This window comes from Pseudoalteromonas sp. T1lg48 (genome assembly GCF_002964785.1).
Lineage (GTDB): Bacteria > Pseudomonadota > Gammaproteobacteria > Enterobacterales > Alteromonadaceae > Pseudoalteromonas.
Genome location: NZ_PQCC01000001.1, coordinates 115,344 through 230,686, shown reverse-complemented (window position 1 = coordinate 230,686; position 115,343 = coordinate 115,344). Strand labels below are relative to the sequence as shown.

The 115,343-nt window shown below is 50.0% G+C and carries 111 protein-coding genes, 2 pseudogenes and 1 riboswitch (2 of these 114 cut by a window edge); of the genes and pseudogenes, 76 read left to right on the top strand and 37 right to left on the bottom strand.

Annotated elements, in window-relative coordinates; all coding sequences use genetic code 11:
- The 17 genes and pseudogenes from tsaE to rplI form a co-directional block, all read left to right on the top strand.
- Positions 1-102 carry the final stretch of a tRNA (adenosine(37)-N6)-threonylcarbamoyltransferase complex ATPase subunit type 1 TsaE gene (tsaE, locus tag C2M29_RS01085; protein WP_105187959.1) on the top strand. Its footprint begins 369 nt before the window's first position, so the window shows 102 of its 471 coding nt (coding positions 370-471); its start codon lies beyond the left edge, outside the window; the stop codon is at positions 100-102.
- Positions 95-1,434 (top strand): annotated as a pseudogene (locus C2M29_RS01080) (N-acetylmuramoyl-L-alanine amidase). Before tsaE ends, C2M29_RS01080 begins: the two are co-directional and overlap by 8 nt.
- 8 nt (positions 1,435-1,442) lie before the next feature.
- A complete protein-coding gene (mutL, locus tag C2M29_RS01075) occupies positions 1,443-3,281 on the top strand; it encodes a DNA mismatch repair endonuclease MutL (RefSeq protein WP_105187958.1) in 1,839 nt (612 codons plus the stop codon).
- A gap of 6 nt (positions 3,282-3,287) precedes the next feature.
- On the top strand, positions 3,288-4,205 hold the full coding sequence (gene miaA / locus C2M29_RS01070) for a tRNA (adenosine(37)-N6)-dimethylallyltransferase MiaA (RefSeq protein WP_105187957.1): 918 nt from the start codon (positions 3,288-3,290) through the stop codon (positions 4,203-4,205).
- A gap of 79 nt (positions 4,206-4,284) precedes the next feature.
- The gene (gene hfq / locus C2M29_RS01065) at positions 4,285-4,551 is read left to right on the top strand and encodes an RNA chaperone Hfq (protein WP_105187956.1); all 267 of its coding nucleotides are present in this window, start codon (positions 4,285-4,287) and stop codon (positions 4,549-4,551) included.
- An 11-nt stretch (positions 4,552-4,562) separates the two neighbouring features.
- Positions 4,563-5,846, top strand: coding sequence for a ribosome rescue GTPase HflX (gene hflX / locus C2M29_RS01060; RefSeq protein ID WP_105187955.1), 1,284 nt, complete (start codon positions 4,563-4,565; stop codon positions 5,844-5,846).
- A 146-nt stretch (positions 5,847-5,992) separates the two neighbouring features.
- Positions 5,993-7,165, top strand: a complete 1,173-nt coding sequence (hflK, locus tag C2M29_RS01055) for an FtsH protease activity modulator HflK (RefSeq protein ID WP_105187954.1) — start codon at positions 5,993-5,995, stop codon at positions 7,163-7,165.
- The gene (gene hflC / locus C2M29_RS01050; RefSeq protein ID WP_105187953.1) at positions 7,166-8,044 is read left to right on the top strand and encodes a protease modulator HflC; all 879 of its coding nucleotides are present in this window, start codon (positions 7,166-7,168) and stop codon (positions 8,042-8,044) included. It abuts the gene before it with no gap.
- A 63-nt stretch (positions 8,045-8,107) separates the two neighbouring features.
- A complete protein-coding gene (locus C2M29_RS01045) occupies positions 8,108-8,302 on the top strand; it encodes a DUF2065 domain-containing protein (protein WP_105187952.1) in 195 nt (64 codons plus the stop codon).
- A gap of 114 nt (positions 8,303-8,416) precedes the next feature.
- Complete coding sequence (locus tag C2M29_RS01040) at positions 8,417-9,733, top strand: adenylosuccinate synthase (RefSeq protein ID WP_105187951.1); 1,317 nt, start codon at positions 8,417-8,419, stop codon at positions 9,731-9,733.
- Between the two features lie 154 nt (positions 9,734-9,887).
- Positions 9,888-10,475: a tetratricopeptide repeat protein gene (locus tag C2M29_RS01035; RefSeq protein WP_233998329.1), complete on the top strand. Its 588-nt coding sequence runs from the start codon at positions 9,888-9,890 to the stop codon at positions 10,473-10,475.
- A gap of 132 nt (positions 10,476-10,607) precedes the next feature.
- Positions 10,608-13,037, top strand: coding sequence for a ribonuclease R (gene rnr, locus C2M29_RS01030; protein ID WP_105187949.1), 2,430 nt, complete (start codon positions 10,608-10,610; stop codon positions 13,035-13,037).
- A 12-nt stretch (positions 13,038-13,049) separates the two neighbouring features.
- Positions 13,050-13,787, top strand: coding sequence for a 23S rRNA (guanosine(2251)-2'-O)-methyltransferase RlmB (gene rlmB, locus C2M29_RS01025; protein ID WP_105188099.1), 738 nt, complete (start codon positions 13,050-13,052; stop codon positions 13,785-13,787).
- Positions 13,788-14,055: 268 nt separating this feature from the next.
- On the top strand, positions 14,056-14,397 hold the full coding sequence (gene rpsF / locus C2M29_RS01020; RefSeq protein ID WP_105187948.1) for a 30S ribosomal protein S6: 342 nt from the start codon (positions 14,056-14,058) through the stop codon (positions 14,395-14,397).
- A gap of 18 nt (positions 14,398-14,415) precedes the next feature.
- Positions 14,416-14,745: a primosomal replication protein N gene (priB, locus tag C2M29_RS01015; RefSeq protein ID WP_105187947.1), complete on the top strand. Its 330-nt coding sequence runs from the start codon at positions 14,416-14,418 to the stop codon at positions 14,743-14,745.
- Between the two features lie 11 nt (positions 14,746-14,756).
- Positions 14,757-14,984, top strand: a complete 228-nt coding sequence (rpsR, locus tag C2M29_RS01010) for a 30S ribosomal protein S18 (RefSeq protein WP_010386263.1) — start codon at positions 14,757-14,759, stop codon at positions 14,982-14,984.
- Positions 14,985-15,019: 35 nt separating this feature from the next.
- A complete protein-coding gene (rplI, locus tag C2M29_RS01005) occupies positions 15,020-15,472 on the top strand; it encodes a 50S ribosomal protein L9 (RefSeq protein ID WP_105187946.1) in 453 nt (150 codons plus the stop codon).
- Positions 15,473-16,116: 644 nt separating this feature from the next.
- Here rplI and C2M29_RS01000 read toward each other — a convergent pair.
- The 3 genes from C2M29_RS01000 to yidD form a co-directional block, all read right to left on the bottom strand.
- Positions 16,117-16,647, bottom strand: coding sequence for an outer membrane beta-barrel protein (locus C2M29_RS01000; RefSeq protein ID WP_105187945.1), 531 nt, complete (start codon positions 16,645-16,647; stop codon positions 16,117-16,119).
- A gap of 432 nt (positions 16,648-17,079) precedes the next feature.
- Positions 17,080-17,421 (bottom strand): cupin domain-containing protein, encoded by a 342-nt coding sequence (locus tag C2M29_RS00995; RefSeq protein WP_105187944.1) that lies wholly within the window; start codon positions 17,419-17,421, stop codon positions 17,080-17,082.
- 20 nt (positions 17,422-17,441) lie between these two features.
- Positions 17,442-17,804, bottom strand: a complete 363-nt coding sequence (gene yidD / locus C2M29_RS00990) for a membrane protein insertion efficiency factor YidD (RefSeq protein ID WP_105187943.1) — start codon at positions 17,802-17,804, stop codon at positions 17,442-17,444.
- A 661-nt stretch (positions 17,805-18,465) separates the two neighbouring features.
- Here yidD and C2M29_RS00980 point away from each other — a divergent pair.
- From C2M29_RS00980 to C2M29_RS00950, 7 genes are all read left to right on the top strand, one after another.
- Positions 18,466-19,029, top strand: coding sequence for an RNA polymerase sigma factor (locus tag C2M29_RS00980; protein WP_105187941.1), 564 nt, complete (start codon positions 18,466-18,468; stop codon positions 19,027-19,029).
- Complete coding sequence (locus tag C2M29_RS00975; RefSeq protein ID WP_199774841.1) at positions 19,016-19,525, top strand: hypothetical protein; 510 nt, start codon at positions 19,016-19,018, stop codon at positions 19,523-19,525. Before C2M29_RS00980 ends, C2M29_RS00975 begins: the two co-directional genes overlap by 14 nt.
- A gap of 9 nt (positions 19,526-19,534) precedes the next feature.
- Positions 19,535-20,500 carry a DUF4097 family beta strand repeat-containing protein gene (locus C2M29_RS00970; protein ID WP_105187940.1) on the top strand — a complete coding sequence of 322 codons (966 nt, stop codon included), beginning with the start codon at positions 19,535-19,537 and terminating at the stop codon, positions 20,498-20,500.
- A 136-nt stretch (positions 20,501-20,636) separates the two neighbouring features.
- Entirely contained in the window at positions 20,637-22,016 is a 1,380-nt protein-coding gene (gene dnaB / locus C2M29_RS00965; protein WP_105187939.1) for a replicative DNA helicase, read from the top strand.
- Between the two features lie 5 nt (positions 22,017-22,021).
- Complete coding sequence (alr, locus tag C2M29_RS00960) at positions 22,022-23,101, top strand: alanine racemase (protein ID WP_105187938.1); 1,080 nt, start codon at positions 22,022-22,024, stop codon at positions 23,099-23,101.
- 198 nt (positions 23,102-23,299) lie between these two features.
- A complete protein-coding gene (locus C2M29_RS00955; RefSeq protein WP_105187937.1) occupies positions 23,300-24,280 on the top strand; it encodes an FHA domain-containing protein in 981 nt (326 codons plus the stop codon).
- Positions 24,281-24,294: 14 nt separating this feature from the next.
- A complete protein-coding gene (locus tag C2M29_RS00950; protein WP_105187936.1) occupies positions 24,295-26,928 on the top strand; it encodes a serine/threonine-protein kinase in 2,634 nt (877 codons plus the stop codon).
- Positions 26,929-26,935: 7 nt separating this feature from the next.
- Here C2M29_RS00950 and C2M29_RS00945 read toward each other — a convergent pair whose 3' ends face one another.
- The 4 genes from C2M29_RS00945 to C2M29_RS00930 form a co-directional block, all read right to left on the bottom strand.
- Positions 26,936-27,484 (bottom strand): hypothetical protein, encoded by a 549-nt coding sequence (locus C2M29_RS00945; protein ID WP_105187935.1) that lies wholly within the window; start codon positions 27,482-27,484, stop codon positions 26,936-26,938.
- A gap of 102 nt (positions 27,485-27,586) precedes the next feature.
- Positions 27,587-28,018: a secondary thiamine-phosphate synthase enzyme YjbQ gene (locus tag C2M29_RS00940; protein ID WP_105187934.1), complete on the bottom strand. Its 432-nt coding sequence runs from the start codon at positions 28,016-28,018 to the stop codon at positions 27,587-27,589.
- Positions 28,015-28,482: a chemotaxis protein CheX gene (locus C2M29_RS00935; protein ID WP_105187933.1), complete on the bottom strand. Its 468-nt coding sequence runs from the start codon at positions 28,480-28,482 to the stop codon at positions 28,015-28,017. Before C2M29_RS00935 ends, C2M29_RS00940 begins: the two co-directional genes overlap by 4 nt.
- A 35-nt stretch (positions 28,483-28,517) precedes the next feature.
- Positions 28,518-28,952, bottom strand: a complete 435-nt coding sequence (locus C2M29_RS00930) for a transcriptional repressor (protein WP_105187932.1) — start codon at positions 28,950-28,952, stop codon at positions 28,518-28,520.
- Positions 28,953-29,066: 114 nt separating this feature from the next.
- Here C2M29_RS00930 and C2M29_RS00925 point away from each other — a divergent pair, with 114 nt between their 5' ends.
- From C2M29_RS00925 to C2M29_RS00900, 6 genes are all read left to right on the top strand, one after another.
- Positions 29,067-29,675, top strand: a complete 609-nt coding sequence (locus C2M29_RS00925; RefSeq protein ID WP_105187931.1) for a MarC family protein — start codon at positions 29,067-29,069, stop codon at positions 29,673-29,675.
- Positions 29,676-29,770: 95 nt separating this feature from the next.
- Entirely contained in the window at positions 29,771-30,775 is a 1,005-nt protein-coding gene (gene dusA / locus C2M29_RS00920) for a tRNA dihydrouridine(20/20a) synthase DusA (RefSeq protein WP_105187930.1), read from the top strand.
- A gap of 143 nt (positions 30,776-30,918) precedes the next feature.
- Entirely contained in the window at positions 30,919-31,122 is a 204-nt protein-coding gene (locus C2M29_RS00915; protein ID WP_105187929.1) for a PspC domain-containing protein, read from the top strand.
- Between the two features lie 102 nt (positions 31,123-31,224).
- Positions 31,225-31,701, top strand: a complete 477-nt coding sequence (locus C2M29_RS00910) for a copper chaperone PCu(A)C (protein ID WP_105187928.1) — start codon at positions 31,225-31,227, stop codon at positions 31,699-31,701.
- Between the two features lie 8 nt (positions 31,702-31,709).
- On the top strand, positions 31,710-32,696 hold the full coding sequence (locus tag C2M29_RS00905; protein ID WP_105187927.1) for a DUF2333 family protein: 987 nt from the start codon (positions 31,710-31,712) through the stop codon (positions 32,694-32,696).
- 11 nt (positions 32,697-32,707) lie between these two features.
- A complete protein-coding gene (locus C2M29_RS00900) occupies positions 32,708-33,466 on the top strand; it encodes a TIGR04219 family outer membrane beta-barrel protein (protein WP_105187926.1) in 759 nt (252 codons plus the stop codon).
- Positions 33,467-33,526: 60 nt separating this feature from the next.
- On the opposite strand, the gene C2M29_RS00895 is transcribed toward C2M29_RS00900, so the two are convergent.
- The 3 genes from C2M29_RS00895 to C2M29_RS00885 all read right to left on the bottom strand — a co-directional run bounded on the left by C2M29_RS00895 (position 33,527) and on the right by C2M29_RS00885 (position 35,725).
- Positions 33,527-34,087: an SRPBCC family protein gene (locus C2M29_RS00895; protein ID WP_105187925.1), complete on the bottom strand. Its 561-nt coding sequence runs from the start codon at positions 34,085-34,087 to the stop codon at positions 33,527-33,529.
- Between the two features lie 179 nt (positions 34,088-34,266).
- Positions 34,267-35,052: an META domain-containing protein gene (locus C2M29_RS00890; protein WP_105187924.1), complete on the bottom strand. Its 786-nt coding sequence runs from the start codon at positions 35,050-35,052 to the stop codon at positions 34,267-34,269.
- Positions 35,053-35,158: 106 nt separating this feature from the next.
- Complete coding sequence (locus C2M29_RS00885) at positions 35,159-35,725, bottom strand: PhnA domain-containing protein (RefSeq protein ID WP_105187923.1); 567 nt, start codon at positions 35,723-35,725, stop codon at positions 35,159-35,161.
- 240 nt (positions 35,726-35,965) lie between these two features.
- On the opposite strand from C2M29_RS00885, the gene C2M29_RS00880 reads away from it, so the two are divergent.
- Positions 35,966-36,583 carry a paraquat-inducible protein A gene (locus C2M29_RS00880; RefSeq protein ID WP_105187922.1) on the top strand — a complete coding sequence of 206 codons (618 nt, stop codon included), beginning with the start codon at positions 35,966-35,968 and terminating at the stop codon, positions 36,581-36,583.
- On the opposite strand, the gene C2M29_RS00875 is transcribed toward C2M29_RS00880, so the two are convergent.
- From C2M29_RS00875 to C2M29_RS00865, 3 genes are all read right to left on the bottom strand, one after another.
- Positions 36,580-38,067 carry a Ppx/GppA phosphatase family protein gene (locus tag C2M29_RS00875; RefSeq protein ID WP_233998321.1) on the bottom strand — a complete coding sequence of 496 codons (1,488 nt, stop codon included), beginning with the start codon at positions 38,065-38,067 and terminating at the stop codon, positions 36,580-36,582. The genes C2M29_RS00880 and C2M29_RS00875 overlap by 4 nt on opposite strands.
- Positions 38,054-40,132 (bottom strand): polyphosphate kinase 1, encoded by a 2,079-nt coding sequence (gene ppk1 / locus C2M29_RS00870; RefSeq protein WP_105187920.1) that lies wholly within the window; start codon positions 40,130-40,132, stop codon positions 38,054-38,056. Before ppk1 ends, C2M29_RS00875 begins: the two co-directional genes overlap by 14 nt.
- Before the next feature lie 110 nt (positions 40,133-40,242).
- Entirely contained in the window at positions 40,243-40,743 is a 501-nt protein-coding gene (locus C2M29_RS00865; RefSeq protein ID WP_105187919.1) for a glycine cleavage system protein R, read from the bottom strand.
- A 315-nt stretch (positions 40,744-41,058) separates the two neighbouring features.
- On the opposite strand from C2M29_RS00865, the gene C2M29_RS00855 reads away from it, so the two are divergent.
- The 10 genes from C2M29_RS00855 to C2M29_RS00810 all read left to right on the top strand — a co-directional run bounded on the left by C2M29_RS00855 (position 41,059) and on the right by C2M29_RS00810 (position 52,008).
- On the top strand, positions 41,059-43,290 hold the full coding sequence (locus C2M29_RS00855; RefSeq protein ID WP_105187917.1) for an ABC transporter permease subunit: 2,232 nt from the start codon (positions 41,059-41,061) through the stop codon (positions 43,288-43,290).
- Positions 43,291-43,306: 16 nt separating this feature from the next.
- Entirely contained in the window at positions 43,307-44,956 is a 1,650-nt protein-coding gene (pstA, locus tag C2M29_RS00850; protein WP_105187916.1) for a phosphate ABC transporter permease PstA, read from the top strand.
- A gap of 29 nt (positions 44,957-44,985) precedes the next feature.
- Positions 44,986-45,810 carry a phosphate ABC transporter ATP-binding protein PstB gene (pstB, locus tag C2M29_RS00845; protein WP_105187915.1) on the top strand — a complete coding sequence of 275 codons (825 nt, stop codon included), beginning with the start codon at positions 44,986-44,988 and terminating at the stop codon, positions 45,808-45,810.
- Between the two features lie 59 nt (positions 45,811-45,869).
- Complete coding sequence (gene phoU, locus C2M29_RS00840) at positions 45,870-46,571, top strand: phosphate signaling complex protein PhoU (RefSeq protein ID WP_105187914.1); 702 nt, start codon at positions 45,870-45,872, stop codon at positions 46,569-46,571.
- 266 nt (positions 46,572-46,837) lie between these two features.
- Positions 46,838-47,515, top strand: coding sequence for a TIGR00153 family protein (locus C2M29_RS00835; protein ID WP_105187913.1), 678 nt, complete (start codon positions 46,838-46,840; stop codon positions 47,513-47,515).
- A 72-nt stretch (positions 47,516-47,587) separates the two neighbouring features.
- A complete protein-coding gene (locus C2M29_RS00830) occupies positions 47,588-48,856 on the top strand; it encodes an inorganic phosphate transporter (RefSeq protein ID WP_105187912.1) in 1,269 nt (422 codons plus the stop codon).
- Between the two features lie 99 nt (positions 48,857-48,955).
- Entirely contained in the window at positions 48,956-49,870 is a 915-nt protein-coding gene (locus C2M29_RS00825) for a hydrogen peroxide-inducible genes activator (protein ID WP_105187911.1), read from the top strand.
- 116 nt (positions 49,871-49,986) lie between these two features.
- Positions 49,987-50,529, top strand: a complete 543-nt coding sequence (locus C2M29_RS00820; RefSeq protein ID WP_105187910.1) for an RNA polymerase sigma factor — start codon at positions 49,987-49,989, stop codon at positions 50,527-50,529.
- Positions 50,519-51,127 carry a hypothetical protein gene (locus C2M29_RS00815; RefSeq protein WP_158684624.1) on the top strand — a complete coding sequence of 203 codons (609 nt, stop codon included), beginning with the start codon at positions 50,519-50,521 and terminating at the stop codon, positions 51,125-51,127. Before C2M29_RS00820 ends, C2M29_RS00815 begins: the two co-directional genes overlap by 11 nt.
- The gene (locus C2M29_RS00810; RefSeq protein WP_105187908.1) at positions 51,124-52,008 is read left to right on the top strand and encodes a hypothetical protein; all 885 of its coding nucleotides are present in this window, start codon (positions 51,124-51,126) and stop codon (positions 52,006-52,008) included. Before C2M29_RS00815 ends, C2M29_RS00810 begins: the two co-directional genes overlap by 4 nt.
- Positions 52,009-52,143: 135 nt before the next feature.
- Here C2M29_RS00810 and C2M29_RS00805 read toward each other — a convergent pair whose 3' ends face one another.
- Both C2M29_RS00805 and C2M29_RS00800 read right to left on the bottom strand, forming a co-directional pair.
- Positions 52,144-52,347, bottom strand: coding sequence for a hypothetical protein (locus C2M29_RS00805; RefSeq protein WP_105187907.1), 204 nt, complete (start codon positions 52,345-52,347; stop codon positions 52,144-52,146).
- Positions 52,348-52,634: 287 nt separating this feature from the next.
- Positions 52,635-55,136, bottom strand: coding sequence for a two-component system response regulator (locus C2M29_RS00800; RefSeq protein ID WP_105187906.1), 2,502 nt, complete (start codon positions 55,134-55,136; stop codon positions 52,635-52,637).
- 140 nt (positions 55,137-55,276) lie between these two features.
- Here C2M29_RS00800 and queA point away from each other — a divergent pair, with 140 nt between their 5' ends.
- The 7 genes from queA to C2M29_RS00765 all read left to right on the top strand — a co-directional run bounded on the left by queA (position 55,277) and on the right by C2M29_RS00765 (position 63,985).
- Positions 55,277-56,317 (top strand): tRNA preQ1(34) S-adenosylmethionine ribosyltransferase-isomerase QueA, encoded by a 1,041-nt coding sequence (gene queA, locus C2M29_RS00795; RefSeq protein ID WP_105187905.1) that lies wholly within the window; start codon positions 55,277-55,279, stop codon positions 56,315-56,317.
- A gap of 224 nt (positions 56,318-56,541) precedes the next feature.
- Positions 56,542-57,666, top strand: a complete 1,125-nt coding sequence (gene tgt / locus C2M29_RS00790; protein WP_105187904.1) for a tRNA guanosine(34) transglycosylase Tgt — start codon at positions 56,542-56,544, stop codon at positions 57,664-57,666.
- Positions 57,667-57,746: 80 nt separating this feature from the next.
- Positions 57,747-58,085 carry a preprotein translocase subunit YajC gene (gene yajC / locus C2M29_RS00785; protein ID WP_105187903.1) on the top strand — a complete coding sequence of 113 codons (339 nt, stop codon included), beginning with the start codon at positions 57,747-57,749 and terminating at the stop codon, positions 58,083-58,085.
- Positions 58,086-58,098: 13 nt separating this feature from the next.
- Positions 58,099-59,958: a protein translocase subunit SecD gene (gene secD / locus C2M29_RS00780; protein ID WP_105187902.1), complete on the top strand. Its 1,860-nt coding sequence runs from the start codon at positions 58,099-58,101 to the stop codon at positions 59,956-59,958.
- Between the two features lie 12 nt (positions 59,959-59,970).
- Positions 59,971-60,915 carry a protein translocase subunit SecF gene (secF, locus tag C2M29_RS00775; protein ID WP_105187901.1) on the top strand — a complete coding sequence of 315 codons (945 nt, stop codon included), beginning with the start codon at positions 59,971-59,973 and terminating at the stop codon, positions 60,913-60,915.
- A 226-nt stretch (positions 60,916-61,141) separates the two neighbouring features.
- Positions 61,142-62,944: a bifunctional diguanylate cyclase/phosphodiesterase gene (locus tag C2M29_RS00770; RefSeq protein WP_267894141.1), complete on the top strand. Its 1,803-nt coding sequence runs from the start codon at positions 61,142-61,144 to the stop codon at positions 62,942-62,944.
- Between the two features lie 285 nt (positions 62,945-63,229).
- Complete coding sequence (locus tag C2M29_RS00765; protein ID WP_233998328.1) at positions 63,230-63,985, top strand: DUF2884 family protein; 756 nt, start codon at positions 63,230-63,232, stop codon at positions 63,983-63,985.
- A gap of 65 nt (positions 63,986-64,050) precedes the next feature.
- Here the strand turns inward: C2M29_RS00765 and yacG are convergent, their stop codons facing one another.
- The 10 genes and pseudogenes from yacG to trmL form a co-directional block, all read right to left on the bottom strand.
- The gene (gene yacG / locus C2M29_RS00760; RefSeq protein ID WP_105187900.1) at positions 64,051-64,290 is read right to left on the bottom strand and encodes a DNA gyrase inhibitor YacG; all 240 of its coding nucleotides are present in this window, start codon (positions 64,288-64,290) and stop codon (positions 64,051-64,053) included.
- Positions 64,291-64,354: 64 nt separating this feature from the next.
- Positions 64,355-66,034, bottom strand: a complete 1,680-nt coding sequence (pilB, locus tag C2M29_RS00755; protein WP_105187899.1) for a type IV-A pilus assembly ATPase PilB — start codon at positions 66,032-66,034, stop codon at positions 64,355-64,357.
- Between the two features lie 75 nt (positions 66,035-66,109).
- Positions 66,110-66,745 (bottom strand): dephospho-CoA kinase, encoded by a 636-nt coding sequence (gene coaE / locus C2M29_RS00750; protein ID WP_105187898.1) that lies wholly within the window; start codon positions 66,743-66,745, stop codon positions 66,110-66,112.
- A pseudogene (locus tag C2M29_RS00745) lies at positions 66,738-67,627 on the bottom strand (prepilin peptidase). The gene coaE and the pseudogene C2M29_RS00745 overlap by 8 nt, the downstream one beginning before the upstream one ends.
- A complete protein-coding gene (locus C2M29_RS00740) occupies positions 67,628-68,851 on the bottom strand; it encodes a type II secretion system F family protein (protein ID WP_105187897.1) in 1,224 nt (407 codons plus the stop codon).
- A 97-nt stretch (positions 68,852-68,948) separates the two neighbouring features.
- Positions 68,949-70,640, bottom strand: coding sequence for a type IV-A pilus assembly ATPase PilB (pilB, locus tag C2M29_RS00735; protein WP_105187896.1), 1,692 nt, complete (start codon positions 70,638-70,640; stop codon positions 68,949-68,951).
- A gap of 9 nt (positions 70,641-70,649) precedes the next feature.
- Positions 70,650-71,840, bottom strand: a complete 1,191-nt coding sequence (locus C2M29_RS00730) for an O-antigen ligase family protein (protein WP_105187895.1) — start codon at positions 71,838-71,840, stop codon at positions 70,650-70,652.
- Between the two features lie 68 nt (positions 71,841-71,908).
- Positions 71,909-72,331, bottom strand: coding sequence for a pilin (locus C2M29_RS00725; protein WP_105187894.1), 423 nt, complete (start codon positions 72,329-72,331; stop codon positions 71,909-71,911).
- A gap of 359 nt (positions 72,332-72,690) precedes the next feature.
- Positions 72,691-73,548 (bottom strand): carboxylating nicotinate-nucleotide diphosphorylase, encoded by an 858-nt coding sequence (nadC, locus tag C2M29_RS00720; RefSeq protein WP_105187893.1) that lies wholly within the window; start codon positions 73,546-73,548, stop codon positions 72,691-72,693.
- Between the two features lie 22 nt (positions 73,549-73,570).
- A complete protein-coding gene (gene trmL, locus C2M29_RS00715; protein ID WP_105187892.1) occupies positions 73,571-74,035 on the bottom strand; it encodes a tRNA (uridine(34)/cytosine(34)/5-carboxymethylaminomethyluridine(34)-2'-O)-methyltransferase TrmL in 465 nt (154 codons plus the stop codon).
- A gap of 187 nt (positions 74,036-74,222) precedes the next feature.
- On the opposite strand from trmL, the gene C2M29_RS00710 reads away from it, so the two are divergent.
- Both C2M29_RS00710 and C2M29_RS00705 read left to right on the top strand, forming a co-directional pair.
- Positions 74,223-75,086, top strand: a complete 864-nt coding sequence (locus C2M29_RS00710) for a cation diffusion facilitator family transporter (protein ID WP_105188095.1) — start codon at positions 74,223-74,225, stop codon at positions 75,084-75,086.
- Positions 75,087-75,275: 189 nt separating this feature from the next.
- Entirely contained in the window at positions 75,276-75,722 is a 447-nt protein-coding gene (locus tag C2M29_RS00705) for an REP-associated tyrosine transposase (RefSeq protein ID WP_105187891.1), read from the top strand.
- Between the two features lie 33 nt (positions 75,723-75,755).
- Here C2M29_RS00705 and C2M29_RS00700 read toward each other — a convergent pair whose 3' ends face one another.
- Positions 75,756-76,595 carry a 23S rRNA (adenine(2030)-N(6))-methyltransferase RlmJ gene (locus C2M29_RS00700; RefSeq protein ID WP_105187890.1) on the bottom strand — a complete coding sequence of 280 codons (840 nt, stop codon included), beginning with the start codon at positions 76,593-76,595 and terminating at the stop codon, positions 75,756-75,758.
- Between the two features lie 265 nt (positions 76,596-76,860).
- Between C2M29_RS00700 and zapB the strand changes: the two genes are divergently transcribed.
- Genes zapB through C2M29_RS00685 form a run of 3 tightly spaced genes read left to right on the top strand, consistent with a single transcriptional unit; the run spans position 76,861 to position 78,410 of the window.
- Positions 76,861-77,082, top strand: coding sequence for a cell division protein ZapB (gene zapB, locus C2M29_RS00695; protein ID WP_105187889.1), 222 nt, complete (start codon positions 76,861-76,863; stop codon positions 77,080-77,082).
- Complete coding sequence (locus C2M29_RS00690) at positions 77,082-77,372, top strand: cell division protein ZapA (RefSeq protein WP_105187888.1); 291 nt, start codon at positions 77,082-77,084, stop codon at positions 77,370-77,372. The genes zapB and C2M29_RS00690 overlap by 1 nt, the downstream gene beginning before the upstream one ends.
- A gap of 36 nt (positions 77,373-77,408) precedes the next feature.
- Positions 77,409-78,410 carry an MBL fold metallo-hydrolase gene (locus C2M29_RS00685; protein WP_105187887.1) on the top strand — a complete coding sequence of 334 codons (1,002 nt, stop codon included), beginning with the start codon at positions 77,409-77,411 and terminating at the stop codon, positions 78,408-78,410.
- Between the two features lie 59 nt (positions 78,411-78,469).
- Here the strand turns inward: C2M29_RS00685 and C2M29_RS00680 are convergent, their stop codons facing one another.
- Positions 78,470-81,256: a S9 family peptidase gene (locus C2M29_RS00680; protein ID WP_105187886.1), complete on the bottom strand. Its 2,787-nt coding sequence runs from the start codon at positions 81,254-81,256 to the stop codon at positions 78,470-78,472.
- A gap of 164 nt (positions 81,257-81,420) precedes the next feature.
- Here C2M29_RS00680 and C2M29_RS00675 point away from each other — a divergent pair, with 164 nt between their 5' ends.
- The 7 genes from C2M29_RS00675 (at position 81,421) to C2M29_RS00645 (ending at position 88,386) form a co-directional block, all read left to right on the top strand.
- A complete protein-coding gene (locus C2M29_RS00675) occupies positions 81,421-81,864 on the top strand; it encodes a YaiI/YqxD family protein (protein ID WP_105187885.1) in 444 nt (147 codons plus the stop codon).
- A 23-nt stretch (positions 81,865-81,887) separates the two neighbouring features.
- A riboswitch (TPP riboswitch) is annotated at positions 81,888-82,005 on the top strand.
- A gap of 129 nt (positions 82,006-82,134) precedes the next feature.
- Positions 82,135-84,084, top strand: a complete 1,950-nt coding sequence (thiC, locus tag C2M29_RS00670; RefSeq protein WP_199774840.1) for a phosphomethylpyrimidine synthase ThiC — start codon at positions 82,135-82,137, stop codon at positions 84,082-84,084.
- On the top strand, positions 84,084-85,088 hold the full coding sequence (locus C2M29_RS00665) for an FAD-dependent oxidoreductase (RefSeq protein ID WP_105187883.1): 1,005 nt from the start codon (positions 84,084-84,086) through the stop codon (positions 85,086-85,088). The genes thiC and C2M29_RS00665 overlap by 1 nt, the downstream gene beginning before the upstream one ends.
- Positions 85,089-85,099: 11 nt before the next feature.
- Positions 85,100-85,297, top strand: a complete 198-nt coding sequence (gene thiS, locus C2M29_RS00660) for a sulfur carrier protein ThiS (protein WP_105187882.1) — start codon at positions 85,100-85,102, stop codon at positions 85,295-85,297.
- On the top strand, positions 85,298-86,089 hold the full coding sequence (locus C2M29_RS00655) for a thiazole synthase (RefSeq protein WP_105187881.1): 792 nt from the start codon (positions 85,298-85,300) through the stop codon (positions 86,087-86,089). It begins immediately after the preceding gene.
- A gap of 7 nt (positions 86,090-86,096) precedes the next feature.
- On the top strand, positions 86,097-87,641 hold the full coding sequence (gene thiE, locus C2M29_RS00650) for a thiamine phosphate synthase (RefSeq protein ID WP_105187880.1): 1,545 nt from the start codon (positions 86,097-86,099) through the stop codon (positions 87,639-87,641).
- Entirely contained in the window at positions 87,631-88,386 is a 756-nt protein-coding gene (locus tag C2M29_RS00645) for a HesA/MoeB/ThiF family protein (RefSeq protein WP_267894140.1), read from the top strand. Before thiE ends, C2M29_RS00645 begins: the two co-directional genes overlap by 11 nt.
- Before the next feature lie 68 nt (positions 88,387-88,454).
- Here the strand turns inward: C2M29_RS00645 and C2M29_RS00640 are convergent, their stop codons facing one another.
- The gene (locus tag C2M29_RS00640) at positions 88,455-89,378 is read right to left on the bottom strand and encodes a manganese-dependent inorganic pyrophosphatase (protein WP_105187879.1); all 924 of its coding nucleotides are present in this window, start codon (positions 89,376-89,378) and stop codon (positions 88,455-88,457) included.
- Positions 89,379-89,506: 128 nt separating this feature from the next.
- Between C2M29_RS00640 and C2M29_RS00635 the strand changes: the two genes are divergently transcribed.
- Positions 89,507-89,995, top strand: coding sequence for a hypothetical protein (locus tag C2M29_RS00635; RefSeq protein ID WP_233998318.1), 489 nt, complete (start codon positions 89,507-89,509; stop codon positions 89,993-89,995).
- A gap of 6 nt (positions 89,996-90,001) precedes the next feature.
- Positions 90,002-90,811 (top strand): bifunctional DNA-formamidopyrimidine glycosylase/DNA-(apurinic or apyrimidinic site) lyase, encoded by an 810-nt coding sequence (mutM, locus tag C2M29_RS00630; protein WP_105187878.1) that lies wholly within the window; start codon positions 90,002-90,004, stop codon positions 90,809-90,811.
- Between the two features lie 83 nt (positions 90,812-90,894).
- Here mutM and C2M29_RS00625 read toward each other — a convergent pair whose 3' ends face one another.
- The 4 genes from C2M29_RS00625 to C2M29_RS00610 form a co-directional block, all read right to left on the bottom strand.
- The gene (locus C2M29_RS00625) at positions 90,895-91,386 is read right to left on the bottom strand and encodes a DUF3299 domain-containing protein (RefSeq protein WP_105187877.1); all 492 of its coding nucleotides are present in this window, start codon (positions 91,384-91,386) and stop codon (positions 90,895-90,897) included.
- 7 nt (positions 91,387-91,393) lie between these two features.
- Positions 91,394-92,668: an ABC transporter permease gene (locus tag C2M29_RS00620; RefSeq protein ID WP_105187876.1), complete on the bottom strand. Its 1,275-nt coding sequence runs from the start codon at positions 92,666-92,668 to the stop codon at positions 91,394-91,396.
- Positions 92,655-93,353 carry an ABC transporter ATP-binding protein gene (locus tag C2M29_RS00615; protein ID WP_105187875.1) on the bottom strand — a complete coding sequence of 233 codons (699 nt, stop codon included), beginning with the start codon at positions 93,351-93,353 and terminating at the stop codon, positions 92,655-92,657. Before C2M29_RS00615 ends, C2M29_RS00620 begins: the two co-directional genes overlap by 14 nt.
- A 72-nt stretch (positions 93,354-93,425) precedes the next feature.
- Positions 93,426-94,502: a CDP-glycerol glycerophosphotransferase family protein gene (locus C2M29_RS00610; protein WP_233998317.1), complete on the bottom strand. Its 1,077-nt coding sequence runs from the start codon at positions 94,500-94,502 to the stop codon at positions 93,426-93,428.
- 239 nt (positions 94,503-94,741) lie between these two features.
- Here C2M29_RS00610 and C2M29_RS00605 point away from each other — a divergent pair, with 239 nt between their 5' ends.
- The 4 genes from C2M29_RS00605 to C2M29_RS00590 all read left to right on the top strand — a co-directional run bounded on the left by C2M29_RS00605 (position 94,742) and on the right by C2M29_RS00590 (position 98,391).
- On the top strand, positions 94,742-95,842 hold the full coding sequence (locus C2M29_RS00605) for a phosphoribosylaminoimidazolesuccinocarboxamide synthase (RefSeq protein WP_105187874.1): 1,101 nt from the start codon (positions 94,742-94,744) through the stop codon (positions 95,840-95,842).
- 202 nt (positions 95,843-96,044) lie between these two features.
- Positions 96,045-97,124, top strand: coding sequence for a CDP-glycerol glycerophosphotransferase family protein (locus tag C2M29_RS00600; RefSeq protein ID WP_105188091.1), 1,080 nt, complete (start codon positions 96,045-96,047; stop codon positions 97,122-97,124).
- On the top strand, positions 97,114-97,518 hold the full coding sequence (locus C2M29_RS00595) for an adenylyltransferase/cytidyltransferase family protein (protein WP_105187873.1): 405 nt from the start codon (positions 97,114-97,116) through the stop codon (positions 97,516-97,518). Before C2M29_RS00600 ends, C2M29_RS00595 begins: the two co-directional genes overlap by 11 nt.
- 45 nt (positions 97,519-97,563) lie before the next feature.
- Entirely contained in the window at positions 97,564-98,391 is an 828-nt protein-coding gene (locus C2M29_RS00590; protein ID WP_105187872.1) for a sulfurtransferase, read from the top strand.
- A 61-nt stretch (positions 98,392-98,452) separates the two neighbouring features.
- Here C2M29_RS00590 and C2M29_RS00585 read toward each other — a convergent pair whose 3' ends face one another.
- The gene (locus C2M29_RS00585) at positions 98,453-99,421 is read right to left on the bottom strand and encodes a class 1 fructose-bisphosphatase (protein ID WP_105187871.1); all 969 of its coding nucleotides are present in this window, start codon (positions 99,419-99,421) and stop codon (positions 98,453-98,455) included.
- Between the two features lie 281 nt (positions 99,422-99,702).
- Here C2M29_RS00585 and C2M29_RS00580 point away from each other — a divergent pair, with 281 nt between their 5' ends.
- The 7 genes from C2M29_RS00580 (at position 99,703) to panP (ending at position 108,415) form a co-directional block, all read left to right on the top strand.
- Positions 99,703-102,027, top strand: coding sequence for a zinc-dependent metalloprotease (locus C2M29_RS00580; protein ID WP_105187870.1), 2,325 nt, complete (start codon positions 99,703-99,705; stop codon positions 102,025-102,027).
- Between the two features lie 181 nt (positions 102,028-102,208).
- Positions 102,209-103,564 (top strand): UDP-N-acetylmuramate:L-alanyl-gamma-D-glutamyl-meso-diaminopimelate ligase, encoded by a 1,356-nt coding sequence (gene mpl / locus C2M29_RS00575; RefSeq protein ID WP_105187869.1) that lies wholly within the window; start codon positions 102,209-102,211, stop codon positions 103,562-103,564.
- Entirely contained in the window at positions 103,561-104,184 is a 624-nt protein-coding gene (locus C2M29_RS00570; RefSeq protein ID WP_105187868.1) for a flavin prenyltransferase UbiX, read from the top strand. The genes mpl and C2M29_RS00570 overlap by 4 nt, the downstream gene beginning before the upstream one ends.
- Positions 104,185-105,105 carry an ABC transporter ATP-binding protein gene (locus C2M29_RS00565; RefSeq protein ID WP_105187867.1) on the top strand — a complete coding sequence of 307 codons (921 nt, stop codon included), beginning with the start codon at positions 104,185-104,187 and terminating at the stop codon, positions 105,103-105,105.
- 2 nt (positions 105,106-105,107) lie between these two features.
- Positions 105,108-105,875: an ABC transporter permease gene (locus C2M29_RS00560; RefSeq protein ID WP_105187866.1), complete on the top strand. Its 768-nt coding sequence runs from the start codon at positions 105,108-105,110 to the stop codon at positions 105,873-105,875.
- Positions 105,875-106,540 carry a tRNA (guanine(46)-N(7))-methyltransferase TrmB gene (gene trmB / locus C2M29_RS00555; protein WP_105187865.1) on the top strand — a complete coding sequence of 222 codons (666 nt, stop codon included), beginning with the start codon at positions 105,875-105,877 and terminating at the stop codon, positions 106,538-106,540. The genes C2M29_RS00560 and trmB overlap by 1 nt, the downstream gene beginning before the upstream one ends.
- A gap of 249 nt (positions 106,541-106,789) precedes the next feature.
- Positions 106,790-108,415, top strand: a complete 1,626-nt coding sequence (gene panP, locus C2M29_RS00550; protein WP_105187864.1) for a pyridoxal-dependent aspartate 1-decarboxylase PanP — start codon at positions 106,790-106,792, stop codon at positions 108,413-108,415.
- Here the strand turns inward: panP and C2M29_RS00545 are convergent.
- The 3 genes from C2M29_RS00545 to C2M29_RS00535 are packed head-to-tail and all read right to left on the bottom strand — an operon-like array spanning position 108,410 to position 111,409.
- On the bottom strand, positions 108,410-109,351 hold the full coding sequence (locus tag C2M29_RS00545) for an alpha/beta fold hydrolase (RefSeq protein WP_105187863.1): 942 nt from the start codon (positions 109,349-109,351) through the stop codon (positions 108,410-108,412). The genes panP and C2M29_RS00545 overlap by 6 nt on opposite strands.
- Positions 109,352-109,357: 6 nt before the next feature.
- Positions 109,358-110,725: an ATP-binding protein gene (locus C2M29_RS00540; RefSeq protein WP_105187862.1), complete on the bottom strand. Its 1,368-nt coding sequence runs from the start codon at positions 110,723-110,725 to the stop codon at positions 109,358-109,360.
- Entirely contained in the window at positions 110,726-111,409 is a 684-nt protein-coding gene (locus C2M29_RS00535) for a response regulator transcription factor (protein ID WP_105187861.1), read from the bottom strand.
- A gap of 165 nt (positions 111,410-111,574) precedes the next feature.
- On the opposite strand from C2M29_RS00535, the gene C2M29_RS00530 reads away from it, so the two are divergent.
- Positions 111,575-112,027 (top strand): Spy/CpxP family protein refolding chaperone, encoded by a 453-nt coding sequence (locus C2M29_RS00530; RefSeq protein ID WP_105187860.1) that lies wholly within the window; start codon positions 111,575-111,577, stop codon positions 112,025-112,027.
- Between the two features lie 44 nt (positions 112,028-112,071).
- Here C2M29_RS00530 and C2M29_RS00525 read toward each other — a convergent pair whose 3' ends face one another.
- Entirely contained in the window at positions 112,072-112,479 is a 408-nt protein-coding gene (locus C2M29_RS00525) for a hypothetical protein (RefSeq protein WP_158684623.1), read from the bottom strand.
- A gap of 465 nt (positions 112,480-112,944) precedes the next feature.
- On the opposite strand from C2M29_RS00525, the gene C2M29_RS00520 reads away from it, so the two are divergent.
- Both C2M29_RS00520 and C2M29_RS00515 read left to right on the top strand, forming a co-directional pair.
- Complete coding sequence (locus tag C2M29_RS00520; protein WP_105187858.1) at positions 112,945-113,961, top strand: extracellular solute-binding protein; 1,017 nt, start codon at positions 112,945-112,947, stop codon at positions 113,959-113,961.
- Between the two features lie 13 nt (positions 113,962-113,974).
- Positions 113,975-115,343, top strand: the 5' portion of a protein-coding gene (locus C2M29_RS00515) for an ABC transporter permease (RefSeq protein ID WP_105187857.1). It continues 263 nt past the right edge of the window; the window shows 1,369 of its 1,632 coding nt (coding positions 1-1,369); it begins with the start codon at positions 113,975-113,977; the stop codon falls past the right edge of the window.

Sequence of the window (115,343 nt, the reverse complement as noted above, 5' to 3'; positions counted from 1 at the left end):
AAAATCACGTTAGAGTACAACGGAGAGGCGCGTGAGATCAGCATTCTTGCCGACACCGAGCGAGGCGCTGACATAGTAACGAAGTTAAAAGGCAATGCTTAGAACAATTACAACCGCGAGCAAAATTACCTTAAGTTGCATACTACTGCTGTGGGCTGCGGCCGTTTCGGCCCAGAATAAAATTGAAGGCGTACGGGTGTGGCCGTCGCCGGATAGCACCCGCATTGTATTCGATATGGCCGAAAAGCCGGATTACAGCTTCTTTATGTTGAGTAATCCGCGGCGGCTGGTGGTCGATATTAATAACACTGCCCGACATAGCGATTTTCCAAGCATAGAAAAAAAACACCAGCTTGTTGATGTGATCCGTGCCAGCAAGCCAAAAAAAGCCGGTTCCACCCGGGTTGTTTTTGAGCTGCTTAAACCGACAAAACCGGTACTCTTTGCTCTGGCGCCGACCGGCCCCTATAAAGACCGCTTGGTGATCGATTTATACGATAAAAGCGATGGCCAGAGTGTCGAAAAGACTCCTAAAAATCGTCTACTTGAAACGAATCGCGACATAGTGATCGCCATCGATGCCGGTCATGGCGGTGAAGATCCGGGCTCCATCGGCCCAAGTGGCACCTATGAAAAAGACATCACCCTGAAAATTGCCAAACGTCTGGAGCGCTTGATCAATGCCGAGCGTGGTATGAAGGCGTATTTAGTGCGCAGTGGTGATTACTTTATCAAGGTCAACTCGCGTAGCGCTAAGGCGCGTGAGCGCAAGGCCGATTTCCTGGTTTCCATTCATGCCGATGCCTTTACCAGTCCTCAGCCTAGAGGCGCATCGGTGTGGGTGCTGTCACTGCGCCGCGCCAATTCTGAAATTGGTAAATGGATTGAGGACAGGGAAAAACACTCCGAATTACTCGGTGGTGCAGCCGATGTAATTCGTGATACCGCCAGTGAAAAATATTTGGCGCAGACCTTGCTCGATATGTCTATGGATCATTCCATGAAAACCGGCTTTAAGGTCGCCGAGGAGACGGTTAAAGAGCTCAGCAAGGTAGCGAAAATGCATAAGCGCTATCCACAAGCAGCGAGCCTGGGGGTATTGAAGTCACCGGATATTCCGTCGATCCTGGTGGAAACCGGCTTTATCTCCAACCCACACGAAGAGCGCTTGTTGCTGTCGGCGGGGCACCAGGAAAAACTGGCGCAAGCGGTATTTAAGTCGATCCGCGGGTATTATCAACAAAACCCACCGGATGACTCCCTGTTCGCCACCATTAAGGCGCAGAGTCCAACGCGTCATAAGATTTCTCGCGGCGAGTCGTTAAGCGTGGTCGCTAGTCGTTACGGCGTTTCGGTAAACGCCCTTAAGCAGGTAACAAACTAAAATCAGATCGGGTCTATATCGGCCAGGTACTGACCATTCCCAGCACCTAAGAGAGCTTATGAGCATAGAGATATTACCGGCGCGTTTGGCTAACCAAATTGCCGCCGGTGAGGTTGTTGAGCGTCCCGCCTCGGTGGTTAAAGAGTTGGTTGAAAACAGCCTGGATGCCGGCGCCACGCGTATTCGTATCGACATTGAGCGCGGCGGCCATAAGCTTATTCGCATTACCGATAACGGCAGTGGAATTGCAAAAGACGAGCTCACGCTAGCGTTATCGCGCCATGCCACCAGTAAGCTAAAAAGTCTCGATGATCTGGAAAATATTTGTTCGCTGGGTTTTCGTGGCGAAGCCCTGGCGTCTATCAGTTCGGTATCTCGGCTCACGCTGAAATCCAAGCCGGCGGCGCAAACCGAGGCTTGGCAGGCATTTGCCGAGGGCCGGGATATGGCGGTGCAGGTTCAGCCGACGGCTCACCCCGACGGCACCAGCATCGAAGTGAAGGATTTGTTTTTTAATACGCCGGCGCGACGTAAGTTTTTACGCACCGAAAAAACCGAGTTCAACCATATTGACGAGCTGCTCAAGCGTATCGCCTTAAGTCGCCTTGATATCGCCCTGACGTTAACGCACAACGGCAAGGTGGTCCGCCAATATCGTCCGGTGAGCGAAGAACAGGCGGTTAAACGCATTGCTCAAGTCGCAGGTAAAGGGTTTGCGGAGCAAGGAATGCATTTGCAAAGCGGCGAACAGGGCCTGTACTTGCATGGTTGGATCATGCCTCAGGAAACCCAAACCGAGCCACAATACACCTATGTCAATGGTCGGATGATGCGCGACAAGCTGATCCTTCATGCGATTCGTCAGGCCTTTGAAGAGCATGTGGGTGCCACCCATGTGCCGGCGTTTGTACTGTATTTAGAAATCGACCCCCGCCAGGTGGATGTGAATGTGCATCCGGCTAAACATGAGGTACGCTTTCATCAGGCGCGTTTGGTGCATGACTTTATTTTACAGGCGGTGCAGCAGTTAATCACCACCGAGCAAAGCCTGTTTGCTGGGCAAGAAGCAGTGGCGCAACCCCAAGCCGCCAGTTCGCCAGCACACTCAGGCGATTATCCGAAATCCCATTTGCAGCCACAGCTTAGGCAGCCGCAACATGAGGCTCAGTCATGGGGCTCGGCAGCCTCTGCATCTCCTCGGGTGTCTTCAGGTGGTGGAGTCGCTAATAGTGGCTACGCCAGTTCTGCTCCCAAGGCGGCGCAAATCGAGCAAGCTAATCGCTTTTACCAAGGGATTAGCGAGGTGCAAGCGCACGGTTTTACTCAGGCCGCACAGCAGGTAGCGCCCATAGCGGGGGCGGCGGTAACGGGTCAACATGTTGAAATTCTGCCTTTGCATATGGGCCGCTGTGCCTTTAGCCAAGGGGGCGAATTGTATCTCGGAGATTGGCGCTCTGTGTTGTTACCCGCCTGGCAGCAACAGCTGCAAGAAGATGCACAGTTGCCCGCCAGAGCGCTCCTACTGCCGGTGCGAGTAGCCATCAACAATGAAGAATCTACCCGGCTGGCACAGTGCCAGTCCTGGTTGGCGGTGCTGGGGTTTGATCTGGAACTGGCAAAACAGCATGTCATGGTCAAACGCCTGCCGAGCTGCTTGTATAGCCTGGATGCCAAAGAGGTGGTCGAGCGCCTGTTAGCGGCGCCGCTGAGTGAAAAAGACGGTGAGCAACCCTGGCTACAATGGCTGTTAACCCAGGTGCCGGCGGCCTATTTTGATGGCAATGATTTTCTGGGGTGGCAGTTGCAACTGCAAAAATGCCCAGAGATTATGCAGCGTTTACAGCAAAAAGCCGTTAAAATAGACGTATCCGAGTACCTCAACCAAATAAGCGTTTAAAGTTCTGTGAGTACACTGCCAGTTATTTTTTTAATGGGGCCAACGGCCTCGGGGAAAACCGACCTCGCCATCGAGCTATGCCAGCATTTTGATACCGAAGTGATCAGCGTTGACTCGGCCCTGGTATATAAGGGCATGGACATAGGCACGGCCAAACCCAATGCCGAAGAGCTGGCAAAGGCGCCGCATCGATTGATCGACATCATCGACCCGGCCGAAAGCTACTCCATGGCGGATTTTCGCAGTGATGCCCTGGCTCATATCAAAGAGCTGCATAGCCAAGGCAAGGTGCCCTTATTGGTTGGCGGTACCATGATGTATTTCAAAGGCTTACTTGAGGGGTTGTCGCCCCTTCCCGAGGCCGATGACGCGGTGCGTGCACAACTGGAAACCGAAGCCAAGGAACAAGGCTGGCCGGCATTGCATCAGCAGCTGCAGGAGATCGATCCTCAGGCCGCGGCAAAGATAAACGCCAACGATTCGCAGCGTATTAACCGCGCCTTAGAAGTTTTTCGTATAAGTGGTAAAACCATCACGGAGCTGCAGCAAACCAAGGCACAAGCTCTTGATTTTCCTGTTTATCAGTTTGCGATTGCGCCAAGTGATCGCAAGGTGTTGCACCAGCGCATAGAGAAAAGATTCAAAATTATGCTGGAGCAGGGGTTTGAAAATGAAGTTTTGTCCTTATATAACAGGAATGATTTACACCCTGATTTGCCCTCGATACGTTGTGTCGGCTATAGACAAATGTGGGATTACATCGCCGGTGAAATTGACTATGATGAGATGGTTTTTCGCGGCATTGCGGCAACCCGCCAGTTAGCAAAGCGCCAGCTAACCTGGTTGCGCGGTTGGCCGGACCTCACCTGGCTTGAAAGTGGGGATAGAGAAAACTTGCAACGTATAGTAAGTTCGCTAAGCTAATATTATTGGGACGATTTTTCTTTTAAGTATGTTCCAGATATAGTTACATAATAACACCTAAAAACTAAGGAAAATAACAATGGCAAAAGGCCAATCGTTACAAGACCCATTTTTGAATGCGTTACGTCGTGAACGTGTTCCTGTTTCTATCTTTTTAGTTAACGGCATTAAACTGCAAGGCAAAATTCAGTCATTTGACCAATTTGTAATCTTGCTTGAAAACACAGTAAACCAAATGGTGTATAAGCACGCGATTTCGACCGTCGTGCCGGCCCGTTCAGTTAATTTCCACGGTGCGCAAGGAACAGACGCGCCTGAGTCAGAAGAAGGGAATTTTAATCAGTAGGAGCAGTGTGCTTGTTTGACCGTTATGAAGCCGGCGAACAGGCAGTCTTAGTACACATAGAGTTTCCCCATGAAGGTGATAGAGAAGACCTTCAAGAGTTGGAAATGCTGGTGTCTTCTGCAGGTGTTAGTAGTCTGATGGTTGTGCAAGGCAGCCGTCAGGCGCCACACCCTAAGCTATTCGTCGGCACGGGGAAAGCAGAAGAAATCGCTGAGATTGTCCAATCCCACAACGCAGATGTCATTATATTCAATCACGAATTAAGCCCATCACAAGAGCGCAACCTAGAGAGAGTGTGCAAATGTCGCGTGCTCGATAGAACCGCGTTGATTTTAGATATTTTCGCCCAACGGGCGCGTACCCATGAAGGTAAACTCCAGGTTGAGCTGGCGCAATTACGCCATATTTCCACCCGTTTGATCCGTGGTTGGACGCACTTGGAGCGACAAAAGGGGGGTATCGGTTTACGTGGTCCTGGTGAGACCCAGCTTGAGACCGACCGCCGTTTATTGCGTGCGCGTATTAAAAACATCCTTAAACGCCTGGATAAGGTAGCCAAGCAACGTGAACAGGGGCGTCGAGCTCGTAATCGTAACGAGATCCCCAGCGTGTCCTTGGTCGGTTACACCAATGCCGGTAAATCGACCCTGTTTAACCGCCTTACCGAGTCGGATGTGTACGCCGCGGATCAGCTTTTCGCAACTCTGGACCCGACTTTACGGAAACTGGAAGTGCCGGATATCGGCAGCGTGATCCTTGCCGATACCGTGGGCTTTATTCGCCACCTGCCTCATGACCTGGTCGCGGCCTTTAAAGCCACCCTGACCGAGACCCGTGAAGCGGATCTGCAACTGCATGTGATCGATGCCGCCGACTCGCGGCGTAAGGAAAACATTGAGCAGGTGCAAGAAGTGCTTGAGGAGATCGGCGCTAGCGAAATTCCTCAGCTGTTGGTGTACAACAAAATTGACCAACTCGAAGATGTTGAGCCGCGTATCGACAGAGACGATGAAGGCAAACCGCGACGGGTTTGGCTATCGGCGCAGCAAGGTCAGGGGGTTGACCTGCTGAAACAGGCGATCAGTGAATTGCTGGCCAAGCAAATGCTCAATACCCTGCTGTGTGTACCGCCGAGCCAGGGACGTTTGCGTGGGGCTCTGTACAACCTCAATAGCATCAATAAAGAAGACTATGATGAGCATGGCAATTGGTTGTTGCAGGTGAATGTACCCATGAGCGATTGGAATAAGCTGAAAAAGGAAATCGGCGAACAAATCGATAGCTACCTTACTTAGCATTGGAAAATACGCTAAAGTAGCACCAGTAAAGATTTTCTTGTGTCATATGCGTGGTCGAACTCGGCTACAGCATGTGACAACGCAGGTAATGCTGAGCTAGCATTACCCCGAGTAACGAATATTGACAACTATGGAGTAGAGCTATGGCCTGGAACGAGCCGGGTAACAATGGCAACGGCAAAGACCCTTGGGACAATAAAGGTGGTCGCGACCAAGGCCCACCGGATTTAGACGAGGTACTGAAAAAGTATTCCGATAAGTTTGGCGGTCTGTTTGGCGGCAACAAGGGCGGTAACCGAGGTGGTGGCGTCGGTGGCGCCGGCATCTTTATTGTGGTGATCATTGCACTGATTATTTGGGCCTTGAGCGGCTTTTACACGGTAAAAGAAGCGGAACGTGGCGTGGTCTTACAATTCGGTAAGTTCGCCCGTATCGCCGAGCCGGGCCTGCGTTGGAAAGCAACCTTTATCGAAAACGTGATCCCCGTTGATATTGAAGCGGTACGTTCGCTGTCGGCGTCTGGCTTTATGCTGACCGAAGACGAGAACGTGGTAAGCGTTGAATTCGAAGTGCAGTATCGCGTCGTGGACCCGTATCTTTACAAGTACAGTGTTACCGATGCCGATCACAGCCTACAGCAAGCGTTGGATAGTGCGCTGCGTTATGTAGTCGGCCATGCGGAGATGGATCAGGTCTTGACCACAGGGCGTGAGCTGGTGCGTCAAAGCACCTGGGAAGAGCTGAACGGTATTATCGAGCCTTACAACCTAGGTTTAGTGGTTACCGATGTGAACTTTAAGGATTCACGTCCGCCAGCGGAAGTAAAAGATGCTTTCGATGACGCCATTGCCGCGCAGGAAGACGAAGAGCGTTTTATTCGTGAAGCGGAAGCTTATGCCCGTGAGATTGAACCTCGTGCCCGCGGTCGCGTTACGCGTATGACCCAGGAAGCAGAAGCCTATCGTGAGCGTGTAACCCTGGAAGCTCAGGGTGAGGTAGCGCGTTTTGAAAAGCTGTTACCTGAGTATCAAAGCGCTAAGCAGGTAACACGCCAGCGTTTGTATATTGATGCCATGGAGCAGGTGCTAGGCAACAGCTCTAAAGTCTTGGTTGACGTTGAAGGCGGCAACAACATGATGTATCTGCCTTTGGATAAAATCATGGAGCAGCATTCGTCAGGTAAAAAAGTAACTTTACCAAATTCCAATACCATCCAGGATTTACGTAACAAGCTAGGCACTAATTCATCGCAAAACAGCCAGGTAAATTCTGCCAACGACCGTTTTGCTAAAGACCGCTTTAATGGAGGACGATAAGTGAGAAATTTTAGTTTAATCCTCATTATTGCCGCAGTGCTCTTGTCTTTCTCTTCGGTATTTGTGGTACCGGAAGGACAAAGAGCCATTGTTTTGCTGTTTAGCAAGGTGCAAAAAGACGACAGTGACAATGCCGTGGTTTACGAGCCTGGCCTACACTTTAAGGTGCCTTTTGTTGCCCAGGTGCGTAAGTTGGATGCCCGTATTCAGACTTTGGATGGTACGCCGGATCGCTTCGTAACCAGTGAGAAAAAAGACTTGATCGTTGATTCTTATGTGAAGTGGCGTGTTCAGGACTTCAGTGATTATTACCTGCGTACGCGCGGTGATAAGAACTATGCCGAAACCCTGCTTAAGCAGAAGGTGAATAACGGTCTTCGTACCAACTTTGGTGCCCGCACCATTCGCGAAATTGTCTCTGGTGAGCGTAGCGAGTTAATGGCCGATGCCCTGGTGCAAGCCTCTGAAAGCGCGAAAGAGTTGGGTATTGAAGTGCTTGATGTACGCGTTAAGCAAATCAACCTGCCGGACGAAGTGAGCAGTTCAATTTACCAGCGTATGCGCGCCGAGCGTACCGCGGTAGCTAAAGAACACCGCTCACAGGGTCAGGAAAAAGCCGAAGAGCTGCGCGCCGAAGTCGATCGTCGTGTAACGGTCATGCTGGCGGATGCCGAGCGTAATGCCCGTTCTGTGCGCGGTCAGGGTGATGCCCAGGCGGCAAAAATTTACGCCGAAGCCTACAATAAAGATCCTGAGTTTTTCGGATTCGTGCGTAGCCTTGATGCGTATAAAAACACCTTTAAAGATAAGCAAGACGTGATGGTTATCGAGCCGAACAGCGAATTCTTCAAATATATGAAGAATGCATCGGCGCAATAATCGCTCTTGTTAGAAAAGCCCTGAGACCTTGTCTTGGGGCTTTTTTTTGCCTCGGGAGGACATATGAATTGGCAATTATTTTTAAGCGCGGTGGCATTGATGCTGATATTTGAAGGCTTGGGTCCGGCGTTATTTCCAAGAAAATGGCGAGCTTATCTATTACAGATTGTTCAAAGTGATGAGCGTACCCTAAAGGTGACCGGCATCATTTTAATCCTTGTTGGTGCGCTGTTATTTCACTTTGTCCAATCGGACTAGCCCCCTGAGCTAAAAGTAAAAATACTATTAGCGGAAAAAATAGCCAAAACGGGGTGATCTATGGCCCTCTTTTCTGATAAAATCTGCGCCTAATTTTTTCTAAGTGAATTTGCAATGGGTAAAAACGTCGTTGTATTAGGCACCCAGTGGGGTGACGAAGGGAAAGGGAAGGTTGTTGACCTTCTTACAGATAAAGCATCTTTAGTAGTACGCTACCAGGGTGGTCACAATGCTGGTCACACGCTAGTGATTAATGGTGAGAAAACCGTACTGCACTTGATCCCATCGGGTGTACTGCGTGACAACGTTAAATGTATCATCGGTAACGGTGTAGTACTTGCTCCTGACGCTTTAATGCGAGAGATCGGCATGCTTGAAGAGCGTGGCGTACCAGTGCGTGAGCGTCTTCTTATTTCTGAAGCTTGTCCGCTAATTTTGCCTTATCACGTAGCACTTGATGTTGCGCGTGAAAAAGCACGTGGCGATAAAGCCATTGGTACTACCGGTCGTGGTATCGGTCCTGCCTATGAGGACAAGGTAGCACGTCGTGGTTTACGTGTAGGTGATTTGTTCAACCCAGAGCAATTTGCTAACAAGCTGCGCGAGATTCTTGAGTACCACAACTTCACTTTAGAAAATTATTACAAGGTTGAGCCTGTCGACTTCCAAAAGACCTACGACGATGCCATGGCTGTGGCTGAAATCCTTAAGTCTATGGTTGTTGATGTTACGGAAATGCTAGACCAAGCACGTAACAACGGCGAGCACATCTTGTTTGAAGGTGCACAGGGTACCCTGCTTGATATCGACCACGGTACTTACCCGTATGTTACTTCTTCAAACACCACTGCCGGTGGTGTGGCGACCGGTGCCGGTTTTGGCCCACTAAACCTAGACTACGTATTGGGTATCGTGAAAGCGTACACCACACGTGTAGGTTCAGGTCCATTCCCTACCGAGCTATACGATGGCCTTGATAAGCAAGACCCTGTTGGTAAGCACCTTGGTGAGAAAGGTCACGAGTTTGGCGCGACAACGGGTCGTCTACGTCGTACTGGTTGGTTCGATGCCGTGGCTATGCGCCGTGCGGTACAAATCAACAGCATCTCAGGTTTCTGTATGACCAAGCTTGACGTACTTGATGGCCTAGAAACCATTAAGATCTGTACTGGCTACCAGCTTGAAGATGGCACGGTTACTAATGTGACTCCACTCGCCGCCGAAGGCTACGAGAAGGTAACGCCGGTCTACGAAGAAATGCCAGGCTGGAGCGACAACACCTTTGGTGTGACTCGCGTTGAAGATCTGCCAAAAGCGGCGATCGATTACATCAAGCGTATCGAAGAAATCACAGGTGTACCTGTAGATATCATCTCAACTGGTCCTGACCGTGTTGAGACCATGATCGTACGCAACCCATTCGGTGAGTAATTACCAAATGCGTTAAGAAAAAGCTGCTTCGGCAGCTTTTTTTGTGTCTAAGGCTAAAATTATGGCACCGCTTTTGCTGTAAAATGGCGACTATGCGAGAAATTGTCAAAGGAGCGTTATGCGTTTTTTACTTATCAGTTGTGTTCTAATAGCCATGACCTTAGGTGTGGCCCGTGCCGCAGAGCCTTTGGAAGCGGTACAGCTTTATACCCAGGATGAACTGGTAAAGCTCATTCGTAAAAATGCACATTTAAAACGTATCAAAGACGATGATTGCCAACTGGTGCAAGATATTGCCGCCCGGGCCAGCAAGATGCAGCTACCGACCTATCAATTCCTCTATGGTGACATGCTCGCCTATAACGTCTGTGTTGAGCGGGATGTGGAGTTAGGGGTGTACTATATGCGTCAGGCCGCCGAGCAGGGTCTGGCCGAGGCGCTGGAGCAACTGGGGCGCTATTATGATATCGGCCGCCTGGTGCAAGCGGACAAGGCCACGGCCATTATCTATTTACGTGAAGCCGCCGCTCAGGGTAATTTGCGGGCAAAAATGCGTTTGGTGAAACTTTATAATCAAGGCTATGGCAGCCCACACGATTATGAGGATGCCTATCGCTGGCTCTTCCATGCTTCCGTGGCGGATAGGGGGCAGCATAAAAAAATCACGCAGCAATTGGCTCTGCTTGCTAAAAAAATGCCGGACTCTGTGGTTGCCAGAGCGCGTTTACCCGTGGATAACTAGTGTCTTTGCTGCGGGTAAGAGCATCAATTTGCTGTAAAAGTCTAATCGACCCAAAACTTTAACAGTAATTCCCTGTTGCCTTTTTCTTATATGGGTTAAAATAACAGCATAAATCATAGTATAAGTTAATGAATGACCAAACAGGATCCATACCTCGATAGAGAACAGCAAAAATACGACAATCCCGTCCCCAGCCGAGAGTTTATTCTCGACCACATAAAAAAACGCTCTAAACCCGCCACCTTTAGCCAACTTTGTAGTGAACTTGATGTTTTCGAAAGTGATCGTCAAATCGCTTTTAAACGTCGCTTACGCGCAATGGAACGTGAAGGCCAGGTGCATTTTAATAAGCATAAGTGTTATGTCATCCCCGATGATAGCGGCCTAGTTAAAGGCAAGGTGATCGGTCACCGTGACGGCTTTGGCTTTTTACAGGTAAAGGGTGAGCCCAAAGACTGGTTTATTCCGCGCCATCAAATGAATCTAGTGCTCCATGGTGACGTGGTGCTGGCTAAGGCCAGCTCGCGCGGTCAGGGGGGCAAAGTAGAAGCGCGTATCGTCCGAGTGCTGGAAAATGAACGGGCGCCGATTATAGGTCGTTATTTTGTTGAGCACGGTATGGCCGTGGTGGTACCCGAAGATCCCCGCCTGACGCAAGACATTATCGTTTTGCCGGGGGCGGAAAAGGGCGCCCGTCATAATCAAATGGTGCAAATCGAGATCACCCAAAACCCCACGCGTCATATGAATGCGGTGGGCAAGGTCACCGAAGTGCTGGGCGATCACCTGGCGCCGGGTATGGAAATTGAAGTGGCGCTGCGCAATTATGAAATTCCTCATCAATGGCCTGAGGCCGTTGAGCAGCAGGTTGCGCCTCTGGGTGAGTTTGTTGACGAAAAAGATAAGCAAGGGCGCATCGACTTACGTCATCTGCCGCTGGTTACCATAGACGGTGAAGATGCTCGCGATTTCGATGATGCCGTGTATTGTGAGCGCAATAAATCCGGGGGCTGGCGCCTCTGGGTGGCCATTGCCGATGTGTCTCACTATGTGCGAAAAGGCTCACCACTGGATTTGGAAGCAATCAATCGTGGTAACTCGGTGTATTTCCCCGAGCAGGTGATCCCCATGTTGCCGAAAGTGCTTTCCAACGGCTTGTGTTCCTTAAACCCTAAAGTTGATCGCCTCTGTATGGTGGCGGAAATGACGGTTTCAGATGCGGGTAAGCTTTCCGGCTATCGTTTTTACGAAGCGGTGATGAACTCCCACGCACGTCTAACCTATACCAAGGTACACGGTATTTTAGAGGGCGATGAACGCCTGTGCGAAGAATACGCGCCTTTGGTAGGTTATTTAAAAGACCTACAGCAAATGTATATGGCATTAAAGGCGGCTCGTCAGCAGCGTGGTGCCATCGAGTTTGATACCCTGGAAACCCGTTTTGTTTTTAATGCCCATCGCAAAATAGACTCCATTGTGCCCGTGGTGCGCAACGATGCGCATATGCTGATCGAAGAGTGTATGATCCTCGCGAACGTCGCCGCGGCGCGGTTGTTAGAAAAGCATGAAGCCAGCGCCCTTTATCGGGTGCACGATGAACCGGACAGTGAGAAACTGGGTCATTTCCGGGAGTTTTTAGGCGAGCTGGGTGTCGAGCATCCTTTCGGCGAATCGCCGGAGCCTGGAGAGATCACCGCGGTTATCAATAAGCTGGCCGAGCGTCCGGAAATCGAGCTGGTGCAAACCATGCTGTTGCGGGCTATGAAGCAGGCGGTATATCAAGCCGATAATATTGGTCACTTTGGTTTAGCCTTGCCTGCCTATGCACACTTTACTTCACCGATACGTCGTTATCCTGACTTGGTTGTGCACCGTGCCATTAAGGCAATTTTAAAGTCTCAGGGTCAGCAAACCAGCGGTGAGCATATTTACACCGCCGATGAAGCGGACAAGCTTGGTGAGCAATGCTCCATGACCGAGCGTCGTGCCGATGATGCCACCCGCGAAGTGGCGGATTGGCTAAAATGTGAATACATGCAAGATCATGTGGGCATGCAGTTCGGGGGGGTCATTTCCTCGGTCACCAATTTTGGTGTGTTTGTACGCCTGGATCACCTGCAGATTGACGGCCTGGTGCACATTGCCAGTTTAGGCGACGAGTTCTTCCATTATGACGGTGCCAAACACTGCTTGGTGGGCGAGCATACCAACAAGGTTTATCGTATGGGCGATAAGGTGCGCGTACAAGTGGCATCGGTATCCCTTGAAGAGCGTCGTATTAATCTGGTGTTAGCCAGCGAAGGCGAAGACAGATACAGTCGCCGTCGCGCCAAGCCTTCGGTGCGCGAACAGCTAAAATCAGGGGAGATCCCCAGCAACGGCAAGAAGCCAAAGCCCGGGAGCAAGGCGACAGCCAAATCCGGCTCCAAGGCGGCGGGCAAAGGCAAGCCTAAAAAGGGCGGTGAAAAAGACAAAAAGGGGGCCGTGGCGAGAAAAGCCAAGGCCAATAAGGCAAAGAAAAAGCAGCGGGCAGGCAAGGGCGCGCGCAAAAAAGCAAAATAGTAGAGAGTGTTTGTGAGTAACGAACTAATTTTTGGCTTTCACAGCGTTGAAGCCATTTTAAGCAAAGAGCCGGAGCGCTTTTTAGAGATTTATGCGCTTAAAGGCCGCGAAGATAAGCGCCTCAATGACGTGATTAACCAGGCGCGTAAGTTTGGTATCTCAATCCAGTTTATGCAGCGTAAGGCTCTGGATGACAAGGCTAAAGGCGAGCAGCACCAGGGCATCATTGCCCGTGTACGTGCTGGTAAACAGTATAGCGAAAAGGATCTGGACGATATCATCAAGCGCGAACAAACGCCGTTTTTGTTGGTGCTCGATGGCATTACCGATCCGCATAACCTGGGGGCCTGTTTGCGTAGCGCCGATGCCGCCGGTGTACATGCGGTAGTCGTGCCAAAAGATAAATCAGCCAAGCTCAATGCCACGGCTCGCAAGGTGGCCTGTGGTGCTGCGGAAACCGTGCCATTAGTCCAGGTCACTAACCTGGCTCGTACCCTGCGTGAAATTAAAGACGCGGGCGTATGGGTAGTGGGCACCGCCGGTGAAACGGATACCACCTTGTTTGAAGCAAACCTCGCTGGCCCGATTGCCGTGGTGATGGGGGCCGAAGGCGATGGTATGCGCCGATTAACCCGTGAGCACTGCGATGTGTTAGTGAAAATTCCCATGGTGGGCACGGTTTCCAGTCTCAATGTATCGGTGGCTACCGGTATCAGCTTGTTTGAAGTGCTGCGTCAACGCAATTCATAAGGCTGTGCGAAAGCCCGGAGGTGCGGTTGGCCTGCAATAGGCCGCCTCGCCGTAGGGCTTGTTACCCACCTCCCGGCAGGCCTGTCAGGCGGCCCCAATAAAAGCTAAAAATCTCACCTTTTTTCCGCGCTTTTTGCATGGCTTTAAGTTGCTTAATTTGCCAACAATGCGTAGAATACGCGCTCATTTCGACCGTTTAACATTAATTCCTTGCCTTAAACCGAGTGGTCGAAACGGTGGAAGGCTATATTAACCGTAAGGAATACCCATGCGTCATTACGAAATCGTATTCATGGTTCATCCAGATCAAAGTGAACAAGTAGCTGGTATGATCGAGCGTTATACTGGTTCTATCACTGAAGCTGGCGGTAAAATTCACCGTCTAGAAGACTGGGGCCGTCGTCAACTGGCTTACCCAATCGAAAAGCTTCACAAAGCACACTATGTTCTAATGAACGTTGAAGCACCAACTGAAGTAATCAACGAGCTTGAAACTTCTTTCCGCTACAACGATGCAGTGCTACGTAACCTAGTTATGCGCACTAAAGATGCAGTAACTGAAGCTTCTCCTCTTGCTAAAGAAGAGAAAAAAGAAGCTGCTGAAGCTTAATCGTTCTGCGTGGTTGTAATGGCTGATACGCCTAGTGAGCAAGCGCTCAACTTAGTCGAACTTGGTGGCATTATTTGTAAGGCCCCAAAATTCAGTCAAAGCCCGGCCGGTGTACCACACTGTATTTTCGTGCTTGAGCATCGTTCAATACAGTTAGAAGCACAACTTAACCGACAAAGTTATGTTCGCATTCAAGTGGTCGCAAGCGGCAAAGAGCTTCAACCTGCAACACAATATTTGCAAGTTGAGCAACAGGTACGAGTCAGGGGATTTTTAAATCGCCACCAAGGCCGAAATGGCCTTAGTCAACTGGTACTGCACGCTCAGCAAATTGAAAGAATTAATTGAGGAAAATACTCATGGCACGTTACTTCAGACGTCGTAAGTTCTGCCGCTTCAAAGCGGAAGGCGTACAACAAATCGATTATAAAGATCTAGCTACTCTTAAAAACTACGTTACAGAAAGTGGCAAAATCGTACCTAGCCGTATCACAGGTACTAGCGCTAAGTATCAGCGTCAGCTAGCAACCGCTATCAAGCGTGCTCGCTACCTAGCCCTTCTTCCATACACTGACTTACACAAGTAAGCAGCGGATTAACAGTTTTTAAAAGGTGTAGAGACATGCAAGTTATTCTACTAGACAAGATCGCAAACCTAGGTGGCCTAGGTGACCAGGTTTCAGTTAAATCTGGTTTCGCACGTAACTTCCTTTTCCCGAAAGGTAAGGCAGTTCCTGCAACTAAAGTTAACATCGAAACTTTCGAAGCACGTCGTGCTGAGCTTGAAGCGAAAATCGCTGAAGAGCTAGCTGCTTCACAAGCACGCGCTGAGAAGCTTGAAGCACTTGCAGAAGTGACTCTTGTTTCTAAAGCAGGTGACGAAGGTAAACTATTTGGTTCAATCGGTACTCGTGACATCGCTGACGCGATCTCTGCAACTGGTATCGAAGTAGCTAAATCAGAAGTTCGCCTACCTACCGGTACTATCCGTGAAACAGGTGAATTCGACGTAGCAATCCAGGTTCACTCAGAAGTTACTGCAACTATCAAAGTGATCGTTATTGCTGAAGCTTAATCGTCGATTAGCTTTATGTGAAAAACCGCGCCAAGGCGCGGTTTTTTTATGCCTGTTTTTAGCGCAGGCTTTGCCGCCAAGGACGGCGGTACTAGGGTAACGCAGGAGCAGTTACCTAGCATCCTGACAATGTCGTTGGGCCGCCGACAATGCGGTTGTAGGTTGGTGCTTTGCGCCGACAAAGGTGTCTTTGGATAGATCTTGTCGCGTTGGGTGAGCGCGTTAAGAAAATAGTCCGGTGGACTATTTTTAACAAGCGAACGCCTTGAGCCAGAGAGAGGCCGGGGACGGCAACTTGAGATACAAATCACCTTAGGTGCAAGTGATTCATCCATGAAGCTGGGCTCCTGTCGGCATCCATGCCTCCACCTCCGTGAGCTGCGAAGCAAGGCTTCGGTCACCCGTCGCCCTCGCTCTCAATGACACACTCCACAACAAAACCTGATTTCTACAGCGCGAATTCAAACGGGAGATCGATACCTGTTAGTTTTGAGATTTCCTATAGGCCTCTAAGTGCCAAACTCGGAAGTAGAGCAATCATCAACTCCGCCCAATTGAGCAGAGTGTTCCTGAGCGATCAATCCCGCTATGCAGACTCGCGAAGCCATACAAGGGCATTATTTAGATTGATTGTTTCGCTCAGATTAGAACCTGAACAGTACACCGGCAGAAAACAGATCAACGTCTTCGTCAATATCATACCACTCCCACTCAGCGACAATACTGAATTGGTCATTGAACATGTATTCAGCGCCGAGGCCATACAAAAGATCGCTGCCATCGTCATCAATTCCGGAAGCAGCTCCGCCTCCTTCGAGATCCCAAGTGATCATGCCAAACTTGCCGAACAGGCCAAAATGCTCATTGAGTGGTAGCTTGCCCTTCGCAGCGAGTGACCACCCGTCTACTGCGGCGCTGACTTTCGAACCGTCTATGGAACCATCGATCTCACCAAAATCCACCCAAGCGGCCTCAAACGCGAGGTTCGAATAGAACTCCCAACCACCGAAGATCTTCCTGCCGGTGTCCTCATCGTCGCAACTGGTGATACCGCTGCACGCATCGATGGTAGCTTGCCCGATGCTCGCCCCCGCGTAGAAGTCATTCTGTGCGACGGCATTACCCGTTATGCCCAACATCAACAAAATTGCGCCATTAAGTTTCGATTTTTTCATTACTTTCTCCGAGTCGAGTATAGATAGCGTAAATGTTACTCCAAAGTATATTTGTACTTACTAGGACAGTTATAACACGCCCATCCCTTTGTAAAATTGGTTTCCTGTATATGCGTGTCTCACTGATGTTTCCATACTTTTGTGATTAATTTCATGTGGGTACTGAAAATAATGTAGTCGAAGCGTCACGATCTGGAAAATTTTGGAGCGAGCAGGCAAGGTTGCTTTCTTAAGAATTTGCATCAAGAGCGACCATCCTAGCCACAAAGGTAATGTATTAAAAGACAATGGGAAAAAGTGATGGGGCCAGAGTTATTGATGTTGGAAAGCCGTTATGGACGGTAATTACCGTTTAAATAGATAATATGAGATGCTTCGAGCGTCTTCTCCTCGCTCAGTGCAGACACTAAGCTGATGTGAAGACTAGTCGATTCAAACTAACACTCTATCTCCATGGCTTGGGGGTGTTGAGGTGACGATGAAGGAGAGGTGTTCACCGTGTTTATTTTTGAGTTGGTGCGGTGTTTGGGCGGGGATGTGGATGCCTTGTTGAGGGTGTAATTCATACTCTTTACCGTCTACTTCGATGGTGGCGATGCCGCTGAGGACAAAGAAGAACTGTTCGGCATGTTCATGATAGTGAGAAACTTCTTCGCAACCTGGTGGCACGCATTCTTGAATAACGCTGAGGTTGGCAGATTTCACTAAATGCCAACCATCGCAGTTATCGCCCCAGGTGTAGTGCTCTGTATTTTCGGTAGTAACGGGTTTCATGCTATTCCTGAGTTAAATGTTTATGGCCAGCAGTCGCAGGGGAGGTCGGGTAGGTCGCAATTTTTTCCTCTACCCGCGCAGCTGGCGACATCGCATGCCGCGGATGGATCGCAGCAGTCATAGCCGTTGTCTTTCTTTTTGCGTTTATTCTTATCTTTTTTTTGGGCGTTTAGTTGTAGCGCGACATAGGCACTTTTGCACGCATGCATTCGTGTTCTGATTTTTTGGTATCCATGCCAGACACCATCTTTTTTGACGATGTCTAACACTGCGGTAGAACAGGACGTTCCTTTGTGCAGGCAGGCATGCGCACAGCGAAACCCTTTGTAGGGAGAAATAAAGCGCTGATAGAAGCGTATAAAAATTACCGCGAGGAAGTTCATCGTTATTTCCTAATACTTGACTCGCTACCACAGGTAAAGTTCGTGAAGCAGGATATACCCGAAGTAGCTAAGAAAACCCCAAACAATGACAAACAAAACCTCACACCATATCTTTGTGTTTGTATCCAACTTGATACGCCGAAACTGTCTAGTGCCAATATAGCCATATAGAAATGATGCGTTGGTGATGTTGCTCATCAAGCCAGATGGAGAGTCCCAACACTTTATTTCGTTTGGGTATTTGCATTTAAGTTTGCTGATAACAACAAGATTAACCAACAACATCAAAAATAGTAGCGAAAAGAAAATTTCCAAATGCTCAATCCTTGCTTAAAGCCGTTCGTGATTATGACTTTTAGACCACATCCCATGTTGGCTAGATTAACTTTTCAGCATAGAAAGTCTAGCGTTTGCATTTCCTTAATTAGCACCGAACTGAACCAAGCATTTCTTCTAAGTCGTAGTCGGCGACCCGACAAGATCTCAATTCAAAGTACCATCGTCACCACGATCACCCAACTTTTCAGCCCCACGCCAAAGGCACCTTTGTGACCCTTTGAAAAATAAATTAAAAAATTTTTTAAAACCGTTTAAACCCTTTGTACTTTTGGGTGCGTCTAATACAGTAACAAAGCAAATAAACAACAACAGGATGACGCGGATGTTGGTTAATGCCGAACAGGCATTCTCACAAACACAAACGGCGCAACAGGAACAACAAACCATCGAGAAAGCCCAGCAGGGTGACCAAGATGCTTTTTATGTCCTGTACCAATGCCACGTGAGGCGAGTGTATGCGCTCTGTCTTCGCTTGGTGGCCGATCAGGCTCAAGCGGAAGATGTGACCCAGGAAGTGTTTGTGCAGTTGTGGCAAAAAATAAACAGCTTTGATGGCAAGTCGCAATTCAGTACCTGGTTACACCGGGTCGCCAGCAATATAGCCATCAGTTATCTGCGCAAGCAAAAAAATTGGCTACAGCGCGTCGTCAGCAGTGAAGAGACGGGTATGGAGCACGAGCAAGCCGCGCAATGTCAGGAGCTTAACGGTCTCGACAAACTGATAGTACGCTTGCCCGAGCGAGCCAGGCAGGTATTCGTACTGCACGCGGTGGAAGGCTATCGCCACGAAGAGATAGCAAAGATGATGAATATGGCGGTGGGATCGTCAAAATCCCAGTATCACCGCGCTCGAGGGTTGTTACAGGAGTGGTATGAAAATGAATAAACCAGACTTCGACCAATTTTTAAATGAGCAACTGCAGTCGCAAGAGAAGGAGTTGAGCCCAAGTCGCGACCTGTGGCCCGGTATTGAGCATGCCATTAATTTGCAAAGTAACGCACAACCCAGTGCCGCAAAACGTAACTGGGTAATGCCCGCATTTGGTAGTGCCGCCGCGGCGATCCTGGTGGCCGTTGTGGGCTTAAATATGCCCATGCAACAAGGCGCAGAGCAAACCCAGTTTGCGCTGATCAGCGATGTGTTTGAGCAGCAGAAGCAGAGCTTGCTGGTGCAGTACCAGTCGCAACCGGCGTTAACCGATAACTGGCAACAACAACTGGCCGAACTTGAGCAGGCGGAAAAGGCAATAAAAACCGCGCTGGAAGACGACCCGAATAATCGCGCACTGCTTGGCATGTTAGCGCAAGTATACCAACAACAACTTGATTTAATTAATAAAGTGCATTCACCCAAACAAAGCACTGTATTACAGCATATTTAGGAGAACGACATGAAAGCATTAGCATATACCCTAGCATTGGTGCCTTGTTTAGCATTGGCAGGTGAAAAAATTGACGAGCAAATCAGCGTGCCGGCCGACGGTCGCATCTTTATAGACAACCAGCGCGGCGACATCATTATCAAGGGCTGGGAAAAGGCCAGTCTGCAAATCAAGGGCGAGCTGGACGATAGAGCAGAAGGCTATACCTTAGAGACGCGCGGCCAACGCACCGATTTTATTGTCAAAATGCCTAAGAACTACAACAAGGGGTGGGGCTGGGGCAACAACAATGATGAGAGCGGCGAGGGCTCAAAGTTGACCATATATATGCCGATGCAAAGCGCCCTAAACCTGGAAGGCATCAGTGTCGATGTGGATGTGAGCGAGCTTAACAGCGACAGTCGCATTGAAACCGTCAACGGTGATATCGATGCCAAGGATCTCTCGGGCAAGCTTATTTTTGAAACCGTTAATGGTGATGTCAGTGGCACCAACTTAAACGGTGATATTCGTTATCAAACGGTCAATGGTGATATCAATGATGTTGATTCGCAGGGCCAGCTGCGCATGACGCTGGTCAACGGCGATGTGACCAGCACCACCAAGTCAGAGGACATTCGCTTTGAGAACGTCAACGGTGATTTAACGCTGCGTGCTCACACGCTCGGTAGCCTAAAGCTTAATACCGTTAATGGTGAGTTGGAAGTCTACGTAAAAGAGCTTAAAGCCAATGCGCAAATCCGCGCCGAAAGCGTCAGTGGTGACTTCGATTTATACCTGCCAACGAACGTGTCGGCACGTTTTGACTTAGACGCCCATGCCGGTGGCGATATTCGCAATGAGCTAAGTAAAGACAAGGCGGTTGAAGCCAAATATGGTCCGGGCGAGAGCCTAAGCTTCACTCTGGGTCAGGGCGAGGCGGAAGTGGAAGTGACCACCATCAGTGGTAACACCAACCTACGTAAAAACGACTAATTAACGCGACTAGCAAAAAAACAACTCCCAACTTGGCGGGCACTTAGCCCGCTTCTTTTTTAAAAATACCACGCAGTTGTTGCACTGCCATACTAAGCCGATAAAATAAGGCAATTCGCTCCCCTTTTGAGTCACTATGGCAAAGATAGATAAACAGGTTGATAGCCTAAAAGTACCCCCGCATTCCATTGAAGCCGAGCAATCCGTGCTTGGTGGCCTAATGCTTGATAATGAAGCCTTTGACCGTGTGGCTGAGATAGTGGTATCTCAGGATTTCTATACCCGCACCCACAGGTTTATTTTCGAAGCCATGGAACGCTTGGTGGAAGCTGGGCAGCCCATCGATCTTATTACCATCTCGGAATCCCTGGAGAAAAATAATCAGCTTGAGGGGATCGGTGGCTTTGCTTACCTGGGGGAAATTGCCAAAAACACGCCAAGCGCGGCGAATATCACTGCCTATGCGCAGATCGTGCGCGAACGTGCCGTGATACGTGAAATGATCGGTGTGGCTAATGAAATTGCCGAGGCGGGCTTTAACCCGGAAGGGCGTGGCAGCCACGAACTGCTCGACCTCGCCGAGAGTAAGGTGTTTAAAATCGCCGAGCAGCGTACCAAGAGCACCGAAGGTCCGCAGAATATCCATACTATTTTGGAAAAAACCGTCGATAAGATTGAAGAACTGTATCAGTCGCCACAAGACGGCGTGACCGGGGTGAGCACCGGGTATTCCGACCTCGATAAGATGACCGCTGGTTTGCAGCCTTCGGATCTGATTATCGTTGCCGCCCGTCCATCAATGGGTAAAACCACCTTTGCCATGAACCTGGCCGAGCATGCCGCCATGACGCGCGATAAGCCGGTGGTGATCTTCTCCTTGGAGATGCCCTCGGAACAGATCATGATGCGTATGTTGGCCTCATTAGGGCGTATTAACCAAACCAAGGTACGTACCGGTCAGCTGGACGATGATGATTGGGCGCGCCTGTCATCCACCATGGGTCTGCTGATTGAAAAGGGCAAGATGTACGTCGATGATGCCTCAGGGTTAACGCCTACCGATGTACGCTCACGCGCTCGTCGCATCGCCCGCGATCACGGCGGTATCAGTATGATCATGGTCGACTACCTGCAGTTGATGCGTGTTCCTAGCCTGTCGGATAACCGGACACTAGAGATCGCCGAAATTTCACGCTCTCTAAAGGCCTTGGCCAAAGAGCTGGAATGCCCTGTGGTCGCCTTATCGCAGCTTAACCGTACGCTGGAGCAGCGGGCCGATAAGCGTCCGGTAAACTCTGACTTACGTGAATCGGGCTCAATCGAGCAGGATGCCGACTTGATCATGTTTATCTATCGTGACGAAGTGTATAACGAAGACAGTAATGATAAGGGCACCGCAGAGATCATTATCGGTAAGCAGCGTAACGGCCCTATCGGTAAGGTCAGGTTAACCTTCCAGGGGCAATACTCACGTTTCGACAATTATGCCGGACCGGCAATGGATGATGAGTACTAATATTTATGGCGTTGGCTACGGCAACAATTGATTTTTCTGCGCTGCGAGCCAATCTCGCCCGGGTTAAAGAACTGGCTCCCAACAGCCAGGTGATGGCCGTACTGAAGGCCAATGCCTATGGCCATGGTCTGGTGCCTATAGCCCAGCAACTGGCCGGGGCAGATGCCTTTGCCGTGGCCCGCATTGAAGAGGCCTTGGCACTGCGTACCGGCGGTATAACCAAGCCCATCGTGCTGCTTGAGGGCTTTTTTAAGGCCAGTGATATCGACATCATGCTGGCCAACAATTTTCAAACCATAGTTCATGATGAATACCAGTTAGCGGCGCTGGAGCAGGCGCAGTTAAATGGGCAGATCAAGGTGTGGCTAAAGGTCGACACCGGTATGCATCGCCTCGGTATTGAGCCTGAGCAATTCGAGCAGTTTTATCAACGTCTTAAGGGCTGTGAGAATGTGCATGAACAGCTTCATCTGATGACCCACTTCGCCTGTGCCGATGAGCTGGATAACAGCTATAACCAAACTCAGCTGGCCACTTTTACCACCCTGGTCAGCGATAAGCAGAACCCCCTATGTCTGGCTAACTCTGCCGCCATTATCAATTATCCGCAAAGTCATGGCCACTGGGTACGCCCAGGGTTAATGCTGTACGGGGTATCGCCGGTGCAGGGGAAAACGTCCTCCGAGCTGGGGCTAAAGCCGGTTATGAGCCTGACCAGCGAAGTCATCGCCGTGCGCCGAGTTAAGAAAGGCGAGCCGGTGGGCTATGGCGGTCATTGGCATGCCAGTGCCGATACCCGGTTAGCGGTGGTCGCCATTGGCTATGGTGACGGCTACCCGCGCCATGCCGAAAACGGCACCCCGGTGCTTATCAACGGTCGTCGTTATCCCTTGGTGGGACGGGTTTCCATGGACATGATCAGCGTAGATATAGGCGCCGATAACCAGAGCGTGGCGGTGGGTGATGACGCCATCATGTGGGGCGCCGAGCTCGGCATCGAAGAAATTGCCACCTGCGCCAGCACTATCCCCTATGAATTGCTGTGCAATATCACTCCACGGGTTACCTACCAGTATCTAAACTAGGCGGTGAGAAGCCGCCTTTGTTGTTATTTTCCCGCCCTGCGCAATGAAAAATAAGCTATCAATTTGATTTATAAGTGAAAAGCTAATTATCCCAGTGGGGTTGTGGCCGACTTGTAAAGCAGTTGTTTCTTTTTTCTAAAAAAAAGCCCAAAATGTCAGTTACAACAATTCTTATAGGGACAGGTGCTGGGAGCGGATATGGCTTACCTTATCGAACTAGATACGGACAATGTGATCTACCTGCATGCCCACCATAGTTTTGGTCGCTTTCAATATAGCGTCGATACCCTAGTTGTTGAGCCCAGCGTGTCGAAAATTCACTGTATTATCGAGTGGCAGGGGAGTCATTGGCAGATCCGCGATCTAAGTCGTAATGGCACCTGGTTGAACTCGAAACGCTTGGAAAAAGATCGCCCAGAGATATTGCATTGCAATGATCTGCTTACCTTTCCCGGCAATAGCTGCAGCGGTTATCGGGTTGCCAATCTCGATAAGCCCGAAGATATGCTGATTATTCTCAACTCATTGCAACGGCCTACCGAGCAACATATACCCCTTAGCAGCTATAATCTGATCCCAGATGAGCAGCCGGAAATTGCCGTATTTATTCAGCGTGAGAGCGGCTTTTGGTGTTTTGAACGCCTCGACGGACCGCTGCTTGAGCACACCATTATCATAGAGCATGACAGGGTGAGCGACAGTCGCCATACCTATCAATTGCACTTAAGCCATAGCGAGGCGGCAACCGCCATGCGTGATGTGGCCAGCGTGAAACTGGCGGATCTTAACTTTATTTTCAACCTTACTTTAGATGAAGAGTCGGCGGAGCTGGTGATTAAAGGCCCTAATGAAGAGGTCGACCTGGGTGAGCGTTGCCATCATTATCTTACTCTGAACTTGGCGCGCTATAGGGCGCAGGACGCGGCTAAGGGCGTGCATGAGCTAAGCCAGGGATGGGTTGATACCGAAGTGATCGCCAAAGACTTAGGCATAGATTCCCGCTATCTTAATATTCAAATTCATCGCGCCCGCAAACAATTTAGCGATGCCCTGGCTCATGTGGAAGGGGCGGATCATGTTATTGAACGTAAGCTGCGCAAGGTGCGCTTTAACGCCAGTAACTTCGAGATTTACAAGGGTCACCAACTCGAGGGCGCAATCAACAGCGCTTCTAACTAGTAGGGCTAGCGGTAATGCAGAAGTTAGCACACTACGAGATCAAGCAGCGGGTATACCAAGGTGCCATGGGTACCGTTTATGAGGCCTTCGATACCAAGCTGGAGCGTACGGTCGCGTTGAAGGTGTTGGCGCAGACCGAGCTGAGCGCCGTAGACACAGCCGACGCCCTGAGCGAGGCGCGATTTTTAGCCCGATTAAATCATCCCAACATTATTCAAGTATTTGATTGTGCAGAAGATCAGGGCACACACTTCCTGGTTATGGAATTTTGCCGAGGCAAAAACCTGTTGCAGTATCAAAAGCAGCATTTACTCAGTCTTGAACAAAAGCTCTCCCTGTTGATCGATATCGCCAAAGGCTTGGAACATGCCCACCGCAATGGCATCATTCATCGAGATTTAAAACCCAGCAATATTCTGATCAGTGAGTCGGGGGCGGTGAAAGTCGCCGATTTCGGCATTGCCGAATTCATTGGTGCAAATGCCACGGCCAGTGCCAGCGCCGGTACCCAGGGCTATATGGCTCCGGAGCAGATCCGTTCTCAGGCGCTGAGCAATAACAGCGACTGGTTTTCTTTTTGCGTGCTTGCCATTGAGTTACTGACGGGGCAGCATCCTTATATCGGGCAAGGCAATGGCAGTGAACAAGACCTGGCTCAGGCCATCTGTGCTGGACGCTTTGTTGATCTCAACGCGTTTTCCGACTATCTGCCGCAGCCGCTGCTCCATATCCTCGCTCAAGGTTTAGCGGTAGAGCCTGCAGAGCGCGTTAATTTACGCCGCGGGGCGCTGAGCACCCAGCTTGAACAAATATTGCAGCTGCAGGTACAGCAGGCCATTTTGGCACAGCAAACAGAGCCGCTAGAGACGTCATTTTTGGGGGAGCCTAATGACCCGGTTGCACCCGATACTTCATCCTCAGACACGCCTACAGGCCGGGCTCAATCGGACTCAAAACGCGCTCAGCAGGCTTGGTATTATGGCATAACCCTCACCCTGATCACCGCCTTGCTGGTGGCCCTTTACCTGTTTCGTGACTACCTAATTAAGGCGCCGGTGGTGGCTATCCTACCGACCCAGGTGCAGATCCAAGCCCCCGAGTTTGCTTACTATCAGGGGACGCTCAGCGGTTCTATTCAAAGTGCTTTGTGGCAGCAATTGGCGTCGCAAAATGAACACCTGGTTAGCCATACGGAGTTGTTGATGTTGGCTAAAGGGGTCGAGGCAACGCGCTTACAAGACCCGAAAACCTATTTTCAAATGCTCGCCGATTACACTGGGGCAAGCGTTTTTATCACCAGTTCGGCGGTTTGCCAGCAGCGCTACTGCAGCATTGAAATCAGCCGCCTGGAAGCGCCAGACTGGCAGCTAGTGGCAACCAGGCAGTGGCAAACGGATCTGGTCGATACCCGCAATGTGCATGAATCGGCACGCTTTTATGGTGCCAGCCTGTTTGCCCATGAAGCGACTTTTGATGAGCAGGACAAGCAAGCACTGCAAGAGCAGTTCTTTAATTATTACAACCGCTATTATCAGAATGGCGAGATCAGCGAGCAGCTGTTTAGCGATATTATGGCGCTGCTGAGCACGCAGCCGCACTTTGATGTGGGCTACACACTGGCGCGGGAGCTGGCGTTGCAGCTTGATAATATTACCGGTAGGGATGAATATGTTGACCAGGTACTGGGTTTACTCAATCAGGCGCCGGGGCAATATCAGCGCCGCCCCAGTTATTATAGCAATCGTATTTTATTGTCCTTGGCTCAGGGCGAAATCGAAGAGGCGTCCCATTACCTGGCGCAATTACGTCAGTTAGGCGGAGTTGAGGCGGAGTTTTTAAACCTGCAAGCCTCCTGGTATCTGGCACAAGGGGAGCGAGAGAAAGGGCGCGAGGCTTTGGAGCGCTCCTTGATGATGCGTCCGAATCTGAATGTGCAGAAGAAGCTGGCCACCTTGCTCTATAGCATGGGGGACAGCGACTCGGCGCAATCCTTGCTCGACGATGTAGTCAATAAGCTGCCGTTGGACGGGGATGCACAGAAGTTATTGGCTGCGCTGGCGCTTACCCGCGGTGATTTTGCTACCGTTATTCAACGCTATGAGGCGATCATTAAGGAATCCTTAGACCCCAAGGATGTCGCCAACACCACCATACTGGCGAATCTTGCCCTGGCCTATCTGTACTCGCAACAATATCAGCAGGCGCAAACCATGGCCGCCCAAGCGCACAACCTGGCGCCAAATAACTCGGCCATTACCTTAAATTATGCGGATGCACTAACCCTGGCGGGGCAACTGGCGTCGGGGCGTAAATATTATCAGCAGGTGATCGATGTAAATAATGGCGAACAGTCGGCCTACTCTTGGTCGGATAGGGCCCAGGCCTATGCTCATCTAGGGGATTATCAACGGGCAACTACCGCCATAAAGACCAGTTTGGAACTGGGGCAGGAGCTGGCCGATATTCACTACGCCGCGGCTATTGTTTACGCCGCAACCGGAGATGAACACTCGGCGTTGTACTATGTGCAAAAGGCGATGCAGGCGGGCTACAGCGGCAATTGGTTTGTCCTACCCTGGTTCAAGCCGTTATGTGCTTATCCGCAATTTACGGCGCGGTTAAGCCAGCCACAACGGCTTTGTAAATAGGGTTGGGTTATTGCTCTTTAGGACGTTCGACAATAATGCGCGGATCCTGCGACATGTAATAACGCCCGCTACTTAGTTGCTTGGCGGTATAACGAAAGCCAATGGTTAATGGCTGGGCCGAAGGCGAAGGCGTGACCTCAATCACCTTATCCAACGGGCTATTATCACTTCCGGCATAGTTAATGGTGGGCTCTACCTGGCGCAGCACTATGGTTAGCTGCTTCTTATCGTCGCTCAACTCTGAGTCGACGTTATAATTACAATTGCTGTTATTTTTAACGTATTCGACACCATTACCGAAAAACTCCCAATCCGGGTCTTCAATATGAACGACAAACCTTGCCTCCTGGAGCTTTTCTAGACTGGGATCGCTGGGGTTGTTGGTGAAGTTGACGTTAAAGTCGTCGTTGTTGGGGCCGCCGAGGCTTTCGCCGCTTTCGCTAAGCTGGGTTATCCAGCGCTGTGAGGTGCTGGGGGTGAGCATAAAGCTTTGTTGCGCTGTATAGTCGTTGGGCTCGCAGGGAACGATCAGGGTGTTATTATTGGGTGTTAGCATTATTGTTCCTTATTAGTTCAGAGGCCTATTAACTATAGCCGCAGTTTTAGTAAATAAGGAATAGTTGTAATTTATTGTAAGAAAAGGGCTTTTTTGTTTTTATTAGGGGTACATTTGACCCTGAAAAGTGGCAAGGATGCGACGTTTACCACCGGCATCACGGTGCTCACCTAAATAAATGCCCTGCCAGGTGCCAAGTACCAGACGTCCGTCACGTATCGGCAGGGTAAGCTCACAGCCCAGGGTGCTGGCCTTGATATGCGCGGGCATATCGTCATCGCCTTCATAGGTATGGCGATAAAAAGGCTGGCGTTCGGGGGCGGCCCAGTTAAAGTGCGCCTCCATATCCTGACGTACCGTGGGATCGGCATTTTCATTAATGGTTAAACTGGCCGAGGTATGCAGCAGCAGTAAGTGTACTAACCCCACCTGATACTGGCCGATTTGTGGCAAGAGTTGCGCTAGTTCATCATCGATAAGGTGAAAACCGCGCGCTTTGGCGCTGAGGGTGATCTGTTGTTGTTGCCAGCTCATAAGGTATCAAAGCTCACTTCTATATGGGCTTTGCCCGCGGGAGAGCTAAAGGGTACAAGCAGGGTTTTACCCTGGCATTTATGACTGAGATGATGACCCTTACCAGCTACCACCACAGGGGTGGCCATATCAAAATCATAGCCCTTATCGCCGAGCAGGTTTTTGGCGCCACCGGTGACCATGTTAGTGATCTCGCCAACCATGTCGGTTACTTCCTCATTCACGCTGGCGGGGCGCTCGCCGAGCATGCGTTGCATAATGTCCAAGGCTAACGCTTCGTCGAAGGTGATCGACATCGAGCCCTTGGTTTGTGGGCCAAGCATGCCAATCATCCCGGAAACATCGCCCAGCGCCATTTCGCCGTTTTTAATACTAGGCTTCCCCGGCTCAAGCTTGGTATTGGCCATGGTGGCCAACACGTTTAACAGGGACGAAAGAAAAGGGTTAATAAATTCGACATTCATAAAGATGACTAGACTCGGCGTACTGCTGCTGGAGATTAAGATTGGCAGTTTTTGCAAATGCCATGGGCTTCTATGGTTTGTGAGCTGACGCTAAAGCCGTTCTCCAGGGCGAGGGCACTTAATTCGTGGGACAGCACACTAGAATGCAGCTCGGCCACATGACCGCACTGGTCGCAGATCAGCAATTGCACCGGATGAATTGACTCAAAGTGATGACACAACATAAAGGCATTGGTGCTTTCGATTTTATGGATAAATCCCTGCTCCGCCAAAAAGTCTAAGGCGCGGTAGATGGTGGCCGGTTTGGCGCTGCTCTCGGTGACCTTGAGCTGCTCTAACAAGTCGTAGGCACCCACACCGCTTTCGGTGCTCGCCAGTAAGCGAAAAACCTTTTCTCTAATGGGTGTGAAGCGCGCACCTTTGCTATCACACATTCTTTTCGCTTTATTGACCAGCGCATCGACGTTCATAGGTTACCTTTTTGATCTTCTTGCCACCCCTAATAGCATACTATGGTAGCGAAAAATTACTATCTCTGAATTGTCGCCAACGGTATAATTTTGTTTTCATAACTGGGAGTTAGCGTGAACGAGTTAATTGCCACCTTTATCTTCTTTTTTGCGGTCATCGACCCGGTGGGCACCATTCCGGTATTTATCGCCGTCACCCGCGGCGAAGACGCCGCCTTCAAGCGCAAGGTAGCCTATAAGGCCGTCGCCGTCTCAGCCCTGGTGTTGCTATTTTTTGTGGTGGTCGGCGAGCTGCTACTGAACGCCATCCGTATTCCCCTGGCCGCGTTTCAAATTGCTGGCGGTATCGTTCTGTTGTTATTTGCTTTGACCATGATCTTTGGTGAGGGTAAGCCGGAGTCCGAGATTAAAAGCATGCGCGACTCCACCGAGACCGCCATTTTCCCTTTGGCGATCCCTTCCATTGCCAGCCCTGGAGCCATGTTGGGGGCAGTACTGATGACCCGAAATGAAGAGTTTACCTGGGTGGAACAGGCGATCACTTCTTCTGTGATGCTGGGTGTGCTGATATTGGTGCTTATGCTCTTGCTGCTTGCCCGTTATGTGCATAACTTTATCGGCGATAGCGGTGCCAGTATTATTTCCCGGGTAATGGGCCTGATCTTAAGCTCGGTGGCGGTGGCCAATATCCTTGGTGGTATTAAAGATTATTTTGCGCTTTAGTATGAGGATGCTTTGATGGCGTGAAATTTATGCTGGAGTTGCGTATAATTCGCGCCCTTATTGCTCAGAAGCAGTGCATAGATAGGTAATCAGCCATGACAGACACAATCATCCACACGCCGACCCCAACTTGGCAGCAAGACACTTTCCGTCGCTTTAGCGTCGCGCCCATGCTGGATTGGACCGACCGTCATTGCCGTACCTTTCATCGCTTAATGACTAAAGAGGCTGTGCTTTACACCGAGATGATCACTACCGGTGCCATTATTCACGGTAAGGGTGATTACCTGCATTTTAACCAGCACGAGCAACCGGTTGCCCTGCAGCTGGGTGGTTCAAACCCCGAGGAGCTGGCCCATTGCGCCAAGCTGGCAGCCCAGCGCGGTTATGCGGAAATTAACTTAAACGTAGGTTGTCCTTCTGACCGGGTGCAAAATGGCCGCTTTGGTGCCTGTCTGATGGCGGAGCCGGAACTGGTGGCCGAGGGTATTGCGGCGATGAAGGCGGTGACCGATATTCCGGTTACGGTCAAAACCCGTATCGGTATCGACGAGCAAGACAGCTACGAGTTTCTGCTGGCGTTAATCGATGCCAACCATAAGATTGGCTGCGACGACTTTATTATTCATGCCCGTAAGGCCTGGTTGCAGGGCTTGAGCCCGAAAGAAAACCGCGAGATCCCGCCGCTCGATTATCCCCGTGTATATCAGCTTAAAAAAGACTATCCGCACCTGCATATCAGCATTAATGGCGGTATTAAAACCATTGCCGAGTGTCAGCACCATTTGCAGCATGTTGATGGTGTAATGATAGGCCGTGAAGCCTACAGCAACCCTTATTTGCTAGCGCAGGTGGATGCCGAGCTCTACGGCCAGCCAGGCTGCACCCTGACTCGTCATCAGATAGCCGAGCAAATGCTGGGTTATATCGATGATGAAATGCGCCAGGGCGCACGGTTTTGGCATGTGGCGCGCCATATGCTGGGGCTTTTCCAGGGCATGCCGGGGGCGCGCGGTTATCGTCGCCACCTCTCTGAGAATGGCCATAAGCGTGAGGCCACGGCGCAAACCCTGGTACAGGCCCTGGCCTTTGTCAGCTAGAAGTAGGCAAAAACACCATAAATTAGTCTTTAAGGCTAATTAAACCTCGTCAACCATAAAAGATAACCCTTTAAATTCAAATGGTTATTTTTTGGCATATAACTTGAGAGCCATGGAGTAGTTCCACTACTTAGGAGTACACCATGGCTAAATCAAGCAGCACTTATTATCGCGATGCCCTGGATAAGAAAATCTCCGGCGTCTGCGCCGGTTTTGCTAAACACCACCATTTGCCAACCTGGCTGGTGCGCTTGGCGGTGATCATCATCTTCCTCAATGCCCCCATCATCATGGCGGCGGTTTATCTTGTTTGCCACCTGCTCTTTGAAGAGCAGATCATGATTTAATCCCATCCCGATGGGGTTTAGGTTGCTGATTTTACTGAAGACACTCAGGTGTCATTAAGTTATATTAGGATACCTTCAGGGGAATAAATTCAAGGAAGCATTATGTTGCGTATTTTCAATCGGGCCTTGCTTACGGCAACGGCCCTTTGTGCTTGTGCCTTTAGTTACGCCCAGGATGGGCTGACGCTCAGTGATGCGAAAGTTCGCCAGTTCTTGCCAGCGGCCAGCAGCTCGGTGGGCTATTTTACGCTGAAGAATGACTCTCAGCGCGAGCGCACCCTTAAAGCCGTTGAACTGGAATCGCTCGGGCGTGTGGAAATTCATACCCATGAACACAGCGATGGCATGATGAAAATGCGTCAATTAGACAGCCTCACTATCGGCGCAAATAGCCGCGTAGTGTTGCAACCGGGTGGGCTACACTTAATGTTATTTTTGCCACAGCAAGCCCTTAGCGTCGATCAGACACTGAAAATGACATTGATCTTCGCCGATGGCGAACGTGTACATGGCCAGGCGCGCGTTTTCAGTTTAATCGAGCAAAAGCGCGACAATGGCAGTGAGCACCACCACAACTAGGAGTTGATATGTCACAGCATAAAGGAAAGATCGCAGCCGCCATCGCCGCTGTACTATTGTTATTCTATTTAATTGCCGTGTATTGGAGCATAGAGCCAGACCGCTTTGATGTGCTTGAAAATGCCAAACAGCAGGCCAGTGAACGCAACGAGCAACTGGTGACGGGCTATGTGACCACCTCGACGCTGATCACCGTGACTCAATCTTTACTCGACAAACCAGGTGGTTACCTCAGCAATGATATGATGCCGCCAAGCGTCATGATGGACAATATGCCGGCCTGGGAATATGGCGCGCTGGAAATGGCCCGGGATATGGCCTTATCCATGCGTAAGGACTTCAGCCGCTCGCAATCTCAATCGACCGAGCACCCCTCGCTGAAAAAAGCCCAGCCGCAATTTAATATCAGCAATACCGCCTGGATGTGGCCAAGCGCCGAGGGTGAGTACCAAAAAGGCATTGAGCTGCTGATCGAGTACCGCTCGCAAATTGCCGACAGCAATGATCGCCAAAGCCAGTTTTATGCCCGCGCCGATAACCTGCGCGCCTGGGTAAAAGAGGCGGAAAAACGTCTAGGCAGCTTAAGTCAGCGCCTCAGTGCCAGTGTCGGTCAGGAGCGCTTAAACACGGATTTAGCCGGAGATCGTGAAGCCCATCAAGCCACCTATGCCCCTCATGAGCAAATGGTGCGCACCTCCTGGTGGAAAATAGACGACACCTTTTATGAAGCCCGTGGCGCCACTTGGGCGTTGCTGCATTTTTTAAGTGCCATTGAACATGACTTTGCCGACGTGTTGGAAAAGAAAAACGCCAAGGTGAGTGTGCAGCAGATCATCCGTGAACTCGAGGCAACTCAGGAGCCGGTATGGAGTCCCATGGTCTTAAACGGCAGTGGCTTTGGTTTTGTGGCCAATCACTCTTTGGTGATGGCTAATTATATTTCGCGTGCCAATGCGGCACTGATTGAACTAAGCGAGTTACTCGCACAAGGATAATAGGGGATAAAATGAAAAAGTACGTTCTAGCGGCAGCAGTATCGTTAGCAACCATGGCACCAGTGGCCCAGGCCGATACGTTATTAGGTTTATACGTAGGTGCCGAAGGCTGGCAGGCAGAGCCGGAAGGCAGCTTTGGTAGTAAAGGCAATGCCCAACAAGATTTCTCGTTCGAAGATGAAACCTTAACCAGTTACTACGTGGCCCTAGAGCACCCAGTACCACTTATCCCTAACGTGAAGCTACGTTACACGGAAATGGATGTAACCGGCGACACCACCCTAGTCGACGGCTTTGAGTTCCAGGACATTAACTTTGGCGCCGGTACCCAGTTGTATACCGAAACCGACCTAACTCATATCGACTACGTGCTGTATTACGAAATCTTCGATAACGATACCTTGTCGATCGACTTGGGTCTTAGCGCCAAGCAGTTCGATGGTGATTTTTACATCACTGATACCAACAGTGACACCATGGTTCGCACCGATTTCTCTGGCTTTGTACCTCTGGCCTATGGTCGTGCTCAAGTAGGCCTGCCATTCACCGGTCTGAGCGTATTCGCCGAAGGCAGCATGTTCGCCCTGGATGACAGCTCGGTACATGACTACCAGGTTGGTGTGGAATGGGAAGTGATCGATAACATGGCCGTTGACGTGGCCGTACGTGCCGGTTACCGCAGCATGTTGATTGAGCTGGATGATATCGACGATATCAACACGGATATCGACGTATCCGGACCTTTCGCAGGTTTGCAGGTGCACTTCTAAGCATTTGAGTGCATAAAAAAGCGCCTTTTGGCGCTTTTTTTGTGTTTGTTGAAAGCCAGGCTAGGCGTCGATGGGCTGCTCGTCGTTGACCTTAATGTCAGGCAGTTCGGCCAGTGTTTTTAAGTTGTTCAGGCTATGGGTGATGGTGTTTTGCAGTTGATGTTCGGCAAACCAGGCAAGATATGGGCCCAGCACGGGAATGGCGATTTCCCCTTGCTGTTCCCAGGTCACCCGACTGCCCTGAGCATATCCTTCAATACGAATTACGCCTCGGGAAAGGTATTCGTTGTTGACCAACACTTGAAACTCCAAACGTTCGGCGTTGCTGTGAGTGATGCTGAGCTCGCCGCCAGAATTCTCACCCAGCCAGTTAATGTGTGCACCCACGCCTTGCGTCTTACCATAGACCTGCAGTTGGGCCTGATCTTCAATTTGTTTCACGGCCAGCCATTTTTGCCAGTTGTTTAAATCCTGCAACCAAGGGGCCACCTGTGTGGTGGAGCGATTGATATCGACACTGCGTTGAACCTGATAGCCGGGGGGCAGTACCAGGCCAAAAAAGATGATGACAAGTATGATAAGCACCAGGATTTTTATCAGTTTTTCTAAGGCTGTCAGCACGCTATATGGCCTCTTACTGTGAGTTACAGGTAACTATAAAGAATTGAATATCCTGTTCGTAGGGAATTTACCATGCCTGGCGTTTATGAATTGGGAACATTTAAGCATTGCCCAAGGGCAAAAGGAAGGGTCTAACAGGGAAGGGGGAAGGCGGCACCGGGGGCACCGCAACATCCGGGTTATTTTAGGTGCACGGCCTTAAAGCTTGCCAGGGCATCACCTTGCTCGCTTTTCAGCGTTAAGGTGTCACCTTGAATGAGATATGAAAAGGTGTCAGCAAGCGCTTTGCTAAGCTGCTGTTCTTGCTCCATCAATTCCATACACATTTTTTGGGTGCTGGCTAACGACTTAAAGCGCAGGCCAAAGTGTTGGCCTTTAACGTACTGGCCCATGGTCTGGTTGCAGCTTAAGAAGCCGCTCATGCGACCATCTTGATGCAGGGTAATGTGTGGCTCACGCTTTTTCACAACCACGTCATTACCACCTACCTTGACCGCTTTCCAGTAGGTATTCACCAGGCTCTCATCTGGTTTGGCAACGCGTTCCATCATCACCTTAATTGGGCTTTGTGTTTGCGTGGTGCCAAAGGGGTCGTTATTTTGCGTGGTAATATACCGCAGTTCGCCATCCAGGGTTATTTTGGCGCTGACACTGTAGCGCATGCGCTCTTGCAGAGCATCGGCAGCGTAGGTCAAGGTTAGATCATAGGGCGGTGCGCCATCTAGGGTGATGGTTTCGCTGGCAATCACCTCAGCCGGCGCATCCATTTTAGACACATCGGAAAGGGTTACGGTTAATTGTGAGCCGGGAGGTTGCAGACTGCGGTCTTTGTATAAGACTTGCACTTGCATGGATTTCATTTGTTGCTCGGCGGCGGTTTCGGCGCTTTGCTCCGGGGTATTGCTACAGGCACCCAATAATACACTGGTAAGGGCTAGGGCCGAAAAAGTGATCTTTTTGCTCATATTATTAACTCCTTTAATACTGCCAGTACTTTAAGTAAATATGTATTAATTACACCTTAATACATGGACTTATACTGCGACCCTCACGCTTATCATGCGCTGGTCGCTATTTTTTTACGAACTTAGTAAGAATGACTATTCGCTGACCTTCAACGCGCCCCTCGATATGCTCCGGGTTTGACGTTAGGCCTATATTGCGTACCGCTGTGCCACGCTTGGCAACTAAGCTACTGCCTTTAACATCTAAATCTTTGATCAGGGTAACAGTGTCACCCGCTGCAAGGCGTACACCGTTGGAATCGAGATGCACCACATCTTCGTCTTCGGCAATGGCGGCCTCGGCCCATTGTTGAGTTTGCTCATCAAGGTATAGCATATCGAGCATATCGCCGGCCCAACTGTGTTCGGCGCTTAATTTATTGAGTAGTCGCCAAGCCACAACCTGTACCGCCGGCACCTGGCTCCACATGCTGTCATTAAGACAGTGCCAATGGGTGTCGCTTAACTGGTCTTGATTTTGTAATTGCTCGGCACAAAAACCACACACCAGAATGGATTTGTCGGAATGGGCTTCACCTTCTGGTGGTACAGCGTAAACACTTAGGTTGTCGCTGCTGGCACATAATTCACATTGGTTGTTGCTACGATCTCGTAATGTTTGCTCTATGCTCATAAAAATCAGTACTTAAAGAGTAGAAGAAAGCTCAATTATAACCAATATACCCACACAAAAGGTATTGTTTTAGGAACTGTTCGCTCTAAAGTAACCCTTAGGACAAGCGGGCTCTAGGTAATTTGTGTACATAAATGTACAAAAAAGCTTTTTTGCGCTTCAGAAACAGCCATAATAACAAGATGTTGCGAGGTGGCGCGGCCACGCGTGTTGCACTTTTGACTTGGTTGGAGGAATGCCGTGCGTCGTTTATTGATTAGTCTACTGCTTATTTTATCTTTGGTGTTGCTGGCCTTCGCGGTCACCGAGCCGGCGCTGACTATAGAAGCGAAAATTGCCAAATCTGAACTGGCTAAGAGTGCCGTTGAAGCCATCACCGAGGACAGTGACGGCCAAAGTCGTTATATGCTTCATACCTTGGCACAAATGCTCGGCCTGGACCGTCTTGAAGGGCATATTGAGGCCTACGGCAAGACGCGCAGCATCTGGGGCACAGTGGTGGAGCTGTATCAACATAATAATGTCTTGGTTGCCGTGCTGGTGGCGATGTTTTCTGTGGTGGTGCCCCTGTTTAAATCGACCCTGCAATTTGCCATCTTGCTGCTCGGGCCAAGGCCTATAGCAGAACGTATGCAAGGGCTTAGTGCGATGCTGAGTAAGTGGAGCATGGCCGATGTGTTTGTACTGGCGCTGATCATCACCTACCTGGGCGGCAATGCCGATGGCCACTTTGGTCAGTTGGTGATCATGCAGGCACAGTTGCATCAGGGCTTCTGGTTATTCCTTGGCTATTGTCTGGTGTCGATTATCACCAGTATATTGTTACATCATCAACGGCAAATATGGAGCCGGGCCTAAAATATCTGCAGCTTTAAGCCCAGCTTTTGCCATTGCCTTTGTTCGGCCTCCAGATCGGCGGCAAACAAGCTGTGCTCCTTGAGCCATTGATCCTTAAACTCCAAGCTTAACGAGTGACCATCCACTGTGATGGCAAACTGAGGTTTACTCAGCGCCTGGCGCTTACGATTAAGCAGCACCGCCAGACGAAACAGCGCTATTAGCCTATACAGCGTGGCTTGCTGCAGGTGGATAAAGTCGGGCATTTCTCTAAGCTTGATTTTTTTCCGATAGAAGCGCGTTAACGTCGCCAGCAGCCGCTGTTGTTCCTGGGTAAAGCCAGGCAATTGGCTGTTAGCTATGATATAGGCGCTATGCTTATGCAATCCCGAGGAATTGATGCTCAAACCTACCTCATGTAGTTGCGCGGCCCAATTGAGGGTGACTAAATCCTCGTCGCATAGCCGCCATGGCTCGGCAACATGGGGGAAGAGCCATTGCAGGGAATCACATACATTGGCTGCGTGCTCGGTATCGATAACATAGCGGGCGCTCAGGTTTGCTATGGTGGTCACGCGAATATCCTTGGCACTGAGCTTTTCATGCAGCTCATGCAGCAGGCCCTCACGTAGCGAGTAATCACAATAATTGAGTTTATCTATGCCCAGCGAACGCATGACTGCGAGCAGTATGGCCAGGCCACCGCAAAATGTGGCGCGGCGCTCGGGTATCAGCTCGCTAGAGGGGAGATGGTCGATATGACCGGCTGCACAGCTACCGTTCATCAGTTGCAGTAAATCGTTCAGGGTCAAAGCCTGATTCAGGTCACCCTCATGGCATATGGCGGTGAGGACTTTGGCTGTGCCCGAGGTGGCAAGCACATGTTGCCAGCCTAACTGGCCATAAGTATTGGTGATCGACTCCAGCTCCTGTTCGGCACGCAAGATAGCGCGTTGAAAACGTTTTTTGGTGATCCGCCCGTCGCCGAAAAACTGCTGTGAGTAACTGACGCAGCCCATGTTTCTGCTGCTTAATGCCAGGTGCTGATGGTGCTCGCCGATCACCAGCTCGGTGCTGCCACCACCTATGTCGATAACCAAACGACGGCCGTCATGGTGCAGGTGTTGAGCCACTCCCTGATAAATCAGCCGCGCTTCTTCCTGACCGGAGATCACATCGATATGAAAAGGGAAAATGGCTCGCGCACGTTGCATGAAGCGTTTTACATTGCGGGCCCGGCGCAGAGTATAAGTGGCCACCACCTTGACGTTGGCGGCGGGAAAGTCCGCCAGAGTATGGGCAAACTGTTTGAGCACAGCCACCGCCCTGTCTATGGCTTCGTCGCTCAGGCAGGCGCGCTGATCTAGCCCCGCGGCGAGGTAAACCCGTTGTTTTTCCTTGTGTAATACCTCGAAACGGCCATCGACTTCACGGGCCAACAGCAAATGAAAGCTGTTCGAACCTAAGTCAACGGCGGCGTAAGTCGTGGGCTCATTGCTCTGCACGGCTGCTTTCCCATTTTTTGAGATAGTCATGTATGGCGATTTGCGAGCGAATCTTCTTCTTATTACCGCGGCGTACATACTGGTTCTGCTGTTGTGCATCAATAATACGGGCTTTGCTGCGGTCGCGCCATTGCAGCTCAAGAATGTCGACTATCATCTGTTGTAGCGCCGGGCTGTAGATGGGCACGCCCACTTCGACACGATGGTCGAGGTTGCGGGTCATCCAGTCGGCGGAGGATATATACACCTTACTTTGCTCATACTTGCCGAATACCATTACCCGTGGGTGCTCTAAAAAGCGATCCACTATGCTGATCACCTTAATATTGTCGCTTAAGCCTTTAATGCCGGGTACCAGGGAGCACATGCCGCGAATAATCAGCCGTATCTTTACACCTTGTTGTGACGCTATATAGAGCCTATCGATCAATTCCTTATCAACCAGGTTATTGATCTTAATAAGAATACTGCCATTGCGTTTAAGTTGGCACTGCTCTTCAATCAGGCTGTAGATACGTTCACGGGCATTGACCGGTGACACCATCAGGTGCTCGAAGCTAAATGGTTTGTAACTGTGCTCGATAAACTTAAAAACATTGTCGCATTCATCGCAAATGTCAGGGTTTTTGGTAAACAGGCTAAAGTCGGTATAGATCTTTGCAGTTTTCTCGTGGAAGTTACCCGTGCCTATATGGGCATAAGAAACAATTTGTCCCTGCTCCTTACGGTGGATAACGCACAGTTTGGAGTGCACCTTTAAAGACGGAATACCAAAGATAACCTTGATCCCGGCCTCATCAAGTGATTTGGCCCACTGAATATTGTTCTGCTCATCGAATCTGGCCTTGAGCTCAACCATCACAGTCACCTTCTTGCCGTTTTTGGCGGCATTGACCAGGGCACCGATCAAGCGCGACTGGCTGGCCACACGATAAATATTGACCTTGATATGCACCACATCCGGATCAAACGAGGCTTGGCGCACATAGTTCAAAAAGTGATTAAAGGTGTGATAGGGGTAGTAAAGTATGATGTCTTCGTGACTGATGGCATCAAAGACGCTGCTAAAGCGCTCAAAGGCATGGGAGCGCAGGCTCGGCAGTGGACTGTTTTCTAAATAGCGACGACCCACATTGGGAAAGGCCAGAAAGTCGCGGAAGTTACGGTAACGACCGCCGGGAATAAGGGCGTCGAAGCGGTTTATGCCCAAGCGTTTGCGCAGCGCCTTGTGCATTTCGCTGGGCATGGTGTGGTCATAAACCAGGCGCACCGGCTCGGAGCGCAAGCGCTGTTTTAGGCCCTTGGACATCTTATCCAATAGGCCCTCTTCGATTTCATCATCCAGGTTGTACTCGGCGTCGCGGGTAAGTTTTATGGCGTAGCCGCGAATGGTGTCGAAGGTAAAAAAGTTGCCGAACACGTCTTTGAGAAAATAGAGAATAATATCATCGAGCAACACTATGGTTTTTTGTCGCCGGGTCTTTTCCGCGGGCAGCACCACGAAGCGGGGCAGGCGGTTGGTAGGTACCTCCAGCAGCGCATAATGATTTTTATCATTATGCATTTCCACAAACAAATAGGTCATGGTGTCGTTGAGATGGCCGGCGTAATTCTTGTTTTGGTCCACTAGAATGGGCGACAAATGCTCAAGTACCTCGGCCTTAAAATAGTCGCCGAGCCATTGTTGATGAAAGGGGCTGAGTTGTTCCGGACGTTTTACATGAATATTGTGCTCGGTCAGGGTGTTGAGAATAGCATCATAGGCGACATTAAAATCATGGCCCAGAGTTAACACCTTGTCCTGAATTTGCTGCATTAAGGCTTCATCTTCGTCGAAATTGGCGTCTGGGAGCTTATTAAGAAGAATGCGGCGCTTTACATCGGCAACCCGTACCTGGAAGAATTCATCGAGATTATTAGAGAAAATTCCTAAAAAGCGAATGCGCTCGATAATGGGGTTATTGATATCCCTGGCTTCTTGCAAAACCCGCTCGTTAAACGATAGCCAACTCAGCTCCTTGGGATAATAGCTGGTGACGTGCAGGTCGACTTGTTCCATGTTCATAACACACTCAGATTGGAGGCAGGCTAAGTGCGTTAATTTATTGCGGAAATGTGACCGGAATATGACATCGGCGGTCGCCTATGAGCTATTCCGGTCGCAAGTGTTTAGACCTAGTTTTCGATATCGACTATGACATCCGAGGTTATAGACTCTAAGGCCTCTACGACCACGTCACGGCTCATTCCCGCCGGCAAGGATACCGTGGCCATGGCACTGAAAATTGGCACGCCCCAGTTCGGTGCGCTTTGCTGCTTTGATGTTAAATGGGTGATATTGGCGCCCTTATGGCGGATCACCGTGGCCAACTCTTGCACTATGCCCGGGCGATCATTTCCAGTGATCACCAGATTAATCTGTTCGCCCGTTGTGGCATCGGTGAGCTCGCCTGATTCCACGCGAATTTCCAAATGAGCAATGCTGTGTAACGCATCCTGTAACTCGCGCAGATGCTCTTCGGCCACTTCGACCTGGACGATACCGGCAAACTTACCGGCAAGATGAGAAAGGTTACTGGCCAGCCAGTTACCATGGTGACTAAGGATAACGGAAGAAAGCTCTTCTAACAGGCCGGGACGGTCTTGGCCAATTACGGTTAAAACTAACTGCTGCATAGGTTACTGTCTCTTTATTATTGTGAATGAAAAGCCCGTTTAAGGGAGCATATAAAAACCTCAGTGAAATCGTTAAGGTAATGTTTATTATGAATTTTTTTAACGGTTTGAATATTTATTCAAATCTTTCATCAGCAAGTATTGACCCCATTTTTGAGTTTGTCCAATTGTTTGCAACAGGTTGGTCAAATCCTGAACACTATGTGTGATGGGGAATGAAAATTAAGCTTTTCGTAGCAGTTTTGGCGCCATGTAACAAAACTGTCATTTTGATGAAATATAATCCGCGCATCGTCAAGATCTAAGGGTAAGTTGATGACTTCCAATCCGCAAAAACTGTCATTTAGCACGGATAGAAGCCGTCTGTTTAAAGACAAAATAGCTCAGTTTAGTATTACCTCTGGCGGGGTAATGGTACTCGTTGCGCTGTTGCTGATATTTTTCTATCTCCTCTACGTGGTACAGCCTATTTTTGAATCGGCTCATGTACAAGAGCGTTCAAGCTTCGCAGTAGATCAACAAGAGATTGTTGGTCTTGGCCTTGAGGAGCAAACCGAGATTGCGTATTTGCTGAAGCGCAGCGGCGATGTTGATTTTTACAACATTCAAGAGCAAGGCTTTGGTGCACAGATTGCCGAGCTTACGACGGAACTACCGGCCGCGGTATCCAGCTTTGCGACCAGCGCTCCACACCTGGGCTTGTATGCTTATGGTTTGGACAACGGTGAGGTGATGATTGTAAAGCCAAGCTTCCAGGTCAGCTTCCCTAATAACCAGCGTCAGCTTACGCCAGTGCTTAACTACCCCTTGGGTAGCAAGCCGTTAACGGCCGACGAGCAGGGCGCAGCCATCAAGCGTTTTGCCTTTTCCAAGAGTGAAGACAAGGTGGTCGTGGTGGCACTGACCGCCGACAAGCGTGTGGTATTTAGCGCCTATGTGGGTGAAGAAAACTTTATGACCGGTGAGGTTGAGTGGGTTGCCGAGCAAACCGAACTTGATATCGATGGTCGTATTGATGAGCTGTTGATTTCTCCCGATGGCAGCCGTGTCTTTGTGCGTTCCGCCAACCAGATTTACATTTTCGACAGCCGCTACGCCGACGACGTGCAACTAACCCAGGTTCTGGCGGCGAACGAAGAAAACGCTAATATTGTTTCTGCGCAGCTACTTGCCGGCGCTAACTCCTTGATGTTGGCCAACGACAACGGCGAAGTGTCGCAGTGGTTTGAGGTGAATACCGAAGACGGCAAGGAATTTAAGAAAATCCGTGCCTTCGAAACCTCAAAGCAAAAAGCCATTAATATTCACTCTGAATTTTACCGTCGCACCTTCTTCACCACAGGTGCCAACGGTGAGTTAGGCCTGTATTACACCACCAGTGAAGCCAAGCTATGGCAAGGAAAAGTGGCCGAAGGAGCTATTAAGAACTTTGCCGTTGCTCCGCGCGCCAATGCCGCGCTCATTCTTGCCGATAACAAGGTAAGCGTGCTGGAAATTGAAAACGAGCACCCGGAAGTAACCTGGTCGGGTCTATGGCAGGAAGTCTGGTATGAAGGCTACCCTGAGCCGGATTACATCTGGCAGTCAACTTCGGCCAGCGATGACTTTGAATCTAAATTCTCTTTGGTACCTATTTCATTCGGTACTTTAAAAGCGGCCATGTACGCCATGCTGTTTGCCGTGCCAATCGCCTTGTCTGCGGCCATTTACACCGCCTACTTTATGTCGAGCGAGCTACGTAAGGTGGTTAAGCCAACGGTTGAAATTATGGAGGCTCTGCCAACGGTTATCTTAGGTTTCTTAGCCGGTCTTTGGTTGGCGCCGTTAATCGAGGAAAACCTCCCGGCCATTATTGCCCTCTTGGTGTTGTTGCCAATTGGTATTCTGACCACGGCCCTGGCCTGGACCAAGCTGCCAGAGCATATTCGCCACCGTATTCCAGAAGGGGCGCACTCGATTATCCTTATCCCTGTAGTGTTGTTTATAGGTTGGTTGTCATTTGCCATGAGCGGCAGCATCGAAGCCTGGTTGTTCGGCGGTAACGTGCGTCAGTACATCACCAATGAGCTGGGCATGACCTTCGACCAACGTAATTCACTGGTTGTAGGTATCGCCATGGGCTTTGCGGTTATTCCAACTATTTTCTCTATTGCCGAAGACGCGGTATTCAGCGTGCCTAAGCACCTGTCGAACGGCTCATTGGCACTGGGTGCTACCCAGTGGCAAACCCTTGTTCGCGTTGTACTGCTGACCGCCAGCCCGGGTATCTTCTCGGCGATTATGATGGGCCTTGGTCGTGCCGTGGGTGAAACCATGATCGTATTGATGGCCACGGGTAACACGCCAATTATGGATTGGAGCATTTTCCAGGGTATGCGTACCTTGGCGGCCAACATCGCGGTAGAAATGCCGGAGTCAGAAGTAGGTAGTTCGCACTACCGTATTCTTTTCCTTGCCGCCTTTGTGCTGTTTATTTTCACCTTTGTCTTTAACACGCTTGCTGAGTTTGTTCGTCAGCGCCTGCGTGAAAAGTACAGCTCACTGTAATTAGAGGAGAAACGACATGATAAGACAGTGGTTTAAGTCTGGTTCTCCTTGGATTTGGATGACCGGTGGTGCGGTAAGCATCAGTTTAATTTCGGTAATCGGCCTGTTGGCTTTGATAGCATGGCGCGGTTTAGGCTTCTTCTGGGCCTCACCGGTACACGAATTTCATATTCAGGGCTCGGTAGAGCAGCATACGGTAATAGGTGAAATCTATGACCGTGAAGTGGTGCCGGCCAGTCGTGTACGTCAGTCCGGCGTTGACCTGGGCGACTTTCAGGGTGAAGAGCTAACTCGTTACCTGATCAAAACTGGTAACCGTGAATATGTGGAGTTGGATTTCCGTTGGATTTTGGAAACCGATATCCAAAGTCAATCGACGCCTCACAATTTGGCGGTATTCGAGCGTTCTAAAAACGGTAACTTCTACGGCTATATCGAGCAGGTGATCGAAAACGGTCAGCCGGTACGGGGCGACAAGGTCGAAAAGCTTGAAGAGCTGGTTGAACGTGCGGTGGAGCTTAATGAACAAGCCCTTGATCTGCAAAATGGCGACATTGGTCATATTAACTACGAGCTCGAGCGCTTACGTCTAAAAGAGCGCGCCTATGAACTTGATAACGAGCTGACTCACGAACGCGCGGCAGAACTGGAAGCCCAACGCCAGGCGTTGCGTGATCAATACAAAGAGCTGGAAAAAACCTTATTCCAACTACGTGATGACGCCAAGCGCGACCAGGTTGTGGTCAAAGACATGCGCGGCGAAATGGTCACTTTGCCTCTTTATCAGGTGCTGGATTTCTGGCTACCAAACGACATGGGCTTTTTCGCTAAGGTCGGCCATTACTTTGGTCAATTAGGCAAGTTTATTGCCGACGACCCCCGTGAAGCAAACACCGAGGGCGGGGTGTTCCCAGCCATCTTCGGTACCGTATTTATGGTTATGCTGATGGCGGTGATTGTGACGCCATTCGGCGTGGTTGCGGCCATTTATCTGCACGAATATGCGGCGAAGAACGCGGTGACCAAGATGATCCGTATCGCGGTTATTAACTTGGCCGGTGTGCCTTCGATTGTATACGGTGTATTTGGTCTAGGTTTCTTCGTTTACATGCTAGGTGGCAGCATCGACCAATTGTTCTACCCAGAGGCCTCGCCAAGCCCGGTATTCGGTACTCCGGGCGTGATCTGGTCGGCCTTAACCTTGGCCATCCTGACCTTGCCGGTGGTGATTGTTTCTACCGAAGAAGGTTTATCACGTATTCCAAGTCAGGTACGTCAGGGCTCCTTGGCGCTAGGCGCGACCAAGGCGGAAACGCTATGGCGCATTGTGGTGCCCATGGCCAGCCCGGCCATTATGACGGGTCTGATCCTGGCGGTTGCCCGAGCGGCTGGTGAGGTAGCACCACTGATGCTGGTGGGTGTAGTAAAAATGGCACCGACCTTACCGCTTGATGGTAACTTCCCTTATGTGCACTTAGACCGTAAATTTATGCACCTGGGTTTCCATATTTATGATGTTGGCTTCCAGAGCCCGAACGTAGAAGCTGCGCGCCCACTGGTATATGCCACCGCATTCTTGTTGGTAACAGTGATTATTGCTCTGAACATCACGGCAATTGGTATTCGTAACCATTTGCGTGAAAAGTTCCGCGCGCTAGACAACTAATGTAAAGAATTGAGATAGGTAAAAACGTTATGATTACAGTTGCACCCGAAGTAAACGCAGCGAACACGCAAAAGTTGGACTTAACTAATCTGACGCCAGAGCAAACTGCATTACAGATTAAAAACCTCGATCTTTACTACGGCGACAAGCAAGCGCTTAGCGATGTCAGCATGGATATCCCTAAGGGCCAGGTAACCGCCTTTATCGGTCCATCGGGTTGTGGTAAATCGACACTTTTACGTTGTATTAACCGCATGAACGATCTGGTTGATACCTGTCGTATCGAGGGTCAAATCCTGCTGCACGGTGAGAACATTTACGACAAGCGCGTCGATGTGGCGGCACTGCGCCGTAATGTCGGCATGGTATTCCAGCGTCCGAACCCGTTCCCTAAGTCGATTTATGAGAATGTGGTTTATGGCCTGCGGTTACAAGGCATCAAAGACAAGCGCAAGCTGGACGAAGTGGTAGAAAGATCACTGCGCGGCGCAGCTCTTTGGGATGAAGTAAAAGATCGACTGCACGACAGCGCATTTGGCCTTTCCGGTGGTCAGCAGCAGCGTCTGGTGATTGCCCGTTCAATCGCCATCGAGCCTGAAGTACTGCTTCTGGATGAGCCGACCTCTGCACTTGATCCAATTTCAACCTTGGTTATCGAAGAGCTGATCAGCGAATTAAAGAACAAGTTTACCGTGGTGATCGTTACTCACAACATGCAACAGGCGGCACGTGTATCGGATCAAACCGCGTTTATGTATATGGGTGAATTGATTGAGTACGCCGATACCAATACCCTGTTCACCACCCCGAGTAAAAAGAAAACCGAAGACTATATCACTGGTCGTTATGGTTAAGCTGTGATGGGCGTAGCAATGCTTGCTATCATTATTAGGTAAGAATTAAGAAGGCCATTATGGAACACAATATTAATAAGCACATCTCTGGTAAGTTCAACGAAGAGCTGGAAAATGTGCGTAACCATGTATTGAGCATGGGTGGTTTGGTTGAACAGCAACTAAATAGTGCGCTTGACGCTGTCGCCAAAGGCGATACTGAATTGGCTAAGAAGGTCAAAGAAAACGATTACCGTGTGAATGCGATGGAAGTCAATATTGACGAAGAATGCACACGCATTATCGCCAAGCGCCAACCGGCGGCGAGCGATTTACGCCTGGTTGTTGCCATTGCAAAAACCATTGCCGATTTAGAGCGTATCGGCGACGAAGCCGAGCGCATCGCCAAGGTTGCGCTGGACTCCTTTACCAAGGATCAGCAGGGCTTGTTGGTGAACATGGAAAACATGGGTCGCCTGGTGTCAAAAATGCTGCACGATGTGCTCGATGCCTTTGCTCGTATGGACGCGCAAAAAGCGTTTGAAGTACACAAGGCCGATGAAAAGGTCGACCGTGAATACGAAGCGCTGACGCGTCAGATCATGACCTACATGATGGAAGACCCACGCTCTATTCCTCGTGTAATGGAGCTGATCTGGTCGGTACGTTCATTGGAGCGTATTGGCGATCGCTGCCAGAATATTTCCGAATATGTAATCTACTTTGTTAAGGGTAAAGACATTCGCCACGTGTCACAGGACACGATTGCGAAAACCATCTAACGGGTAGTAAAAATGCCAGGGCAGAAAGGATTTTTGCCCTTTTTCATGCTTATATTTCTCATTGCCTTTGAGTTGGCAAAACAATGATGAATTGAGCATGAAAATTCATGCGTTTGGGTGATTAATAAGGTAAAATTACGCCCGAAGCATAAAGATGCAAATCGAAAATAAATTTAGATTAGCCGCGACTATAGGAGTAATCCTAAGACGTTTCTATGACTTATTTATGACGATTTTATTGCAAACTAAGATTCAAAGGGTCAGTTATGCCTAGTAATGCGTTTTTAGGGGTTTTTGCAAAATCGCCTATTAAACCAATCGAAGATCATATTAAAAAGGTGCATAAAGCCAGCGCCATGCTTATTCCGTTTTTTGAATGTGTATTTGAAAAACAGTGGCATGAAGCGGAAGAATTGCGCCTTAAAATTCGCTCACTAGAACGTGAAGCGGACGAGTTAAAACGTGAAATCCGTCTTAACTTGCCACGTGGTTTGTTCCTTCCAGTTGAGCGTACCGATCTCCTCGAGCTGATCACTCATCAAGATAAGATTGCTAACAAAGCAAAAGATATTGCCGGTCGTGTTGTCGGTCGTGAGATGACAATCCCAGAGACCATCCAAAAAGACTTCTTGCAATACTTATCTCGTTGTGTGGATGCAACAAAACAAGCATCAAAAGCTATCAATGAACTTGACGAGTTGTTGGAAACCGGTTTTCGTGGTCGCGAAGTAACACTGGTGGAAAAAATGCTTGTCGAGCTTGATGCTATTGAGCAAGACACTGACGACATGCAAATCAGATTGCGTCATGAATTACGTCGCATCGAAGACACAATGAATCCCGTTGACGTGATGTTCTTATACAAGATCATCGAATGGGTGGGTGATTTAGCAGATATCGCTGAACGAGTAGGTGCTCGTTTAGAAGTACTGTTAGCCCGTTAACATTGCCAGGATTTAACCCAGTGAAAGGCTCGGTGTTAAATCACACAAAGTTAAAAAAATAAGGTTTTTCTGATGGATATTATTTCGTCCTACGGTACCGTGTTAGTGCTTGTAGCCGCAGCGGTAGGTTTCTTCATGGCTTATGGTATCGGTGCAAACGATGTTGCCAACGCCATGGGTACTTCTGTGGGCTCTAAAGCTCTAACGATCAAACAAGCAATCATCGTTGCGATGATTTTTGAATTTGCCGGTGCCTACTTGGCTGGCGGTGAAGTAACATCAACGATCCGTAAAGGTATTATTGATGCCGCCCCATTTGCTGATATCCCTGAGCTCATGGTTCTGGGTATGATTGCCGCGCTCTTTGCAGCGGGTAGCTGGTTATTGATCGCCTCTTTCCTAGGCTGGCCTGTATCGACTACTCACTCAATCATTGGTGCCATCATTGGTTTCGCCCTTGTTGCCGTGGGCAGTGAAGCGATTCAGTGGACTAAGGTTGCAGGCATAGTAGGTAGCTGGATTGTCACCCCGGCAATCTCTGGCTTTATCGCCTACCTTATCTTTATGAGTGCACAAAAGCTGATCTTCGATACCGAAAAACCGCTTGAGAACGCCAAGCGTTTTGTACCTCTGTATATGGGTCTGGCCGGTTTTGTTATGTCGCTGGTAACGATCAAAAAAGGCTTAAAGCACATAGGTATTAACATGGGCGCAGTGGAAGGTTATCTGCTTTCTATCGGCATTGCCGTTGTTATTGCCATTATCGGTAAAATCGTTATCCAACGCTTGAAGATGGACCCGAAAGCTGACAAGAAAATGCAGTTCAACAACGTTGAAAAAGTGTTTGCGGTATTAATGGTTCTGACCGCCTGTTGTATGGCCTTTGCACACGGTTCAAACGACGTAGCTAACGCTATTGGTCCACTTGCTGCGGTAGTTAACATTGTTGAAAACAATGGTGAAATCGCTAAGAAAGCAGCCCTTGCCTGGTGGATTCTACCTCTTGGTGGTATTGGTATCGTTGTTGGTCTTGCGCTACTAGGTAAGAAGGTAATTAAAACCATTGGTGAAGGCATCACTCACCTAACGCCTAGCCGTGGTTTTGCTGCCGAGCTTGCCGCTGCCTCTACCGTTGTTATCGCCTCGGGTACGGGTCTGCCTATTTCTACCACGCAAACCTTGGTTGGTGCGGTATTGGGTGTAGGTATGGCCCGCGGTATTGCTGCACTTAATATGAGCGTAATAAGAAATATCGTTGTTTCTTGGGTAATTACGTTGCCTGTTGGTGCCGCACTTGCTATTGTAATCTTCTACATATTACGAACAGCATTTGGCGTATAAAGCGTAGGCGTCAATCGCCTACCACGACTAAACAGTCTTTTAGCTTGAAAAGATCTCAACGCCCTAGGTGTTGGGGTCTTTTTATTTGTGAGCATAAATATGACGAACCTACCCAGTATTAAGCAGCTTCAGTATCTCTTAGCCGTACACCAGCATCAGCATTTTGGCCGCGCCGCCGCCGCTTGCTATATAGGTCAGTCGACCCTGAGTAGTGCCATTCAAAACCTCGAAGAAAACCTTGGGGTGCAGTTGATCGAGCGGGAAAATCGTAGCCTGATGTTTACCGCTATTGGCGAGGAAGTGGTAGAAAAGGCGAAGAAGATCATTGACGATACCATGAGCGTTAAAGAGCTTACTCGCAGCCATTTGCATCCGTTGAGCGGCTCGCTCACTATCGGCATTATTCCCACCATCGCCAGTTTTATTGCTGCGCCGCTGCATTGTTATTGTAAGGCAACCTTTAAAGATCTGGACTTGGTGCTGGTAGAAGACACCAGTGATAACCTGCTTGATAAGCTCGAGCATGGCCATATCGATATCGCCTTACTGGCCTTGCCATATGAAACAGGTCGTTTTCATACCCAGGTTCTCGCCAAGGATAAATTTTACCTGGTGCATCATAAGGACTATCACATTGATTCGGAACTGGATTACAACCTGCTTCCGGAGCACAGCGTGTTTTTGCTGGAACGCGAACACTGTATGACGGGTCATGCCCTGAGTGCCTGTAATTTAGAGCGCGCCAGTTGCATTAATCCTTTTGAGGCCAGCAATCTGCATACCCTGCTTTCCATGGTGGAGTACAAGCTTGGCGTAACCTTCTTACCGCAAATGGCGCTGAATGCCGGAATTTTAGACTCCAAGCCTTTGTTGGCGGTGAGCTCGGGCTCCGATGCGCACCGTGACGTTGGTTTGATTTGGCGTAAGACCACGGGACGTATCGGCGACTTTCGTCTATTCAGTGATAAGGTGGGCGAATTTCTTCGCACCTGCTGCACCGTGGGTAGTGAATAACAGTATTTTGAAAGCGGCTTAGGCCGCTTTTTTTATAAATAAATTAAATTTTTCCAAACTTTTTCCAGCTGCCTTGCAACTAACCTAATAACACAATCAATTGATTGCCTAATTACGTGATATTTAACTCAGAACAACGGCTAATAAAAAAAGCGCAAAGCGGTAGCAGTAAAGCCTGGCTTGCTCTGGTGAAGCGCCACGAGAAAAGGCTGTATAACCAGTGTCTCAGGTTGCTTCAACATCCCGACGATGCCCTTGATGTTATGCAGGAAACCTTTATCAGTGCATATCAAGGGTTGAGCCAGTTTAACGGTCATAGCCAGCTGCATACCTGGTTGTTTCGCATTGCCTATAACAAGTCAGCGGAGCATTTTCGCCGCCATCGACAGCATCAAAATATGGACGAGGTGGTTGAGCCCTGCAGTAACGTACTGCATATGGAGCGCCCGCTGATGCAGGCACAACAAAATCAACAGCTGTTAGCGGAGCTCGCCAAATTACCGTTCGAGCAAAGGGTCGTGGTTGAGATGAAGTTTTTCCAACACTGTACCTTTGACGACATTGCCCAGCAGTTGGATTTATCGACCAATACGGTAAAAACACGTTTGTACGCGGCGTTAGGTCGTTTAAAGCCGCAATTGGAGGTTAATGATGGCTAAGCAAAATGATCTTGAAGCGATTTTTGCCCGATATTTGGAAGGTGAGGTGTTGAGCGCGGATGAAATGGCGGCACTGACTCACGACCCTATGTTTGGATCCTTGCTTAAACAGGCCGAGTATTGGCAGGGGGCTGTCGAACGGCTTGAAGAACAAGCGGTTCCAACGCATTGGCTGCCTGAGCTGGTCTTTCCATCGACACCGACCTCAAGTCAGTATTTACCCTGGGTAGCCGCTGGCGTCATGAGCCTTGCCATGCTCTTTGGTGGTTACCAGGTATATGGCACGAACCAGCAGTTGGTGGCGCAAATTCAACAGCAACGGCAAACGCTGGCGGTACAAAAACAGCAGATGCAGCAGTTAAGTGAGGCCCTTATGGCACAGTCGCAGTGGCAAAAGCAAGCCCTAGCGGATATAGCCACTCAAACCGTAGATATTGCCCGCAGCGAGCGACAAAACGCCATGGCGACCCTGGTTGATTACATCAACACCCAGCGCGCCCAAGATAACGCCTATTTGCGTATGCAGCTCAATGATATTGCAGAACAAATTGAACAACAGCCGCCTTATAGCACGGCTTACAACACAGAGAGTAAATGATGAAAAAATACATAATAGCAAGCGCCGTTGCGCTCGGTGTAAGTGCTTTTGCTGGCGTGGCGCAAGCCGGTGAGTTTGACCAGGTGCAACGTCAAATTGGCATAGTGGAAAATATCCTTGGCACGGCGTTGAAACAGGATTTAGACCAGCACTCGGTGCAGGTCTCCAGCACCTATTTGGCCGAGCAGGGAGTGTTATACCGGATTCGTTTGGATAACCACTTTGTGTTTGTCAGTGAGTTCGAGGATATGCCGTTACCGCCACTGCCGCCCGAGGCGGTGATCACCGCCGATTCTGTGACCATGAATGACGGTCATATGGAATTCGTTAATGGAGAAGTCGTTGGTACCGAGACGAAAGAGATCATTATTTCGTTAGATGATATCCGCGAGCAATCGGAACAAATGCGCGCTGCTGCCGAAGCGCAAAGAGAGCTGAGCTTTCGCATTCGTGAATTGAACCGTGAGCAGCGGGAGCTCAAAATTCAGTCCAAGCTGCAGGATAACGATAAGGAGCTTACCGAGCAGTTGCAGGAAATAGAACGTGAAGTCGTTAAGTTGCGCGAAAAGAAAGATGCCCTTGATGCTAAAAATAAGGTGCTGGTAAAAGAAGTGAAAGAGAAGCGCTTAAAACATAAGGAAAAACAAGAGAAAAAGCAGCAGGAGCAATTACAAAAAGCGCTTACCAGCGTCGCCCGTAGCCTCTGTGATTATGGTGTGGGGATGCGCGACATCAATGATGAGCAGTTTGTAAATGTACAATTTAATCAGTCGCGTAATCAGCATATGGTGGTATTTAAAAAGGCTGATATCAACCGTTGTGTAAGTGGCAAGCTGGACCATAAAGGTTTGCTAAGCAGAGCCAAGCAATACGCATTATAGCGGACGGCCGTGCAAGCGGCTGTAGGTGGGTTGCGCGCACTAAGTGTGAGCCCCATTCGGAGCATAAGTCCAGACTATATGCCCCAGACCTTGATTCCTAAACCATACACCCAACCTAACACCCTGTAGTGAAAACTACAGGGTTGTTTTTGAGCCAAATTGGTGTTTTTCCAGGGCCGGTAGAAACAGTAGGTACACCCATACCACTAAATTAAAGTAGGGCACTAGACCCAAAGCGAGAAAGAGCTTCACCGGATAGCCTTTACGTTTGGCATGCATATAGCATTGCCCGGCTATAAACAGGTTGACGCACAAAAGTAGAGTAACTAAAAAAAACATGCCGATTTCCTTTATTTGTAGTCTTCCACACCCCTGAGTACAGGCGGCGACGCGGAGTTCCTGAACCAGTAGACTGGTTTTGCCACATTCCATTGTTGGGCCATTATTAGTTGTATACACCGCACCACCTTGGCTGCTTTGCCTTTGGCACGGTTAGCGCATTTATGGTCGTTTTACTTACACCTCGGCGATTGCCGCAATGAGCTCAGACAGACCATGAACTACTCAGTATAGACAAGCGTGTGCAGAGCAATAGGAGTACTAGCTAAAAAATAGCCAGTTAGCACTTAGTCTGATGTTTTTGCAGTGATTATTTTTTGGTTGTTTTCGAGGGCATGGAGGGGAGCCGGCTTGGCAATAAAGTAACCCTGGGCATAATCTACGCCTATCTCCTTAAGCATGCGGTAGATTTCTTTGTTTTCCACATATTCGGCAACCGAGCCCTTATTGAGGGAGGCGGCGATATCATTAATGGCCTTAACCAAGGCGTAGTCTATGGGATCACGTTGCATGTCGCGGACAAAAGAGCCATCAATTTTAACATGCTGTGCCGGTAGGCGTTTGAGATAGTCGAAGGTACTAAAGCCGGTACCAAAGTCGTCGATAGAGAAATCACAGCCCAAGGCGTTCAGGGCGAGGATCATCTCACGCGTTGCTTCCAGGTTGCCAACGCTGGCGCTTTCGGTAATTTCAAAGATCACGCGTTTGGGGTCAACGCCGTGGTCATAAAGCATGGTTTTAATATGTGGCAGCAGGCGGTCGTCGAGCAGAGATTGCGCCGAAAGGTTGATAGCAACGCGCTGAATTTCTGGATGTTCGCTTAAATCGCGAATGGCCGAGCGCACCACACATTGATCCATCAAATAGCTGTCGTTAAGCATTTCCAAAGCAGGAATAAAGTGGTTGGGGTAGATAAGCTCACCGTTAATACGCAGACGCAGCAAGACCTCATAGTAGGCGATGCGTGAGCGCTTGATATCCCAAACCGGCTGATAGTGCAGTTCAATATTATCCTGTTGCAATGCAGAGCGCACATTATGGCCCCACTCCAGCCCGGATTGCATGGCGTTACTGTGTGAATCGCTGGCGTCGTAGCAGTGTACCAGGTTGCGACCCTGACTCTTGGCGATATACAAGGCGATGTCGGCCTGCTTTAAACATTCATTGGCATCGTTGTTTTGTGCCGAGATCTGGGTTACGCCAATGGAGCAACTGATGGAGTATATTTGCTCCTGACATTGAAACTGGTGACCATCGATGGCGACACAGATGCTTTCGGCGACCATATGGGCATCGAGTAGCGCAGTATCGGGCAATAAGATGGCAAATTCATCGCCGCCGATGCGAAAGATCAGGTACTGTTCTTCGATATGTTGTAAAAACAGCTCTGCTACTTCCTTAAGCACGGTGTCGCCTTCCTGGTGCCCCTTGCTGTCGTTGATAATCTTAAAGTGGTCCAGATCAATATAGATCAGCGCATGAAGGTCGTCGCCGGTGGTTGCTTGGCACAGGGCACTGAGCTGCAAGTCGAAGTAATAGCGGTTATGCAGCCCGGTGAGGGTGTCGTGAAGCGCTAAATGTTGCAGCTTGAGCTCCGCTTGTTTGCGTTCTTCGATATTGTCGATAGAGGCGGTGATCACGGCGCTGTGATTATGATCACTGACATGCTGAAAACGGCACTCAAACCAAATCAGTTGGCCATTACTGGCCTGTAGCTGTAGCTCAACCTTACGCCGTTTTGCTTGCGCCTTAAAGACGGCGCCCAAGGCGGTATTCAGTCTGGGCCTATGAGCCTCATAGCAGTAGTCCTCCAGGCGTGTGCCAATGCTGTGCTTAAGGCCGAAGCCGGTGTTAGCCTCCCAGGCCGGGTTGAGAAAGCTGATGCGCCCGTGCTCGTCGAGCTCCATTACCACGGTATTAAGGTGCATCAGGATCCGCTGGTGTGCCGAGTAGAGTTCTTTGTACTTTTGCTGGCTTTGGCTGAGTTGCGCCACCTTCTTTTCAAATTCACCATAGCTGGCGATAAAGTCTTCACGACGGGCGGCATGATCGCAGACCTTCATCAATAAAGCGTTATCGTAGGGGCGACGGACGAAGTCGGTGACGCCACTTAAAAGCAGCTGCTCGGCATAATCCGCATCCTGGCTGTCGATAATGGTCACTATGGCCTGACTTGGGTTTCGCGCAAGAATGTTCTGCACCAGGGTGTTGGCGCTGGCAGCATTGGCGACACTGGCGTCGAGCAGCACAATTGCATAGAGCCCCTGAAGATAGGTATCGAGCGTGTCAGTGGCGCTATCGCACACCTGTACCGCAAAGTTGAGAGCCAAGGCATCGCTCACCTGTTGGGCTTTGGCGGCGTCGGGCTCTAACAGTAAAAGTTTTAACCGGCTTGATTTTTCCAGTTGCGTCGAGAGCACATTGGCAAGGGTTTGCGGTAGTAAGTCCTGACGCTCTATGGGCACCACGGCATCGATGCCATAACTGCGCGCCGTGGTTTCGGCGATACGCTCGCAGTAAAAAGGGGGCGTTAACACTATGGGGGTATGCTTGGGGGTTTTTAACAGCCCGGAGCGCACCATGCGGGAAAAGCGCCAGCCATCAATTTTGCCCACATCAAGGCCGGTGATCACTAAGCTGACGGGGCGCTCTTTCAGTAGTTGTAAGGCTTGTTGCGAGTCACTTTGTTCAATCACCTCAAAGACATCTAAGCGCCCTAATGTGCGCTTAACCACCTCGCGCTCGGCGGCATTGGCATTGATGATCATTAAACTGAGAGGCGTCGCCATGGATACTACCTAAGAGACTTAAATATATGTAAGAACTGTAGGTTATAGTGAATCAAAAGCCCAGACAAGTTAGTGCGCTTGATTTCGGATTGGGGAATCACTAGACTTGGCGCGATTTTCAGCACCCTGGAGAGCCCGACATGCGAGTGGCCGATTTTAGTTTTGATTTACCCGAAGAGTTAATTGCCCGTTATCCACAAAAGGAGCGTAGCCAAAGCCGATTACTTAAGGTGGATGGTAACAGCGGGACAACCTCTCACCATATTTTCAAAGACATTATCGACTTTATCGAACCCGGCGACCTGTTGGTTTTTAACAATACCAAGGTGATCCCAGCGCGTATGCACGGCAATAAGGCCTCCGGTGGCAAGGTGGAAGTACTGGTCGAACGGGTATTAGATGACAAGCGGGTGCTGGCCCATGTGCGCTCAAGCAAGTCGCCCAAGCCAGGCACCATGTTGCTGCTAGAAGGGAAAGCGGAAATGGAAATGCTCGGCCGTCAGGGGGAGCTTTTCGAGTTGGAATTGAAAGACCAGGGCTCGGTGCTGGAGACCCTGGAGCAAATTGGCCATATGCCTTTACCGCCGTATATCGACCGTCCCGATAATGATGAAGATAAGCAGCGTTACCAGACCGTTTACGGTGAAAAGCCCGGTGCAGTGGCGGCACCGACCGCCGGCTTACACTTTGATGAAGCGCTCATGCAGCAGCTTAAAGACAAAGGCATTGAAATGGCCTTTGTTACCCTGCATGTGGGAGCCGGTACCTTTCAACCGGTGCGTGTGGAGAGCGTTAGCGACCACCATATGCATTCGGAATACATTGAAGTGCCAGAAGAGGTGGTGGCAGCGGTGCAGGCAACCAAGGCTCGTGGTGGTCGAGTTATTGCCGTGGGGACAACTTCGGTGCGCTCTTTGGAGTCAGCGGCGAAAATGGGCGGCGGTGAGCTTAAAAGCTATTTTGGCGACACCGATATCTTTATTTTCCCCGGCTACCATTTCAATGTGGTCGATGCCATGATCACCAACTTCCACTTGCCTGAGTCTACCCTGATCATGCTGGTCAGTGCGTTCTCGGGGCAAGAGCATATTATGAATGCCTACCATGAGGCCATAAAAGAGCGTTATCGCTTCTTTAGTTATGGCGATGCCATGTTCTTAACTAAAAAAACCGCTTCTTAAGAGCGGTTTTTTATTACCCAAAAGTAAGGCCAGGCGTACACCAAGAATTACCCACTATGCAAAGGCCGGTGACTCGCTGGTATTTCTCCCCCTTTTATTTTTTCGATTTGCCCCAATTCATAGTATTGCCGTGTCAAAAAAGGTAGAATCGGGCGGTTAAATTGCGCCTAAGTTCGCAACAGTTAAGTAGAGTTGGACTGTTTTTCCGACCGATTGAGGATCACATGAAATTTGAATTAGATACAACCGATGGCAAAGCCCGTCGTGGTCGCTTGATTTTTGACCGTGGTGTAGTGGAAACACCTGCATTTATGCCCGTGGGCACGTACGGCACGGTTAAAGGCATGACTCCTGAAGAGCTAAAAGGCACGGGAGCGCATATCTGTTTGGGCAACACCTTCCACCTGATGCTGCGTCCGGGCACAGAAATCATCAAGCAACACGGTGATTTGCATGACTTTATGGGCTGGGATAAGCCGATTCTGACCGACTCAGGCGGTTTCCAGGTATTCAGCCTGGGTGCAATGCGTAAAATCTCCGAAGAAGGAGTGTTGTTCAGCTCACCAGTGAACGGTGAGAAAATTATGCTAAGCCCGGAAAAGGCGATGCAAGTGCAGCGCGACCTGGGTTCCGACATAGTGATGATCTTCGACGAGTGTACACCGTATCCTGCAACCGAAAAGCAGGCGAAAGACTCCATGGAGCTATCGCTGCGCTGGGCAAAACGTTCTAAAGAAGGGCATGGCGATAACCCGTCGGCCTTATTCGGTATCATTCAAGGCGGCATGTATCCAGAGCTTCGTGCACAATCGCAAGCAGGCCTGGAAGAAATTGGCTTTGACGGTTATGCCTTGGGTGGTTTATCCGTAGGTGAGCCAAAAGAAGACATGATCAACATCCTTGATCACTGTGCCTACAAGATGCCAGAGCAAAAGCCTCGTTATCTAATGGGGGTGGGTAAGCCGGAAGACATCGTTGAGGCGGTGCGCCGTGGCATAGATATGTTTGACTGTGTCATGCCAACCCGTAATGCTCGTAACGGCCACTTGTTTATTACCGATGGCGTGGTGAAAATTCGTAACGCCGTGCATAAAACCGATACCGCGCCGCTGGATAGCGAATGTGATTGCCATACCTGTACTAATTTCTCACGCGCGTATTTGCACCACCTGGATAAGTGTAATGAGATCCTCGGAGCGCGCCTTAATACCATCCATAACCTGCGTTATTACCAACGCCTGATGGAAGGATTGCGTGAGGCCATTGCAGCGGGAGAACTTGACGCATTCGTGGCGGACTTTTATGCTCGCCGTAATATGCCGGTTCCAGAACTCGCTGAAACAGAATAACTGCCAGCCCGCCTTTGAGCGGGCTTGCGTGTAAATTAAGACATTAAAATTAATAGTTACATACTGAAGGGGAACACCTGATGAGTTTATTTATTGCAAACGCTCATGCCAGCACAGCTGGTGCCGCACCTGCTGGTGGCGGTTATGAAATGCTAATCATGCTGGCTATTTTCGGCTTGGTATTTTATTTCCTAATCTACCGTCCACAGGCCAAGCGTGTAAAAGAGCACAAAAACCTGATGAGCGCCCTGGCCAAGGGTGACGAAGTACTTACGCAGGGTGGTTTAGTGGGTAAAATCACTAAGGTAACCGAAGACAAAGACTTCGTAACCATCGCCTTAAATGATCAAGCTGAAGTGACTGTACAGAAAGCCTCAATTTCTGCAGTGCTACCTAAAGGCACCATGAAGTCACTATAAAAAGGAAAGATACGTGTTAAATAAGTATCCTTTATGGAAGTATTTACTCGTGCTTTTAGTGCTTGCGGTAGGGGTGCTTTATGCCACCCCTAACATCTATGGCCGTGACCCTGCTATTCAGGTAACGGGCGCCAAAGGTGCCGACGCAACACTAAGCGCATTGGATTCGGTAAATACCATCCTTAGCGAAAATAAAATTGAAACCAAATCGAGCAAGCTCGAAGACGGGCAAATCCTGGTTCGCTTTAAGAACGTAGAACAACAACTAAAAGCTCAGGACATCTTGCGCGACAATTTAAGTGAAGACTACATCTCAGCCATTAACATGGCCCCGGCGCAACCTGAGTGGTTGAAGTCGATTGGCGGTAATCCGATGAAGCTGGGTCTTGACTTAAGTGGTGGTGTGCATTTCACCATGGAAGTAGACATGGTGACCGCAATGGACAATGCACTGAACCAGATGGAGCAGGACTTCCGCGCGGATTTACGTGAAGAAAAGCTACGTTATCGCACCATACGCCGAGTTGCCGGCAGCGATTCAGTGCAGGTTGTTATGCGCAGCGAAGAGGATAAAGGCGCCGCGGAGAAGTTCCTGCAAGGCCGTTATCCTGGCTATGTGTTTAGCGACGATAGTAACAACGACAGTGGCTTTGTCGTGACCATGAGCGAGCTGCGCATCAAAGAGCTGCGAGATTACGCCATCAAGCAAAACGAAACCATTATTCGTAACCGTATTAACCAAATTGGTGTGGCCGAGCCAAACGTACAACGTCAGGGTGCTGAGCGTATTATCGTGCAGCTTCCGGGTGTACAGGACACGGCACGAGCCAAAGAAATCCTGGGTGCTACGGCAACCCTAGAGTTCCGCGAAGTGGATCAAGATGCCGATCCGGGTTTGGCCATGCAGGGGCGCGTGCCGCCAGGCACAGAGATCATCATGGACCGTACGGGTCGTCCCGTGGTGCTTAAAAAGCGCGTGATCCTTGAAGGTAGTCACATTACCGGTGCACAATCGAGCCTAGATGAATACCAGCGTCCGCAGGTAAATATCTCGCTTGATTCTAAAGGTGGCGCCAAGATGGACGCTTTCACCAAGCGTGCTATTGGCAAGCCGATGGCCACGGTATTTATCGAGTACAAGCCATCCGGTGAAGTGGATGCCAACGGTAAAGCCCTGCCGCCGATCAAGGTGGAAGAGGTAATTAACGTGGCGACCATTCAGGCCCGTCTAAACCGCAGCTTCCGTATTACCGGTCTGGATAGCCCGGCTGAAGCACATAACCTAAGTCTACTGCTTCGTGCCGGTGCCCTGGTAGCGCCGATTCAAATCGTTGAGGAGCGTACCGTAGGTCCGAGCCTGGGTCAGGAAAATATCGAAGCGGGTATGACCGCCGTTGTCCTTGGTTTTGCCTTTGTGCTTGCTTTCATGCTGCTGTACTACAAGGGTTTCGGCATGGTTGCCAACCTGGCACTTGCCGCCAACCTGATTATGATTGTCGGTGTTATGTCGATGATCCCAGGCGCAGCCCTGACTTTACCTGGTATTGCCGGTATCGTACTTACTGTCGGTATGGCGGTTGATGCCAACGTACTTATTTTTGAGCGTATCCGTGAAGAGCTGGCCGATGGCCGCAGTCCGCAACAGGCGATTCACTTTGGTTACGACAGCGCCTTTAGCACCATTTTTGATGCCAATATCACCACCCTTATTGCCGCAATTATTCTGTTTGCAGTGGGTACAGGCCCAATTGCAGGCTTCGCGGTGACCTTGGCGATTGGTATTTTGACCTCAATGTTTACGGCTATTGTCGGTACCCGAGCGGTGATCAACTTGATCGTTGGCGGCAAGCGCATTGAAAAGCTGTCGATATAGGAGCAATTAAGCATGCAATTATTAAAAGTAAAAGGCACCTTGCCATTTATGAAAGCACGCAAATTGGCGATGGGTTTCTCCATCTTGCTGATCTTTGCTTCTGTTGCGTCGTTTTTCGTTAAAGGTCTAAACTTCGGTCTGGATTTCACCGGCGGTACCGCCGTTGAAGTCGGCTTCTCGCAACCGGCCGAATTAAGCACGGTACGTAAAGTACTTGCTGAAAATGGCTTTGCCGAGGCTTCGGTGCAGTTATTCGGTTCCAGTAAAGACGTACTTGTGCGCCTTCCACCCCAGGGTGAAGGCGTAAAGGCTGAGGTGATTGGTAACCAGGTGATGACGGCACTAAAACAAGCCGATGCCGATGCGCAAATGCGTCGTATCGAGTTTGTTGGCCCGAGTGTCGGTGAAGACCTCAAAGAGCAGGGCGGTTTGGCCATGCTTACCGCGCTTATCTGTATCCTGCTTTATGTGGCGCTGCGCTTCGAATGGCGTTTCGCACTGGGGGCGGTGTTCGCGCTATTCCACGATGTGGTCTTAACCATGGGCTTGTTCTCACTGCTCGGTCTTGAGTTTGACTTAACCATCTTAGCGGCCATATTGGCGGTAATAGGTTACTCACTCAACGATACTATAGTTGTATCCGACCGTATTCGTGAAAACTTCCGTAAAGTGCGTATCGACGATACCTTAGAAATTATCGATATTTCACTGACGCAAACCCTGAACCGTACCTTGGTAACATCGATCACCACCATCTTGGTATTGATTGCCTTGTTTGTATGGGGCGGTCAGACCATTCACGGTTTTGCTACGGCCTTGCTATTCGGTGTGTTCATCGGTACTTACTCTTCAGTGTACGTTGCCAGCTCGGTAGCGGTGGCGCTAGGCGTGAGTAAAGAAGACTTGATCCCGGTAGAGATAGAGAAAGAAGGTGCGGACTTAGACGCCATGCCTTAATCGCCTTTACCGCGATAATTCCAAAAAATGCCGCTTTTTAGCGGCATTTTTTTTGCCTGTAAACAGGGCTGCTCCGTTAAAGGAACGGCAGCTCACGACGTACTTTTAAAAATGGCGGAGTCTCACTCTGATTTGATGAAAGTGTGGAAAAATCAACCTTTTCATACAGTTGTCATATTTGACTGTTAGCCTATGCCACCGTTTGTGCTTTTGGTGTAGTAGGCCGGTGAATACGGACTTGATAGCAGAATTAACCTTGATATTACGGCAGCGGTCGATCACAACCGTATTTCAGCCTATTTTCGATGTGACGAAACAACGAATAATAGGTTATGAGGCCCTAAGTAGAGGTCCGCAAGACAGCCCCTTACACGCTCCTGCCGTGTTGTTTTCCTGTGCCCAACAGGCACAGAGACTCTCTGAGTTGGAATTGCTGTGCCGTGATAAGGCCATTGCTACCTTTGCCGAGCTGCAACTCGGCGGTAAGTTGTTTTTAAATGTTAGCCCCAATACCTTGCTTGACCCCGCACACCCCAAAGGACAAACGCTGCAGCTATTGCGAAAATACGGCCTGGGGCCCCAGCAGGTAGTCATAGAGCTCACCGAACAAGACAAGGTCGAAGACGCAGACCTCTTGCGCGTGGCGGTAGCGCATTATCGCGAACTTGGGTTTCATATCGCCATTGATGATTTGGGAGCCGGTTATTCGGGGCTAAAACAGTGGTCTGAAATTCAGCCCGATATTGTCAAAATAGATAGATACTTTATTGACCATTGTGATTTTAGTCCGGTCAAACGGGAGTTTTTAAAATCCATTATCGATTTGGCCAAGGCCACCAATACGCAAGTGATTGCAGAAGGCATTGAGCGCTATGAAGAATTCCAACTGGTGACTCGGTTGGGGATAGGAAATGTTCAGGGTTACTTTTTGGCCTGCCCAAGTGATCAACCGGAGCGTCACTACCGGCATCAACATATGCATGAGTCATGGCAGGCAGGTAAAGTTCGGTGCGATCAGTCTTTAACTATAGGTTGGCTGGCAACGGCAAAACGGGTGTTGTGTCAGCATACCAGCTGTCGTGAGGCGCTGCAGGTTTTTGTCGAGGACAACAGCGTTGTGGTGGTGATCGACGCCGATCGTCGCCCCGTGGGACTGCTTTATAAGGAACAGCTGTCAGAGGTCTTTGCGAACCCCTATGGACATGCACTTTACGATAAACGACCAATCAGCACCGTGATGGATTGTTTGCCTCTGGTTGTCGATGAAAATGATACGCTGGATAGCGTCAGTCAGCAGATCACCGATGGCGACCTTGATATTCGTCGACATATTGTAGTTACTCGTGCGGGGGAGTACCTTGGAGTGGTGCCGCTGCGGCTTATTCTTAAGCATATGACCGAGGAAAAGGTGCGCCATGCTCAGCATGCCAATCCGCTGACCATGTTACCCGGCAATATTGCCATTAATGAGGCCATTGAGCAGCGCTTGCACACTGGCAGTTCCTTTACTCTGGCTTATTTTGACCTAAACCATTTTAAGTCTTTTAACGACCTTTATGGCTATGCCAATGGTGATGGGGTGATCAAGCTGGTGGCCGAGTTAATACGTCGCCATACCCAAGCGGTTCCCTGTTTTGTCGGTCATATCGGTGGTGATGACTTTCTGGTTGTGTTCGATGATGCTCAGGCTCAGGCAATCTGTGCCGCAATTATCGCTGACTTTGACCGTCAGATCGTCAGTTATTTCAGCGCAGAGCATGCCAGTGCCAAGGGATATTGGAGCTGCGATAGGCAGGGGCGGCGTCAGTTTGTTCCCTTGCTTTCTTTAGCGGTGGGTGTAGTTTCCCCGGATGTAAAATACTGCCTCAATGCACACCAGGTCGCGACCTTAGCCGCCGACGCGAAAAAGGAAGCCAAGCGCCAGCTCGGCAGTCATGTGTTTTGTTGTCAACGCCGTAAGCCCGCAGCGCCTTTGTATCGGCTACACCAGGGGGAAGCCGGCGCTCAGCGTCATAGCCTGGGAGGTTAGGCGAGCAAGACCGAAGCAAGGTTTGGCAGCTTAGCTAGGTGGGCGCATAGAGGCGCGACGTAACCAAGCCTTATGGATGGGTTTGATCACCTGGATCAGTGATTATGTTCATCAGAAGGCGTTTAGATTGGACCTAACGTCAACCGCAAAGATAAACAGGCCCTAGTACATAAATTTAGCTATTTGCTTATTAGCCGCCGTTTGATAATCTGTGCCGCAGTTGAATTGAGGATTGTTATGAAGCTGCGCTTTTTGGGGTTTACAGTCGGGCTAATGGTCGCGTCCATGGATGTTAGTGCTCAGGTTGCGAGTGAGCAAGGCGTTACGCGTGGGCATTGTGATGTCGAACTGACCCATGGCCTGATCATCACTCAGGATACCATTCGCATTGTCGATAACAATCAGACTCGGGTACAGATAAATCAGGGTAATCAATTACTAGTTAGAGGTCAGTGGATTGAGCTCGATGCAGAAGAAACGGAAATTCTTGAGCAATACAATCAAATGATCCGCGACACAGTCCCTGAATTAGTGGAGCTGGCCACAGACGGCGTTAATATCAGCCTAAATGCAATTGAAAACGTAGTAAGCGGCCTTTCCGACAAAGAGCCCGAGGTACTCAAAGCGCAGCTACAGTACGTGGAGCAGGCGCTGCGTAATAAATTTAAACGGGGCGATGATTTCTTTTATATAGCACCCCAATCCTTGTCTAAGCTTGACGATTTTTTTGCCCAGGAAGTATCAAAAAAGATCCATACCGCTATTCAAGGCTCACTCGGAGCTATGCTGGTGGCGTTAGGCGATGCGCTGGAGTCGCGTGAGGGCAATATCGAGGAGCGTATCAGTGATGTTGGAGCGCGCATGGAAATTATTACCGCGGAAATCGATAAATCCCTGCAAAAGAAAGCAGAGCAGTTGGCATTGAAGTCGGAAGAATATTGTAACTGCTTGAATATGCTTAATAATACAGAGTCTAAGTTACAAAAAATGGTTCCCGAGTTAGCCGATTTCGACCTGGTAAAAATTAAGTCCGACAGCTAACACCGGGCTTTATCAGAGATGGCAGACCTAAAAACCGGTCTGCATCGCATCTAGAAACCCAGTTCTTACTCTTTAAAGAAACTCTCTCCACTTTTTGCCAACATGGCTTCTACTTCTTCAATAAAAGCATCGGCGTCGGCACCTTGTAGCTCGTTGCTCATGGGTGTGGAAATGGTGTTTGATTCAGACGACCATTCGCCTAAATCAATGAGTTGGCATCGTTTGCTACAAAACGGCCGGTAAGGGCTCTGGTCGCCCCAGGTGACTTCGTTCTGACAGGTAGGGCAGTTTACTTTCGCAGGCATCTACACTTGCTCCACATATTCTAGGATGCGGGCAAGTGTAGCTAAGCACAGCGACAATTGAAAGTTACATCAGGGTAACCCGGTTGATTTCGGTTAATGAAGTAATGCCAGCGGCGGCCTTGTGCAGTCCTGACTCCCTAAGCGTGGTGAAACCATCTTTTGTGGCAATGGCCTTTATCTCCATCGAGGTGGCACCATTCATGATTGCCTGGGAAATCTTCGGGCTGATCGGCAGCAACTCGTACAGACCAATCCTGCCTTTATACCCCTCGGTGCATTCATCGCATCCAACGGCTTTATACAGGGTCAGGTTTGCTATCTCTGACTCATGGTAGCCCTGGTTAAGTAATTCATCTACCGGCAACTGCTCAGGCGCTTTACAATGCTTGCACAGTCTTCTGGCCAAGCGCTGGGCGATAACTAGAGTCACAGAGCTCGCGACATTATAGGCGGGCACGCCCATGTTGAGCAGTCGGGTGATGGTTTCCGGTGCCGAGTTGGTATGCAGGGTGGATAAGACTAAGTGACCCGTTTGAGAGGCCTTAATGGCTATCTCAGCGGTTTCCAGGTCACGTACCTCACCGACCATCACTACGTCTGGGTCTTGGCGTAAGAATGCGCGTAGGGCGTTGGCAAAGGTTAGATCTGCCTTAGGGTTAATCTGTACCTGGTTAATTCCTTTGACGTTGATTTCCACTGGGTCTTCCGCGGTGGAAATATTACGCTCGGCGGTATTTAAAATGCTGAGGCCGGTATACAAGGACACGGTCTTACCCGAGCCGGTTGGGCCAGTTGCGAGTATCATGCCATAGGGCTGGGCAAGGGCCTGCAAATATAGTTGCTTTTGCTGCTCTTCAAAACCTAGAGTATCGATCCCTAGGGTGATATCCGAGGCATCGAGCACCCGCATGACGATTTTTTCACCCCAGAGTGTCGGCAGGGTACTCACACGGAAATCTATCTTACGATGCTGAGATAGGCTCAGCTTAATGCGTCCATCCTGAGGTTTACGCTTTTCGGAGATATCCAGCTTGGCCATAACCTTAATGCGCGCAGCGAGGCGGTTCGATAAATTAAACGGCGGATGGGCCATCTCATGCAAGACGCCGTCGATACGAAAGCGAATACGGTATTCACCATCATAGGGTTCAAAGTGCAGATCCGAGGCTTCGCGATGAATGGCATCGCGAAGGATTTTATTGATGTAGACAATAATAGGGGCGTCATCATCTCGGGTTTCATGCTCATCGGCTGAATGGTCGTCATCTTCATGGTGAATTTGGCCGAGATCTTTTGCGTCTTCCTCGGAAATTTTTAAGGCGTGGGTAGCATCAAAGAGGTTTTCAATGATCTTATCAATTTGCTGATAGTCACAGAGCACCACGTCACATTGCATACCGGTACTAAACTCGTAGTTTTCCAGCGCGCCGTAATCGGTAGGATCGGACACGGCCAGCATCAGCCTATTACCCTTTTGCGCTAGGGGAATAACATGATGGCGGCGGATCAAACGCTCTTTAAGCAGATTTTTATCTATGCTTTGCTCATCAAACTGGCTGAGATCGAAATAGGGAACACGAAAAAGTTCGACACACTGAGTTAAAAGTTCATTTTGACTCATGTTGCTGCAACGCACGATCAGCTCGGCGGCACTACGGCAGCGGTCCTGCTCAAGCCTAACCTTGTCATTATCAAGGCGGCCCAAGGTTATAAACTTTCGGATCAGAGGGGAGTTAATGTTCATAAATTACCGATATAACGCAAGCTAGATGTAATTATAATAAGCTTTAAACAAACTAAGCTATTACAGGTTATATCGTTATTGTTGCCTATCTGCAGGAGATTGCAACTTAACTCGATTTAAATAACTGTAATGATAGCGCTTCACCTTGTTTTTAAGCGCCGCTAATGTGCCGGAATTACTAATAATATCATCGGCTTTTTTCACTTTGTTGCTACGACTCATTTGTGCGGCGACTATGGCCCGTGCCGCTTCTGATGACAGCTTATCACGTTCGCAGGTGCGCGTTAATTGCAATTCTAATTGTACATCAATCAACAATGTGCGTTGACAGTACTTCTCCAGCCCATTTTCAAACAAAAGCGGTGCTTCTAAAATTACGTATGGGCTTTGCGCCCTAGCTAGTTGAGCTAGCATCTCGGTGCGGATCAACGGGTGGAGTAGGTTATTGAGCCACAGTTTTTCGTTACTATCATTAAAGATGATTTGCCGCAGCTTGGCTCTATCAAGGGCATCCTTGCTATCGAGTATGGAGCCGCCGTGACGTTTAACTATGGCGGTTAAGGCCGGACTGCCCGGCTCGACAACCTGACGGGCTACCTGGTCGGCATCGACAACCTCGATGCCGAGCTCGGCAAAAAATTTACTGGCGCTGGATTTGCCGCTGCCGATACCACCGGTCAGCCCCAGGATCCATGGGTGTGCGTTAGCCAAGAATCAAACTCATATAACTTGACTGCAATTGTTCGCCCCAAAGCATGGCTATCCAGCCGGCGATGGCAATATAGGGACCGAAGGGAATTGGGGTGGCCTTATCGCGTCCTTGAATTGTTAGCAGGATAATGCCGAGCACAGCACCGCAACGCTGGAAAGGAGGATAATCATAGGGAGAGCCTGCCAACCTAGCAAAGCGCCAAATACAGCCATCAATTTAAAGTCGCCATATCCCATGCCTTCCTTGCCGGTTACCAGTTTAAACAACCAGTAAACGCTCCAGAGGCTTAAGTAGCCAGCAGCAGCACCGATAATGGCCTCGCTAGGAGGAATGGTGATACCAAGTACACTCGCCAATAACGCTAACCAGAGCAGCGGTAAGGTCATTTGATCCGGCAGCAGCATATGGTCGATATCGATAAAGGTCAGCGCTACCAGACACCAGGTCACGGCAATATAGAGGAGTGCTAACTCGCTGGCGCCAAGTTGCCAGGCCACAATCGTACCTAATAAGGCAGTCAGTAGCTCTATGGCAGGGTAGCGCACCGAAATAGGAGTTTTACAATTGGCACATTTTCCGCCGAGCAGGAGCCAACTCAGCACTGGGATATTGTGCCAAGGTTTAATCTTACTCTTACACTTGGGGCAAGTGGAGCTTGGGGTGATCAGGTTAAAAGTGCCTTGATTCCCCTGAACATCACCCTGAGTTAACTCATCGGCTAATAAGAGCCGACATTCACCCTGCCACTGGGTTTGCATCATTTTTGGCAGTCGGTAGATGACTACATTTAAAAAACTGCCAATGGCTAAGGACACGAAAAAAGCCGTGGTATAAAAAAACCACGGCTGCGCTTGCATTAAGCTTTGTACTTCTGAAAACATTTATACTACTGCACCTAATTGGAATATTGGAAGGTACATGGCAATGATTAAGCCACCGATCAAGACGCCTAATACTGCCATGATGATGGGTTCCAACAGACTGGAAAGACCGTCAACTGCATCATCTACTTCTTGCTCATAAATGGTGGCCACCTTGGCAAGCATGTCGTCTAATGCACCCGATTCTTCACCTATGGCGACCATTTGAATCACCATATCCGGGAAGATGTTAGAGTTACGCATAGCCCAGTTCATTGGGTTACCCGAGCTAACTTCCGCTTTAATCTCTAGAATGGCATCACGATATACAGCATTACCTGAAGCGCCCGCTGCAGAGTCTAGGGCATCAACCAAGGGCACACCTGCGGCAAAGGTAGTTGATAAGGTACGGGCATATCGGGCGACCGCGGCCTTATTCAAGATCATGCCGATAACAGGAATTTTTAAGATATAAGCATCGACCTTATCGCTAAAGTCTTTATTGCGTCTTCGCGCTTGGGCGAAGAGATAGCCCGCGACCCCAATAATTAGAAGCGCGACCCACCAGTACTCCTGGAGAAACTCCGAGATGCCGATGACCATAAGGGTAAATGCCGGTAATTCTGCACCAAAGCCCTCAAAGATACTCTGAAATTGGGGAACAACAAAAATCAGCAAAATTGAAGTTACAATGATGGCGACAATAATAACGGCTATGGGATAAAACAGTGCCTTTTTAATCTTAGACTTCAGTGCTTCGGCTTTTTCTTTGTAAAGGGCAATACGATCGAAGATTCTATCCAGGGCGCCTGATTGCTCACCTGAGGCTACGAGGTCACAATAGAGATCATCAAAATATTTAGGGTGCTTGCGCAATGCAGAGCTCAGTGGGTGACCAGCCTTAACCTCTTCACCTATATTGTTAAGTAAATTTTTAACGCTGGGGTTTTCCGAGCCGTCGGCAATCATATCTATGGCTTGTACCAGCGAAACACCCGCCAATAGCATGGTGGCTAACTGTCGTGTTAAAACAGCTATATCCTTTGGCGTAATCCTTTTTTGACCACCGCCAAATAGCGATTTGGGCTTACGCTTGACCTTAGAAGGTGTGATACCTTGTTTTCTAAGTTGCGCTTTTACCAAGGCGATACTTGTGCTATTGAGTTCACCCTCTAGCTTTTTACCTCGGGAGCTGACTCCCACCCATTGGAAGGTGTCTTGTTGACTTTTTAGTTGTTTTGCCATTGTTCTATCCACAATCCTGTTGAACTAGACTAATAGTAACACGGTGGTTACGTTTCGCTTACTTTTAGTGTAGAGCATTAAGGTTAAAGTTCGTTATCTACGCATTGGTAACACGGTTTACTTCTACTAGGCTGGTCACCCCTTGGGCGACCTTCTTTAAGCCAGAGGCACGAAGGTTATTAACGCCCTCTTGCGTCGCTACCTGGGCAATTTCCAATGAGTTACCACCACGCATAATAATTTCCGCTATTTTCGAGGTAATAGGCATCACCTCATAGATACCTACACGGCCTTTGTAGCCTTCGGTACATTCATCACAGCCCTTAGCTTTAAAAATAGTAAGTTCAGCCAATTGCTCATAATTGAAGCCTTGTTTAAGTAATTCTTCCTGAGGTAATTGCTCCGGTTCTTTACAGTGGGGGCAGAGGCGTCGAGCTAGACGCTGAGCAATAATCAGGCTGACCGAACTGGCGATATTATAAGAAGGTACGCCCATATTCATTAAGCGAGTTAGGGTTTCCGGTGCAGAGTTGGTATGCAGGGTTGAAAGTACCAAGTGACCGGTTTGTGCCGCCTTAATGGCGATTTCTGCTGTTTCTAAATCCCGGATCTCACCCACCATCACAATGTCAGGGTCCTGACGCAGGAAGGCACGTAAGGCATTAGCGAAGGTCATATCTGCGCGCGCACTGATTTGAACCTGGTTGATGCCTTCTAAGTTAATTTCCACCGGGTCTTCGGCGGTGGAAATATTGCGTTCAGCGGTATTAAGAATGTTTAAGCCTGTATATAGGGAGACGGTTTTACCCGAGCCGGTAGGGCCGGTTACCAGTATCATGCCTTGAGGTTGTGCTAATGCATCGAGATAAAGCTTTTTCTGCTCAGGCTCGTAACCCAGTACATCAATACCCAGCATGGCGCTGGAGCTGTCGAGAATACGCATTACTATTTTTTCACCCCATAGGGTAGGTAGCGTACTGACCCGGAAGTCGATGCTTTTCTTTGCGTTTATTTTTAGCTTAATACGACCATCTTGGGGTTTACGTTTTTCCGCCAAGTCCATGTGGGACATAACCTTAATACGAGCGGCAATACGGCTTTCCAAGTTGACCGGTGGTGAGGCGATTTCATGAAGTACGCCATCGACGCGAAAGCGAATACGGTAGCGTTTTTCATAGGGCTCAAAGTGCAAATCGGAAGCACCGCGCTTAATGGCATCCATTAATATCTTATTGATATAGACAATAATGGGGGCGTCGTCTTCCTTGCTATTTACGTCTGTGGTCAGGCTTTTCTTATTATTGCTCTCATCGGATTCTACTCCTTCGAGATCCTTCATGTCACCTTCGGTCAGGCCTAAGCTGGAGCTGCTGTCAAAGAGTGAATCTATGGCTTTATCAAGTAGATCATATCGAGCCACAACGGCTTCGGTTTGCATCCCTGTATTAAACTCATAATCCTCAAACGCATTAAAATCTGTTGGATCGGCTGTTGCTATAAATAGCGTTTTACCTTTTACGGCGATGGGAAGTAGACGATGTTTTCTAACTAAACTTTCATTTACACAATCAACAGGGATAGTCGAAGGGTCAAAAAGCGACAGATCTAACATGGAAACATGGAACATTTGACTGGCTCTGGCTTGCAAAACTTCAGGCTTCATCTTTGCGACGCTGCAAATCGCTTCCGCGAGGCTCATTTGTTGCTCTGATTTTTGTCTGGCTAGTTCATTTAGGTCGAATGCTCCAAGTGCTGCTAAACGGCGAGCTAAGGGTGAACTAAAATTCATATCTGTTACTCATTTTATTGTTAGATCAAGCCATAGCCCTGGGCGAATTATTCCCATGGCGTGTTTTTGCATCATATCAAAACTGAGCCAGCAAGTTATAGCCAACACGAATGCAAATAAGGTTTTTATGACTCTAAATTCTATTTTGAGCTTGTTATCTTGTGGGGGAAGCGTTTGGCTCATTAGTAATCCCCATATTGCGGCTAAGTAGAGCTGAGACAAAGGATTTACGAAAACACCGCTGAATAAAGATAAAAGGCCCGATGATAAAAGAATTGATGAAAGTAGATTTATTTTGAGGCTTTTCTTTACCAGGTGACGATGCTTCCAAATTGGGTATAAATAAGCTCCGACAACACACATAGCAGCAATGAATCCATAACTGTAAGTCAACTGAAGTATCGAATTGTGAGGGTGGTTTAGTTTTAAGTTAGCGATACTAGAGTCAAATATCCCAGGAGTGATCCCAATAACAAGGTTTTCTAATTTTAGCTCCTGGATGGTGCTAAGCCATAGGTGTATTCTTCCTGATGAAGTGGTGCGTGTTAAATATTCTCCACTATCAGCAGAAGCTAGCAGATTTAATAAGGCGATCACTATTAATAAGCCTACTACTTTTAGACTGTTTTTTTTATCTATAAGCGAAAACAGAGCGATGGTTAAAAAAAACGCTAAGAGCGCACCTCTCGCTCCACTAAAAATTGCTACGATAAAGTTGAGGGCTATTAACAGATATAAGTATTTCCTATAGCTGCTCGAACAAAAAGTTAAAGAGGCTAGTAATATTGGCAAGGTCGCAACCTGCATATGATTGAGATAGCGAATATTGTTAAAGTGACTAAAAGGGTCGATGACAAAAGTACTGTTTAAGAGCAGGCTAGTTAGGCCAACTATGATAACGACAACCACAATTAATTGTGTATAAACTAACGTTGATACCCCGACCACTAAAGCTGGTAACTTGGAGTCGCTACTTTGTAGGGCGAATAGATAGAGGCCAAGAGTTAGGGCAATTGCAAATGCGCTATGAAGGACGTATTTCTCTGGTGAGATAAATAGCGTTAAAAGCCCTAGGAAGACGAAAACACTAAAAGCACGATTAAGTTGTTTATGGTTTGGTAAATTGAGAAGGGTTAAAGCTGTAATTAGGAAGAATACCTCAATTACCCTGTACGTATCATAAACGGTTAAACTACTCACCAATAGATTCCAGTATGCTTATTAAAAAGGCTGCATCTGCAGCCCTTAAATAGTTAGCTATTTTGAGATTAGGTAGCTGAACGACACTCTGCAGGTACGTATTTATATTGAGCAGCATCAGGAGTTGAACAGTTCCAATCAATACCGTCAGTAGTGTAAGTAGGTGTTAGTAGCATCACAACGTTACCGACAGAAGTAACAACAGTTGCTGTTACAACGCCATTAGTATCATCACAGGTAATGGTCGTGTCACCAACTTGCACGCCAACGCTTACACCGGCACATCTGGCTGCGACGTTAGAGGCAAAGTTTTCAGATATAGTGGCTTTAGCACCTGAAGCTTGCACTACACCTTCAGAAACTTGGGCGCGAATAGTGTAATCTTGATACGCTGGCAACGCGATAGCTGCAAGAATACCGATGATCGCAACTACGATCATTAATTCGATTAGGGTGAAACCCTGTTGTTTATTGTGAGTCATTTTTTCCATGTTCCTCTCCTAAAGGATTTTTTGGGCAAAGTTAAGGTAACCAGAGCTACTGCTTTCAATCTAGTTTAGCGCCGGTTGGTTTTCAATGTTAATGGCTTTAAATAATTTTAAAAGTCATTAACACAAAAAATACCGGCACCGGTAATGCTAGGTTAAATTGTAGCCTAATTTTAAGGAGCTACTAACTTAACCTGCATTTCTTAAAAGTGTACGCTGCCGATGTTACAGTTTCATTGATTTATAACAAAGTATTACTTTATTTTATAAACCTCATTCTTTGAAACTAGATGCTATCACGGAGATTTTGTTTTGGGTAGCCCTTTTTATAACATTGTGTAACATTTGTATCGGTGCAAAATTCAGCTGTTTCTATTTTGGAAACGCATTGATAAATCAATGGCTTTGACATGCTTAGTGAGGGCACCGCTGGATACAAAATCGACGCCTACGTTAGCATATTGTTGCAAAGTTTCGAAGGTGATATTACCGGATACTTCCAGCTTGGCGCGGCCTGATGTGCGCTCTACCGCGGTGCGCACATCTGCCAGGGAAAAGTTGTCGAGCATAATGATATCGCTGCCCGCGGCCAGCGCTTCATCTAATTCGCTGAGGTTTTCTACTTCCACTTCCACTGCTTTGTCTGGATGGTTTTTGCGCGCTTGAGCAATGGCCGCACTGATACCGCCACAGGCACTGATGTGGTTTTCTTTAATTAGAAAGGCATCGAATAAGCCGATACGGTGATTACGCCCTCCGCCGCATTTTACCGCATACTTTTGCAGCGCGCGCAGGCCTGGAATGGTTTTACGGGTATCAAGAATCTCTGTGTTGGAACCGGCCAGTACCTGGGCATAGCTGTGAGCCGCAGTTGCGGTGGCACTGAGCGTTTGTACAAAGTTTAAGGCGGTACGCTCGGCGGTAAGTATGGCTCTGGCATTACCTTGGGCGGTAAATAAAAGCTGGTCCGGGCTCATTTGTTCGCCGTCGGCGACGTAAAAGGTCAGCTCTACGCTTGGGTCAACCTGTTGAAATACTTCGATTACTAAGTCCTTGCCACAAAACACTCCGTTTTCACGGGTGATCACCTTGGCATTCGCCTGCTGCTCGGCCGGGATCAGTTGTGCGGTGATATCGCCCTCGGCGGCGCTTTGTCCGTCTAAATCTTCCGCAAGTGCTTGCGCCACCAGGCGGGTGATAAGTTCTGGAGTTGGGTTCATAAATTAATACCTATTGGAAGAGTTAAACAGCACCGGCGAAATCGAGTTGGCGCCAGGATTCAAACACAAACACCGCGACCGCATTGGATAGGTTCATACTTCGGCTATTGGCCTGCATGGGAATGCGTACGCGCTGCTGCTCTGGTAGAGCGGCAATAATGTCATCCGGTAAGCCTCGGGTTTCCGGGCCAAAAAGCAGGGCATCGCCGGCCTGATAGCTCACTTCATGGTGATATTTCTTACCCTTGGTGGTACAGGCAAAGATTCGTTTCGGTTGCTGTGAGTCGATATAGCTTTGTAAATCGCTATGGCGCTGCACCTGAGAGAATTCATGGTAATCCAATCCGGCTCTTTTAATGCGTTTATCGTCCCACTCAAAGCCCAGCGGCTCGATTAAATGTAAGCGATAGCCGGTATTGGCGCAAAGGCGAATAATGTTGCCGGTATTAGGTGGAATTTCTGGTTGAAATAAGATGATGTCTAGCATGGTGTTTATCGACAATCTAAGGTGCTAAGCCAAAATTGGCCTAAGTATATCAAACTTGGTTACAATAACGCACATCAAAGCGAGTGAATCAGAGTGAGTAAAAACATTGGCCAGTGCAGCACCGACACCAAAGGCAGGAAAAGGATATAATTTTTGGGTGCGCTTTGCCAGCGTCAGCACCCTGGTTATGGTGAGCGTGATGATTGCAGCCAAGGCGTGGGCCTGGTTGGCCTCAGGATCGGCGGCCATGTTGGGTTCATTGACCGATTCACTGTTGGATATCAGTGCCACCTTGATGAACTTTTTTGTGCTCAGTTATGCCCTCAAACCCGCCGACGATGATCACCGTTTTGGTCATGGCAAGGCCGAGGCCTTGGCCGGTCTCGGGCAATCGGCATTTATTGCCGGCAGCGGTTGTTTACTGGCGTTTCATGCCATAGAACGGATTTTTAATCCGGTACCCATTACTCATTCCCTGCTCGGGGTTTGGGTAAGCGTGTTTGCCATCTTTTGTACCTTGGTGGTGGTGTTTGTGCAATATCAGGCGTTGCAGCGCACCGAATCGGTGGCCCTAAAAGCCGATTCCTTGCATTACAAGGGGGACTTGTTTCTTAACCTGGCGGTATTGGCGGCTCTGTTGTTAGCCTATTATGGAATGTCAGGAGCCGATCCTTACTTCGCCATTCTGGTTGCTGCCTACTTGTTGTATAACGCCTGGCAGATCGCCACCGAAAGCGCTGGCCACCTAATGGATAAGGAACTTCCCGATGAAGAAAAGGAGCATATAGTGGCGGTGGCTTGCTCTCATGATGCGGTCCATGGTGTGCATGCTTTGCGCACCCGCCAAGGCGGTAAGGTGCGCTTTATCGAGTTTCATTTAGAGCTGGATGACCATATTCCATTAGTTCAGGCCCACCGCATAGCCGATGAAGTTGAGCTGATGGTAAAAGATGCCTTTAGCCTGCAAAAGCACCCCGAATTCGGCGGTGAGGTGGATGTGTTGATCCACCAAGATCCAGTTTCTGCGGTAGCCAAAAACCCTCAAGAATGACGCCCTTTTTTCCGGTTGGTGATGAGCGCTGACCGGCAAAAGCCCGAAACACCGGCTCAGTAATAATCACCTTTCTAAGATGTTATCAATTTAAGCTGGGGCGACCAATCTCGGCCTTTAACCCTTATTGGCTTCAACGGGCTTAGTTGTGTACTACATTTAATAATCTTATATGCAAAGGAGTTGGATATGAGTGTAAATGACCTGCACCAAGGAAAAGGCAGTCGCCGTAGTGGCGAGTACTTTATTACCATCAATTGTTATCAACGCATTCCATTCTTTCAGCGTTTTGAACTGGCAACGTTATTTTGTTGGCACTTACAACAGCATGAGTTGGGCTGTCGCTGTGAGTGGCTTACCTGGGTGTTAATGCCGGATCATTTCCATGGTTTATTACGGTTAGAAAAGGATAACCTGCATGAGGCGATTGGGCGGTTAAAGGGAGCCGTTGCCGCAGATATAAACCGACTTTTAATGCGCAAAGGAAAAGTGTGGCAACCTGGTTATTTTGAACGTCAGCTAACGGCTAAAGACGACCGTTTGCAAATAGCCCGTTACATCGCCGCTAACCCGCTGCGAAAACACCTAGCCCCCAGCCTTGGGGAATACCCCTTCTGGAATTCCCGCTACTTGTAGACTGAGGTTAAGGACTGCTGTTTGAACCTGTCGCTATTCCTCTACTAGTTGGATAGCGCGGTAAAAGCCGCTGCTGTCGCTCAACAGGCTAACCAGCTCTGGCAAAACCTGCTCCATGGTCTGCATCAGGGTGTAAGGCGGGTTGATCGCTATCATGCCCGAGGCGGTCATGCCATGGGTGTCGGTATCTGCACTGGTAGCCAACTCAAACAGCTGAATATTCTTAATGCCGCTTTGTGTTAAGCGTTGCTCGATACGTTCGATGCGCTCGCGCTCTACCACAGGGTACCAAAGCAGGTAGGTGCCGGTGCTAAAGCGTTTATGGGCCTTTATGAGGCTGTCGACGGCCTTGTCATAGTCGCTTTTGATTTCGTAAGGTGGATCCATCAGCACGCAGGCGCGACGAGAAACGGGCGGCACCAGCCCTTGCAGACCCTTAAAGCCATCTTCACCTTTAACCCGCAGTGAGCGCTTACCGGCCATATTTTTCTCAAGCAGGGCCAAGTCTTGTGGATGCAACTCAAAAAACCAGCCCTTATCTTGTTTGCGTAGGTAATGCTCGGCCACCTTGGGTGAGCCGGGGTAGTGCGCTAACGCCGCGCTTTGGTTCATGCTCTTAATTAAAGCCACATAGTCGTTTAGCGCTTCTACTTCACCCTGATAGTTCCAGAGCTTGGCAATACCGTCGGCGTACTCCTTGGTTTTCTGCATATCGGCATTATCGAGGGCAAAAAAGCCCGCTCCCGAATGGGTGTCGATATAATCAAAGGGTTTGTCTTTTTTCACCATGTGCATAAGGGTTTGAGCCAGCACCAGGTGCTTAATGACATCCGCCGGGTTGCCAGCGTGGAAGGAGTGACGATAACTGAGCATAAATAATCCAGACCAAAAAGTTGCGGCGCTATTTTACTCTTTATTGCCGGCGATAAACAGCCGACTGTCATTTACGCTGCCCTCAAGGCCGCTGTGTACAAAAAACATGCTAACAACTTAAACGAATGCTGAACTTAAGGCGCCTGAAAATGAACCCGCTGTTAACACTGGAAAAATTTACAGGAATTAGCGTGTAACCCCTAGCATCCCTGGGCATATTGCTTTACATTTGCACACTCTAATCAACAGTTTAAAGAGCGCATTTATGAATCAAGAAACCCTTTCCCAACTCGAACAACTGGTCGATAAACTAATTGCCCGCAATGCTGAGCTCAACCAAGAGGTAACGGCGTTGCGCGACAGTAATGCCAAGCTACAAGATGAAAATGAAACCTTGCAGCTGGAAGTACTTGAAAGCGAAGAAAAACAAAAAGAAACCAGCACCACATTAACGTCGCTACTAGAGAAACTGCAAGCGGCGAGCTAATGAGTGACAAAGGGCACAGCGTAAAGGTAAACCTGCTCGGTAAAGAGCATCAGTTTGCTTGTCCCGAGGGGCAAGAGCAGGCGCTGCTTGCTGCGGCCGAAAACTTAAATGCTAACGTAGAGCGAGTGCGTGCGCGCTCGTCAATAAGAAATGATGACAAGGCCCTGCTGCTAGTGGCGCTGACCTTGTCGCATGAACTGCTCGAGGCGAAGGCGCAGTTACATCAGCAGTCTGTGCAGCAGCACGCCCTATGCAATAAGCTTGAGGCTGCCTTGCAGCAAGAAGATTAAGGCGCCCTAAAGCGCCTTTTTTACGGAGACTCAATTATGCGTCAATACCGTCAATGCCTAAGTGCCCTTGTTTTATGTCTGAGTGCGACCGGCCTGCAAGCTCAGCAGAGCTGGCAAACGGTCAGCGAGCATGTGGACTTTATTGAGCAGCCCGCTAAGTTGCGCTTTTATGATTCCAACCAGGTGCTGATCCAAGGGGAGCAGTGTGCGCTGCTGGTCGATGCTCCGGGGGAGTTTACGCAAACGGAAGTATTTATTGCACACCTAAAAGAGCAACTGCGCGTCCCCTTGTGTTATATGCTGGCCTCCCATGCCCATGATGACCACTTGCTTGGTTTAGCCATGGTACAAAAGCATTTTCCCGATGCGCAGCTTATAGTGCACCAATCCCTTGGTGAGAATTTCCACCTGGCCCATGAGCAGTTAAACGAGCGTTTGGATGGCTTTGCCAAAAGTCTGGCCTTGAGCCAACAGCGCATGGAAAGCTTGTCAGAGCTGGAGCAACAACCCTGGCGGGAAAAGATAGCGCGGGCCCAGACGCGCTTTAAACAGTGGCAGGCGCTGCGCTTTTCATCCCCCGGCAAGGCGATAAGCCAACCAACCGAGCTGGACCTTGGTAAGTTGAAAGTCGAGCTACTGCCTTTTGCCGCGCACACCCAGGGTGATATTGCCGTATTGGTATGGGCCGATAAGTTGCTGGTTGGCGCTGATATGGTCGATACTCTGCCCTATCCGGGCGAGGCCAATTATCAGGCCTGGCTGATGGCCTTGGAGGAGTTATCACAATTACCCGTGACTCAGGTGCTGCCGGGTCATGGCAGTGTCCTTGTAACGTCCGATTTAACAAAGCCTAAGGTTTGGCTTGAGGCCATAGTGGCTCATGTTAAGGCCAACCCAAGTGCCGATGTGGCTACCTTGGTTGCGGAGTTTCCCAAGCACTATCAGCCTCAAGGTGATGAATTACAACAACGGGCCTATACCATGTTTTTAGAGGCCGGTATTAAACGCGCAAAACATACCCTCAATAAAAAAGGCTAGCCGTTATTTAATGTGCTTAAAAGACAAAAGGCAAACCTTAGGTTTGCCTTTTGTCGTTGTTACTCCTCACTAAAAGGAATCCCTTCTTGCATCCACTGTGGCGCCGCTGCACCTTTAAGGTGGTGGTCAAAGTACTGCATCATGCGAATCGAGAAGTCGACCTGATTCGGGAATTGCTTGAGGTGATGAGGCTCACCTTCGTATTCCAAGAAGATCACATCCTTACCTGCACGGCGCAGTGCCAGGTAGTACTGAATGCCTTCCTGCCAGGGCACGGCACCGTCTTTATTACCAAACATCACCATAATAGGGGTGTTCACCTTGTCGGCGAAAAACACCGGTGAGTTCTCAATGTAAAGCTCAGGGGCTTCATACAAGGGCTTGCCGATACGGCTTTGACCCGTTTCATACTGGAACTGGCGAGCCAGACCCGATTTCAAACGTATGCCGCTGTAGGCCGAGGTCATGTTGGAAACCGGAGCGCCGGACACCACGGCCTTAAACATATCCGTTTGCGTGACCATAAAGGCACTCTGATAGCCGGCCCAGGAGTGGCCCTGCAAGCCGATGGCATCCGGGTCGGCAACGCCCATATCAATAAGCTTTTGTGCCGCGTTGATCATGGTTTGAGTCGACGAGGGTCCCGGGTGACCCACTTCAAAGCGAATATCCGGCAAGAAGATGGCATAACCATTCGAGGTAAACATGGGGAAGTTGGGTCTGTGATTCAGCTCCATCTTCGGGAAGTCGAAGCGGCGCTGACTCATATAGCGGTAGAAGTAGATCACTACCGGTACTTTTTGGCCCTCGACATAGTCGGCCGGCTTAATCAGTACACCCTGAAGATCTTCACCATCATAACCCTTATAACTTACCAGTTCGGGTTTTTGGCCCCATTTAAACTGGTCGATTTGCGGGTTAAGGTCTGTGACTTGCCTGGCGTTAGTCAGGTTTTTATCCGCCTGCCAAAAATCCGGAAATTGCGAGTAGCTTTGTTGCGTAAATAAATACTTATCCGCATATTTGGCTTTTTTCACCAGATCATAACGGGCTTCGCCGTCGAGCAAGGTAACTAAAGACTTATCCGCCAGGTTGAGCTGGGCCACACCCGCTTGCTTGTCTTTTAAATCAAATACGCGCAGCAACAGGCTTTCATCTGGATTAAACCCGAGCTTGTCACTGTCGAGGTTAATCACGCGATATTGTTTGTTGTTGGCCTTGCCCTGGGTCAGTGCCTGGGCTTCCCCGCTGCGGGTATCAAACGCCCAAATATCATGCTTGGAGTTAATTAACACCTTGGTGCCGTCCCGGTACCAGCCGGCGACACCATAATCGCTGACGGGAGACGGGTAGTCGTGTTGGTCATCGGCAAAGATGGCATTAATGGCCTTGCTTAAGGGGCGAACCTTGTTGCTGCCCAGGTCTTTTAATTGCCAGACGCCCTTGTCAAAGAAGACCGCATGCTTGCCCGAGGGTGACAGGCTGGGGCGATGGGGGTGCTCGGCCACGATCAGTTGCTTGTTACCGGTTAACACATCGACCGCATAGTAGTCGCTGTAAAAGCCCTTGTAGGTGATTTGTGCGAGGTAATCCTGATTGTTGTATCCAAGCAGGTGATCGGCCTTTTTATTCAGGTTGAGCTCGGGAACCTGGGCATCCGCGAGCTGCACCACCTTATTGCCATCAAGGTGATACACCGCCTGATAATGACGGTGTTTGTTCTCTTCACCCCATTGTTGCTCTTCACGAGGTTTGATTTCATCGTCTTGATGGTGCCATAGGTTGAGCTTGGCCTGCGCCATGATGGTGTCGTAATCACGCAGTGACTCGGCGTCCTGGTATTTTAGCTCTTTGGGTTTGGCGGCAAGGGTAGGACGGGCGGTGAAATACAAGCGCTCGCCATCTTCAGACCAGCTCAACGTGCCTTTTTTACCCGCCTGCCATTGGCTATCCAGGTCCTGTAATTTGTTTTGCTCAACATGCCAAAGCATGGTGCGATAGTCGCGGCGACGCTGGTCATCATTCACATAGTTGCCGACGTTAAAGGCCACCAGATTTTGTATTGGATGCCAGTCGATGGTGCTTAAGGTCACACCCGGCTCATCGATAAGCACATGGCGTTGGCCGCTGTTTAAGTCGAGGTAACTGATCTCGTTTTCGCTGCCGTCTTTGCTTTGCGTGTTAAACAGCAAGCCAGCGCCTGTGTGGCTAAAGGCAAATTTCAACACCGCGTCATAGCTGCTGCTGGCACCCGAGCTCAAGTCCACCACAACCAGTTCTAGTACTTTGTCTTTTTTATCGGCCTTAATGGCTTCTTCGGTCTTGCCTGAGCTCTCGGCACCGTTTGCTGCCGCCTCAGTTTCTTCGCCTTTATCGTCTGCTTTGTTTTCTTCTTGCTCATGACGATAAGCGAGCCAGCGACCATCATCGGAGATTTGATAGTCTTTAACGGCGGCAAACTCTTGTTGCTCACCGCTTTGGGTATTGACCAGTACGAGTGTGTTTTTTAGTTTTTTCTTGGCTTTTTTATCGGCGGTTTCTTTCTCTAACAGGGAAGGAGCTTGTAAAAACGCCGCCCACTGGCTGTTTTTATTGATGCTGGCCTGGGTGCCGCGCTCAACGCTGGCAAGCAAGGTGTTGCTCTCAAGGTCATACACCAGACCCTGGGCGTCGCCGCGATAGGGGGTAGCGCTAAAGGCCAGGACTTTGCCTTGCTCACCCAACACTGTGGCTTTGGGGTATTTAAAGTCAAAGACATCGCTAAACTCGAGTGCCTCTTGGGCATAAACTTGGGTGCCAAGCGTCGCTAGCAGCGCAGCGCTAAGTACCGTCAGTGCAGGTTTCATAACATGTCATTCCTGTATCGTTTTTTGCCCATTGTAAGCGCTTAAATTTGCAGCGCGACTAAATTCGATAAGCCGTCCGTTATTGCCGTTGAATCGCACCTTGGCGGTTTTTCTTCGGTCTAACCCCGCGTATACTGGCGTTTTCACTTTCTAGATTAAAGACTATGAGTATTTGGGTTGATGCCGATGCCTGCCCCGTGGCCATTCGCGAGATAATCTGCCGCGCCGCTATGCGCACCAAAACCAAGACGGTATTTGTTGCTAATCAATATATTCGCCTACCGGCTTCGGAATATTTACGCATGCAGCAGGTGATGCCGGGCTTTGATGTGGCCGATAACGAAATTGTGAAGCAGGTGCAAAGCGGTGAGCTGGTGATCACCAGTGATATTCCCTTGGCTTCGGAAGTAATCGATAAGGGCGCACTGGCACTGAATACCCGCGGCGAGCTCTACACCAAGGAAAACATCAAGTCACGGCTGAATATGCGCGACTTTATGGATACCCTGCGCAGCAGCGGTATTCAAACCGGTGGTCAGGCGCCGTTGAGTGCCCAGGATAAACAACAATTTGCCAATCATCTCGATCGCTGGCTTGCGCAGCAGTGAGTTTCTGGGCTAGACTGCGCGGCGAACACTTGTCGGAGTGCCCTAACTTACCATTAGGTATCAAGGGGCTGAGATCGCAATTGCGGGATCCGTTAACCTGATCAGGCTCATACCTGCGTAGGGAACAAGCTTGCCTCGGCACGCTTGTGCTAACTTGGCACAAGTTCGGCCCAGCCTAAGCGGCGCGTACGCGCACGGACCAAAGGCACAGACCTGCAAGGTCTTTGCACCTCCAGACAAGACACACTCAACCAATTAATGAGAAGCGTCATGTCAGAATCGAACAAACCAAGTCGTCGTCAAAACCGCGAAGCGGCGTCGCACTATATTCATAACCTTACCGGTCAACCCTTTCCAAATTCGCAAAAAGTCTATGTTGAAGGCACCTTGCCCGGCGTGCGCGTGGGCATGCGCGAGATTGCCCTGAGCGACAGCTTTGTCGGTGGCACCGAAGACAACCCCGTCTATGAAAAAAATGCCCCTATCCGCGTCTACGACACCTCGGGCCCATACACGGATCCCGACTTTGAGCTTAATGTACGCAAGGGTCTGCCTAAGTTTCGTCAGGCCTGGATAGAAGGGCGTGACGACACCGAGTTGCTAGAGAGCAAAAGTTCACAGTTTGCCCAGCAACGTATGGCCGATGAAGGCCTGGATCATATTCGCTTTGAGCACTTGCCCCAGATCCGCCGTGCCAAAGCGGGTCAAAATGTGACGCAAATGCATTATGCGCGTCAGGGCATTATTACCCCGGAAATGGAATACATCGCCATTCGCGAAAACATGGGTCGTGCCGAGGTACGTGAGCAGTTACTTAAGGAACAGCACCCAGGCCAGTCTTTTGGTGCCAGCATTCCCGAGTTTATTACGCCTGAGTTTGTACGCGACGAGGTTGCCCGTGGCCGCGCGGTGATCCCTAACAATATAAACCACCCGGAATCCGAGCCGATGATCATTGGCCGTAACTTCCTGGTAAAGGTCAACGCCAATATCGGTAATTCCTCGGTGACCTCGTCCATCGAGGAAGAGGTAGAAAAAACCGTATGGTCGACGCGCTGGGGTGCTGACACAATAATGGATCTATCCACCGGTCGTTATATTCACGAAACCCGCGAGTGGGTGATTCGTAATTCACCGGTACCGGTAGGCACAGTGCCCATTTATCAGGCGCTGGAAAAGGTCAACGGGGTGGCCGAGGACCTGACCTGGGAAATCTTCCGCGATACCCTAATTGAGCAAGCGGAGCAGGGGGTGGATTACTTCACCATCCATGCCGGTGTGCTGCTGCGTTATGTGCCCATGACCGCCAAGCGGGTAACCGGCATCGTCTCGCGCGGTGGCTCTATTATGGCGAAATGGTGTCTGGCGCATCATAAGGAAAACTTCCTCTACACCCACTTCGAAGAGATCTGTGAAATCCTCAAGCAGTACGATATTTGCTTCTCCCTGGGCGATGGTCTGCGTCCAGGCTCGATCGCCGATGCCAATGACGAAGCTCAATTTAGCGAGTTGCGCACTCTGGGCGAGCTGACAAAAATTGCCTGGAAGCACGATGTGCAGGTGTTTATTGAGGGCCCGGGTCATGTACCCATGCATATGATCAAGGCCAATATGGACGAGCAGCTGGAACATTGTGGCGAGGCGCCATTCTATACTTTGGGGCCGCTGACCACGGATATCGCCCCAGGTTATGACCATTTCACCTCGGGTATCGGTGCGGCGCAAATCGCCTGGTACGGCTGTGCCATGCTTTGCTACGTGACGCCAAAAGAGCATCTGGGCCTGCCCAATAAGGAAGACGTAAAAGAAGGGTTGATCACTTACAAGATAGCCGCCCACGCGGCGGACTTGGCCAAGGGGCATCCTGGCGCCCAAGAACGCGATAACGCCCTGTCTAAGGCGCGCTTTGAGTTCCGCTGGTTGGATCAATTCAACCTGGGTCTCGACCCGGATCGTGCCCGTGAATACCACGACGAAACCCTGCCGCAGGAATCGGGCAAGGTGGCGCATTTTTGCTCCATGTGCGGACCTAAATTCTGCTCCATGAAGATCACCCAGGAAGTGCGTGACTATGCCAAAGACTTAGAAGCCAAGGGCATAGACCCGAATAATTTGGGCGAGGAAATCAGCATTCGCATGGTTGATGTGGAGTCTGAGATGAAGGCCAAGTCTGCGGAGTTTAAGGCCGCCGGCAGCGAGCTTTACCACAAGGCCTATTAATGGGTAGAAAAATAGCCATAGTGGGCTTTGGCTTGTGCGGTCGGGTGGCCGCACTCTTGCTGGCCAAGCATTATCAGCTCGAAGTCTTTGACAGTGGTGACGCCGAGGGCAGTGGCAGTGCGGGTCCGGTGGCCGCCGCCATGCTCGCGCCCTTGGCCGAGTCGGTGCTGTGCGAGCAGGATTTGGCCGAGCAGGGGCTGGAGTCTCTGGCGATATGGCCGCAATTGCTGGCGCTGCTCGACACTCAGGTGCATTTTCAGCGCCAAGGCACTGTGGTTGTCGCCCATGCCCAGGATCAGGGTGCGATGGCGCATTTTCAAAAGCAGCTGAAGCCCTTGGCCGGTTATGCGCCGGAGCAGTTAAGCGCGGCGCGCCTGCGCCAGTTGGAGCCGGAGCTGGCGGGGCGTTTTGGCGGCGGGCTTTACCTGCCCAGTGAGGGGCAGTTAGATAACCTCGGCTTTTTCCACCATAGCTATGCGCGTTTAAAAAATGCCGGAGTGCGTTTTCACTTTCATACCCAGGTGCAGCCGCTGGAGCTGGCCCAGCAGGACTATCTGGCGGTGCTTGATTGTCGCGGCATGGGCGCCAAGGGCGATCTGCCCTTGCGTGGTGTCCGAGGCGAGGTGGCTCGGGTAGTGGCTCCCGAGGTTTTCCTGCAGCGCCCGGTGCGCCTGATGCATCCGCGTTACCCCATTTATATTGCTCCGAAACCGGGCAATCGTTATGTCATAGGTGCCACGGAAATCGAATCTCAGGATCAGCGCCCAGTCACGGTGCGCAGTGGTTTGGAGCTATTGAGTGCCGCGTTTAGCGTACACAGTGGTTTTGCCGAGGCTCATATTGAGGCCTTGCAGGTGGGCTTGCGTCCAGCACTGATGGATAACCGCCCCAGCGTCAGTCGTCAGGGCAAGGTGATCAGTATCAACGGCTTGTACCGCCACGGTTATATGCTGGCTCCCGCCGTGGTGCGCTCGGCTTTGACCGAGTTTAATACCGCATTTTAAGGTAATGAATTATGCAGATTTTTATTAATGACAGCGCCTTTGAGGTGCCGGAAAAGGCCAGCGCAGAGCAGGCCCTGGTTACCTTTGGTGCCAAGCCTCCCTTTGCCTTGGCCGTCAATGGCCAATTTGTGGCCCAGGGGCAATATCAGCACCTTGCGCTGCAAGACGGCGACCGGCTGGATATTCTGTCACCCATACAAGGGGGTTAGATGAGCGATAAACTGACTATTTACGGCCAGGAGTTTAGTAGCCGTTTACTCATAGGCTCGGCACTTTATCCGTCACCCAAGTGCATGCATGAGGCGATTCTTGCCAGTGACAGTGAAATAGTTACTGTGTCGCTTAGGAGGCAAAACTCTCGTGCTGGTGGTGATGATTTTTGGCAGCTCATTAAGGACACTGGCTTGACCGTGTTGCCCAACACCGCGGGCTGCCACAGCGTGCAAGAGGTCCTGACCCTGGCACAGATGTGTCGTGAGGTCTTCGCCACCGACTGGATTAAGCTCGAGCTTATTGGCGATGACTATAACCTGCAGCCGGATCCGGTGGCCTTGCTTGATGCCGCCGAGCAATTGCTGGCCAGGGGCTTTAAGGTCTTGCCCTATTGCACCGATGATCTGGTGATTTGCCAGCGCTTGGCGGCTCTGGGCTGTGAAGTGATCATGCCCTGGGCGGCGCCCATAGGCACGGGCAAGGGGATTCTTAACCCTTATGCCTTGCAAAGTATTCGCGAGCGCCTGCCCCATGTCACCTTGATTGTCGATGCCGGGCTGGGTGTGCCGTCGCATGCCTGTCAGGCCATGGAGCTGGGTGCCGATGCGGTGTTGTTAAACTCAGCCATCGCCGGGGCCAATGATCCGGTCTTGATGGCTAAGGCCTTTGCCAATGCCACCTTGGCCGGCAGACAAAGCTATTTGGCCGGTCCCATGGCAGTAAAATCCACCGCCGTGCCTTCAACACCGACCCTGGGTATGCCAGTATGGCACCAGTTTAACGAGTGAGAGCAGTATGAGCGAAATAGTTTGGACAATTGCCGGTTCGGATAGCGGCGGCGGTGCCGGTATTCAAGCCGATTTACAGGCCATGCGCAGCTTTGGCGTACATGGCTGTAGCGTTGTCACGGCGCTGACGGCGCAAAACAGCGTTGCCGTTGAGGCACTGAACCCGGTGGATTTGGCGGTTATCGAGTCACAATTACAGGCCCTGGCCCATGACCTGCGCCCTCGGGCGATAAAAATAGGCATGCTTGCCAATGTCCAGCAAATTCAGTTGGTTGCCGAGCACTTACAGTATTACCGCGACAATTGGGAGACGCCGCCCCAGGTTGTCTACGACCCGGTGGCCATTGCCAGCAGCGGCGATAGTCTGATTGAGGAAGACGCGCAAAGCGAGATTGCCGACGCCATAAAAACGCATCTGTTACCGCTGGTGGATGTGATCACCCCCAATGTGCACGAAACGCAAATGCTTACCGGGGTGTACCTGATAGGGCCGGATGCCCTGCGTGATGCCGCCAAACGCCTGCAAGAGTGGGGCGTTAAAGCGGTGATTATTAAGGGCGGACACTGGGATTATCCGCAAGGTTACTGCGTTGATTTTTGCCGCCACGGCGAGCAGGAGTACTGGCTGGGAAATGAGAGCGTTGTCACGCCCCATACCCATGGCACCGGCTGTACTTTGTCCTCGGTGCTGGCATCCTGCCTGGCCAAGGGGTATCCCCTTAAAGATGCCTTTATCCTTGGTAAGGCCTATATCAATGCAGGGTTAAAAGCTGCTGGGCGTTATGGCGAGGGCGTTGGCCCGGTTGCTCATACCCAGTTCCCGGTGAATTTGGCCGACTTCCCCCAGGTGATCGAGCCGGGTAGTTGGTTGGGCGATGCCTTGGATTTCGATTGTGACAGTGATTTTAATTATGCCGCCGGCTTCGCTCCTTGCCCTGAGCGTCTTGGGCTCTATGCCGTGGTGGATTCCTTGGATTGGTTGGAACTGTGTTTGCAAAACGGCATTAAAACCGTGCAACTGCGTATCAAAGACGTTCACGCCAGCAATCTGGAGCAGGATATTCTCCGCGCCATTGAGTTAGGCAAAGTCCATCGGGCACAGGTCTTTATTAATGACCACTGGCGGTTGGCGCTTAAACATGGCGCCTATGGCGTGCACCTGGGCCAGGAAGACTTACACACCGCCAACCTAAAGGCTATTCAAGATGCCGGCATGCGGTTGGGCTTATCCACCCATGGCTTCTATGAAATGCTGCTGGCGCACAATTATCGTCCCAGCTATATGGCCTTTGGTGCCATCTACCCGACTACCACTAAGGATATGAGCGGGCAAATACAGGGCCTGGAAAAGCTGCGCCATTTTGTGCCCCTGATGCAGCCGCATTATCCCTGTGTGGCGATAGGTGGCATTGATCTGATGCGCATGGCCGAGGTGGTGGAAACCGGCGTTGGCAGCATTGCCGTAGTGCGCGCCATTACCGAAGCGGCGGACCCGCAAGCGGCCATTGAAGAACTGCAGCAGGTTATGAGTGGAGCACCTGGTGAGTGTTGAAGAGTTAAGCGCTAAAGAGCAGATCCGCTACTCTCGCCAGCTGATGTTGGATGGTTTTGGCATGGATGCCCAGTTGCGGCTAAAAAACGCCACTCTGCTGGTAGTCGGCTGTGGCGGTTTGGGCAGCCCGGCGCTGATGTATCTGGCCAGCAGCGGTATTGGTCGCCTACGGCTGATGGATGATGATCTGGTAGAGCTCAGTAATCTGCAGCGTCAGGTCCTTTTTAAGGTCAATCATCTAGGTCAGCCCAAGGCCAAAGCGGCGGCCAAGGTACTGGCGAGCCTAAACAATGAGATTGCAGTAGAAGCGATCGTGACACGCGCCGATGCCAACAATTTGGATGAGCTGGTAAACGACAGCGATCTGGTGTTGGACTGCAGCGATAATTTTGCCACCCGCTACGCAGTTAATCGCAGCTGCTATGCTCAGAAGAAGCCATTGGTAAGTGCCGCGGCTTCTGGCTTTAATGCGCATCTGGCCTATTTTGACTTTCGCCGCGCGGCATCCCCTTGCTATGAATGTGTCTTTCCCGAGCGCGAAGATAACCCCAGTGATAATTGCGCGACTCAGGGGGTGATAGCGCCTTTACTTGGCATTATTGGGGCGCAGCAGGCCTTGCTGGCTATTCAGTGTATTCTTGGGACCGGTGAGACGGGAGTAGTGCACAGTTATAATGCTCATACCCTAGGGCAAAAACAGTTTAAACTGCCTAAAGACCCGGACTGTGACTGCTGTGGAAAATAAAAAAGCCAAGCGATGCTTGGCTTTTTTGCCGCCCAGAAAGGCGGTATTAGAGCAATCTAGGTCGGGCTTTAGCCTGCGAATGCTTCTTGCAGTGGCGGCACGACTTGCTTTTTACGACTCAATACGCCGTCTAGCCATACTTTTGAGTCGCTGATCTCGGCGCCATAGGCTTTGGCCACTAAGCCCTCATCATCGGAGGCGATCAGCATTTGTGAGCCTTCCTTCATGATGTCGGTTAGTAGCAATAATACGCTGTGACGATTGCCTTCTTCTTTCAGCTTGGCGATATCCGCTTCCAGATCGGCCTTGATATCGTCGAATACGGCCAGGTCGATCACTTCCAACTGACCGATACCAACCAGGTTACCATTCATATTGAAGTCTTTGAAATCACGCATAACCAGGTCGCGTGCCGGAGTGCCTTCAACGGCAGATTTTACCTTGAACATTTCCATGCCCAGCTCTTTGGCATCGTCGATACCAGCGATTTCTGCCAGGGCTTCAACGCATTTGATATCGGCCGTGGTACAGGTTGGCGACTTGAAAATCACCGTGTCGCTCAGGATGGCGCACATCATCAAACCGGCGATGCCTTTAGGGATTTCGACGTTGTAGAAGTCATACATCATTTTGATAATGGTGTTTGAACAACCAACCGGGCGGATCCAGCACTCAAGAGGAGTTGAAGTAGTCAGATCGCCAAGTTTATGGTGGTCTACCACACCAACGACGCGAGCCTGGTCGATATCATCAGGAGCCTGAGTTTTTTCAGTGTGGTCAACGATATACACATCTTCACCGGCATAGCTCATTTTTAGCTCTGGGGCTTCGAAGCCGAAACGGTCAAGGATAAACTGAGTTTCCGGTGATACTTCACCTAAACGGGTCGGGATCGCTTCTTCACCGATTTGGTTTTTAAGGTACGCCAGTGCAATTGCACCGCAGATAGAATCAGAATCAGGGATCTTGTGTCCCACTACATACATGGCCATTGTGACTCTCCAAAATACTTTGCCCCTATTGTAACAATAATTAACCGCACTGGGGTAGCGGCAAATGGGCTGATTGAAGGCGACTTTTTGGTTACACTGAGGGCCAAGATATTAACTAGGGACCTGCAATGGCGGTTATCAAGTTATCGCGCAAGGCATGGAATAATCTACTTATTTTTTCCATGTTGATAATGATCTTTGTATTCAATGGGTTGCATCATAAACTTGGCGGCAATAGCGAGCCCGAAGGGCCACAACCCCTGCTGCCCGAGCAAAGCTATATTCTCGCTTTGGAATACCCTGGCGTGCGTATTGAGCGCATCGGTAGCGGCTGGCGCATTCAGGGGATGCCCGAGGCTGACGCTGAAAATGCTAATGTCGCGGAGCTGGCAACGCGGATTCAGGCCTGGCAGAGTATGCAGGCCGAAATAGGAGCGCAAAGTAACGCCGAGCCGTTATTAGTGGCAACCCTGAGTCTTGCCGGAGAGACTCAGCCCTGGGTTTTTGTGCTCTATAAGGATGCCCAGCAGTATCAGCTTTTTGATAAACATCAACAGCGTTGGCTTAGGCTTACACAGGCACAAGCGCAACGGTTATTTTTACATTTAAAAGGGTAAATTAGTATGCCTGAACTTCCAGAGGTCGAGGTAAGCCGTTTGGGCATAGCGCCTCATGTTGAAGGCCACACCATAACTAAAGTAAGTGTTCACCAAGGGCAGTTGCGCTGGCCGGTAAGTGAGCAAGTGTATGAACTGGGCGGCAAAATCATTGAATCCGTGACCCGTCGTGCCAAATATCTGTTGCTGCACACAGACGAAGGGGCGGTGATCCTGCATTTAGGCATGTCTGGCCATTTACGGGTGGTGCCCATAAACGAACCGCTTAAAAAGCATGACCATGTGGTGTTTGAGTTCGATAATGGCCTGAGTTTAAGGTTGAACGATTCCCGCCGCTTTGGTGCCTGTCTGTGGCAGGAGCTCGACAGCCTGCATTCGGTGTTTAGTAAACTTGGTCCCGAGCCGCTGACCGAAGACTTTGATGCCAACTGGTTGTTTACCAAGTCGCGTAATAAGAAGCAGCCTATTAAGCAGTTTCTGATGGATAATCATGTGGTGGTTGGGGTCGGTAATATTTACGCCAACGAGTCCCTGTTTAAGGCCGGAATTAACCCCAAGCGTGAAGCTGGGAAGGTGAGTTTAGCGCGCTATCAAAAATTGACGCCGATCATCAAGGAAACCTTGGCGGCAGCCATAGAGCAAGGCGGTACCACCTTAAAGGATTTTGCTCAAAGCGATGGCAAACCGGGTTATTTTGCTCAGCAATTGTTGGTTTATGGCCGTAAGGGCCAGCCTTGTGTCGAATGTCAAAGCGAATTGACGGAAATCCGTTTGGGCGGGCGCAGCACAGTGTATTGTAAGCGCTGCCAACGTTAATCGTCTTAGTTTTAGGTTAGCCAAGTCGATTTAAAACAAGGCCCGCGATTGCGGGCCTGTTGCAGTTGCGGTAGAGCTAGCCTTTACAGCTCAAATGGTGCCACACCAATACCTTTAATTTTATAGCCGGTTTTGGCGATATCACCGCTCCAGCTTTCGGCACTCATGACTCCGGTCACGACGATGGCATCATACAGGCTCTCGATAGGCACGCCGTCGGCCATGGTGACGTGCACAATTTGATTCGGTGGCGGTGGCGGCACATGAATACAGGCACCGAAATAAGGCACCAGCAGAAACTCGGTGATCACCTCACTGTCGCCTTCAAGGGGAACCACAAAGCCCGGCAAGCTTACTGTTTTACCATTGTATTTTTGCACCACGGGTGCGTCTAAATTTGGTTGCACCCAGTTTTGATCGGCGCCTTCGTGACTGGCGGCGGAGTTGCGGGTGTCGACGGTCACATGCCCCTCGGGCACTAAATCTTCCCAGAAAATTTCCACGGGTTCATTGGCGAAAGAAGCCACACTCACACAGGTGAATAGTACGGCTAGAAAACGATTAAATAGACTCATAATAATCCTAGGTCTTAACACTCATCCCATCATGCAGGGAGTAAAAATAGGCACGAATGGCGGGGATTAACCCTACTATCCAGGCTGCCGCCATAATAACGGCGATCAGCATAAGTTCATAGCTTGAGATGCCTTGAAGATCGATATTGATACCGGCCTGGGCCTGTAACTGTGGCTGCGCCAGCGTCAGCAAAAGATAACAGAGGGCGACCCCAAAGGTGGTGCCAAGCAGGCTGATCAACAAGGATTCCATGCTCATCAAGGAGAAAATATGCCAGGGTTTAGCGCCCACCGAGCGTAAAATCGCCAGCTCGCGGCGTCGCTGCGACAGGTTGGCTAGCAAGGTGGTGAGCATGCCTAGCAGGCTGACAACCAGCACCACCACGGAAAACAACAGCAGCAGCTTTTCGACCATGGCCAACATGCCCCATAACTCCCGCAAGGTGACACCAGGCATAATGGCCATCAGCGGCTCAGGCTTATAATTATTAATGTTGCGGCGGACCTGCAGGGTATAGAGGGGGCTGTCGAAACCCAGTAAAAAGGCACTGATCTGTTTTGGCTCACCGACCAGGTCTACAAGATGCTCTTGGTCGTGCTCATCGTCATGATGCTCGGCGTGAAGATGCTCGGCTTGCTGCGTCTCTGCACCGTGTAATTGGTCGATGGCAATTAAAGGTACATGCAGGGTTTTATCCACAGGTGTGCCGGTGGCGGCAAGGATACCCACCACGGTCAGCGGCTTGTCGTCATGGTGATGAAAGCTGGTTTTGCCCATGCCGTGGGCGACGACAATATTATCGCCTAAGTCGTATCCCAGGCGTTTGGCTACTTCGGCACCAAGCACCACGTCATTATTATTGGCAAAGGGGACGCCGGCACTAAAGCTTAGGTGCTGCTTTTTACCGTATTGAAAGTGGGTAAAGTAATCGCCGGTGGTACCAAGCACCGCATAGCCCTTGTGGGTATCTCCTAAAGACAGTGGCAGGGCCCATTTTATGCCTCGTTTAGTACTGATATCTTGATAGCTTTGCCAGCTAACACCGTTGTTCATATGCCCGATACGAAACACCGACGCCAGCAGTAATTGAATATCTCCGGTACGGGCACCAACGATCAGATCCGTACCCGACACGGTGGCGGCAAAGCTTTCCTTGGCCTGCATACGCACTCGTTCTATGGTGAGCAGCAGCATCACGCTAATGGCGATGGTCAACAGGCTTAACAGCACGCTGGCACGGCGATTGAGTAGGCTTTTGGTTGCCAATTTAAGCAAGATCATCGGCCCCTCCTTGCAATTCATCTAGGTGCACCACCTTGGAGAACAGCGGGGCAAGGCTTTGCTCATGGCTGACAAAGACCACGGTGGCGCCGGTTTTATCCGTTTGTGCGAATAGCAGTTCGATAAAGGCCTTGCGGTTGGCTTCATCCAGTGCCGAGGTAGGTTCATCGGCAATGATGATTTCCGGGTCGCCGATCACCGCACGCGCCGCGGCGACGCGCTGTTGTTGGCCAATACTGAGCGTGTTTACTGCTTTGTGGTGATGCTGTTCGTCGAGACCCAGTTGCACCAGCAGGTTTTTTGCCAAGTGTGTTAATGAATCACCGTGAGATAAAGCGCGCTGTTTGCGAAGCCGAGAGAACTCACATGCGATCGTCACGTTGTCAATGGGGTTTAGATAAGGCAACAAATTAAAGCTTTGAAAAATATAGCCAATATGATCGGCGCGAAACTGGTCTCGCTGGGAACTGCTGAGACGATTAAGTTGGGTATTATTCAAGGTAATTGCACCCTGTTGCGGCACTTGAATTCCCGCCAGTAAGGACAATAAGGTCGATTTACCCGAGCCACTTGGGCCGTGTAAAAAAAGATGTTCACCTTGTTTTACATGCAAAGCGTCAATCTTGAGGGTGGGATCGGCAGTTTTTCCTTGCCAAGAGAACCACAACTTATCGATTTCAATCATGTGTTTTACAGGTTTGCGCCACTCATAGGCGTGACTGTATCACACTGCCGTGGCGCGTTCAGTACGTTGCGATTAAAAGCGCCAATAGCCGAGTTTTTTACGCATTTTGAATTGGCGAATGAGGTTAAGCGGCTTGCGTTTGAGTTCTGTGCCATCCGTCTCAATGAGGTCATTGGTTGCTGCAAGCACACGCTGGCTAGAGTTGCCATCTTGATAGGGGTGGAGCTGCTGACAGAATGCTTCAACTTCTTTCATTAATGGCTCTGGGTGGGTAAGCGCGTGATCGATCGCAGATTCAACCTCACTGGCATCCGTGACATTGAGTAAGTGCGGACCGGGGGCTTGATTGTTAAAGGTCACCACAGGGCGGCGTAATAATAAAAACATCAGTAAAATAGATGAGGTATCGCAGAGCATCACATCGGCGGCCTGTAACAATGGAATGACATTGTCGGTTTCTATGAAGGTGAGGTCGTTATTTTGCAGGGCCTTATATTGGTCGACAATATCCGCTGCCATTTTCGGGTGAAATTGCACGAGAATACGGTATTTCCCACTGTCTCTGAGTTGCTTTATCGTATCCACAAGTATGGGGGCTAGGGATAAATTTCGTGAAAAGGTGGAGCAGATAAGTATGGTCTTGCGTGTATCATCCTCAACAACATAGGGGTTACTGTTAGTGGGTCTAAAAAGTGTATCCAGGGCTGGCCAGCCGGTTTGGACAACACGGAAATGTTTATGCTTCGCAGCAAGCTGTTGGAAAGGTAACGTGGTGCTCGGGCCTTGTGTGCAATAGGCATCAAAACAACCACGAATATTGAAGTGATCTAATTGTCCTCGACGATTTCGTTTGCCCGCATCAAAGCCGTGAAAAACGGCGATTTTTTTACCTGGAATAAAATTGGGAATGACATTACCGGGCACAAAACTGGCATGGGGTTGCCATGTGCGTACTTCATTGATGCTAAGTAAGCGTTGCTCGTCCTTATGCAGGTAGTCCGGATTAACTTCATCGCCCTCTAGGAACCATTTTACTTCACCCCCGTTATTCAGGATCTCTTGCTGCAATGGGCGCAAAATCGCATAGGAGTAATTTTGCGCGATATACATTAAATAACGTTTACCCTGAGTGCTGCTTGCTAAATCCACTTTGAGGCCCTTAAGCGATTAAGATGTTTTTTAGTTTACAACAAGATGAAGATTGATTGACAGGGGGTAAGCAGGGGTTTTAGGAAGGGGTGAAAAAAGATAGGACAAAAGTCCGCTATCGTCGGCGTTTTTCTTTATCTTCGTGCCCAGCTAGCTTATTATATCGCGCCTAAAGTCTTGGTTGCCGTGAGCGCCGCCAAGGCCAAGCATTAGCCTCTCAAGCCCTTGTTGGAGTAGCCATGAGCAATTATAAAGTCTTAGACATTAATGACGATTTACCTATTCGTACCAAAGGACCCGTGCACAGTGGCAAGGTTCGCTCGGTATATTGGTTAACCGAGCAAGACAGCGCGCGCTTAATTGCTGAGAAAGGTTATGCCGTGCCTAAAGGCACCGAGCTGGCGATCATGGTTATCTCCGACCGTATTTCTGCATTCGACTGCATCTGGCAGGGTGAAGAGGGCCTTAATGGCGTCCCTGGTAAGGGCATTGCACTTAACGCGGTAGCGGCGCACTGGTTTAAACAATTTGATGCGGCCGGCCTGGCGGGCAACCATATTGTTGATATTCCTCACCCTTATGTGTGGATCGTCCGTAAAGCGAAAACCGTCAAGGTTGAAGCCATTGCGCGTCAATATATTACCGGCAGCATGTGGCGCGACTACGCCAAGGGCATTCGTACCTTCTGTGGTATCGACCTACCGGAAGGTCTGGAAGCCAACCAGAAGCTGGATGAAGTGCTGATCACGCCGTCAACCAAGGGCATTATCGAAGGTCTTGACGATGTGCCGGCGGTGGATGATGTAAACATCACTCGTAAGAACATCACGGATAACCTCGATGCCTTTAACTTCAGCAGCGAAGCCGATGTTGCCAAGTATGAGCACCTGCTGACTCAAGGATTTGAGCTGATCAGTGCCGAGTTGGCTAAGTTGGATCAGATCTTCGTTGATACCAAGTTTGAGTTTGGTTATGTGGAAGATATGGACGGCAACGAACAGCTTATCTATATCGACGAGGTGGGCACACCTGACTCTTCGCGTATTTGGGATGGCCCGGCATACCGCGACGGCAAGATCATTGAAAACTCAAAAGAAGGTTTCCGTCAGTTGTTGATCAATAACGTGCCGGACAGCGATGTGTTGCTAAATAAAGATCGCATGGATGAGCGTGAAGCCCTGGCTAAAGCGTATAAGCTGCCGGTAGAGGTAATGATGCAGGTATCGCAAACCTATGTGGGGATTGCCAGTAAGATTATTGGTGCAGACATTCAAATACCAAGTGATCCGCGCGGTGAAATCATTGCCATTCTCGATAACGAATATCAGTTAATCGACTAATTTCCCTCCATTTTCAAAAATACCGCTCACCTTGGTGCAGCGGTATTTTTATATCCCCCCCTCAATAATGTCAGATGGGTCTGCGACCCAACACGCAAAAAAGCACTAGCACTTATTTCCTGTATTTCAGCGCCTGGCTAGAAATTTTATTGTCATTTCTAGTATGATGCTCTGCTGTTGTTAACACTGTGTGATGTATTTGATGAAAGTCTTCTTTGATGTTTTACACCTGTACTATCTGCCACAATATTTGCCTGTCTATAAGCACTTGGTAGATAAAGGGGCGGCGGTGTGCTTTGTGTTTTATGCCGATCAGGATAAAGCACTGGTTAAGGCATCACAAAAGGCGATCGACACCGAACAATTGCCGGTGCATTGGCTCAATAGTGAGAAAGATGCCCTCGATTTTTATCGCCAATGTGACGGCGATTGGATCATCTTTGGTAAAGCCTTTGCACAAATGCAACTGCTTAACCAAAGCAAAAAAACGGCGTTAATGCAGCATGGCATAGGCCCTAAAGCCTGTTATTACGATGCCTCACATAATGCTGCTAGCGTGCGTTTCGTTGAAGGTGAACATCGTTTGCAGCGCCTTGAAAGCCTGTACCCAAATGACAGGTTTGTTGATACCGGTTACGCTAAACTTGATCCTCTCTTGCAAGATCAAGCTTTGGCATCGCAGTACAGCCTAGAAGGTTTGGGGTTAGACCCAACTAAACCAACCTTACTCTACGCGCCAACATTTTATCCTAGCTCCATAGAAATGATGCATAAGAATTGGGTGGATGAATATGCTCACTGTAACATCATTATTAAGCCGCACTTCTTTTCACTCACGAAAAAGAAATACAAAAAACAGCAGCAACGACTGTCTCTATGGGCAAAACGGGAAAATGTCTATCTAGCGGGCGTAACCGATTATAACTTAGTGCCCTTTATGGCCTTGGCCGATGTGCTGATATCGGATGCATCTTCGGCGATTTTCGAGTTTTTTGCCCTTGAAAAGCCCGTTATCTGGTGCAACTTTTATAAATTAAGATGGTCATACCGAGGTCCATTTGCCTACCGATTCAAGGCAAGGTTAGACTCAGATATCGACTATTTTTCAGCATTAACCTTCAAAGTCGATAAGGTTAAGCAATTGCCCGGTGCGATTGAGCAGGCTTTATCGCAACCTCATGCAAAGCATGATCAAGAAAACATAAGAACAATAACAAAACTGGCAGGGAAGCTTGATGGGTTAAGTTCTCAGCGAGTAGTAAGCTTCTTATATGACAATTAAAGTAATTACGTTTGGCACATTTGATGTGTTCCATGTCGGCCATGTAAATCTGTTGCAACGCGCCGCAAAACTGGGTGACGAGTTAATCGTCGGTGTATCCTCCGATGCCTTAAATATAGAGAAAAAGGGGCGAGCGCCTGTTTATTCGCAACAGGATCGGATGCGCATCATTGCCGCCATGTCGGATGTCGCGCGTGTGTTTGTGGAAGAATCATTAGCCCTTAAACGCCAATATATCCAAAAGCATGGTGCCGATATTCTGGTTATGGGGGATGATTGGCGCGGTAAGTTCGATGAATTTAACGACATTTGTGAAGTGATTTACTTACCACGTACTCCAAGTATCTCTACCACAGAAATAATCGAAGTGGTGCGACAGCCGCAGTTCTGCTAACGTCCATTGTATCGTGGCAATGAATAGTCAGTGACAAGGTGACGTATGAGCCAGCAAATCAGTGCGGCACAGCTTAATGCGCAGCTGCATGACCCTAAGCTAAAAATTTTTGATGCCGGCATGGTCCTGCCGGGTAAGTCAGGCGAATATGCGCCGGCGGCGGTCATTAAAGGGGCGTTGCGTTTTGATATTAAAACCGCCTTGGCCGATAGCGCCAGCCCATGGCCTCACACACTGTGCTGCGCCGAACAATTCGAGCAACAGATGCAATCCGCCGGGGTAAATCAGGACTCGGAAGTGGTGGTGTATGACGACCAGGGCTTATTTAGCGCTGCCCGAGCCTGGTGGATGTTCAAGGCCTTTGGATTCGATAAGGTTAAGGTGCTGCGTGGTGGTCTGCCGGCGTGGCGTATGGCCGAGTTGCCGGTGCAGCAAGGTTGGCAGCGCGCCGAAGCTGTTGGCAATTTCAAGGCTTCGCCGCGGCGTGATTTCTTTATTACTACCGATCAGGTGCTGGCGGCGATTGACGATACCTCGACCTTGTTGCTTGATGCCCGCCCGGCTAAGCGGTTCACTGGCGAGATGGCCGAGCCCCGTGAAGGCATGCGTGCCGGCCATATCCCTAACGCCAAGAGCCTGCCCTATGCCGAGTTAATTGTCGATGGTGAGCTGCTGTCACAGGAGCGGTTACAGCAAGCATTGGCGCACGTGCTTGATCAAGACACTCAGCGCTTGCAGTTTAGTTGTGGCTCGGGCATTACCGCCTGTATTTTGGCTTTGGCGGCTTATGAGTGCGGCTATAGGGATTTGCAGGTTTATGATGGCTCTTGGAGCGAGTGGGGCGCTCGGCATGAATTACCGCTGGAGAAATAGGGAACTCACTCGAAATCGGGTTAAATAAAAAAGGGCAGTGGTGACTGCCCTTTTTTCATTTTTATTTGTGGTAGCTTAAGCAGGCTTCCACTTCTTCTTTTGAGCCCAAAATCACCGCCACGCGCTGGTGAATTTGCTCTGGCTCGATATCCATGATGCGCTCATAGCCAGTTGAAGCCAGACCACCGGCTTGCTCTATCAGCATGGCCATAGGGTTGGCTTCATAAAGCAGGCGTAATTTATACGGCTTTTCTGGGTTTTTGGTGTCTTCCGGATAGGTAAATAAACCGCCGCGGCTAAGCACACGGTGAACATCGCCTACCATAGCGGCAATCCAGCGCATATTGAAGTTGCGACCGCGCGGTCCGGTTTCACCGGCCAATAAGTCGGCAATATAGTTTTGCATCGCCGGCTGCCAGTGGCGCTGGTTCGATGTATTAATAGCGAATTCCTTGGTTTGCTCCGGCACCTTGGCAAAGTCCTGAGTCAACAGGAAGGTACCTTGGGTTTTATCCAAGGTGAAAATACGTGTGCCTTGGCCCGTGGTAAGCGCCAGCATGGTCGATGGGCCGTAGAGCACATAACCTGCGGCTACCTGCTGGTCACCCTTTTGCAAAAAGATATTAGGATCAGCCGGATCTGCATCCTTTGGAGCGCGCATAACAGAGAAAATGGTGCCAACCAATGAATTGATATCAATGTTTGATGAGCCATCAAGAGGGTCAAATGCGACTATGTATTCCGCGTCTGGGTTACCCGCAACCGTGCCCGGCTCTTCTTCCGAGGCGATGGCCTTAACATAACCGGACTCTAAAAGGATGTCTTTCAACAGCTGGTTGGAAAGTACATCCAGTTTCTTTTGCGTTTCGCCCTGGATGTTTTCATCCAATGTTGAACCTAGCACGCCAGATAGGGCGCCTTGGCCAACACGGAAAGAGATTTCTTTACAGGCCGCTAAAATAGTACGGATAAGTGAAATAAGGTCATGTGAGCAACCATCTTCAAGCAAGACTGGGGGGAGTCGTCGCATCTTAATTGTTCCTAAGTTTTATGGGGTCTATACGACATTTTAAAGTGAGAGAGTGTCGTCTAGATTACGCTGTCTATTTATCGCTTTGTGGTTGTAGACTCTAAGCATAGAGATATACTCAAGGCTTATAAATTCCACAGTCAACCTACGATACCAATAACAACAAAAGTGAGAATTATGCCAAGTACGCAGATAATACGAATAGCACTGTTTCTTTTGTTCTTGCCTAGATAACCCAAGCGCAGGCAGCAATTAAGTCTATCAGCCAATTTACTCAAAATATGAGCAAATATCCTGGCTATTTCACCTTTTATTACGCCAATGACGAGGGCAAACTTTATCTCGAGGTAGATAAGCTGAAGGCGCCGTTCTTGTTACAGCAAAGCCTGCCCTATGGTCTGGGCTCCAACGATATCGGGTTAGACAGAGGCCAATTAGGCAACACCTATTTGGCACAGTTCGAGCGCATGGGCAACAAGGTGATGCTGCGAGCCTTGAACACCTATTACCGTGCCTCAAGCAGTAACAGTGCAGAGCAGCAAAGCGTGAGTGAGGCCTTTGCCTCGAGTATTTTGTACGGTTTTGAGGTGCAGGCGAGCACGGATACCCGAGTGCTGGTGGATTACACCCCTTACTTGTTGAGCGATGTACATGGCGTAAGCCGTACCCTTGCGGCACGCAAACAGGGCAACTTTAGTGTCGACACCAGCCGCAGTGCGGTGTTTATGCCGCGCAGTAAGTCATTTGTGAAAAATACCGAACTGGAAGCGGTGCTCACCTTTACCGGCACCAAGCCCGGCGAGTATCTGAAACAGGTGAGCGCCGACCCTTACGCAATTAGCGTAAATATGCACCACTCCTTAATTGCCTTACCGGATGATAAGTATCAGCCGCGGGTATTCCATCCGCAGTCCGGTTATTGGAGCGTAGAACACAAGGACTACTCGGCACCTCTGGGCGAGAGCATGTTGGTGCGTTATATTCCCCGTCACCGCCTGGCCAAAAAGCATCCTAATCAGGCGCTAAGTGAGCCGGTTAAACCCATTATTTACTACCTTGACCCGGGCGTGCCGGAGCCGGTGCGCACCGCTCTGCTCGATGGTGCCAAATGGTGGAATAGCGCGTTTGAAAAAGCCGGTTATAAAAACGCCTTTCAGGTCAAAATGCTCCCAGAGCATGCCGACCCCATGGACGTGCGCTTTAACGTCATTCAATGGGTGCATCGCGCTACCCGCGGCTGGTCATACGGCAGTTCGGTGATAGACCCGCGCACCGGCGAGATCATCAAGGGCCATGTGACCTTGGGTTCGCTGCGTGTACGCCAGGATATCCTGATTGCCGAAGCCCTGGCGGCCCCGTATAAAAAGGGGGATGAAGTCACCGCCGAGTTGCAGGCCATGGCTCTGGATCGAATTCGCCAGCTCAGCGCCCATGAAATTGGCCATACCCTGGGTATCGCTCATAACTTTGCCGCCTCGCCTCAAGCGCGGGCCTCGGTGATGGATTACCCTCACCCGTTAGTCAGCCTGGACGAGCAGGGAGTGCTGGATACATCCAAAGGCTATGCCAAGGGGATGGGCGTATGGGATGAGCAGGTGATCAAATATGGTTATGGCGACTTCAGCCGACAAAACGAGGTACAAGCCCTGGCCAAGATCCTTGCCGAAAATAAAGAGCTAGGCCTTGAGTTTATCTCCGATAAAGACGCCCGTGCTCAGGGGGGGGCTCATCCTAGCGGCCATTTGTGGGATAACGGCGATAACCCCAGTGCCGAGTTAGCGCGGGTAATGGCGGTGCGAGCAAAAGCCCTGGCCCGTTTTGGTATTGAAAATATCAAATCCGGCACCTCCTTATCCCAGCTTGAAGAAGTCCTGGTGCCTCTGTATTTGTTCCACCGCTATCAGGTGGAAGCCGCCGTCAAGCTGATAGCCGGTGTGGATTACAGCTACGAGGTACGTGGTCAAGGTCAAGTACAGGGTGCGCAAGTGGTCGATGCCGAGGTGCAGCGCCGTGCTTTGGATTCGCTTTTGCTCACCTTAGACGCCAAAGAGCTGGTGATCCCTGAGTCTATTTTGGCGCTGATCCCGCCTAAAGCCTATGGTGAATACAGCACCCGTGAAAGCATTGTCGGTCGCACCGGTTTGACTCTGGATGCCATGGCCCTGCCCGAGGTGGCGGCAAATCACAGCCTCAGCTTGTTATTGCACCCAGAGCGCGTTAATCGTCTGGCGCAACAGGGCGCCCGCTCAGAGCAGGCCTACAACCTGGACGCATTACTCGATACCCTAGTTAAGCGGGTATTCGATAACAACCATGGCAATGCCATGGAGGCAAAAGTGCAACACCGTATTCAATGGTTGACGGCGCAGCACTTCGCAACCCTGGTTGCCAGCGACAAGGTGGCGCCGGAGGTGCAGGCTCAGTTTAAATTTTACCTGCAGCGTGTGGCGGAGGATTACAGACAAAACAAGCTGCTAGGAAGCGTCAGCTCTGGGGAAAGCGCCTTTAAACAACATTTGGCCGATGCCATAAATCATTTCCTAGAAAACGGTCAGTGGCAACAAAGCTTTAAGCCATTGCCTTTACCGCCGGGCTCGCCCATCTAGGTAGATTGGTCAGGCTAAATTTGGCATCATATAAGGCCGCGCAATACTCGCCTATTGCGCGGCCTTATTATTTAACCCGAGCGCGGGTTAAGAAATTAGCTACCACGACACATATAATTCGCTCAAGACTGATATGTCTAGCCAGATAGCAGCCCAGGTTCGGGCTATTTAGGAAGTCATTATGCACATACATATTCTCGGCATTTGCGGCACCTTTATGGGTGGCATTGCGGCGATTGCCAAGGCATTGGGCCACCATGTCACCGGCTCGGATCAAAACGTGTATCCGCCGATGAGCACGCAGCTGGAAGAGTTGGGCATTGAGCTGGTGCAGGGATACGACCCGGCGCAGTTAGAGCCGGCTCCCGACGTGGTGGTGATTGGTAATGCCATGAGCCGCGGCAACCCCTGTGTTGAGTATGTGCTGGAAAAAGGCCTGCGCTATACCTCGGGACCTGAATGGCTAAAAGAGCATATCTTGCGTGATAGTTGGGTATTAGCGGTGGCAGGGACCCATGGTAAAACCACCACCGCCAGCATGCTGGCCTGGGTGTTGGAATACGCCGGCCTTAAACCGGGCTTCTTAATTGGCGGTGTCGTACAGAATTTTGGGATCTCGGCAAGAGTGGGTGAAACCCCGTTTTTTGTTATCGAAGCCGATGAATACGACACGGCGTTTTTTGACAAGCGCAGCAAGTTTGTCCATTACCTGCCAAGAACGCTGATCCTAAATAACCTGGAATTTGATCATGCGGATATTTTTGCCGATTTAGGAGCCATACAGACTCAGTTCCACCATTTACTGCGTACCCTGCCGGGCACAGGCAAGGCGATTTACCCCAGCAATGATCAGGCTCTGGTCGAGGTGATCAATAAGGGCTTTTGGAGTGAACAAGAAGTCTTAGGCGCCGCGCAATGGGATTATCAGCTACTTAAGGCCGATGGCAGTGAATTCACCGTATTGCTTGCCGGTGAGCCACAAGGCGTGGTGCGTTGGCAGGCCATTGGCGAGCATAATGTTAAGAACGCCCTGATGACCATAGCCGCCGCACGCCATGTGGGTATTCCGGTGGCAACCAGCATCGCTGCGCTGGCGGAGTTTATCTCGCCAAAGCGCCGTATGGAGCACAAGGGTGAGGTGGCGGGTGTCAACGTCTATGACGACTTTGCCCATCACCCCACGGCCATTGCCACCACCTTAGCGGGTTTGCGTGCCAAGGTGGGTGATGAATCAATTATTGCGGTGCTTGAGCCGCGTTCGAACACCATGAAGATGGGCGTGCATCAGGATACCTTACTGGACTCCCTGGCCGAGGCCGATCAGGTGTTTTTATTCGAGCCTCCCGAGCTGGGCTGGTCATTGCAAGCGCGTGCCGAGCAGGCTGGTGCCCGTTGTTTGGCAGATATGGACGCCCTGGTGGGCGAGATAGTGGCTGCCGCCGCCAAGGGGAGTCATATACTGATTATGAGTAATGGTGGCTTTGGCGGCATTCATCAGAAGCTACTCGATGCCTTGGCACAAAAGGAAACATCATGAGTACATTCAAAGAACCTATCACTCTTGCCTTTAGCGGCGCCTCCGGCGCCCCATACGGTCTGCGATTATTGCAGGTGTTGATTGAGCAGGGTCACCAGGTGTTTGTGTTGATCTCCAGCGCTGCCCGGGTGGTGTTTGACACCGAATCCGGCATTAAGCTGTCGGGTAATGAAGAGAAAGCCACGCAGCAGCTGAGCGAGCTGGTTCATGCCCAAGACGGTCAACTTAAAGTATTCGGTAAGGACAACTGGTTCAGCCCGGTGGCGTCGGGCTCCGCCGCGCCGAAAAAAATGGTGGTCTGCCCGTGCAGTGCCGGCACCGTCTCGGCCATCGCTACCGGCGCCTCGGATAACCTGATGGAGCGCGCCGCTGATGTGGTGATTAAAGAACGCGGACAGCTGATTTTAGTACCCAGAGAAACCCCTTTTAGCGAAATTCACCTGGAAAACATGCTTAAACTGGCGCGCATGGGCGTCACCATTATGCCGGCGGCTCCGGGCTTTTATCATCAACCCGAGTCGATAGCCGATCTGGTCGACTTTATGGTAGCCCGTATTCTCGATCATCTCGGGATAGCGCAAACACTTACCTCGCGTTGGGGTTATGGAGAGCAAAAATAAATGACCATTGCATTGAATATTCAAGGGTTAAAAAAGACCTATAAAAACGGCGTTGAAGCCGTCAAAGGCATTGATTTACAAGTTCAGCAGGGCGACTTCTTTGCCCTGCTAGGCCCCAATGGGGCGGGCAAGTCCACCACCATAGGGGTGATCTCATCCCTGGTGAATAAAACCGCGGGCAAGGTGGAGGTCTTCGGTCATGATATCGATACCGACCTGGAAGCGGCTAAGTCGGAACTGGGCTTGGTCCCGCAGGAGTTTAACTTTAGCCAGTTTGAAACCCTGCAACAGATTTTAGTCAACCAGGCGGGCTATTATGGCGTGCCTCGTGCCGAAGCCCATAAACGCGCCGATAAGTACCTGGCACAGCTTGGTCTGTTAGACAAAAAAGACAAGGCCGCGCGCACCCTTTCCGGGGGGATGAAGCGTCGCCTGATGATCGCCCGTGCCCTGATGCACGAGCCCAAGTTGTTGATCCTCGACGAGCCAACCGCCGGTGTCGATATCGAATTGCGCCGCTCCATGTGGGATTTCTTACGTGAAATCAACAAGCAAGGCGTGACCATTATCCTGACCACGCACTACCTTGAAGAAGCCGAGTTGCTGTGTAAAAACATCGCCATTATCGACCATGGCACCATAGTGGAGCACACCACCATCAAAGCCCTGCTGGCCAAGCTGGATAAGGAAACCTTTGTGCTCGATTTAAAACAACCGGTGCAACCGGTGAGTCTGGACGGCTATCAGTTTGCCCTGACCGACGAGCATACCTTGGAGGTTGAAGTCGCCAAGTCACAGGGCCTTAATGGCGTATTTAGTGCCTTGAGTGAGCAGGGGAATACGGTGCTAAGCATGCGTAACAAGGCAAACCGTTTAGAAGAGTTGTTCGTTGGCTTGTTAAATCAAGGGCGAGGGGAGTAAGCATGTTGAAATATGGCGTTGCGCTAAAAAGTATTTGGATCAAAGAGTGTATTCGGTTCTTGCGAATTTGGGTGCAAACCCTGGTACCCCCGGCAATCACCATGACCTTGTATTTCGTTATTTTTGGCAGCTTGATCGGCTCGCGTATCGGCGAGATGGGCGGTTTTAGTTATATGGAGTTTATCGTTCCGGGTCTTATTATGATGTCGGTGATCACTAACTCCTACTCTAATGTTGCCTCAAGCTTCTATTCCACCAAGTTCCAAAAGAGCATCGAAGAGCTGCTGGTGGCTCCCGTGCCCAATTACATTATTGTGTTGGGTTACATGGGCGGCGGCATGGCCCGCGGCATGCTGGTAGGCCTGATCGTGACCCTGGTATCGCTGTTCTTTGTGGATATACAAATTCACAATATCTTTGTGATTGTCGCCACGGTGATTTTAACCTCGGCGGTGTTTGCCCTTGGTGGTTTGATCAACGCCGTGTATGCCAACAGCTTTGACGATATCAGCATTATTCCGACCTTTGTGCTGACGCCGCTGACCTATTTAGGCGGGGTGTTTTACTCCATCAGCCTATTGCCTGAATTCTGGCAAGGGGTGTCACAGATCAATCCCATTATCTATATGGTTAACGCCTTCCGCTTCGGCTTTTTAGGGGTGTCGGATGTGAACATCTGGTTCGCCTTTAGTGTGCTTCTGGTTTTTATCACTGTGTTGTTCACCGTGGCATTAACGCTAATTCGCAAGGGCGTGGGGCTGCGTCACTGATGAACGAAGCAAATTCAAGAGCCATAGTCTCTAACCAGCCGAGTCTGCATGAAAAGCTTGATGAAGTGGTTAACAAGCACCTCAAGGCGGAGTTTAAAAAACCTATTGCCGCGCATACGCAAGCGGCCTTTGATGAGGTCAATGCCAAGGTGCAGGCCTTTAACGGGCCCATCATTCTCGACTCCTGTTGTGGCGTCGGAGAAAGCACCGCCAATTTGGCTAAGCTGCACCCACAAGCCCTGGTGATAGGCATCGACAAGTCGGCGCATCGTTTGGATAAGCATGATGTGCAATATCGCCAGGACGAAGATGCTCAATACATGCTGGTGCAAGCGGATTTAAACGACTTTTGGCGTTTGGCCGTAAAGGCCAAGTGGCAGCCAACGCACCATTATTTGCTGTATCCAAACCCCTGGCCCAAGGCCAAGCACTTGCAACGGCGCTGGCATGGCGCCGCGGTATTTCCAAGCATAGTGCAGTTAGGTGGTCAGCTTGAAGTGCGCAGCAACTGGGATATTTACGTGCGCGAGTTTGCCCGAGCCTTGCAGTTGGCCGGTCACCCTACTCAGGTCAGTGAATACGCCAGTGATACCGCCATTACCCCGTTCGAGCGCAAGTATTGGGCCAGTGGTCAACAAAGCTATCGCCTGGTGGTGCAACTTTAGTTACAAAGGGCGTTTTAGGCTCAGCCTGGCTTAGTCAAGACTTGGTTTAAGGCGCCCATATCATTGCCATTTATAGTGAAAATGTCGCAAAAAGTTCATGCAACTTTCTTAAAATTGCCTAAAGCCGCAAGACTTTCTAAGGTGATTGCTATAAAGTGAGCGCAAGTAAATCGACTGCTTGAAGCGATCCGTCATCGCGTTATACCAGTTTCGTGAATTGGTATCCAAGCCAACCCAGTTAGGTATGTCATGAGTGATAAGCGTTTTGCCGTAGCATCAGAGCACAGCTTGATGCGCGTCTTTACGGTGCCAGAGGCCCCGGACTCAACGCTCAGCAAAATAGAAGCCGAAATATCCAGTAATCTGGCGGGCTTCCTGAATGAGAATATTGCCGCGGTGGAAAAACCGTTGCATGAGATCGAGCGCGATTTTGAATCGGCGCAAATCCCCGAAGAGCCTATGTTTGTCAGCGCTCATGCCCAGGATATCATGGAGAAGCTGGTCGCGCATTCGGTGCACACCGCCGCCCCTAGTTTTATCGGTCATATGACCTCGGCCCTGCCGCACTTTGTGTTGCCACTGTCGAAGCTCATGGTGGGCTTAAACCAGAACCTGGTAAAAATTGAGACCTCAAAAGCGTTTACGCCTTTGGAGCGCCAGGTTATCGGTATGCTGCATCATATGGCTTATGACCGCAAGCAAGCGTTCTACGATAAGTGGATGCATAGCGCGAAAACCTCGCTGGGAGCCTTCTGCTCCGGCGGTACGGTCGCCAATATCACAGCGCTGTGGATTGCCCGAAACCGCTTGCTCAAACCCGAGGGTGACTTTAAAGGCATAGGTGCACAAGGCCTGGTGGCGGCCATGTTCCACTATGGTTATAAAGGCCTGGCGGTGCTGGTATCCGAGCGAGGCCACTATTCACTGGGTAAGTCGGCGGACTTGCTTGGCATTGGTCGCGATAACTTCATTTCCATTCCTACCGACAAAGACAACAAGGTGGATGTTGAGGCCATGCGCAAAGAAGCGCAGGCGCTGCAAGCACAGGGTATTAAGGTGATGGCCATAGTGGGTGTAGCGGGAACGACGGAAACCGGTAATATCGACCCGCTCAACGAGATGGCCGATTTGGCCGCGGAAATTGACTGTCACTTCCATGTCGATGCAGCCTGGGGCGGGGCGACTTTATTGTCGCAAAATGCCCGTCACCTGTTGACTGGCATTGAGCGTGCCGACTCCATCACCATAGATGCACATAAGCAAATGTATGTGCCCATGGGGGCCGGTATCGTGCTGTTTAAAGACCCCAGCGCCACCGATGCCATCGAGCACCATGCCGAGTATATTCTGCGTAAAGGCTCGAAAGACTTAGGCAGCCACACCCTGGAGGGCAGTCGTCCGGGGATGGCGATGCTGGTGCATGCCTGTTTACGCATTATTGGCCGCAAGGGCTATGAAATGCTGATCGATAAGAGTTTGGATAAGGCCCGTTACTTTGCCGATTTGATCAAGGCGGAGCCGGACTTTGAACTGATCTCCGAGCCCGAGCTGTGTTTGTTGACCTATCGCTACGTACCAGAGGCCATTAGGGAGCGATTAAAAACCGCCGATGAGCAAACCAAGTTGGACATATACGCCGCCCTTAACCGTTTTACCGCCAGTATGCAGAAGCGTCAGCGTGAGGCCGGTCGCTCGTTTGTCTCGCGGACACGCTTAACGCCTCCCGAATACGGTTATCAGCCTACCGTGGTATTTCGCGTGGTGTTGGCTAACCCATTGACCTCGAAAGAGATACTTCAAGATATCTTGGCGGAGCAGCGGGAATTGGCGTTGTCCGATCCCATGTATAAGAAGTATTTGGTGAAATACCTATAATTGCTCGCAGAAGTTGAGTAAATCTCGCAGCAGGGCCTTGCGTATGGTGTCCTGTTCACACAAAAGTTCATGCCTGGCGCCAGCGTATATTTTTAGCACCGCCTGGTGCTGCGCATGAACATAGTCCCGATAGGGTGAGGTATCGACCACGCTATCCTCCTGCGCCGCGGCAATAAATAAGGGAACAGGGCACAAACTCTTTCTGAGCTTAGCTATGGCTTTAAAGGCCGCGTCCAGCCACTTATACGTCACACCACCGAGCTGTAACTCCGGGCTTTGCTGATACAAGGCGCGAAAACGGCGATAGCGCTCTTCGCTATGGGTTAACTCATTCTTGCTAAAAGGCGCTTCCGCATAGGGACCGTGTCCGGGCACATACCCTTCACCCTTACTAAAGGTGCACACCGAACTGGCCCATAACTTGGCCAGCCAAGGCGCCGTTGAGCCCGTGTTGATTTGCAGCATGGGGGCACTTAAAAAGAGCCCGGCGAACTGCTCGGGGTGAGTGCAGGCATAATCCAGAGCAATGGCGCCGCCCATGGAATGACCGAGCAGGATCTTTTTGCCCTGCCACTGGGGATTAACGATCTGAGTGATAAATTGGTGCAGATCCGATTTATAGTCATCAAAGTGGCCCACATAACCCTTATGCACATCGGCTAGATGGCGGTACGAGCGCCCCTGCCCCTGATGATCGACAATAAAAACGGCAACATTGTTACGCGCCAGTTCCCACAATAACTCTTGATACTTTTGTGCCGCCTCGATGCGCCCCGAGCTGATCACTATGGCGTAATCGGCGCGATAGGGCAGGTGATAAGCATAAAACAACTTACCGTGCTTGGTTTCCAAAAAGCCTGAGGTCATCTCCTGGTGCCAAAAGTGGGTAATGGCATCATCATTTTTATGGAGCAGGGCTTCGCTGGAATAAAACATTCAGTATTAAGTCGTAGGTAGCTTTATGGTGGCTACTAAACCACCTTGTGGATGATTTTGCAATACCAGTTCCCCTTGATGCGCGGCGATGGCCTTGGCGGCGATAGCCAAACCCAGACCCGTGCCGCCGCTGTTGCGGGCTCGGGCACTGCCGACGCGGTAGAAGGGCTCGGTAATATGGGCCAGTTCTTGCTCGGCAACGCCGGGGCCGTCATCGCGAATGTTCAGTTGCCATTGTTGCTGTTCATGCTTGATACTCACCTCAATATGGCTGTTGGCGTACTTAATGGCGTTGCGCAGCAGGTTTTCACAGGCGCTGGCCAGCAGCATGGCATCGACCCGCAGCAAGGGTTGCTCGGGAAGTTGAGGTAAGCTCAGGGTCTTGTGTTGCGATTTAGCCTCAAATTCGGCGTCGGTAAATACCGGGGCTAAGAGTTGCGCCGGTGACATGAGTTCGGTTTGCAGGCTTTGCTGACGATTCTCCAGCCGTGACAGCGTGAGGATGCGCTCGATCATCAAGTCTAATAATTGCGCCTCTTTTCCAATACGTTGCAGCTGCACCTGAGTATCCTTATCGGCCTTATCCTGAGCGATGGCACAAGCGAGAGACAAACGCGTTAACGGCGAGCGCAGCTCGTGGGAAATATCTCCGAGTAAGGTTCTTTGTGTATTGACCAGGGTTTCCAGGCGCTGCGCCATGGCGTTGAATTCACGAGCGAGAATACCTATTTCATCATTGCGTTTGGCGGCCAGATGCTCGCGGCTGTCGAGTTGCCCTTCGGCAATCGCTCGAGCGCTAAAGCGCAGGGAATTAAGCGGCCCGATAAGGGTGCGGGTAAAGAAAAAGCTCAGCAGCAAGGAGGCACCAATGGCGACCGTAATCTTCAGCCAGTGAGGGAGTAGCTTGAGGCGTACAAACCAGGGCAGGGTTCGACCCGGGCGCAATTCATACATCTGGTACTGACCATCGGGCAGGTTAATTAGCAAAGGCCCCAGGGCGTGAAAGTGCTCATTAAAAATCATTTGCGGCGCCATGTCCGGACGAAAATTCAATAGACTTAAATCCACCTCTTCGCTGGCGTTAAAGTTACTGTAAGCCAGGTCTTTTTCCGGTGAATACAGATACAGCTTACGTTTTTTTAAACGTCCCAGGTTGATCACCTCCGCTGCCGAATGCTGATGCTTTTTTGCCGAACGCTCAACCGCGTGCCCCAAACGCTTAAAATAGTGGGCATCACTGCCCTGTAAGGGTTCATAGCTGAGATTGCTGAAGCTGACCGAGCTTAATGCGGCCATCAGCACTATGGTGGCGGCGAAGGTTAGCCAAAACCACAGGAAAATTTTTACATAGAGCTTGTTAAAGGGATTGCTCACTTAGGCGTCTCCGATCAGGACATAACCGGCACCGCGAATGGTGCGAATGCGCTCGTTCTCTATGTGCTCGGCTATTTTTTTGCGCAGATTGCTGACATGCATATCGATGGAGCGATCATAGGGGGCGAGACGGCGGCCTAAAACCTGTTCGCTGATCTGCTCTTTACTGATCACCGCGCCGGGCTCTTGTAACAACAGATGTAAAATAGCAAACTCGGTACCGGTCAGGCTGAGGGGGTGCCCTTGAGCGCTGGCGCTGCGACTTTGCATACAGATAGTAAGGTTGGCAAACTCCAGCTCTTGTTTCGGTTGGCTATGGTTTATATGCTCTATGCGTCGGGTGATCGCCTTGATCCGTGCGATCAGTTCGCGATGATTAAAGGGTTTAGGAATATAGTCGTCGGCGCCAAGCTCAAGGCCGAAGATGCGATCAAAATCATCACCTTTGGCGGTTAGCATGATCACCGGCACCAAGGAAGTGGCACGCAGTTGTTTTAGTACTTCAAAGCCGTCCAGTATTGGCAGCATTACATCGAGCAGAATAAGGTCGTGTTTGTTTTCCAAGGCCAGAGCCAGGCCTTGTTCGCCATCATGGGCACACTCTACATCAAAGCCTTGCGAGTGAATATATTCACTGAGCATGGATGCCAGTTCAATGTCGTCGTCTATTAATAAAACCTTCATCGCCTATCTCAAAAACAACTTTTCTTAGCTCATACTAACTGATCGACTCTTTACAGTGCGACACCTTTACACAACCTTTACGTGCCTCTGACATAGCTTTGCGTTGCACTTGCTAGAGTAAATAACAGATTCAGTTCACAACCAAGGGCAATTTAGGAGTCCGTTATGAAATTAAATAAGTTACTTACAGTCGCCGTTATTTCTATCTGTTTAGCATCAACCGCCGCGATGGCCGGGCAAGGGGGCCACCACAAGCATGGTGAGCGCGGTACGCTTAGCGAGCGCATGATTGCACATCTACAACTGAGTGAGCAGCAGCAAACGCAAATTAAAGCCATTATGGAAGCTAACAAACAGCTTAAGCCGCAGCGGGGCTCTCGCCACGAGAGCCACCAAGCCTTACAAGCGCTTACTCATACCAGCGAGAGCTTTGATGAGCAGACGGCCCGTGAAATCATTCAAACGCAGCAAAGCAAGCAAATGGAGCGCAAAGTTGCGCATCTAAAAACCAGGCATCAGGTATGGAATATTCTCACCGAAGAGCAGCAACAGAAGTGGGCACAGGTAAAGGAAAAGCATAAAGAGCGCCGTGGACATAAACGCGACGGCGACAAATAAGAAGGCTCACTCAAGTCTTAACCGCAGCGTCTCTCTGCGTAGCATTAATCAAGGGGGAGTTTTCTCCCTTTTCTTTGCCGAATGAGCAGCTTAAAAGCGGGTTGTAATAGATTAAGAGTGAACTTGTGTGAGAGCACAGCAGAGATAAAGCGTGAGTAGCAGATAAAAAAGACGCGACCATATAGGTCGCGCTGACGGAATTTTCCAGCCTCCTGCCGGTATTGAAGCAAGTTCAATTCCCTGTAATCACGGTGGTGATTAAGCCGCAACATGGCTGTTGCGGTGTCGTCCTTGTCCCCTTTTCCCTGTGACAACCTGTCATACGGCACAGTGCTTCGCATGTAGTTAGCATTTTGAATTACTGAGCCGCTTTGGTTCTCTCCCCCACATCCTGTGTTGCCTGCTTCCAGCTGGCGTTCCTTAGGCGAACCAATGCCTTCGTCCCCTTGCACATCCCGTGCCTGAGCATCCTGCTCTTCGTCCTTGCTCTTGGTTACAGTCCTTTGCGCCGTGCTCCCTGCCGCTAACCTTCCTGGTTCTTGAGCACATCCTATACTCAAATCCCGGCAATCCCTGCTGTGGTTTCCTTAACTTTTACGCTCATATGCCCTTACAAGCGATGAAGTTAGTATAAGGGAAAGTTTTAACCTAGGTCAGCCTGATAAACTCATACTAAATTCTGTAAAACCATAGTAATAATTAATAATTATCTTAATAAACATAATGTTACCGTTATTGTTGTTCGCTTTTTTTGCAGCAATTGCGGTGATAACCCGGTGAACTGTGCGATATGTCTTACAAGGCTTTGGGCTAACCGGGAAATTATTCTTATGGCTTGCTGGTTTAGCTCTGTACTTTTACATCTTAAACAGTATGATGCTTTTGAGAATTATTTTTATTTGAATTAGGAGCCTTTGGTGAAAAAAGCACTAGGATTTGCATTGGCATCGGTTGTTTCTGTTTTGTCTGCGGCGCCAGCCCTGGCGGCAGAAACCGTTAATATTTATTCATTTCGCCAACCTTTTTTAATTGAACCTATTTTAGAAAAATTCACGGCGCAAACCGGTATTGAAACCAAGGTAGTGTTTGCCAAAAAAGGTTTAATCGAGCGCTTAAAGCGTGAAGGCAAACACACCCAAGCAGACTTGGTGTTGACGTCAAACTTCAGTGCACTGATGCAATTAGAAGATATGGCGCTAACGCAAACCATCAGTAGCGAACAGGTTGACGCCAACATTCCTGCCGGTTTTCGTGACCCTAATGGTCAGTGGGTGGCGCTAACTAAACGAGTACGTAATGTATATTCTGCGAAAGATCGCGTTGGTAAACTCGATACCTTACGTTACGAAGACCTAGCCACGGAGGCCTATGCTAACAAGGTCTGTATGCGCCCGGGTAAGCATCCTTATAATCTAGGCCTGGTAGCGTCGATGATAGCGCACCATGGCGAGGCTGAGACGAAGAAGTGGTTGGAAGGCCTAAAGGCAAACCTGGCCCGCAAGCCACAAGGCAATGACCGTGCCCAGGTGAAAGCGGTGAAAGAAGGCCTGTGTGATGTAGCCCTAGGCAATAGTTATTACTTTGGCAAAATGATGCAGGACGAGCAGCAAAAAGCCTGGGCGGATGCAGTCTACATCAACTTCCCTAATCAGCAAGATCGTGGCGCCCATGTGAATGTGTCCGGCGTGGTATTAACCAAGCACTCGAAAAACAAGGAAAATGCCTTGAAACTGATCGAGTTTATGACCGACAATACGGCGCAAAATATGTATGCCTCCGTCAATATGGAATATCCGGTTAAGCCGGGTGTGCCCCTGTCCGAACTGGTTGCGTCTTGGGGTAAGTTTAAAGAAGACACGCTGCCGTTAGCAGAAATTAGCAAGCACCGTAGCGCCGCGCTGCGACTCCTTGACGAGGTTAAATTCGACCTTTAACTGATTAGTTTCAATGCAGTTTAAATTTTCGCTGTCATCGTGGCAGCTGATAGCGTGGACGACAGGCTTAGGCCTGTCGTTGCCGTTAGGCTTCCTTATTTTTGAATCTCTGCAAAGCGATCCTCAGGTGTTTACACATCTGTGGAATACCGTGCTGTGGGATTATATTGGCAACACCATCCTCTTGATCCTTGGTGTGGCCTTATTGAGCTGCGTGATTGCGCTGCCGCTGGGATGGTTGGTGGCCTACTGTGATTTTCCCGGCAAAAAACTCTTTTCTTGGGCGCTGATGTTGCCCCTGGCCATGCCCACTTATCTGATTGCCTACGTGTATACCGACCTGTTTGACTACGCCGGACCGGTGCAAATCGCGTTGCGCGATGCCTTTGGCTGGCAATCTCCCGACGACTATTGGTTTTTCGATATTCGCACCCTGGGTGGTGCCATCGTTATGCTTGCCCTGGTATTGTACCCCTATTTGTTTTTGATCTTTAAAACGGCGCTAAAAGAGCAGTCCCATAAGTTGGTGCAGGCCGCCGAGATCATGGGCAATACACCGGTGCAAAGCTTTTTTAAGATCAGCTTGCCTCTCAGTCAGGGAGCGATTGCCGCGGCGGTGGCGCTGATCAGCATGGAAGCCATGGCCGACTTTGCCACCGTCAGCTACTTTGCCGTTAGCACCCTGACCACGGCGGTATACGATACCTGGTTCGGCTATTATTCTTTGACCGCAGCGGCGAAAATTTCCGGCATCATGCTGCTGATCTTGTTTGTGGCCATTATTATCGAGCGCTATTCCCGTCGCAATCAGGCGGTATTTGAGCGGCAAACCCAACTCAGCGATGAGTCTTTATACGTACTGACGGGCACTAAAGCCTTCGCCGCCAGCGCCTTTGCCAGCCTGGTGTTATTGGTCGCGTTTTTGGTGCCTGTATTGGTGCTTGGCGGCTATGCTATCGATTACTTTGAGCAGGCCTGGAATAGTGAGTTCTTCCTTTATGCCTGGCAAAGCCTGAAAATTTCCGCTTTGGTCAGTGCCTTGGCCATTGTCTTGAGCCTGCTGGTGGTTTACTTCCAGCGCCTGACGCCATCGCCGGCCAGTCTATGGCCTGGGCGTCTGGCAAGCACCGGCTATGCGCTGCCGGGCACGGTTTTAGCCATTGCCGTGTTACTGCCGCTGACTACCTTGGAAGAGGGCGTCAATCAGTGGCTGGAACCCTATGATAAGGCGCCGGGGTTGTTTTTAAGTGGCACCCTGTTTGCGATTATTTTTGCTTACGTGGTGCGCTTTTATGCCATTGCCCATGGCAGCATAGAATCTAGCTTTAGTCGCATTAGCCCGAGTCTGGATATGGCCAGTCAGTCCATGGGCCGCAGTGCTA

What these genes read in the sequence shown, in the direction of transcription:
- mutL (WP_105187958.1), top strand. Translation starts at nt 1,443, where the DNA reads ATGAGCATAGAGATATTACCGGCGCGTTTGGCTAACCAAATTGCCGCC.
- hfq (WP_105187956.1), top strand. Translation starts at nt 4,285, where the DNA reads ATGGCAAAAGGCCAATCGTTACAAGACCCATTTTTGAATGCGTTACGT.
- hflK (WP_105187954.1), top strand. Translation starts at nt 5,993, where the DNA reads ATGGCCTGGAACGAGCCGGGTAACAATGGCAACGGCAAAGACCCTTGG.
- C2M29_RS01045 (WP_105187952.1), top strand. Translation starts at nt 8,108, where the DNA reads ATGAATTGGCAATTATTTTTAAGCGCGGTGGCATTGATGCTGATATTT.
- C2M29_RS01040 (WP_105187951.1), top strand. Translation starts at nt 8,417, where the DNA reads ATGGGTAAAAACGTCGTTGTATTAGGCACCCAGTGGGGTGACGAAGGG.
- C2M29_RS01035 (WP_233998329.1), top strand. Translation starts at nt 9,888, where the DNA reads ATGACCTTAGGTGTGGCCCGTGCCGCAGAGCCTTTGGAAGCGGTACAG.
- rnr (WP_105187949.1), top strand. Translation starts at nt 10,608, where the DNA reads ATGACCAAACAGGATCCATACCTCGATAGAGAACAGCAAAAATACGAC.
- rpsF (WP_105187948.1), top strand. Translation starts at nt 14,056, where the DNA reads ATGCGTCATTACGAAATCGTATTCATGGTTCATCCAGATCAAAGTGAA.
- priB (WP_105187947.1), top strand. Translation starts at nt 14,416, where the DNA reads ATGGCTGATACGCCTAGTGAGCAAGCGCTCAACTTAGTCGAACTTGGT.
- rpsR (WP_010386263.1), top strand. Translation starts at nt 14,757, where the DNA reads ATGGCACGTTACTTCAGACGTCGTAAGTTCTGCCGCTTCAAAGCGGAA.
- rplI (WP_105187946.1), top strand. Translation starts at nt 15,020, where the DNA reads ATGCAAGTTATTCTACTAGACAAGATCGCAAACCTAGGTGGCCTAGGT.
- C2M29_RS01000 (WP_105187945.1), bottom strand. Translation starts at nt 16,647, where the DNA reads ATGAAAAAATCGAAACTTAATGGCGCAATTTTGTTGATGTTGGGCATA.
- C2M29_RS00995 (WP_105187944.1), bottom strand. Translation starts at nt 17,421, where the DNA reads ATGAAACCCGTTACTACCGAAAATACAGAGCACTACACCTGGGGCGAT.
- yidD (WP_105187943.1), bottom strand. Translation starts at nt 17,804, where the DNA reads ATGAACTTCCTCGCGGTAATTTTTATACGCTTCTATCAGCGCTTTATT.
- C2M29_RS00980 (WP_105187941.1), top strand. Translation starts at nt 18,466, where the DNA reads ATGTTGGTTAATGCCGAACAGGCATTCTCACAAACACAAACGGCGCAA.
- C2M29_RS00975 (WP_199774841.1), top strand. Translation starts at nt 19,016, where the DNA reads ATGAAAATGAATAAACCAGACTTCGACCAATTTTTAAATGAGCAACTG.
- C2M29_RS00970 (WP_105187940.1), top strand. Translation starts at nt 19,535, where the DNA reads ATGAAAGCATTAGCATATACCCTAGCATTGGTGCCTTGTTTAGCATTG.
- dnaB (WP_105187939.1), top strand. Translation starts at nt 20,637, where the DNA reads ATGGCAAAGATAGATAAACAGGTTGATAGCCTAAAAGTACCCCCGCAT.
- alr (WP_105187938.1), top strand. Translation starts at nt 22,022, where the DNA reads ATGGCGTTGGCTACGGCAACAATTGATTTTTCTGCGCTGCGAGCCAAT.
- C2M29_RS00955 (WP_105187937.1), top strand. Translation starts at nt 23,300, where the DNA reads ATGGCTTACCTTATCGAACTAGATACGGACAATGTGATCTACCTGCAT.
- C2M29_RS00950 (WP_105187936.1), top strand. Translation starts at nt 24,295, where the DNA reads ATGCAGAAGTTAGCACACTACGAGATCAAGCAGCGGGTATACCAAGGT.
- C2M29_RS00945 (WP_105187935.1), bottom strand. Translation starts at nt 27,484, where the DNA reads ATGCTAACACCCAATAATAACACCCTGATCGTTCCCTGCGAGCCCAAC.
- C2M29_RS00940 (WP_105187934.1), bottom strand. Translation starts at nt 28,018, where the DNA reads ATGAGCTGGCAACAACAACAGATCACCCTCAGCGCCAAAGCGCGCGGT.
- C2M29_RS00935 (WP_105187933.1), bottom strand. Translation starts at nt 28,482, where the DNA reads ATGAATGTCGAATTTATTAACCCTTTTCTTTCGTCCCTGTTAAACGTG.
- C2M29_RS00930 (WP_105187932.1), bottom strand. Translation starts at nt 28,952, where the DNA reads ATGAACGTCGATGCGCTGGTCAATAAAGCGAAAAGAATGTGTGATAGC.
- dusA (WP_105187930.1), top strand. Translation starts at nt 29,771, where the DNA reads ATGACAGACACAATCATCCACACGCCGACCCCAACTTGGCAGCAAGAC.
- C2M29_RS00915 (WP_105187929.1), top strand. Translation starts at nt 30,919, where the DNA reads ATGGCTAAATCAAGCAGCACTTATTATCGCGATGCCCTGGATAAGAAA.
- C2M29_RS00910 (WP_105187928.1), top strand. Translation starts at nt 31,225, where the DNA reads ATGTTGCGTATTTTCAATCGGGCCTTGCTTACGGCAACGGCCCTTTGT.
- C2M29_RS00905 (WP_105187927.1), top strand. Translation starts at nt 31,710, where the DNA reads ATGTCACAGCATAAAGGAAAGATCGCAGCCGCCATCGCCGCTGTACTA.
- C2M29_RS00900 (WP_105187926.1), top strand. Translation starts at nt 32,708, where the DNA reads ATGAAAAAGTACGTTCTAGCGGCAGCAGTATCGTTAGCAACCATGGCA.
- C2M29_RS00890 (WP_105187924.1), bottom strand. Translation starts at nt 35,052, where the DNA reads ATGAGCAAAAAGATCACTTTTTCGGCCCTAGCCCTTACCAGTGTATTA.
- C2M29_RS00885 (WP_105187923.1), bottom strand. Translation starts at nt 35,725, where the DNA reads ATGAGCATAGAGCAAACATTACGAGATCGTAGCAACAACCAATGTGAA.
- ppk1 (WP_105187920.1), bottom strand. Translation starts at nt 40,132, where the DNA reads ATGAACATGGAACAAGTCGACCTGCACGTCACCAGCTATTATCCCAAG.
- C2M29_RS00865 (WP_105187919.1), bottom strand. Translation starts at nt 40,743, where the DNA reads ATGCAGCAGTTAGTTTTAACCGTAATTGGCCAAGACCGTCCCGGCCTG.
- C2M29_RS00855 (WP_105187917.1), top strand. Translation starts at nt 41,059, where the DNA reads ATGACTTCCAATCCGCAAAAACTGTCATTTAGCACGGATAGAAGCCGT.
- pstA (WP_105187916.1), top strand. Translation starts at nt 43,307, where the DNA reads ATGATAAGACAGTGGTTTAAGTCTGGTTCTCCTTGGATTTGGATGACC.
- pstB (WP_105187915.1), top strand. Translation starts at nt 44,986, where the DNA reads ATGATTACAGTTGCACCCGAAGTAAACGCAGCGAACACGCAAAAGTTG.
- phoU (WP_105187914.1), top strand. Translation starts at nt 45,870, where the DNA reads ATGGAACACAATATTAATAAGCACATCTCTGGTAAGTTCAACGAAGAG.
- C2M29_RS00835 (WP_105187913.1), top strand. Translation starts at nt 46,838, where the DNA reads ATGCCTAGTAATGCGTTTTTAGGGGTTTTTGCAAAATCGCCTATTAAA.
- C2M29_RS00830 (WP_105187912.1), top strand. Translation starts at nt 47,588, where the DNA reads ATGGATATTATTTCGTCCTACGGTACCGTGTTAGTGCTTGTAGCCGCA.
- C2M29_RS00825 (WP_105187911.1), top strand. Translation starts at nt 48,956, where the DNA reads ATGACGAACCTACCCAGTATTAAGCAGCTTCAGTATCTCTTAGCCGTA.
- C2M29_RS00815 (WP_158684624.1), top strand. Translation starts at nt 50,519, where the DNA reads ATGATGGCTAAGCAAAATGATCTTGAAGCGATTTTTGCCCGATATTTG.
- C2M29_RS00810 (WP_105187908.1), top strand. Translation starts at nt 51,124, where the DNA reads ATGATGAAAAAATACATAATAGCAAGCGCCGTTGCGCTCGGTGTAAGT.
- C2M29_RS00805 (WP_105187907.1), bottom strand. Translation starts at nt 52,347, where the DNA reads ATGTTTTTTTTAGTTACTCTACTTTTGTGCGTCAACCTGTTTATAGCC.
- C2M29_RS00800 (WP_105187906.1), bottom strand. Translation starts at nt 55,136, where the DNA reads ATGGCGACGCCTCTCAGTTTAATGATCATCAATGCCAATGCCGCCGAG.
- queA (WP_105187905.1), top strand. Translation starts at nt 55,277, where the DNA reads ATGCGAGTGGCCGATTTTAGTTTTGATTTACCCGAAGAGTTAATTGCC.
- tgt (WP_105187904.1), top strand. Translation starts at nt 56,542, where the DNA reads ATGAAATTTGAATTAGATACAACCGATGGCAAAGCCCGTCGTGGTCGC.
- yajC (WP_105187903.1), top strand. Translation starts at nt 57,747, where the DNA reads ATGAGTTTATTTATTGCAAACGCTCATGCCAGCACAGCTGGTGCCGCA.
- secF (WP_105187901.1), top strand. Translation starts at nt 59,971, where the DNA reads ATGCAATTATTAAAAGTAAAAGGCACCTTGCCATTTATGAAAGCACGC.
- C2M29_RS00765 (WP_233998328.1), top strand. Translation starts at nt 63,230, where the DNA reads ATGGATGTTAGTGCTCAGGTTGCGAGTGAGCAAGGCGTTACGCGTGGG.
- yacG (WP_105187900.1), bottom strand. Translation starts at nt 64,290, where the DNA reads ATGCCTGCGAAAGTAAACTGCCCTACCTGTCAGAACGAAGTCACCTGG.
- pilB (WP_105187899.1), bottom strand. Translation starts at nt 66,034, where the DNA reads ATGAACATTAACTCCCCTCTGATCCGAAAGTTTATAACCTTGGGCCGC.
- C2M29_RS00740 (WP_105187897.1), bottom strand. Translation starts at nt 68,851, where the DNA reads ATGGCAAAACAACTAAAAAGTCAACAAGACACCTTCCAATGGGTGGGA.
- pilB (WP_105187896.1), bottom strand. Translation starts at nt 70,640, where the DNA reads ATGAATTTTAGTTCACCCTTAGCTCGCCGTTTAGCAGCACTTGGAGCA.
- C2M29_RS00725 (WP_105187894.1), bottom strand. Translation starts at nt 72,331, where the DNA reads ATGGAAAAAATGACTCACAATAAACAACAGGGTTTCACCCTAATCGAA.
- nadC (WP_105187893.1), bottom strand. Translation starts at nt 73,548, where the DNA reads ATGAACCCAACTCCAGAACTTATCACCCGCCTGGTGGCGCAAGCACTT.
- trmL (WP_105187892.1), bottom strand. Translation starts at nt 74,035, where the DNA reads ATGCTAGACATCATCTTATTTCAACCAGAAATTCCACCTAATACCGGC.
- C2M29_RS00710 (WP_105188095.1), top strand. Translation starts at nt 74,223, where the DNA reads ATGGTGAGCGTGATGATTGCAGCCAAGGCGTGGGCCTGGTTGGCCTCA.
- C2M29_RS00705 (WP_105187891.1), top strand. Translation starts at nt 75,276, where the DNA reads ATGAGTGTAAATGACCTGCACCAAGGAAAAGGCAGTCGCCGTAGTGGC.
- C2M29_RS00700 (WP_105187890.1), bottom strand. Translation starts at nt 76,595, where the DNA reads ATGCTCAGTTATCGTCACTCCTTCCACGCTGGCAACCCGGCGGATGTC.
- zapB (WP_105187889.1), top strand. Translation starts at nt 76,861, where the DNA reads ATGAATCAAGAAACCCTTTCCCAACTCGAACAACTGGTCGATAAACTA.
- C2M29_RS00690 (WP_105187888.1), top strand. Translation starts at nt 77,082, where the DNA reads ATGAGTGACAAAGGGCACAGCGTAAAGGTAAACCTGCTCGGTAAAGAG.
- C2M29_RS00685 (WP_105187887.1), top strand. Translation starts at nt 77,409, where the DNA reads ATGCGTCAATACCGTCAATGCCTAAGTGCCCTTGTTTTATGTCTGAGT.
- C2M29_RS00680 (WP_105187886.1), bottom strand. Translation starts at nt 81,256, where the DNA reads ATGAAACCTGCACTGACGGTACTTAGCGCTGCGCTGCTAGCGACGCTT.
- C2M29_RS00675 (WP_105187885.1), top strand. Translation starts at nt 81,421, where the DNA reads ATGAGTATTTGGGTTGATGCCGATGCCTGCCCCGTGGCCATTCGCGAG.
- thiC (WP_199774840.1), top strand. Translation starts at nt 82,135, where the DNA reads ATGTCAGAATCGAACAAACCAAGTCGTCGTCAAAACCGCGAAGCGGCG.
- C2M29_RS00665 (WP_105187883.1), top strand. Translation starts at nt 84,084, where the DNA reads ATGGGTAGAAAAATAGCCATAGTGGGCTTTGGCTTGTGCGGTCGGGTG.
- thiS (WP_105187882.1), top strand. Translation starts at nt 85,100, where the DNA reads ATGCAGATTTTTATTAATGACAGCGCCTTTGAGGTGCCGGAAAAGGCC.
- C2M29_RS00655 (WP_105187881.1), top strand. Translation starts at nt 85,298, where the DNA reads ATGAGCGATAAACTGACTATTTACGGCCAGGAGTTTAGTAGCCGTTTA.
- thiE (WP_105187880.1), top strand. Translation starts at nt 86,097, where the DNA reads ATGAGCGAAATAGTTTGGACAATTGCCGGTTCGGATAGCGGCGGCGGT.
- C2M29_RS00640 (WP_105187879.1), bottom strand. Translation starts at nt 89,378, where the DNA reads ATGGCCATGTATGTAGTGGGACACAAGATCCCTGATTCTGATTCTATC.
- C2M29_RS00635 (WP_233998318.1), top strand. Translation starts at nt 89,507, where the DNA reads ATGGCGGTTATCAAGTTATCGCGCAAGGCATGGAATAATCTACTTATT.
- mutM (WP_105187878.1), top strand. Translation starts at nt 90,002, where the DNA reads ATGCCTGAACTTCCAGAGGTCGAGGTAAGCCGTTTGGGCATAGCGCCT.
- C2M29_RS00625 (WP_105187877.1), bottom strand. Translation starts at nt 91,386, where the DNA reads ATGAGTCTATTTAATCGTTTTCTAGCCGTACTATTCACCTGTGTGAGT.
- C2M29_RS00620 (WP_105187876.1), bottom strand. Translation starts at nt 92,668, where the DNA reads ATGATCTTGCTTAAATTGGCAACCAAAAGCCTACTCAATCGCCGTGCC.
- C2M29_RS00615 (WP_105187875.1), bottom strand. Translation starts at nt 93,353, where the DNA reads ATGATTGAAATCGATAAGTTGTGGTTCTCTTGGCAAGGAAAAACTGCC.
- C2M29_RS00605 (WP_105187874.1), top strand. Translation starts at nt 94,742, where the DNA reads ATGAGCAATTATAAAGTCTTAGACATTAATGACGATTTACCTATTCGT.
- C2M29_RS00600 (WP_105188091.1), top strand. Translation starts at nt 96,045, where the DNA reads ATGAAAGTCTTCTTTGATGTTTTACACCTGTACTATCTGCCACAATAT.
- C2M29_RS00595 (WP_105187873.1), top strand. Translation starts at nt 97,114, where the DNA reads ATGACAATTAAAGTAATTACGTTTGGCACATTTGATGTGTTCCATGTC.
- C2M29_RS00590 (WP_105187872.1), top strand. Translation starts at nt 97,564, where the DNA reads ATGAGCCAGCAAATCAGTGCGGCACAGCTTAATGCGCAGCTGCATGAC.
- C2M29_RS00585 (WP_105187871.1), bottom strand. Translation starts at nt 99,421, where the DNA reads ATGCGACGACTCCCCCCAGTCTTGCTTGAAGATGGTTGCTCACATGAC.
- C2M29_RS00580 (WP_105187870.1), top strand. Translation starts at nt 99,703, where the DNA reads ATGAGCAAATATCCTGGCTATTTCACCTTTTATTACGCCAATGACGAG.
- mpl (WP_105187869.1), top strand. Translation starts at nt 102,209, where the DNA reads ATGCACATACATATTCTCGGCATTTGCGGCACCTTTATGGGTGGCATT.
- C2M29_RS00570 (WP_105187868.1), top strand. Translation starts at nt 103,561, where the DNA reads ATGAGTACATTCAAAGAACCTATCACTCTTGCCTTTAGCGGCGCCTCC.
- C2M29_RS00565 (WP_105187867.1), top strand. Translation starts at nt 104,185, where the DNA reads ATGACCATTGCATTGAATATTCAAGGGTTAAAAAAGACCTATAAAAAC.
- C2M29_RS00560 (WP_105187866.1), top strand. Translation starts at nt 105,108, where the DNA reads ATGTTGAAATATGGCGTTGCGCTAAAAAGTATTTGGATCAAAGAGTGT.
- trmB (WP_105187865.1), top strand. Translation starts at nt 105,875, where the DNA reads ATGAACGAAGCAAATTCAAGAGCCATAGTCTCTAACCAGCCGAGTCTG.
- panP (WP_105187864.1), top strand. Translation starts at nt 106,790, where the DNA reads ATGAGTGATAAGCGTTTTGCCGTAGCATCAGAGCACAGCTTGATGCGC.
- C2M29_RS00545 (WP_105187863.1), bottom strand. Translation starts at nt 109,351, where the DNA reads ATGTTTTATTCCAGCGAAGCCCTGCTCCATAAAAATGATGATGCCATT.
- C2M29_RS00535 (WP_105187861.1), bottom strand. Translation starts at nt 111,409, where the DNA reads ATGAAGGTTTTATTAATAGACGACGACATTGAACTGGCATCCATGCTC.
- C2M29_RS00530 (WP_105187860.1), top strand. Translation starts at nt 111,575, where the DNA reads ATGAAATTAAATAAGTTACTTACAGTCGCCGTTATTTCTATCTGTTTA.